Genomic DNA, 113,150 nt, shown 5'->3' with positions numbered 1-113,150 from the left:
GATGGCGTGCCCCCCCAGCTGTGCCTGGGCAAACTGTGCCTGCAGGGCTTCTTCGAAATGCATGCGGTTAGGCAAGCGAGTCAGGTCGTCATGGGTGGCATGATAGGCCAGGCGAGCTTCGTAGGCCTTGTGCTTGGAAATATCGTGCTGAACGCCGACAAAATGGGTCACCCCGCCATCCTGGCCCCGTACTGGTGCGACGTAGAGGTCGTTCCAGAACGGCGTACCATCCTTGCGATAATTGCACAGCGTGACGTGGGTCTCTCGCTGGTTCTGGAGGCCGCAGCGCAGCGCCTCCACCATGTCCGGGTCGCTCTCAGGCCCTTGCAGAAAACGACAGTTCCGACCAATGACGTCTTCCAGCGAGTAGCCGGTCATCACGCTAAACGCACGGTTGGCGTAGATGATCGGCAAATCCGGTGCGCGGGCATCGGCAATCAGCACGCCGTTCACGCTGGCTTCCACGCTGCGCTCCAGAATGCGAAGACGAGTCTGCTGGGCGCGGCTTGCGGTGACGTCCTGTGCAATGCCGTACACCCCGTCGACTCGGCCATTGACCGTGATCGGAATACCGATCACATCCAGCAAGCGCTGCTGGCCATCACGGTGGCGCAGCGAGACTTCGAAGCGCGCGATTTCGCCGCCCAGCACCTGCTGAAACTGTTGCGCCACATGCGTGACGTCGTCAGGGTCGATAAAGTTGGCAAAGTGACGCTGCAAGACCTCTTCCCGAGGAATGCCGGTCACACGCCCGCAGGTTGCGTTCGCTTCGATGAAACGCCCTTCGGGATCCACGGCAAAAATGGCGTCGGGGTGGTGCGCAAACAGCGAACGATAGCGCTGCTCGCTGTCGGCCAGGGAGTGGCGCGCTTCGGCCAGCTCTTTGGCCCGGGTGACGCTTGCCCTCATCAGCCCCACGCTGAACGCCAGCAGCCAGCTCATCACCAGCCCACCCAGCGTGACGCTCAGCGGCATCACGCCCAACAGTGCCCAGTTGTAGTGTTGGCCGGGATAGGCGCTCAGCATGAGGTTGATCCCCCCCGGCAACCCCATATGCCGAGATGCCAGCATCAGCGTGGAGGCTTCGCCATCATCGACCGTGAACCCGGAAGGGTGCAGCCGAATCAGCCGTTGGTCCGCCCGGCTGACGTCCACATGAAAAGGCCCCAGCGCCAGCCGCAGCTCGTTGCCCAGCAGCTCGCCCAGATGCAACGAGGCCAGCAGCTGCTCGGGCTGGCCAGGAATGGGTACGGCCATCAATATCTGGCTGGGCTGACGGCTGTCCGGGATCAGTAACCGAGGGCGTTCGAACGGAATGTTCATCCAGGCCTGTACCGCAGGCATGGCCAGCTGCTCCAGCAGCCAGCCATCACTGCGTTGCCTGCGCCCTTGCGACCACCGCAGCGCCCCCGTCTCCTCCCTCAGTGCCATGGCATGCAGGCTGAGCGTATCGCGAAAATAGTTCTGGGCATCTTGTGCCAGCAACCGCTCACGCTGCGCGCCTGTCACCCCGTCCAGGCGCTCAGCCATGCGCTGCATCAGCTTTAGCCGTTCCGACATGGCCTGTTCGGCGTTGAGCTGCACATTATCCAGCAGGTAACTGGCCTGCAACTCGGCCGAGGAGCGCTGATGCATGCTCAGCAGCAACCACGCCAGACTACTGGCCAACACCCCTGCCAACCCGACCACCACGGTCAAGCGGCCCGGGCTGAGCCGCTCATGACGCTGCCGCCAGCCGGCCACCAACAGCGCAGCCCCCAACAGCACGATGAACACCAGTACCGCCAGAGGCGAGGAGGTAAAGAGCGTCGCCTGGTTTGCCTGAGGACGCCATAGCTGGAGCACCACCACGCCGCCAAACAGCAGCAAACCTATTCCTGCCGCGCGCCACCAGCGCTTTTTTGCCGCCCCTTCCACACCACGCCATAGGCAGACATTGATCATCAGCAACACCACCGCCGCCAAACTGGTCATGCGCGGTTGCCCAGTGACCCACGATTCGCTGACGCCCTGCGCCATCAGGTTGTGCAGCAAGGTGTACAGCAGCAGCGCCGTCAAGCCTCCGGCACTTGCCAGCCTCAGCACGCGCCATCGGCACAGCGTGGCCAGCAGGCTGACGCCGATCAGCAGCGTCGCCAGCGCGGCATCCGGCACCAGCATCGGGCCGAATACCACTTGTGGCAGCACCAGCCCCACCAACAGGCTGGTCGCTCCCATGCACAGGAGCGTCGCCGAGACCAGCAGCAGTAGCGTCTCGGCGGCTAAATCACGAGTATTCAAGGGCATTAGACGTGGTGGCTCCGGTCGATGGTCTGGCTAGCGCTCGAACGCTAACCGCTGGGTCAGGCTTTCCAACTGTTGATACTGCTCATCCAGATACTGCCCATAGGCCTCCAGCGGGCGAAAGTCCACCAGAGAGCCGTGGGTGTCCATCAAGCGACGTGCCAGGTCAGGCGCTTCCAGCGCCTGACGGAAGGCGGTGGCAATGACGTCAAGACGCTCAGGAGGCGTGTTCAAGGGAGCAAACAAACCGCGGTCCGTGGTATTGACCAGCGTGATGCCCTGCTCCAGAAGCGTCGGCACGGACGGTAGCGCCGCAAGACGCTGCTCGCTGGCAGCGCCCAGAGGCACCAGGGCACCCGACGCAAACAGGGCACCTGCCGACGGCAGGTTGAGCATGGCAAAATCAAGCTCTCTGCCTAACAAGGCCACGACCTGGGCACCGGTATCAGGATATTGGACGAACTGTACATCGCTGGCATCGATACCGGCCTGCGCGAAGAAGTGTAGCCAAAAAAAGTGGTCCGTTGAGTTGGGAATCACCCCGAACAGCAGCTTGCCCGGCTGTTCGCGCACCTTTTCGGCAATCTGGGAAGCACTGCTGACCGAGTGACCTGCATAGGTGGCCGGAATGTTCACGGTGCGGGTCAGCAGGGCAATGGGGGCGAATGCCTCATGCGAAAAGTTGGAAAGCCCCGACAGGTAGGCGAGGTCGATGGTTTGATGGCTGCCCAGTACGGTGTAACCATCGGGCGGGGATTCCTTGACGAACTGCGCCCCCAGCGTGGCCCCGCTGCCGGGCATGTTCACGACGACGATGGGGGCCTGTAGCGCAACCTGGGCACGCTCGGCAATGGCTCTGAACAAGACGTCCGTTGCGCCGCCTTCCCCGTAGGGCAGCACCAGCGTCATGTCCGTGGCAGGGTAAGGCTCCGCTTGCGTCTGGCCATGGGCAGAAGCGCCCACGAAAAGGCTTAGCCACCCCAACAGCACGATGGCCCCCCAGCCACTCGATGAAGACCATAAACCACGCTGCCGTCGCCGTTCGGTTTGCTTCGTGTTCATCGGGGGTGCCTCATGCTACTTAGTCTTATAGCTGGCAACATACCTTGAATTTGCGTCCGCTTCCACAAGGGCAGGCATCGTTACGGCCCGGCTTCAGGCGTATCACGGTGGGCTTTCCATCGACGTACCACCACCGCTGCTCTTCCCATACGAACCGCGAGGCTTCTTCCAGCACATGCCAACGGCCTGATTCCCTGAACGTTGCCTTGAAGTGCACGTGCCCTTCATCGCGGGAAGGCTGCGGTGCCGACACGATGACCAGCGATTGCCACTGCGTCGTGGGGTCGGGTGGCAGTGTGGCTGGGCGCGTGGTGGCGTGCCAGGTGGCCAGCAAATAGTCACGCTCATTCAACGCAAAGGCGGTGTATCGTGAACGCATCAGGGCTTCCGGGGTTTCTGGAACGGCCTGGCCCTGATGAAACGGTTGGCAGCAGGCTACCAGTGGCAACGTGCTGCCACAGGGGCAACTTTCCGGCATGGGGTGGGTCATAACGGTGACTCTGGCTTGTGCAATGAATAAAGGCTGTAGACGTTTTGTTTCGGTAATAGGGCCCGAGTCAGGTATAGTAGCAGAGCAAGATCTTCAGACAGACGGAGTACGACAACACGATCGATCATTCTTTCCAAACGCAGTGGAGGTTCTCCTATGAAGGTTTACAGACCGGAATGGCAGTGCACGTTTAGCGTAAACGAAGGCGCGGAAGAATCAGCAAACTGGAAAGAGCGAATCGCGTGGCGGCTTAGAGCCGTGGCAGACCGCCTGGAAGGCAAAGGGCGTACGGTGAAAATCGACTATGACGTGTCACCCACGGTTAGCCGAGACGAAGTCGACCACTGCCTGGGCAAAGGCTTTGAAGTCACCCAGAAGCTGTTGACCCAACTGGCTCGCCAGCAGGCCTGCGAAGATGTCATGCGCCATGCGAAAGCCGAGCTTTATGAAGAGCATTACCCTCAGCATTGATCGCTCTAAAGCATCATGAAAACATCCGCCGCGTCACCGGGCGGATGTTTTTTTATGGGCGTGAGCGCTCGACTTCAGGCATGGTCATCGGCTTGATAGGCCGATTGCAGGGAGCCACCCAAGCGCTGCATGAACTGCTGACATGCCTCGAGCTGTGAGATCTCGATATACTCATCCGGCTGGTGTGCCTGGGCAATGCTGCCCGGCCCCAGAATGATCGTCTGCAGCCCCTGCCCCTGAAACTGGCCAGCCTCGGTGGCGTAGGCCACGGCATGCTGGCAACAGCCTGCCGGAAGGTGCGCTTCTGCCAGTTGCAGCACCTGCTGGTTGTCACGGTTTGCCAACCCGGGCACCGTCACGTTCAAGGGCTCTGTGGTGATGTCGACGGTTTTCCCCTGGGCCGCCAGGGCCTCACTCAGCGTGGCGCAGTAGTCGCTGAAGCGGGCATACACCTCTTCGAAGGTTTCCGTGGGCAGGTGGCGTATCTCCCACTCGAACTGGCACTCCCGCGCCATGATGTTGATGGCCGTGCCCCCCTTGATCTTGCCCACGTGCAGGCTGGTATGCGGCACGTTGAACGCCTCGTCCACGCATCCTTCTTCGACCAGCGTGGCCATGGTGTCCTCGATGAAAGTGACCAGCCTGGCCGCCACATGAATCGCCGAGGTGCCCTGGTTCACCTGGCTGCTGTGGGCCTCGCGCCCCACTACGGTAGTGCGCAGGTTGGTAGCGCCTTTCTGGGCAACCACTGGCTGCATGCTGGTCGGCTCGCCGACGATGACCCGTGCCGTGGTGGAGTAGTGCTCATAAAAGCGCTTGATCAGGCTCGGCGCCCCGACACAGCCGATCTCTTCGTCATAGGAAAAGCCCAGGTAGACCGGCTGCTGCAAAGGCGCCTTGACCCACTCGGGCACCATGGCCAGCGCGCAGGCGATGAAGCCTTTCATGTCGCAGGTACCTCGCCCATACAACCGACCATCGCCCCCATCACGCAGGGTGAACGGGTCGCTGCTCCACGGCTGCCCTACGACGGGCACCACATCCGTATGCCCGGAAAGCATCACCCCGCCGGGCGCATCAGGGCCGATGCGCGCAATCAGGTTGGCTTTGGTGCTACAGGGGCTCATCACCCGCTCGGAAGCGACGCCAGCCTTGGTCAGGTACGCTTCGACAAATTCGATCAGGGCCAGGTTGGACGCGCTGGAGGTGGTATCGAAGGCGACCAGTCTGGTCAGTAGCGTGGTGACATCGCTCATAGTGCTCTCGCTGTGCAGGCTTTTGGCCACCCTAGCACCGCCATGGGCATTTGGAAATGCTGACCGTCACGACAACTTCACCGTGCGTTCATGAAAGCGTCATCTACACTTTCTACTGTGCAGTGCACCCAAAAAATTCAACAAACGTACTGCGCATGACCTACAAGGAGTCGTTATGTCTCGTTTCACGTTGCATGCTCTTGCCCTCGGTGTGGCGACGGCCACTTTCAGCCTGTCGGCCCAGGCCACGACCAACATTCAGTGGTGGCACGCCATGGGAGGTCAGCTCGGTAACCTGCTGGAAGAGATGACCGAAGACTTCAATGCTTCCCAGGACGATTACCGCGTCACCCCCAGCTATCGGGGCAACTACACCGAAACGATGACTGGCGCGATCGCGGCCTTCCGTGCAGGCGAACAGCCCCACATCCTGCAAGTATTCGAAGTCGGTACCGGCACCATGATGAATGCCGACGGTGCGATCTACCCAGTCTACGAGCTGATGGAAGCCCACGGCCGTGCCTTCGACCCGGATGCCTTCCTGCCCGCCGTGGTGGGCTACTACACGGACACCAACGGCAACATGCTGTCGTTCCCGTTCAACTCCTCGACGCCCATCATGTACTACAACCGGGATGTGTTCGAAGCCGCTGGCCTGGACCCGGAACAGCCGCCACAGACCTGGGAAGAACTGGCCGAACAGGCCACCCAGATCACCGAGTCGGGTGCCGCACGCTGTGGCTTCACCTCTTCATGGCCAAGCTGGGTGATGCTGGAGAACTTCTCCGCCATGCACAACTCGCCGCTGGGCACTCTGGAGAACGGCTTTGGTGGCCTGGAAACCGAGCTGAACTTCAATAACGACCTGGTGGCCCGCCACTGGGACAACCTGAAAGCCTGGCAGGACGCGGGTGCCTACAAATGGGGCGGCCCCGGCTCAGGCCCTGATGCCGAACCCATGTTCTACTCCCAGGAGTGCGCGATCTTCTTCGGCTCATCGGCCTCACGGGCAGATGTGGCAGCCAACGCCGACTTCGAAGTAGGCTTCGGCATGCAGCCCTACTATGCCGATGTCGACGGCGCGCCGCAGAACTCGATTATCGGGGGTGCCACGCTGTGGGCACTGCAAGGCCATAGCGATGAAGAGTACGAGGCCGTTGCTGCCTTCTTCGAGTACCTTTCAGAGCCCGAAGTGCAGGCCAAGTGGCACCAGCAAACCGGCTACCTGCCGATCACTCAGGCGGCATGGGACTTGAGCACCGAGCAGGGCTATTACGACGAGAACCCAGGCGCGGATATCTCGCTCAAACAGATGACGCTGAACGAGCCCACCGAAAACTCCAAGGGCCTGCGCTTCGGCAACTTCGTGCAGATTCGCGACATCATTTCCGAAGAGATGGAAGCCGTCATGACCGGCAACAAATCTGGTCAGGCCGCTGCCGATGCAGCCGTTGAGCGGGGTAACCGCCTGCTGCGTGACTTCCAGTCCGCCAATCAGTAAGTAAGCGCTTGCTTCGCCGCCTGAACAACATCAGGCGGCGAAGTCGTTTCAAGTATCGCTCGGCATCGGTACTCCTCGACCCGCGTACCCCTCGCCTTACGTGCTACCCGTTCTCGCGGAAACCTGCTTATGCAAACCAAACGCATGACCTTTCCGGGGCGCTTTCTGCCTTATGCGCTGCTGGCCCCGCAAATCGTCATTACGCTGATCTTTTTCATCTGGCCGGCGGGCAAGGCGCTGTATCAATCGCTGCTGCGCGAAGATGCCTTCGGCCTGCGCACGACCTTCGTCGGCATGGAGAACTTCACTCGCCTGTTCAGCGATGGCCACTACCTCAATGCGCTTTCGGTCACGGCCACCTTTGCCATCGGCACCACGCTGCTCTCCATGTCGGTGGCGCTGTTACTGGCCTGCACGGTGAATCGCATGATCCGTTCGCGCAGCGCCTATACCACCCTGCTGGTATGGCCTTATGCCATTGCGCCCGCCATTGCCGGAGTGCTGTGGTGGTTCATTTTCAATCCTTCCATCGGCATCGTGCCTTACATGCTCGACATGGTGGGCTACCGCTGGAACCACCGCACGTCGGGCAGCGACGCCATGCTGCTGGTGATCTTTGCCGCCGCCTGGAAGCAGATTTCCTACAACTTTCTGTTTTTTCTAGCGGGCTTGCAGTCCATCCCGCAGTCGTTGATCGAAGCCGCCGCCATCGACGGGGCCAGCCCCATGAAGCGCTTCTGGACCATCGTCTTTCCGCTCCTTTCCCCCACCACGTTTTTCCTGATGGTGGTCAACGTGGTGTACGCGATGTTCGATACCTTCGGCATTATCCACGCCACGACCCAGGGCGGCCCCGCACAGGCCACCAACACCCTGGTGTACAAGGTGTATGCCGATGGCTTCGTAGGCTTGAACCTGGGCTCTTCGGCGGCGCAGTCGGTCATTCTGATGGCCATCGTGATCGCCCTGACCATCGTTCAGTTCCGCTTCATCGAGCGCCGGGTCAACTACTGATCCAGGCGGATTGTGAGGAGTTTCGTTATGGTTGAAAACCGCCCCTGGGCCAACCTCCTGGCCCATCTGACGCTGATCCTGGGCGTTGCCGTGGTGGTATTTCCGGTGTACGTGGCGCTGGTGGCCTCGACCCAGGCCCCCGGCGACTTGCTGCGCGGCACGCTGCCCATGCTGCCCGGCAGCCACGGCCTGGAAAACTACACGCGCATGTGGCAGTCCGGCGTTTCCAACGCGGGCGCGCCACCGGCAGGCACCATGCTGTGGAACAGCTTCGTGATGGCCATGGCCATTACGCTGGGCAAACTGTCCATCTCGCTGCTGTCCGCGTTTGCCATCGTCTATTTCCGTTTCCGCTTTCGGATGCTGTTCTTCTGGCTGATCTTCATCACCTTGATGCTGCCGGTGGAGGTGCGCATCATCCCCACCTTCCAGGTGGTGGCCGACCTGAAGATGCTCAACAGTTTTGCCGGGCTGTCGATTCCGCTGATTGCTTCGGCCACCGCTACCTTTCTCTTTCGCCAGTTCTTCATGACCATCCCTGAAGAGATGCTGGAAGCCGCCAGGGTGGACGGCGCGGGGCCGCTGAAGTTCTTCAAGGACATTCTGATGCCGCTCTCGATCACCAATATCGCGGCGCTGTTCGTGATCATGTTCATCTACGGCTGGAACCAGTACCTGTGGCCGCTGCTGATCACCACCAACCCGGATTACTACACCATCGTGATGGGCATTCAGCGCATGACCTCCGATGAAAACCCCCAATGGCACTTGATCATGGCGGCCGTCGTGATGGCGGCCCTGCCACCGGTACTGGTGATCCTGTTTATGCAACGCCTGTTCGTGAAAGGCCTGACCGAGACGGAGAAGTAACCATGGCCAGCATTACCCTGGAAGGGCTTAAGAAAACCTACGCCGGTAACGTGGCAGCCGTCAAAGGCATCGACCTGCACATCGAAGATGGTGAATTCGTGGTACTGGTGGGGCCTTCCGGCTGCGGTAAATCGACCCTGCTGCGCATGGTGGCCGGGTTGGAAACCATAACCGAAGGCACGTTGAAGATCGGCGAGCGGGTGGTCAATCGGCTGGAGCCTGCCGAACGGGACATCGCCATGGTGTTCCAGAACTATGCGCTCTACCCTCACATGACGGTCTACAACAACCTGGCCTACGGCTTGAAGAACCGCGGTTTCAAGAAGCATGACATCGACCAGCGCGTGCGCGCCGCCGCCAAAATGCTGGAAATCGAGGAGTACCTGGAGCGCAAACCGCGCAAGCTTTCAGGTGGCCAGCGCCAGCGCGTGGCCATGGGACGCGCGCTGGTACGCGAGCCCTCGGCCTTCCTGTTCGACGAGCCGCTCTCCAACCTGGATGCCAAGCTGCGGGTGCAGATGCGCGTCGAGATCAAGCAGCTGCAGCGTCGCCTGAAGACCACCAGCCTGTACGTCACCCACGACCAGCTCGAAGCGATGACCCTGGGCGACCGCCTGGTGGTGCTGAACGCAGGCAATATCGAGCAGGTAGGCACGCCCATGGAGATCTACACGCGCCCTGCCACGCTGTTCGTGGCGCAGTTCATCGGCTCCCCTGCCATGAACATCCTGCCGCTGGCGTATCTGGCCCCCCAGGATCATGAAGGGATACTGAGCCAGCTGCCGGAAGGCACGGATACCCTGGGTATTCGCCCGGATGACATGCTGCTGACACCGCCTGCCGAGCCGCATATCGCGCTACGAGCCACGCTGATGCTGTACGAAGCAGCCGGGGCCGAAAGCCACCTGTACGTGCATCTGGCCGACCGCCAACAGCCTACGGTACTGAAAACCGCAGGCCAGCCCCCCGTTCAGGAGGGCGAGACGCTCAACCTGTACGTCACCGCCGGAGCCCTGCACCCGTTCAATGCCACCACCGGGCAGCGCACCGGCTGAGCCTGCCGCTTGCCCAGGGCGATGAAGTGACTATTCGTCCTGGGCAATATCCACAATGCGACCCTCGGGCTGATAGAACACCTCGCCACGAGACACCACATGATCACGCAACATCTCCCAGTCGGTATGGCCCACGATGGTATGGCGGCCATCGTCGTGGGCCGCCCCCAGTGCCGTGTGACCATCGCCACCCGCCGCCGTGAAGTTGTTGGTGGCCACGGTATAGGTCTTGTCCGGATCGATCGCCTGCATGGCACCTTCGCGGTTCACCTCCAGGCTGATGAGACGCTCGCCTGCGGGCTGACGACTGTCGTAGGTGAGCCGCGTGCCTTCGGACACCTGCAGGAAGCCACCGCTTTCGTCCGGCGCATTGGTCAGCGCAATTTCGAAGGTTTCCAGCAGCTCGGCACCAGTGACTTCCAGCAGCGTCAAACGGTTACCGAACGGCTGCACGGCGATCAGGTCACCCACGGTGATATCCCCCTGGGGCAGCGCTTCACGAATACCGCCGCTGTTCTGTAGCGCCATGAGGGTGTCCGGTACCACCTTGCGCGCTGCATGGAGCTGACCGTCGGCAATCAGGTTGCCCAGCGCCGTTTCGTTGGCGCGTACGCTCAGCGCATCACCCTGGCCATGACGAGGGTTGGGCAGCGCCAGAATCGCCTTCGCACCTACCTGTTCGTCACGCAGTGCTTCGATGGCCTCGGTATACGGTGCTAAAAGCTCCAGCGCAGCCGCATCCGGCGTGCGCTCGTCGGTGGCCAGCAGCTCACCGCTGACCTCCTGGACCACGCCATCGGCATCGAAGATCACCTGCATGACCCCCAGATGCTGGCCATACTCACCCGCCTGCCCTACCACGGTGGGCGCTGGCCAGTGCTCGGTCAGCAGCGCAGGCGGGGCGACCCGCGTATGGCTATGCCCCCCGATGATGACGTCGATCCCCTCGACCTGCTCTGCCAGCAGCAGGTCGTTACCGACGCGGGGGTCGCTGTCGTAGCCCAGATGCGTGAGCGCGATGATCTTGTTGACTCCCTGCGCTTCGAGCGCCTCGACCATCGCTTCGGCCGCCTGACGATACTCACCAATGGTGACCTGGCCCGGGCTGGAGATGGCGTCGCTATCCTGGGTGCTCAATCCGAAGATCCCGATACGCTCCCCCTGATGTTCGAGGATCATGCCGTCATAGAGATACCCCGCCTGGGGGTCGGCCGTGATGCTCTCCCCGAGGCGCTCGGCAAACTCGGGAGACGCCGAAAAGTCCAGGTTGGCGCCCAGAATGGGGAAGTCTGCCCCTGCAAAGAACGCCGCCAACGCCTGATGACCGGTCTCAGGGTCACCCAGGTCGAACTCATGATTCCCCGGCACGAACGCGTCGTAGCCCATCAGGTTCATGAAGGTCAGCGCGTCCTGGCCCTGAAATTCGTTGAAGTAGAGCGTCCCGGAGAAGATATCCCCCGCATCCAGCAGCAACCCCTCGCCATAGGCCTCCCGGGCCTCGTTCAAGGTGGCCACCAGGGCCGGGTAAGCATCCGTGCGGCCATGCAGGTCGTTGGTGTGATAGATCGTCAGGGTAAAGGTCTCGTCGGCCATCACGGCCGATGACGAGATCATGAGTGCACCCGCAATGGCGCATGGAGTAACAAAGTGTCGTGAGGTCATGGACTGGGTTCCTTTCGTCAGGGTCAAGTCACTTTCCTGGTATATGTAACGATACTTGCTTCCTGCGGCACAAGACAGGGCACATTGCGTGTCATCGCTTGTTCACCTGGCTGTCGCCTCGGTGTCACTGTTGGGCCTCACCATGGCGCTAAACGTGATAAAGGGATGAATCGCTCATGCGACTCTGTATCGTCAGCGAAACATGGTCACCGGAAATCAACGGCGTCGCGCACACGTTGAACCGGCTGTGTCGTGAACTGCTGTTGCTGGGTATCACAGTGGACGTGATACGCCCGGCGCCGCGTCAACCTGGCAGCGCTGCGTGCGCTACCCAGGAACTTCAGGTCAAGCGGTTTGCGCTGCCTAACTATACCGACGTTCAGGTAGGCTTTGCCCGCCCTGGGAAGCTTCAGCGCTTTTGGCAGCAGTACCGCCCGGACGTCGTCTATCTGGCAACCCAAGGCCCCTTGGGCTGGGCGGCCCGCCAGGCAGCCCAGCGCCTGGAACTGCCGCTGGTGGCCGGTTGGCATACCAACTTCGACCACTACTGCCAAGATTATGGTGTTGCCTGGCTGGCCAAAGCGACACGACGCTATTTGCGCTATTTCCACAATGGCTGCGCCCTCACCCTGGTGCCTACCCAGCAGCAAGCCGTGGCGCTGCGCCAGGATGGCATCAAAGACGTGCAGGTGCTTTCCCGAGGCATCGACGGCGAGCGCTTCTCCCCTGCCCACCGCGACCTCGCGCTGCGCCAGCAGTGGGGGGTCAGCGAGCATCAACCGGTGGCCCTGTACGTGGGGCGCCTGGCACCCGAGAAGAACCTTTCGCTCCTGCAGGAAACGCTGCAAGCCATGCGCAGCGCTCGCCCCGATATGGCGCAGGTCATCGTGGGCGACGGCCCGGCCCGCAGCCAGCTGCAAAAAGCCTTGCCAGAAGCCCACTTCACCGGATTTGTGGACAAGCATTCGCTGGCCCGCCACTACGCCAGCGCCGACATGTTCGTGTTTCCCTCGCTGTCCGAAACCTGGGGCAACGTAGTGACCGAAGCCATGGCCAGCGGCCTGGCAGTCGTGGCGTTTCGCCACGCAGCCAGTGCAGAACTGATTCACAGTGGTCATAACGGCATCACCGTGGCGACCGACGATGCGCTGGGCTTTCAACACGCAGCGGTCACGCTGTGCCAGCACCCTGCCGATTACGCACGACTAGGAAGAGTCGCCCGCCTGCGCGCACTGGAACAGAGCTGGTCGGGCATTGCCGAGCAATTTCTACGTTACCTGCACCATGCCCAGGAGGCCCGCCATGCGAGCTCGCCCGCTTGTCGTATTCGATCGTCTTGACCTGTGGGAGTGGCGCTTTTGCCAGCGCGTGACGCATCTCTCGCTCTACCGCCCCTGGCGTCTGACGCTCCAGACGGCCAGCAAACTGGGTGATTGGCCCGTCTGGGTGCTGCTGATTGCAGCTCAGCCGTGGCTGCAAACAGACGGCCTATGGCGCATGTGGCAATACTCACTGATCGCGCTGCTGGCGATCCTGGTCTACAAGCTGGTGAAAACTCGGCTTTGTCGCGAACGCCCTTTCATCACCTACCTGGGGGGCGTCCACTGCGGCGAACCTGCCCGAGACCGCTACAGTTTTCCCAGTGGTCATACCATGCATGCCGTGATGTTCAGCGTCCTGGTGGCCAGCCACACGCCCTGGCTGCTACCAATCGTGTTACCGCTTGCCTTGATCATCGCGATTTCAAGAGTAGGCCTGGGCCTGCACTATGCCAGTGACGTGTTGGCCGGTGCTGCCATGGGCTACGGGTTTGCGTTACTGAGCCTTTACTGGATGGGCTAGGCGCTGTTCGACGCCTGAAGGCCATAGCGCTTTCATTTGATTGGCACTACGTTTATCTCATTACCCTTTTCGGATCATCAAGGAGCGATGAGATGACCATGACCGTAGGTGAACTGTTTATCGCGCTGGTGCTCATTGCGCTAGTGCTGCTGGTCAGCAATGCGCTGCGCCTTTGGCTACCCTGGCTGCGCCGCCTGTTTCTTCCCAGTTCGGTGATTGGCGGGCTGCTCCTGCTGCTGCTTGGTCCCGATGTCATCGGGCGCTTCATGCCCACACTGTTCGAAGAAAGCCCCGGGTTGTTCCCCACTTACGTCCAGGAGAGCTGGTCGGCGCTGCCCGGGCTGCTGATCAACGTCGTCTTTGCTGCCCTGTTCATCGGCAAGGCCATCCCTGGGCTGCGCACCATCTGGTTACGTGCAGGGCCGCAGGTCGTGGTGGGCCAGACCATGGCGTGGGGCCAGTATGTGGTAGGTCTCAGCCTTGCATTGCTGGTACTGGTTCCCATGTTCAACATGAACCCCATGGTGGGGGCACTGATTGAAATCGGTTTCGAAGGCGGGCACGGCACCGCCGCAGGCATGGCCGACACCTTCGCCGACCTCGGCTTTGAGGAAGGCGCCGACCTGGCGCTGGGCCTGGCCACCGTCGGCATCGTTTCGGGGGTGTTGATCGGCACGGTGATGATCAACATCGCGGCACGCAGAGGCGTGGTCAAACCCACCCGTGAAGAAGACCAGCCGGATGAAAGCCTGCGTGAAGACGAACGCCCCTCTACAGAAGAGTTCAGCGAATTCAAGAAGGATCTGGCACAAGAAGCAGGCACCACCGACCCATTGAGCCTGCATATCGGGCTGGTGGGCATCGCCATCGTGATTGGCTGGCTGCTGCTGACAGGCCTGCAGTGGGTAGAGCAGATGACCTGGGCACGCGACGGCGGGCTGGAAATACTCGCCCACGTGCCGCTGTTTCCCATTGCCATGATTGGCGGGGTGATCGTACAGCTATGTGTCATGCGCTTTGGGCTGGAACGGCACGTATCCACCCGCACCATGTCACGTATTGCGGGCACCGCGCTGGATTTCACCATCGTGGCCGCCCTCGCGACGCTTTCGCTGACCACGCTGGGTGATTACTTCATCCCGTTCCTGCTGCTGGCACTGGCCGGGATTGCCTGGGGCTTGTTCGTGCTGATCGTGATCGCCCCTCGCGTGATCCCCGAGAACTGGTTCGAACGCGGTATTGGTGACTTCGGCCAATCCATGGGGGTGACCGTCACCGGACTGTTGCTGATGCGCATGGCAGACCCCAAGAACAAGTCCGGCGCACTGGAGAGTTTTGGCTACAAACAGCTGATGTTCGAACCCGTGGTGGGGGGCGGCCTGTTCACCGCCGCCGCGTTACCGCTGATTGCCCAGTTTGGCGCACCCGCCGTGCTGGGATTGACCGCCATACTGACCGTCGGTTGGCTGGCATTCGGATTGCTCTACTTTGGCAGGATGGTGCCCAATCGTGGCAAGGGTCGATGGCAAGGCAAGTAAACATCGGATAGCAAAACGCCCGCAATAGCGGGCGTTTTGCATTGGGACGGATGTCTTGCAAGGGAGGACTTACATATCAGGTGGCATGTCGTCACGCTCTTCCAGGCCCCCTGAAAATGACGTCTTGAACGCCATATACAGGCCTACCCCCGAAAACCCCAAGAAGAGCACGAACATGCATAACATCAATACCATCGCCATAACGCGTGTCCCTGTCAGTGTGCGGCCGTTGCGTTGACGTCTTCTCACCGCTGAAATTTGGTCTACACGACAGGATAGACCAAAACACTGCGCCCATCTGTACCATTACTGTACAGATGAAGGGATGGATTTGTAAAAGTATCTAAAATCAGTTACTTGAGACAAAAAAATAACACAAAAAAACCATCCCACAAACGCGAGATGGCTGTTTTGCATCGCTGCCGATCCTTGGCCTTGATGGCCAGCACATCCAAGTGCTGGCAAGAGTGAGCAGGCTCAATGTCCCTACACGTCCCTGGTGCTTTCTGGGCGTCCTGCCCTCCTTGACTGCCTGTTAGCCTGCCCACACTGTCGATGAAGAAAGGGGTCACTCCCTGTGAACCCGAGGCAGTTCATGCTACTGACCATGATAATGCATCAGCCAGGCCAAAACTTTTAAAAAATAGAAAAATAAATAAAAAACAAATACATATGAAAATAAACAAACCACCCTGCTATGCCAATCCAGCCCACCGACGACTCGAAACCTGTATAAAACTGGCACATGAGACAAATGCGTATAGCGCATTTTTAGCCTGCCAACGCCGTTTGTGTCACACAGTCAGAACGACCAGTGGCGAGCCCTCTCGTTAACGCTTATGTTATACATCGAATGCCCCACTCTCGGGGATGGGCCCCACTGAGGACACGCTCATGAAACGCTCCATGCTGCTTGGCATACTCTTGATGTCGACCCTGCTGGTCATCAGCGGATGTAATACGGTTCGTGGCATGGGTCAGGATATCGAGCGGGGTGGCGCCGCCATTCAGCGCTCGGCGGAATAACCCCATGATGATGACGGTCTTTCTTTCCCACGGCTTGGAGAGCGGCCCAGGCGCCCTGAAGATACAGGCGCTGAAAGGCGTCGCGGAACACGTGGATGACTGCGAGCCCGTGGTCATGGATTATCGCGGCATGAGCGAGCCGGCGGCCCGCTTGAGCCACCTGCGTGAGACGCTGAATGCCCGAGGCGACGACCCATCTCGATGCATTCTGGCAGGGTCTAGCCTGGGCGGCTGGATCAGTGCGGCAATGAGTGCCGAGACGCCCATGCTGGGCTGCTTCCTGTTGGCTCCCGCGCTCGGCATGCCCCGCTACCCGGAAACCTCCCCTTTCATTCAGGCCCGACACACCCATGTGATCCATGGCTGGCAGGACGACGTGGTGCTGCCAGGCCCGGTCATCGAGCACGCCCAGCGCCAGCGGCTCTCGCTGCGCATGGTGGATGACGACCATCGGCTGCACCAAAGCCTGGATGTCATCTTGGCGGATTTCACGCGGTTTCTGGCCACGTGTGCAGCGTGATGCGTCCTCTCCTATTGTTCTGCTTGTTAAATGCTTTGCTTGTCAAAACCTCGACATGAGCCCCCAAAACCTATACAAATAATATACACACGATAGGAGGCAGCACATGTTCGGACTCTTCAAGCGCGACCCCAAGAAGAAACTTCAACAGGCCTACGAACGCAAGCTCACCGAGGCCATGCAGGCGTCGCGCAACGGCGACATGCGTGCCAATGCCACCCTGACCGCCGAAGCCGAAGCGCTTTTGGAGGAGATCAACCGTTTGAAGGCAGAAGGCCACTAACCCGTGGGTCGTTTGCCAAAGGGCGCGAGCTGCCTGATGCTGGCCTTGGGCATGGCGGCACAGGCACAGGCACAGGCACAGGCACAGGCACAGGCAACAGAAGCATGCCAGCTTCAGGGTCGCTGGTGGCAATCGGGTCAGCCCGCGACGCCCAATGAGGTACTCGGCTTGGCAGTGCAGCGGTCAGTCGTGCTGCTCGGGGAACGGCACGACGCCATGGAACACCACCGCTGGCAATTGCACACCCTGGCAGGCCTGTACGCCCATGAGAGCGACATGGTGATTGGCCTGGAGATGCTGCCCAGAGAAGCGCAGCCGGTACTGGAGCGCTGGGTGGCGGGAGAGCTATCCGAAGAGGAGTTTCTGGAGCAGAGCGACTGGCAGGAAGCCTGGGGGTTCGATCCTGAGCTTTACTGGCCCATCCTTCACTTTGCACGCTTGAACCGCATCCCACTGAAGGCGCTCAACATTACTCCTGCCTTACGCCAGCGGCTGACCAGCGAAGAGATCGGCCACATTCCACCAGAGCAGCGTTACGGTATACCCGCCCCGCGACCTGCCAATGACGCCTACCAGACTTACCTGGAGGAGGTCTTCGACCAGCATGCCATGGGGCAAGACAACCCCGACATGCTGGAACGCTTCATTCGAGCGCAGCTCAGTTGGGACATTGCCATGGCGCAGGGGCTGGCAGACGCTACCCAAGAGAGCACCCTGGCCGTGGGCCTGATGGGCCTTGGGCATGTCGTGCATGGCCATGGCGTAGCGCACCAATTGGAAGGACTGGGCATTCAAGATACGTTCAGTCTCTTGCCCTGGGAGCTGGAGGAGTGCGCGCTTCCCGACCCCACCTTGAGCGATGCGATCTTCATTGTGCCCACCCCGTTGACCACATCATCACCGGCAGCTAACGGCCCGTGACTCAACACACATCAAACTCATAACGTTTATTAGCTAACTAATAGCATTTAAACTTGTTGCCGCTGCCATGACCCTTTATATCTCGATTCACGATCACGCAGCGCTTCGATATCATGCTGCGCGCTTACTCTCCCCGCTTGCTCTTCCCGCTTACCATTCCTTACTCATAAAAGCGTTGACTGTCCCGTTTAATCAGACCTGTATTACCAATTGATTACAATGACGGCCGCTCATACGGTAGAACGCTTCTTCATCTGCCGATACCGCCCCATGACACCTGACTCTCAATTACAGCGAAGAAACGTGTGGTCTGGACTCGGAGTGACCCTGGTTGCCTGCTGGCTGCTGGTCTGGTTGATTCCACGCTACGGTGGCTCGGGCATGGCGTTTGGCATGCATCCACAGCGTTTGGCGACGCTGGGCGCCTGGGTCATGCTGCTGTGTGCCGCCACGCTCATGGTCATCAGTTTTATTCGCTTGAAACAACAACACGCCCCTCTCTTCAACCGTTTATCACTTATTGACTTGTGGCATCAAGTTTGGCCTTTCTTATATGTATTACTTTTTATCATACTGGCCAACTTTATACCTTTAACGTGGCTTGCGCCTTTTATCATCGGCTTTCTCGTTGCACTATTGGGTGAACGGCGCTGGTATGTCATTGCACTTTCCGCCGCGATTCCTACGGCTGCGCTTTATTTACTGACCGTGCAACTCATGCGCATAGGAATTGTTTAACATGCCAGAACTCAGTGCCATTACCAGTGCCTTTGGCGATGCCTTAACACTGCACTCCATCAGTGTCATTCTAGGGGGCGTTTTACTGGGCTATATCGTGGGCGTCATTCCTGGCTTGAACCGTTCGGTCGCCATTGCCATTGCCATACCGCTCACTTTCTACATGTCGGCCTATGCCGCCATCGCCTTTTTGATTGGCCTTTCAAAGGGCACGGCGGCGGGCAGCGCCGTCTCTGCCATTTTGCTCAACACCCCAGGCGAGCCCTCTTCTGCAGCCACCTGCCTGGATGGCTACCCCATGGCCAGCAATGGCCAGCCGCGCAAGGCGCTCAAGGTAGGGCTCTTGGCATCGGTGGTCGGCGACCTGCTTTCGACACTGCTGCTGATCGTCGTGGTCATTCCCTTTGCCTCGATTGCTCTCAAGTTTGGCCCTTATGAACTGGCTGCCATTCTCATTTTTGCCCTGGTCTTCATTGCCGGGATGGCCGGAGGCTCTTTTTTAAAGGGCATGGCCGCCGGAGGCATGGGCGTTATTTTAGGAACGGTTGGGTTAGACCCGGAAACCGGCGCCATGCGCTTTACGTTTGGCTACGCGGAGCTGATGGAAGGCGTGCCTATTCTCCCCTTAGTGATCGGCACCCTGGCTCTTTCGGAAATGTTCGTGCAACTGGAAGCTTATCGGCGTAATAAAGGCGCCAGCTCCGTCAAACTTGGCCATAACCCGGAAGACGACCTCTCCTTCAAAGAGTTCAAAAGCACGTTACCGACCATCTTTAAAAGCACCGGCGTCGGGGCTTTCGTGGGCGCGCTGCCGGGCCTGGGGCCATCGGTAGGCTCGTTCATGGCGTACGGGCTCGCCAAACGCGGCGCCAAAGACCCGGACAGCTTCGGCAAGGGCAACCCCAATGGCATTGCCGCCGCCGAGGCCGCCGACAACGCCGTCATTCCCGCCAGCTACATTCCGCTGTTCGGGCTGGGTATTCCCGGCAGCGTGTCGGCAGCGCTGCTGGTGGGTGCTTTCATGATCCACGGTATTCAGGTCGGTCCGCTGATGCTGCGCGACCATCCCCAGATGCTGTTCACCATCTTTGCCGGCATGGTGGTCGCTAGCCTGATCATGCTGGCCGTAGGCTGGTACGGGCTACGTATCTTTGCCCGCGTCACGGATGTGCCGCAGAACATCGTCATCCCCGTGGTGATCTTTCTCTGCCTGGCCGGCATTCAAGTGCAGGGCTACGGCACGTTTGGCCTGCTGACCGTGTTTGGCTTCGCGATCTTCGGCTATTTCCTGAAAAAGCATGACTACTCCTTCGTGACCTTTCTGGTCGCTTTCATCGTCACACCCATGCTGGAGATGAACCTGCGCCAGTCGGTCATTCTTTCCGGGGGCGACATCGGCATTCTCATGCAGCGCCCCATTGCACTGACGTTTGTGGTCGCCACTGGCCTGCTGGTACTGCACCTGCTGTGGAGCAGCTATCGCCAGTACCGGCAGCGTCGGCAACACGGCTAAACCGAGCAACCTTCACTACCAAGAAAAAACCATCGAGGAAACCACCATGAAAAAGCATCTTCTGACCACCGCCATCGTTTCGGCAGCGCTGACCCTGGCCGCTGGCACCGCCCAGGCCAATGACTTCCCCAGCAAGCCGCTGACCATGGTCGTCGGCTTTGGCGCAGGCGGCAGCACCGACATTCAAGCGCGTGTACTGGCCAACGTACTGGAAGAAGAGCTGGGCCAGCCGGTGAACGTGGTCAACCAGCCGGGTGCTGGCGGTGGCGTGGCCTTGACTCGCCTGGCCAACAATAACGACGAAGGCTACACCTTTGCCTTTGGCACCTCCATGACCATCACCTACGGCCCGCTGGCCACGGAAACCGCCTACCAGCTGGACGACTTCCGCTACGTGGCGGGCGTGACGCTGGGCCAGTCGGCCATCGTGACCGGCGAGAACCGCCCCTTTGGTGACAGCTGGGAGTCGCTGGTGGAATATGCCCGCGAAAACCCCGGCACCAGCTATGCCACGCAGACCGCCCTGGATCGCATGATCATCGAGTACATTGCCCAGCAGGAAGGTCTTGACCTGCGCATCGTGCCCACGGCGGGCGGCGCTGGCATGGCACCGCTGATTCTTTCTGGCGACGTGGACTTCGCCTACAGCGGTGGCACCCACTCCGGCTACGCAGAAACGGGTGAAATGCCGGTACTGCTGAGCCTGGCAGAAGACCGTCTGGTAGCCTTCCCGGATGCGCCCAGCCTGCAGGAAGCCGGTTATGACATCAATCCGGCTGAAATTCGCGTGGTCATGGTGCCCAACAACACTCCGGATGCCCACGTAGAGCGCCTGGCAGAAGCACTGGAAGCCGCTACCCAGGATGAGCGCTTCATCGAGATCACCGAAGAGCGCATTCTGATGCCGGTGGTGTACCTGTCGGAAGAAGACGTCACCCAGACCCTCACCGAGCAGACCGAAAGCTACAAGGCGCTGATCGAAGAGCTGGGCGGCGTACCGGGCGCAGACGACTAAGCTGCCCCGCATGCCGTGAACAGGATGGCATGAAAAAGCCCGCTGACCGTGTCAGCGGGCTTTTTAGTGGTTCCGAGCCGGGATCGCCGAGCCTACGGCGATCAACAGCCTACTCGTCGGCAAGCGCAGGCAGCAGCGTCTTGAGCTTGCGCGTCAAGGTATTGCGCCCCCAACCCAGCAGCTCGGCCGCTTCCCCTTTGCGCCCCCCGGTGTGCTTCAGGGCGGTTTCGATCAGGATGCGCTCGAAGTCCGGCACCGCTTCTTCCAGCAGGTGCGTATGCCCTTCGGCCAGGGCGTGGTCGGCCCAATCCCGGAAGGCCGAACGCCAATCACCGTAAGCGCCCCCTTCCGGCGCGCTGACCGAGCGAAGCTCAGGTGGCAGGTCCTCGATCAGGATCTCCCTGCCAGACGCCATCACGGTGAGCCAACGGCAGATATTTTCCAGCTGGCGAACGTTGCCCGGCCACGGCAGCCGAGTCAGGTGAGCCTCTGCCTCGGTGGTCAGCACCTTGATGTCGGTGGATAGTTCCTTGGCCGCCTCCGCCAGGAAATGGCGAGTCAGGCGGGGGATGTCTTCACGACGCTCGGCCAGGCGCGGCAGGTGCACCCGAATCACGTTCAGACGGTGGAACAGATCCTCACGAAAACGCCCTTCATCCACCAGGGATTCCAGATTCTGGTGGGTGGCAGCAATGATGCGCACATCCACCTTGACCGGCGTATGGCCGCCGACTCGGTAAAACTCGCCATCGGCCAGTACCCGCAGCAGGCGCGTTTGCGTCTCGGCGGGCATGTCGCCAATTTCATCCAGAAACAGCGTACCGCCGTTGGCCTGCTCGAAACGCCCCTGGCGCTGCTGGGCGGCGCCGGTAAACGCGCCTTTCTCATGGCCAAACAGCTCCGATTCGATCAGGTCACGAGGAATCGCCGCCATATTGAGGGCAATGAACGGCTTGCCGGAGCGCGGGCTGTGCTGATGCAGCGCCTGGGCCACCCGCTCTTTACCGGTGCCCGACTCCCCATTGATCAAGACCGTGATATGAGAGTGCGACAAGCGCCCGATGGCGCGAAACACCTCCTGCATGGCAGGCGCTTCGCCGATGATCTCGGCGCTCAGCCCTTCCGGTACGCTGACCGGCCGCTGCCGCTCGCGGGCATGGGCCACCGCGCGCCGCACCAGCGCCAGCGCTTCGTCGACATCAAAGGGCTTGGGCAGGTACTCGAAAGCGCCCCCTTGGTAAGAAGCCACCGCGCTATCCAGATCCGAGTGGGCGGTCATGACAATGACGGGTAAATCGGGATGGGCGGCACGCACGCGGGACATCAGGTCCAGACCGTCGATGCCTGGCATGCGAATATCGGTGACCAGCACGTCCGGCGGGTTTTCCAGCAGCCGAGCCAGCGCCGTATCCGCCCGCTCGATACACTCTACATCCAGGTCGGGTTGCGCCAGCGCGCGCTCCAGCACCCAGCGGATAGCGCGGTCATCATCGACGATAACCACCCGTGCAACATCGGTACGTGTCGCCTCAGTCATGACGCATCTCCGGTAAATTAATAACCAATGGAATCAGTAAACGAAATTCGGTGTGTCCGGGTCGGGAATCGCATTCGATCAATCCTTGATGTTGGTGCAAAATTGACTGAGCAATCGACAGTCCCAGGCCGCTGCCTTCCGCGCGACCTGACACCATGGGGTAGAAGAGCGTTTCGCGAAGCGCATCGGGAATGCCGGGGCCGTTATCGATGACGCCCACCTCGCTGACCAGCCGATGGCGCTCGGCCCCCAGAGTGAACTGGCGGCGGGCACGGGTGCGCAGGGTCAGCGTGGGGGACGGCGTGTCGGCTTCGCTCATGGCCTGTACCGCGTTGCGGGCCACGTTCAAGACCGCCTGAATCATCTGCGACTCGTCGCCAGAGAGGTCGGGCAAGCTGGGGTCGTAATCGCGATGAACGGTGACCTGCGGGTGCTCGGCCAGCAATAGCGCACGCACGCGTTCCAGCACTTTGTGAATGTTCACCGGCTCATGCTTGATGATGCGATTGGGGCCCAGCATGGAGTCCACCAGATCGCGCAGACGATCCACTTCCTCGACGATGATGTGGGTAAACTCCCGCAAGGCCGGATCGTCCAGGTCGCGCTCCAGCAGCTGCGCCGCACCGCGGATACCGCCCAAGGGGTTTTTCACCTCATGGGCCAGCCCGCGGGCCAGTACCTTGATGGTTTCCTGGCGGGTGGTCAGCGCTTCTTCTCGAGAAATCTGCATCAGCCGGTCGCGGGGCTCCACCTCCAGCAGCAGCTCTTCGGCAGACAGCGGCGTCACGGTGTAATCCACCGTCAAGGGTTCACTGTTGAGCGGCGTAATACGCGCTTCGCGTTGGGTGTAAGGGTGAAACGCATCGCGTGCCTTGGCCAGCACGTCATCGATACTCTCATCGCCGCCCAGCAAGGTATCCAGACTGATGCCTTGTACGCGGCTGAAGCTCACCGCCAACAGCGCCTCGGCGGCCGGATTCATCCAGCGAACCCGAAGTTCGCCGTCCAGCAGCAGTACCGCCGTGGTGAGGTGTTCCAATAAGCGCTGATACATGGCGTGTCCTGAAGCGTCGCTAACCGTTGCGTTAGAGATTTAGCTGAGGAATTGCAAAAAGCGCGCCAAGTTACCCAAAACGACGCCATGCACGGCTTGGGGGCAGCCTGCCGGTGCCGCTCGGGCATTTATAGCGCACGGGCAGGGAGATTTAGCCAGCCTGATGCACCATTATAGTGCATTGCATTAATCGGCAATAAAAATCGTCACCTGATCGGTGCGATGTTGAATACGCCCCTGACTGTCCAGCAGCTCTGCCTGCAAACGATGCTGCCCTGGGGGCAGGCCTGCCAGCCAAAAAGCATCGCTGTGCAGAGGAGATTGGCTAAGCTCGCCGTTGACGAGCAGCTGGATCTGGTGGTCCTCGCGCAGCGCAGGGGATACGCTGACCTCCACGGGCGTCATGCCACCGCGCAGCGACGCCCCTGGCGCGGGGGCAACGATGACGAACCGGTCATAAGGCATGAACGGCTGGCCCGGACGCCCCAAAGGCCGTGCCGCCGAAGGCGCGGCTGGGCGGGTGGCGGCAGGCAAGCTGGGCAAGGGCGCCAGCCGCAGCACTTCGCCTCCGCGCTCGGGGTTATCGGTAAACGTGACGTTGCCTTGGGCATCGACGATGCGGTACACCGTTTGCGCCTGGGCAGCGCTTACCCACAGGCAGGCAGCCACGAAAACCCCTGTGGATAATATGGCTGACCATGCAACACGCCGCTTGCTCACCACGCTGTCTCCTCACCTATGCTGCCCATAAAAAAACCCCGCCGAAGCGGGGTTTTGGCTCGTCACACCGCAAGGGTGATCTTAGCAGTCATGCCATCAGCTTAGCAGCTGTAGTACATGTCGAACTCGATCGGGTGAGTCGTCATGCGGATACGCTCGACGTCTTCCATCTTCAGTTCGATGTAGGCGTCGATCATATCGTCGGTGAACACGCCACCTTCGGTCAGGAACGCACGGTCAGCATCGAGTGCTTCCAGTGCTTGATCCAGGCTGTTGGCCACTGTCGGTACGGACTTGCCTTCTTCTGGCGGCAGGTCGTACAGGTTCTTGTCCATGGCATCGCCAGGGTGGATCTTGTTCTTGATACCGTCGATACCCGCCATCAGCATCGCTGCGAACGCCAGGTAGGGGTTGGCAGTCGGGTCAGGGAAGCGAGTCTCTACACGCTTGCCTTTCGGGCTGGCAGTGTAAGGAATACGGATAGACGCAGAGCGGTTACGAGCACTGTAGGCCAGCATGACCGGCGCTTCGAAGCCCGGTACCAGACGCTTGTACGAGTTGGTAGAAGCGTTGGTGAAGGCGTTCAGAGCACGGGCGTGCTTGATGATACCGCCGATGTAGTACAGCGCCATTTCAGACAGGCCAGCGTACTCATCGCCCGCGAACTGGTTCTGACCATCTTTCCAGAACGACTGGTGTACGTGCATACCAGAACCGTTGTCGCCTACCAGCGGCTTCGGCATGAAGGTAGCGGTCTTGCCGTAAGCGTGCGCCACGTTGTGGATCACGTACTTCATTTCCTGAACTTCGTCGGCCTTCTTCACCAGCGTGTTGAACTTCACGCCGATTTCGTTCTGACCGGCGTTGGCCACTTCGTGGTGGTGTACTTCGACAGTCTGGCCAATCGCTTCCAGGGTGTTACACATGGCACCACGGATATCGTGGAAGCTGTCGACCGGCGGAACCGGGAAGTAGCCACCCTTGAGGCGCGGACGGTGACCCAGGTTGCCAGTCTCGACCTTGCTGTCGGTGGCCCAGGCGCCTTCGTCGGAAGTGATCTTGTACATGGATCCTTGAATGTCGGACTTCCAGTGCACTTCGTCGAAGATGAAGAATTCGGGCTCGGGGCCGAAGAACGCAGTGTCACCCAGGCCAGTGGACTCGAGGTAAGCCTCGGCGCGCTTGGCGATGGAACGCGGGTCACGGTCATAGCCCTGCATGGTGGCAGGCTCGATGATGTCGCAACGCAGGATCAGGGTAGCGTCTTCGGTGAAGGGGTCCAGGAAGCCGGTGCCGTCTTCCGGACGCAGGATCATGTCAGACTCGTTGATGCCTTTCCAGCCATTGATGGAAGAACCATCGAACATCTGGCCGTTTTCAAAAAACTCTTCGTTCACGTCACGCGCAGGCACGGTCACGTGCTGCTCTTTACCGCGTGTGTCGGTGAAACGCAGGTCTACCCACTTAACGTCATGTTCTTCGATTAGCGCAAGAGTCTTGGCTGACATAGTGTCCTCCGGTATGAGCGTGGCTTAGAGCTTGAAACAATAAGCTATCGATAAAAGTGTTATTCAACAAATCGTCTACATGCCTTGGCACGTGGCGCGTTTGTCTTTTTTGTTCGCTTTACGTTTGCTTGACCATGGATAACAAATCGCCCAGCGATCATTTCAGACCGGCTATCGTTGTAGCACGCCAAGCGGCTTCTGCCTATGGCCTGCTAGCGACTGACAAACGGCCCATGAAACTGTTCATGAAACTGCCTACGAAGCTGTCACGAAATATAAGCACGTAGCATGCCAACTTTGCACCAATATGGCTTTTAAAAAAATAACAGCATGATTCAAAAAGAAAAAATCATTTTTCACGATGCCTCCTGATGTAGCATTTCCCTACTACGCTACTGCATGAAGCACGTCTCAAGCTCAATATGCACCAAAAAAATACAAAAAATTCCCTTATTGCACAAAATCAGTGCATAGCAAGGCAGTCTATTTTTATACTTTTCTCCACCATTTCTCCTTGCTACGAAAAGAAACCAATGCCTACAATAAATTACAAAACGGAAAGTTGTTACTACGAAGGAAGCCGCTTTCATGGGTACGGTTTGCTTTATCGTCGATGCTTCCGTGGCGGGAGCCTGGCTTCCTCGCCACCTGCGCTCCATTCGTCAATCTGGCCTGGCCGAGCATCTCGTGCCCGTGATCGTGACCGCCGCGTTTCTGGATGAGCGCTTCGCGACCCTGGAGCACCGTTTTCACGCCCACTGCCTCGTCACCCCAGAGAAGAAACTGGGCGCTCGCCTGAATCAGGCGGCGTATGTCAGCCAGGCAGAATGGCTGCTGGTGGCCATGCACAAACAGGTATTGCCTGCACAGCTATGGCCCCTGCTGTACCCCGAGCTGGATACGCAAACGCTGGATGCGCTGATCATCAGCGCGATGACGCCTCGGTTGCCAGAACGCCTGTGGCAGCAGCTACGTGGCCCTAACGCCGCATTGCCCCCTTACATGGCCATCAGCCGAACCTGGCTGGAACGCCTGGGGGGCTTCGACCCCGAGCTGGAGGTCACGGCAATGACCGACCTGCTACAGCGCCTGCATGCCTGCCCTACCCGCCTGAAGACCCTCAGCGGGCAAGCACTGGGGTTGCCGCGAGGCTCTCCACTGAGCGCGTTGAAAGCACGCTTTTCTACCGAAACACCCCCACACTGATCGTCGCCCTCATCCCTTCATCACTCTTCAACGCCTTCCCCAATCCACAAGGCATACTGAACGGCCCCAGCGAGGCTTACCTAACGCCAACCTCATACTTTCAGGCGTTTGCCAAACAGCATGGCGCCCCAGGTGGTGGTGTTCACCGCCTTGTTCAACAGCACCGAGCCCACGCTGGCCACCACGATCAAGAGCAGTGCGTAAAGCACCAGCGGCAGCGTTTCCACGCCGACCAAGGTATCGGTAATGGCAAAAAACATCGGGTGAGCCAGGTAAATACCGAAGGAGTAGGCATTGATATAGCGCACCCAGCCAGGCGCTCGGCGCCCCTTCAAGCGGCGCATGGTCACCAGCACGAACAGCACGAAAAAGGGAATGACCCAGACTTCCTTGGAAGAGAACGCCAGCCAATGAGCAAAGGTGGCCATCACGATCAGCGCCACCCACCCCCATAGCCAACGGGACTGCGACAGCGTTTGCAGCCACACGGGGCGCTCCTGCAGCACGGCACGAGGTGCCAGCGGGTAATAGCGCACCAGTACCAGCGCCAGAAAGAAGAGATACACCCACCCCAGGGGCGCGATCCACAGCAAGTAGCCAGGGGGTTCTACCTGGAACCAGTACGCCAGCCCCCAGTAGGCCATGCTGACTACACACGCCACCCACAGCCAGGGCACCGGATTCACCCGCCACAGCTGCCAGCGGGTAAATGCCCAATACGCCGCATAGAACTGCATGGCGATGATCAAGAAATACCCGTGCCAGCCCGCATAGATGAAGTAGCTGCGCGCATTGGCCAGGAAGCCCAGGGCATCGTCGCTGCCCGACAACCGCCACCACTCTGCCGTCGAATAGATGAAGCCATACATCAGGTAAGGCAGCATGACGTACTTGACCCGCTGGAGCAGAAAGCCCGGCGGGACCTGCTTGTCGTAACGCACGGCGAAAACGAATATCGAGATGAACAGAAACACGGGGGTGCCCAACACCAGGGGAATCCGCATGAGGTCGGTGGCCAGGTTATCTACCCGCTGGTTCAAATGGTCCAGCCAATGAAACAAAAAAACGGCAATGCAGCCGTAAGCACGAAGCCAGTAGATTTCCTCGATTTTCTGCATCCAGCCTCCCGGTTTTCCCCCAGCGCACCGCCTAGCCGCTATCCTGTTAACAGCGGCCGAGAGTGAACACCCGCGAGCCGCCTGTTGTCCGACCTTGTAAATGCCCGTAAATTCCGGAGGCCCCGTGATCAGAAGAACTGCCTTGCAACGCATTGCTCTGCTGGCTGGACGCTTGGCCGGACTCTTTGGCTGGCTGGTGTTGAGCAACGTCGCACTGGCAGGCGAGGTGGTGCGCGACCAGTTCTACTCCCCCACGCTGGGCTACGATTACCCTTATACGCTTTATTTACCCGATGGCTATGACAGCCAGGCGACAACCCCCTACCCCGTGCTCTACCTGTTGCACGGTTCGTTTGGTAACGAGCTGGACTGGGCTACTCGGGGTAACCTGCCACAAGTGGCAGACCGGCTGATACAGGCAGGGCATATTCCCCCCGCCGTATTCGTGATGCCAGGCAGCCGCAGCTGGTGGGTAGATGGCCATAACGAACCCGCCCGCAGCGCCTTTTTCAACGACCTGATGCCTCACATCGAAGCCCACTACCACGTGGGCACCACTCGTGAGCAGCGTGGGGTGGCCGGGCTTTCGGCAGGCGGCTACGGCGCGCTCAACTTCGCGCTGGAACACCCCGAAATGTTTGCTGCCGCCGCCGCGCTGAGCCCGGCCAGCTACGTGCCCACGCCGCCCAGCAACTCTTCGGCGCACCGCCACCCCACCTTTCTGGATGAACGAGGCCAGTTCGACCAGGCACTGTGGGAGCAGCTCAATTACCCCGCGCACCTGGAACACTATCGCCTTCAGGTCACACCGCGCCCCGCCGCCGAACAGGGCGACACTCCGCCCGTGCCGCTCTACATCAGTGCCGGGCGCAGTGACGTATACGACGCCGAATACCACGCTCGCCAGCTACGCCAGGCCATGGAACGCATTCAGCCAGAGCTGGTGCGGCTAGACCTGTACCCCGGTGGGCACACTTGGCGTGTATGGCGAGCCAGCCTGCCCGCCGCGCTCAACTTCCTGTTCCAGTACGTGGGTCACGAAGCACCTGGCGAAACGGGCGCATAGAGCACCGCCTGGTTACGCCCCTGCGCCTTTGCCTGATACATCGCCTGGTCGGCGCAATGGATCAGCGTGGACTCTTCAGCAGCGTGCAGGGGCAATAGCGCCACTCCAATACTGGCCGAGACATGGACTTCCCCCACCGACAGCGTGAACGGTACCGCCAGTGCCTGGCACAGCTGGTCTGCCACCCTCAGGGCCTCTTCGGCACCCACGGGCCCGCCCAGCATGGCCACGAACTCATCGCCCCCTATGCGCCCCACATGGTCGCCCCCGCGCAGCCGTTGCCGGAGGCGCTGGGCCACGGCCTGCAGCAACTGGTCGCCGACGCCATGACCAAAACGGTCGTTGATAGGTTTGAAATCATCCAGGTCGATGAACAGCAGCGCCAGCGGTGTATCGCATCGTTTGGACTGGGCGATGGCACTACTCAAGTGGCTGAAGAACAGCGACCGATTGGGCAAGTCGGTCAAGGTGTCGTGCTGGGCCAGATGCAGCACTTTTTGCTCCATCTCCCGGCGTGGCGTCACATCATGGGAAATCCCCAGAAAGCTCATCACCTGCCCCTGCTCGTCCAGCAGCGGTGCCCCGTTGGTAAAGTGCCAGCGCCACTCGCCGTTGGCGTGCTGCACCCGATACTCGATCAACCCCTGGGGCGCCCCGGTGCGGTAAACCTTTTCGATATACCGCTGGCAGGCTTCCAGGTCTTCCGGGTGCAGCACGAAGCTCATGTTCTGCCCCAGCACCTCCTCGACCTCATGGCCCAGAATGCGCGGCCAGTTCGGCGACACATAGGTCAGTGTGCCTTCGGCATTCAGCGTGTAGATGATGTCGTTGGCCTGCTCGACCAGCTGGCGAAAACGCTGCTCGCTGGAGCGCAGCGCGGCCTCCAGCGCCTTACGCTGGGTAATGTCGTTGGCGTAGCCTGTCCATAGCAGGCTGCCATCGGGCTGGCGGCGAGGACGATCATGGGCCTCGACCCAAAGCATCTCGCCATCGCGACGAAACATGCGAAACTCACTTCGCCAGGGCGTCAAGGAGCGCGCACTTTGCAGTGACCCTTCAATCACCGTATCGCGGTCACTGGGATGAATGTTGGCCAACAGCGTTTGGGCATCTGCCAGCACCTCTTCCACGGTGGCACCAAACAGCTCCGTGACCCGCTGGCCCACGTAGGTGTAGCGCCACGCCCCCTCCAAGGAGAGATGCAGCTGGTACACGAACCCCGGCAGCTGCGAGAGCAGATCATCCAGCGACTCGCCAAACGGCAGCATTAATTGGCTCAGTTCGCCATACACCGCTCGCTGGCCCCCATCGCGCACGGGCGAAAGCTGCAGTTGCCACGCCCGCCCCGATTCCCCCCACCGGACATTCAACGCGCATGGCTGCTGCTGTTCGTCACAGCGGCGAATAGTGTCCAGCACGCTTGCCCCATCCAATGGAAAACAGCGCCCCAAGGCCGCTTCCGAGCCCATGGCTTGCCAACCGGCCACACGCCGAAAAGCAGCATTGCCCTGAACGCACGCCTGGCCATCGCACATCATCACAAACAGCGGGGTCGCCGACTGCTCGAACAGCGCATGGTATAAGTGCATGGGCGCTCCGCTCCCTGGTTCGTAAACGGTTAAGTTAAGCGGCCCAGCCCACGGTGTCCACGAACATTGGTTGACTTCTACCAACGCAAACTACACTGAAAAGGAACCCTTTTTCTGGACACACGAAAGGAAGCCTTCCTATGCATAAACATATTGAATGGGACGACCCCGGCAGCGCGAGCGTGGTGGAGTACTTCAAGAACGACCCTGACCACACCTCCCCCTACCCCGGCGCTATCCTTTCCGCCCGCTACCAGGGCCGCATCGTACGCGTCAAAGTAGAAGCCTACCGTGACGACGACGCCGTCAGCATCGGCAGCGTCGCCGCCATCCTCGACGAACACGGCCACCGCTTCAAATCACACCAGAAAATCGTCATCGGCGACATCGTGCGCCTACCCGACGACAAACGCGCCATGGAACATTGGGAAGAGGAAGAAGAGGACGAAAAAGAATAACCACGGCCCCCGCTCGAGCGACCTGTTGGGGTGGGGGGTTAAGCATGGGCTACCCATGCGGCAGGCACCTGCATGAACTCACCGCCTCAACACTAGCGCACCGACCGGAACAGGAGCTGCCTGGGCGGCAGAGAACGCGTGGGCGGCGGCCATGTCGGTGACTTCGCGTTTCTGAGCTGCTTGGGCGGCAGCGAACTTCGGCACATACTTGAATAAGGTTGGCGACCTTTTCTGAGCTGCCTGGGCGGCAGCGAACTGTAGTGGTCAAGTGTTTTTGGACACTGAGTTCTGAGCATTCCAGTAATGCTTTTCTGCCACATTCGGCGGCAGTCCATCGTTGCGTTTATGCGGCCTGATGCTGCTGTAATAACTGATCATATAATCAGTGACGGATTGCTTCGCTGCAGCAACATCGGGATAGCTAATCTCTGGCATCCACTCCGACTTGAAGCTCCTGAAGAAGCGCTCTGTCGGGGCGTTGTCCCAGCAATTTCCACGGCGACTTAGGCTCTGGGTCATCTGGTAGCGCCATAGCATCTGTCGGAATGCGAGACTGGTGTACTGGCAGCCCTGGTCTGAATGAGACAGGAGGCCCGATGGCTCCCCTCGCGACTCGTCAGCCATGGTTAGCGCCTTCTTCACTAATTCCGTGTTCGGAGACAAGGACAAGGCCCAGCCTACGGGTTTACGCGCATACAAGTCGATGACTACCGCCAGAGAAGCCCAGCGTGCCCCCGTCCAAAGGTAGGTGATGTCGCCGCACCAGATCTGGTTTGGCTCCGTTACATCGAACTTGCGATCAAGAAGATTCGGAATCTCCAGATGCGGCTGATCAGCCTTCTTGTAAGCATGGCTTGGCGGCTGTGTGCTCACCAGTCCCAGCAGCTTCATCCGCCTGCTAGCCCGGTACCGACTCAGCGGCGTACCAGCCTGCGTGACGATTCTGGCGATGCTGCGAGCGCCGGCAGAACCGTTACTGACGGCATGCTTTCCAAGGACTCTGCCGATCTCGCTAAGCGACTACCCTTTCTTCCATCGAGCCCATAGCTCCTGCTTCTGCTGGCAGGTCAGTCCCCTGGTCTTTGATACTTGCTTCGGCATTCTGAAAGCCCCGATAGTTACCAGAGTGCATTATGTTGCACTGACCGATTGAATCTACCGTAGCCTGTTTTAATATTTCTTTCTCTTTCTCTTTCTCTTTCTCTTTCTCTTCCTCTACCCGCCGCAGCTTGCGCTTCAGTTCCTGAATCTCACGCTGTTCCGGCGTCAGAGCCTCACCTTTCAGCGGTGCCTTGCCTTCTCGCTCAGCCCGAAGTCTGCGTACCCAATACTCAATGGTGGATTTTCCAACTCCCATGGCATCACACGCCGCCTTCAGTGTGTAACCTTGATCGACCACGAGTTGGGCCGCCTCCAGGCGAAACTCCGGGCTGAACGTTCTCTTTTTCGTCATCATCTGCACCTGACTGTCTCTGTGAGTCATCATACACTCAAAGTCAGGTGGCCTGATTCACTATGCCACTACAGCCTCATCGGTCTATCCAAGACGGTTTTAGATGGGGGATCTCTCCAGAAAATGATTAATAATGCCTATCATTTGGTTAAGCCCATGCGGGCTGCATATTAAATACCTTGGCCATAGCGTCATCCAGAATACGCACAATATTGTCAATATCCGCTTCGCTAGCGATGAGCGCAGGGCTGAAATTGAGAATGTTGTTATAGCCGCTCATGCTACGGTTGGTTCGGCCAATCAATAGCCCACGCTGTTTACATTCGGCGGCAATAGCAGTGGGAATGCGCTCATGAACAGGAGCTTTGGTGACTTTATCTTCCACTAGCTCAATACCTGCAAAAAGTCCCATCCCCCTGACATCGCCTATCATCGGATAGTGTTCAGCTAATGTGCGGAAACCGTCTAATAGCCGCTTGCCCATACGGGCGCTGTTATCTACTAAATTTTCGCGCTCAATGATTTCCAGGTTGGCTAATGCGGCTGCCTGGCCCGCTAAACAGCCACCGAAGGTGGAGATATCACGAAAATAGCCCAGAGTATCTCCCTCGCTTTCCTGTAGAAGGGCATAAACGTGCTCGCTGGTGACGGTGCACGAAATGGCTGCGTACCCAGACGCAACCCCTTTGGCCATAGTGACAATGTCTGGCTGAATGCCAAAATGCTGGTAACCAAACCATGCGCCTGTACGCCCCAGGCCACAGACGACTTCGTCCATGATCAGCAGTACGTTGTGCCGCTGGCAAATGTTGCTGACATGCTGCCAATATCCTTCAGGGGGCGTGATGATGCCTCCGCCAGCTGTAATCGGTTCAAGAATCACTGCTCCGACGGTGTCTGGGCCTTCCTGTAGGATAACGTCTTCCAGCGCTTGGGCGGCACGCAGCCCATAGTGTTCGGCATCTGGGTACTGATTGCGATACTCACAGCAGTGTGGAATAGCAATAAAATCAGGCACAAAAGGCCCGAAGTGGTCGCGTCTTTCGTTCTGCCCAGATGCGCTTAGCGTGGCAATGGTCGTACCGTGATAGTCGCGGTCGCGGTAAAGTATCTTTTGTTTTTTGCCTTGATAATGTTTTTGACTGATCTGGCGTACCATCTTGAAGGCTTTTTCATTGGCCTCGGAGCCTGAGCTTGAATAATACACCCGGCTGAACCCAGACATCTTTTCCAGTAGGCGAGTGGCAAACCGAGTGGCGGGTTTGCTAGCCATGGAGCCGGCGAAATAGTTGAGCTCCAGCAGCTGTTGGTACATGGCGTCGGCAATTTCACGGCGCCCATAACCGACATTGGTTACCCAGACCCCTCCGGCCGAAGCGTCCAGGTATTGATTGCCGTCACTGTCCCAGAGTTGAAGCCCCTCACCGCGTACAAACATAGGGACACCCTTTGCCGCTGCGGCTCCAGGCGTCAGATGGTGCCACACATGCTGTTGATCCTGGTTCTTTAGGTCTTCCAACTCGCAGGCTTCTGGCTGTGTTGTTGGTGTGCTTTCTGTCAGCTTTATCATGATGTGCTCCTGATTAGGTATCTTGTGTTTGACGATAAACAGAAAAGGGTGACCAGGACTGGGTCACTGGCATGACTTCAAGGTGGTTGATGTTTAGATGAGCGGGCAGATTAGCCAGCCATAAAATGGTCTCTGCAACGTCTTCCGGCTGTATGGCCTCAGCGCCTTCATAGAGTTGTTGGTAAGCTTGCTGATCACCGCCTGTGCGTACTAACGTGAATTCACTTTCTGAAAGGCCAGGAGCCAGGTTGGTGACGCGCACACCGGTGCCCGAGAGATCGCAGCGTAGTGCGTGAGAGAACTGATCGACGAATGCCTTGGTGCCACAGTAGACATTGCCGCCAGGATACGGCCAGCGCCCGGCAATCGAACCTAGATTGATGATGCTAGCGCCCCGGCCATGGTCAATCAGGGTCGGAAGAAGGGCATGAGTGACGCTGGCCAGCCCTGCGATATTGGTATCAATCATTTGTTTCCAGTCATCGAAGTTACAGGCCTGGGCCGGTTCGGTACCAAGCGCCAGCCCAGCATTGTTGACTAGCACCTGAACGTACCGGTGGGAGGCTGGTAAGGTCGCTACCGCATTCTGGACGGCCTGACGGTTGCATACGTCCAGTGTCAGAGTGTGAACGGCACAATATTGAGCAAGCTCCTCTTTCAGGGCGTTCAAACGCCCTTCTCGACGGCCAGTCAGTACCAGTGACCAGCCTGCCTGTGCAAAGCGTCTGGCCGTTGCCAAACCAAATCCGGATGTTGCACCGGTAATGAAAATGACGGGCATGCATATCTCCTTGAGTTCACGAAACGATAAATACACGGTGGCTCTTGCGGACAAGTGCCTGAATAGCAACTAACGCCCCCCGGTGAATCCGCACATCGCCTTACGGCATTGCAGCGCCGGAAACTCCTGGCCACAGCTCATTCCCCAGAATCCATAGCGCCATCACGATCAGTAGCGGGCTGACGCTTTTACGATAAGAAACAGGTGGAAAGCGGTGGAAACAGTACTGTCCTAACCAGGCGCCCATTAGTGCAGCAGGCAATAACACGCCAGTCATGATGAAGGCTGATAAGGGCACGGCGCCGTTAAGGCTATAACCGAAAAGTGCTGTACTGCTGGCCGCTATAAAAAAAACGATGGCGGTTGCTCTGGCTTGGGCGGCACCCAGTGTGGTGTGCATCAGATACAGCATCAGAGGAGGTCCACCGGCAGATGCCACTGCCATGGCTAATCCTGACGCAGCACCGGCAGGAACCGCCATGATCCTGTCACGCCTGCGAGAGCGGCTTATAAGGCCCGAGGGTAAAAACGTTGCCACAGCCCCAACCAAACAAAGTCCTGCAATAAGCAATTTAGCGACGTGGTACGGCAGTGATGCCATCACCAGGGTGCCCAGCAATGACATGCCAAGCATGGCGGGAACCAAGCGGGCAAGTAGAGTTTTTTCTGCGGCCTTCCAGGCGCGCCGAGCCAGCCCGAGAGCGCCCAGAATATCCAGCATCAGAACCACCACGATGACCTGCAGTGGGGGAAGAAACCAAAGCAGTCCCAGCGCTAACGTCATGGCAAAACCAAAGCCGGTATAGGCGCGAATACCGCCAGCAAGAAGTGCTAACAGTGTGCCGGGTAGCAGCCAGTGGACGTCTGTCATGATGTGGTTCCCCTCAGTGACGTGGTCTATGACCTTAGCGGGGAATAGTGTCTAAGGTTTAGGGCCAGTTGCGCGTGGCCGATGTGACATGATGCTGTTCAGCAGGTGATAACTGAGATAGGGGCATGATCAAGCCAAGTTAACGTGCCAGCACCTTAGCCAGGGTTGTAATCCCAGGAACGATCTGGCGCTGGGCTATGGCTTGGAACCCAAGGCGCAGGAAGTGGCGCGGAGGAGCCGCATCAAAGAAATGCTGAAATCCGGGTTCAATCAATACACCCTGTTGAGAGGCCTGCCAAGCAAGCCGCTGTGTATCTATGTCAGGAGTAGCGCTCATCCAGAAGGCGCTGGCTCTGGAATGGCTGCAGCAAGCAAGGTCCGGAATATGGCGCTGTAGTGCTTCGCGCAAAATGTCCCGACGCCGGTCAGTGTCGTCGATGTGTGTTCTTAAATACTTCTCGTAATACCCCTGAGCAATGAATTGAGCAACTTGATGTTGAATGTTCGCTGGTGGATGACGATACATCAGCCGCCTCAACGCTCGCATTTCATTAATGAGTTCAGCGTCTGCAACGACATACCCAAGGCGCAGGCCTGGCGCAAATGCTTTGGATAAACTGCTGAAATAAATGACGCGATGACCCACAGAGCCCGCTTTCATGGCGGGCAAAGCCTGTTTGTCACCATGCAGTTCTGCGTCATAGTCATCTTCCAGAATGACTTGATCATGGCGCATCACCTGCGCCTCAAGCGCTCGGCGACGAGCCAGCGTCATCCTAACACCGGTCGGAACTTGATGACTGGGGGTCACATAGAGGTAATCACACCGGCTTGATCGTTGATCGATCACCATGCCTTCTCGGTCAATATCATGGAATACCAGCTGCGCACCGCAATGCTGGAAAATATTGGCAGCTTCTTTATACCCTGGGTTTTCCATGCCGACATGGCTGTGTGAGTCCAGCAAGAGCTGAGAAAGTAGAAAAAGCGCATTCTGCGAGCCTAGGGTGATCAGAATTTCATCCTCTCTGGCAAAGATACCCCTTCGAGGTAGGACACGCTGGCGCAACTGCTCGATCAGCAAAGGGTCGTCCTGATCAATGCAGTCATTCAGCCAACTTTTCTCCCGGGTGGCGCCCAGCAGCCGCCGAGTAATGCCACGCCACTGTGACAGTGGAAACTGTTGCGGATCTAGCTGGCCATATATGAAGGAGTAAGGGTAAGCGTGCCAGTTGCTTGGCTTTAATACGCCTTCAAAATGGCTAGGACGCTGCTTGAGTCTGGCGTTCCATAGTGGTGCGTGATCAGTGGTATTTGCATTAATGTGATGCCGTATACTGTTTTGGCAAGAGGAACTCTGTGGCGGTCGATGCGACGCTTTCTCCGATAAATGGTCGAAATGATAGTCCGGGTGCAAATAATAGCCACTGCGTGGTCGGCTGATGATATAGCCGTCATCAGCAAGCGTTTCATACACGATAGCGACCGTGTTTCTAGATACCCCGAGTTGCTTGGAGAGCTTGCGGCATGAGGGCAGAGCCTCATTGTCAGGCAAGCTGCCAGAGTGAATGGCATCAAGCAGTGCTGACCTCAGTTGTTCCTGCAGACAGCGGTCTGTGTCTTTGTGCAGCGTTAAGCCGAGAATCATAGAGTCACTCCTTTCCGTAACGCTGTTGCAGGCAGCAATGCTGCCTTCTCGGGCGACAGCCCATCATGCTCGTGCATTATGCGTGCCATACAACTGTCCATATCTTGTCAGGCAACTGGCTCTAAGCAGATAGTGACGAAAATTCTAAGGTGGTGGGACGTTCAGCATGCCCATGGCGGCTGGCAGCTTGATTGAACAATGCCTTGAGCAGGCGTCTTGCGGAGAACTCACCATGCAGCCTTTTAATTTTCTTATTGATCAATCACTAACTCGTAAGCTCGTCGCATCAACGATGCCTGGAGCCTTCAGAAGGGGCGCTGTACTAGCCCTAGGAAGCCTAGCCATGAGTGCCTCTGTGATGGTGCTGGCGGCAGATCTTCCGGAAATCGAGGAGCGTGGTTACATGCGTGTTGCCACTGAAGATAACTATGCGCCTTTCAACTTTATGAATGGCAGTGATCCGGATGGCTTTATCGAAGATGTGCTGACTGAGCTTAAAGCGTACGCTGACTTTGAAATTCGTCAGGAAATCTTACCCTGGACAGGCTTGTTGGCCGCTGTATCGAACGGCCAGTATGACGTGGCGATTACTGGTGCATCAGTCTCGGATGAACGTCTGCGGGTCTTCAATTACGCACCACCTTTTGCCTCGGCACAGCATTTTTACATTAAGCGTGCAGGTGATGATCGTATCAACAGCGTGGCGGACCTTGATGGTATGACGGTTGGCGTGCAGGCGGGGAGTGTCCTGCTGACACGTCTGCCCGAGCTTGAAGCCATGCTCGAAGAAACAGGCGGTGAACTGGGAAATGTCATGGAATATGAGGCCTACCCGGAAATCTATGCTGATCTTGCCAATGGTCGACTGGATTACGTCATCAATTCGGCGGTACCCGTAAATGATCTTATAAGTACGCGTGGTGATGTATTCGAGGCGGGACAGGCGGTATCCGGGCCGGGGTTTGTTGCCTGGCCGGTACCCAAAAATAGCCCTGAACTTCTTACTTATCTGACGGACTTCATGGCTCACCTTAGAGAGTCAGGCCGCTTGTACGAACTACAGGAAACCTGGTTTGGTGAGTCGTTCGAGGAACTACCTACTACCCCGATAATGAGTGTTGAAGAGTTTCACCAAATGGCTGGCATGTAACCGCCAGTGTCATTAATGAACGAGTCTTTAACGCCAATGGCGAGCAGGCTACCCGGCTTAAAGCCGGGTTCCTGTGACACAGAGAGGGGTCTCGATCATGGATAGTAGCGCTTGGGGGTTGTTGTTTCAGGGAGCATGGACAACAGCCTGGATATCTGCCGTCTCTATTGCACTGGGTGTGGTGCTGGGCCTCATTATTGCCCTGATACGTTTGGCAAGGTTGCCTTTCATACATCAGCTATTGGGCACCTATATCAGTATTGCAAGAGCCACCCCGTTGGTTACCCTTGTGCTGTTTATCTTTCTCTCAGGCCCGACCTTCGGTATCAACTTGGATCGCAATGTGGCGGCCATCATGGCCTTGACGCTAAATACTACGGCGTTCAATGCAGAAATCTGGCGTTCAGCCTTTAACAATTTCTCTAATGACCAGCGTGAAGCCGCGATGGCAGTAGGGATGACACCCTGGACGTATTTTCGACGCATCATGCTACCTCAAACGGTGATCACCAGTTTGCCTAACCTGGTCAACGAAATGTCTTTTCTAGTGAAAGGCAGCCCAGCAATTGCGGTAATCGGCATTGTTGATTTGACACGTGTGACCAACCGTATTTCAGCGGTGACCTATGATCCTTTGCCGCCCATTCTGGCAGCCGCTCTATTGTATATGGCGATTATCGATTCCTGGTATGGGGTCAGCGGATCGCTGAACGTAAGGCAAATCGATTAGCTATGTAAGCCATTGTATTAATGCCTGATATGTCAGGGAGGGAGTATGAGCAACTGGGAAATTCTATGGTCTTCCCGCGATGTGTTCTGGCAAGGGTTTGGAAATACCGTCACCATCTTCGTCATTTCCGCGATTGCTGCTTTTTTATTGGGAAGCCTGCTCGTCTTTATAATGGAAGGCGCCAAGCCCAGGTTGAAGACGCCACTACGCATTTTCATTGATGGTATGCGAATGCTGCCTTTTCTGATTTTGGCGTACCTTTTCTATTATGGACTGCCTAGTCTGGAAATACGCTTAAGCGCCTGGCAGGCGGGTGTGTCAGCCTTGATTCTTTATCATGGTGCCTATTTTGCCGAAATTTTGCGCGGCAGCCGGGTCACCTTGTCCAGTGGACAGGAAGAGGCCGCAACAGCTTTAGGGTTTTCACGTCCGTCCATTTTCATACGCATTATATTGCCACAACTCGTTCTCCGCACGAGAGGGGTGATGGGAAACCAGCTGATTATCCTGCTTAAGGACACAGCCTTTCTGGTGATCATTACCGTGAGGGAGTTAACGGCTGCTGCTAATAGCTTATCAAGCACCTACTTCATCCCTATGGAGGCCTTTATTGTGGTAATTGGCTTCTACTGGGCGATCAGTTTAATGCTTGAGCAAAGCATCCGCCTGCTGGGGCGCCTTGGTGAAAAAAGAGGTTTTAGCAATGCCTGAATATTCTGAAGTGAGCATCAACAATCTATCCAAAAGTTTTGACGGTACAGAAGTCCTCAGGGATGTCAGTCTCGATGTTAGCAGTGGCGAAGTGGTCAGTATTCTGGGGTCTTCGGGGTCAGGCAAGTCCACACTGCTAAGGTGTATTAACTGGTTGGAAGTGCCTGACCGGGGCGAGATACGTATTAACGGAGAACGTATCGGGGTTCGGGAGGACTCCCGCAAACCGATGACTCGACGAGAGCTGGCCAAAGTACGCACTCAGCTGGGCATGGTTTTTCAGGGATTCAATTTATGGCCGCACCTTTCGGTACTCAAAAATGTGACCGAAGCACTCATCTATGTTCAAGGCTTGAAAAAAGAGGAAGCCCGGGAGCGTGGTATGGGATTCTTACAAAAAGTAGGAATGGCAGAGAAAGCGGATACTTATCCGTGCACACTTTCTGGGGGACAAAAGCAGCGGGTCGCCATTGCACGTGCGCTGGCCATGCAGCCTAAGGTCATGCTGTTTGACGAGCCCACTTCCGCATTAGACCCTGAGTTGGTAGGTGAAGTGCTGGCGGTGATGCGTAACCTGTCACAGGAAGGCTACACCATGATCATCGTCACGCATGAGATGGATTTTGCCCGTAACGTTTCAGATCAAGTGGTGTTTCTGGATAAAGGAATCATTATTGAAAAATCGGCGCCGGATGTGTTTTTTAATAATCCTGGTAGTGAACGGGTTAGGCGGTTCCTTGAGCTGGATAAGGCCAGCTGACATTAGCCATAACTCTCGCAGCACAACCACTATGCCTTCGTAGTTTTTCTGTGTTGCGTCACTATGGCGCGATATGTAGTGGCATAGTGAATCAGGCCACCTGACTTTGAGTGTATGATGACTCGCAGAGACAGTCAGGTGCAGATGATGACGAAAAAGAGAACGTTCAGCCCGGAGTTTCGCCTGGAGGCGGCCCAACTCGTGGTCGATCAAGGTTACACACTGAAGGCGGCGTGTGATGCCATGGGAGTTGGAAAATCCACCATTGAGTATTGGGTACGCAGACTTCGGGCTGAGCGAGAAGGCAAGGCACCGCTGAAAGGTGAGGCTCTGACGCCGGAACAGCGTGAGATTCAGGAACTGAAGCGCAAGCTGCGGCGGGTAGAGGAAGAGAAAGAGAAAGAGAAAGAGAAAGAGAAAGAGAAAGAGAAAGAGAAAGAAATATTAAAACAGGCTACGGTAGATTCAATCGGTCAGTGCAACATAATGCACTCTGGTAACTATCGGGGCTTTCAGAATGCCGAAGCAAGTATCAAAGACCAGGGGACTGACCTGCCAGCAGAAGCAGGAGCTATGGGCTCGATGGAAGAAAGGGTAGTCGCTTAGCGAGATCGGCAGAGTCCTTGGAAAGCATGCCGTCAGTAACGGTTCTGCCGGCGCTCGCAGCATCGCCAGAATCGTCACGCAGGCTGGTACGCCGCTGAGTCGGTACCGGGCTAGCAGGCGGATGAAGCTGCTGGGACTGGTGAGCACACAGCCGCCAAGCCATGCTTACAAGAAGGCTGATCAGCCGCATCTGGAGATTCCGAATCTTCTTGATCGCAAGTTCGATGTAACGGAGCCAAACCAGATCTGGTGCGGCGACATCACCTACCTTTGGACGGGGGCACGCTGGGCTTCTCTGGCGGTAGTCATCGACTTGTATGCGCGTAAACCCGTAGGCTGGGCCTTGTCCTTGTCTCCGAACACGGAATTAGTGAAGAAGGCGCTAACCATGGCTGACGAGTCGCGAGGGGAGCCATCGGGCCTCCTGTCTCATTCAGACCAGGGCTGCCAGTACACCAGTCTCGCATTCCGACAGATGCTATGGCGCTACCAGATGACCCAGAGCCTAAGTCGCCGTGGAAATTGCTGGGACAACGCCCCGACAGAGCGCTTCTTCAGGAGCTTCAAGTCGGAGTGGATGCCAGAGATTAGCTATCCCGATGTTGCTGCAGCGAAGCAATCCGTCACTGATTATATGATCAGTTATTACAGCAGCATCAGGCCGCATAAACGCAACGATGGACTGCCGCCGAATGTGGCAGAAAAGCATTACTGGAATGCTCAGAACTCAGTGGCCAAAAACACTTGACCACTACACCCATGGCGGCTCTCCTATTGTTCTTGCCACCATCTAAGAACTCTTCGCCCTGAAACACCATTGATCCTCATCACGCTTTGCTTCTCCGCCGAAAAGTCACCCTATGGGCCGGTGTGCAAGGTCGGAATCATGGACACACCGTTTGTATCGTTTGGTGATGAGGATTGACTTACACTTGAATATGCAAGATCAGCAAACCAGCGGGGTAAATCAGGACAATGGCCATTCATTATGAACAGGATGCCTACGCTTGGGCGCTTGAGCAGGCAGGTCTTCTTCGAGCTGGCGAATTGGATAAGCTGGATCTCGAGCACTTGGCCGAGGAAATTGAAAGTATGGGTAAAAACGAGCGACGCGCCTTGATTCGCCAACTGGCCCGTTTGCTAATGTATCTGCTGACATGGGATTACCAGCCAGAACGGCGCTCGCGTAGCTGGCGATTGACGATTCAGGATGCTCAAGCCAAAACGCAGCGTTTACTGGAAGATAACCCTAGCTTAAACGCCTCACTGCCAGAATTGATGTGCGAGGCTTACGACGATGCTCGTCGCGCCGCAGCAATTGAAGCGGATCGAGAACCTCAGGAGTTCCCTGAGCAGTGCCTATACGGCTTTGAAGAGGCTATGAGTTTTCAGCCCAGCCAGCACTAGCCAAGGCGCGGCCAGCACCTATCTTTTTACAAGTTCGTACTCCCCTCATGCTACGCTTAACGCTAATTTCTCGGCCCTTCAGGCGGTTCCCAATGCAGTTACAACGTTATTTGCGAGTGCTTTTTGCAGCAGCAACGCTAATGCTGACACTGCCCGCCCAGGCGCAAACTGGAAATGAGTGGGCCACGTACGACCGCGTGTTCGAGAACGGGGCGCGTCAGGCGCAGTGGTGGGAGGCGGGCTGGAGCGGCATTTACGCGGCCAGCCTGGTGGTCGATGCCTACCAGTCCAGCGAGGCCAGCAGCCGAGATGACCGTTTCGATGCGCGCATTGGCGTGGTGAAGTCGGCGCTGGCGCTGGCGGGGACGCTCACCGATCGCCAGCCACATCGGGCGGCGCTGGCAGAGTATGAGCGGCTGAAGGCCCAGGGCGAGTTGAGCGGGGTGCAGGCGTTGGGCCTGCAGTTGGCCCAGGCAGAACGCGAACGCCGTGGCTGGGAAGCGCGGGTCAGCTCCCTGGTGGTGAACAGCGTGGCCGGCGCGGTGATTGCGGCCGATGGCCGGGAGCGGGATGGCGCGGTCAATTTTGCCACCGGCATGCTGATCAATGAATTACAGATCTGGACCCAGCCTAATCAGGCGTCCCGCGCGATCAACCACTTCCAACCGGCCCGTGTGTCGCTGGGCCCGGTCACGCTGGAAGGCGAATATGCCCTGCTGGTTACCCCTCAACAGCTGAGCGCGACCTGGCGGTTCTGAAGGTGGGCCAGGCTGCTTTTCGTGCTCGGCTTGCCGGGCACTTTTTATAGGTACGCTTGTCGTTGTCAGGGCCGCATGAGCGCGTAAAATATGCGGCTCTTTTTTTGTTTCTCTATTCGTTATGTTATAACTTATTTATTCGTGAGTGAGGTTGCTCGATGAGTGAGCACATGCATCGCCATAACAAGGAAGGTCCTTGTCATTTTTCGCTGATGTCGTTGTCGGCCACCAAACGGCTGGGGTTGGTTGCCCTTCCCCTGCTGGCGTTGTGGGGGCTGGTGGTGTGGGCAGGCGGGTGGCCGCTATGAGTGAGCGTTCCTCTTCGCGCCTGCAACTGCACGACCTGCACCTGGCACAGGGTGGGCGCACCGTGCTGGAGCATGTGGACGGCGACATCAAGCGCGGCGCGATCACCGCGCTGATTGGTGCCAACGGCGCAGGTAAAAGCACCCTGATTCAGGCCATCATGGGCGAACTCCGGCCCATCAGCGGCAAAGTGGTGTGCACGGTAGACAAGGCGCGTCGTGCCTGGTTGCCGCAGCAGTTGGCTCTGGATCTGACCTTCCCCATGAGCGTGGAAGAGCTGGTGATGACCGGCAGTTGGCCAAGCCATGGGGCCATGAAAGGTTACTGCGCGGCGCACTACCGCAAGGGTCGCGAGATCATGGCGCGGCTGGGCATCTCCCATTTGGCACATCGGCCACTGGGCGAGCTGTCCGGCGGCCAGCGCCAGCGGGCACTGATTGGCCGCACGCTGATGCAGGAAGCCGAGCTGCTGCTGCTGGATGAGCCGTTCGCCAACGTGGACAGCGACACGGTGGATATCTTGATCCGTATCCTGCGCCAGATGGCCGATGAAGGCGTGACGATCATCATCGTGCTACACGACATGGACCACCTGCGCCGCCTGGCCGATGAGGTGCTGATGCTGAGCGGCGGCCATGGCCGTTGGGTGGCACCGAGTGCCTTGCACACGCATCACGCCCCCGCCCAGGTGGTGCCCTTCTCGTTGGGAGGTCGTCATGCTGGCACTGCTTGACGCGTGGTTTATCGCGCCGTTCGATTACGGCTTCATGCGCCGCGCCGTGGTGGGTGGGCTGGCACTTTCCTTGGCCGCGCCGCCGCTGGGCGTGTTTCTGGTGCTGCGCGGCATGAGCCTGATTGGCGATGCCATGGCCCATGCCATTTTGCCGGGAGTGGCGCTGGGCTTCTTGCTGGCGGGGTTTTCGCTGCCGGTGATGAGTGTAGGCGGCGTGCTGTTCGGGCTGATGGTGGCGCTCCTGGCCGGGGCCGTTTCCAAAATGGGCGGCCAGCGGGAAGACGCAGCCATGGCGAGCTTTTTCATCATTTCGTTGGCGGCGGGTGTCATGTTGATTTCCATGGGCGGCAGCAGCGTGGATTTAACCCACGTGCTGTTTGGCTCCATCCTGGCCATCAACTCGACCGCCCTGCTGCTGATTGCCGGTATCAGCACGCTCATCGTGGTCACGCTGGCGGTCATTTTCCGCTCGCTGGTGGTGGAGTGCCTGGACCCGCTGTTCTTGCGCGGCCAAAGCCGCCGCAGTGGCTGGGTGCATAGCGTGTTTCTGGGGCTGCTGGTGCTGAACCTGACGGCGGGCTTCCAAACCCTGGGCACGCTGATGGCCGTGGGGCTGATGATGTTGCCCGCCACGGCGGCCCGGTTCTGGAGCAAGCGGCTGGAAGGTTTGATCGGCATCGCGGTGGTGCTGGCCATGGTGTCGAGCACTGGCGGGCTGCTGCTGTCGTTCCATTTTGATACCCCTTCGGGGCCAAGCATTATCCTGCTCGCAGGGGTGGCTTACTTGTTGTCAGCACTGTTGGGTCGCTATCACAGCTTAGCGGCCAAGCTGCGACGCAAGACCACGCCACTCGCCCTGGAGCAGACATCCTGATCATTCACTAAAGGAGTTTGTCATGTCCCTTTCCCATACGTCCCGCTGGCTGGTAGGCGTTTCGGCCATGCTGGCCCTGCCTGCCGCCATCGCCAATGAGCGTGTGCAGGTGGTCACCAGCTTCTCGATTCTGGCCGATATGGTCGAGAACGTGGGCGGCGAGCATGTCGAGGTCACTTCCCTGGTCGGCCCTGACGGCGATGCACACGTCTACTCGCCGCGCCCGGGTGATGCCCGTGCGCTGGCCGAGGCCGATCTGGTGGTCTTCAACGGCCTGCTGTTCGAAGGCTGGATGGAGCGACTGATCGACTCCAGCGACTATCAAGGCCCGGTGGTCACCACGACGGATGGCATCAACGCCCTGGCCTACGCGGGCCATGACGATCATGGGCATGACGATCGCGACCATGGACACGATCACGGGCATGATCATGGGCATAGCCACGATCATGGACACAGCCACGATCACGGGCACGACGATCATGAACATGGTCATGGCCATGATGACCATGAGCACGGCGACGATGATCCCCATGCCTGGCAGGACATGACCCAGGCGCGGGTCTACGTCGAGAACATCCGCGACGGCTTGATGGAAGTCGATGCGGACAACGCCGAGCAGTATCAGGCCAATGCCGATCGCTACCTGGCTGACATGGCGGAGCTGGATGCCGAGATTCGTGCGCTGATCAGTGAGATCCCGGCTTCCGCCAGCGTCATCACCGGCCATGACTCCTTCGGTTACTTCTCCCGTGCCTATGGGGTCAACTTCCTGTCTCCGGCAGGGCTCTCTACCGAAGCAGACCCCAGCGGCGCCAGCATGGCAGCGCTAGTGGACGTGATCGAGCAGGAGAACGTTCAGGCGCTGTTCCACGAGAACATGACCAACCAATCCATTATCGTGCAACTGGCCGAAGAAACCGGCCTGCCCATTGCTGGCACGCTTTACGCGGATGCGCTGGCCAGTGAGGGCGATGCCAGCACTTACCTGGGCATGATGCGCCACAACGCCACGGTACTCCACGCCGCCCTGGCCGAACCAGGCCACAATGATCATGGTCATGGCGACCACGACCACGACCACGACCACGACCACGACCACGACCACGACCACGACCACGACCACGACCACGACCACGACCACGGTGATCATGGTCATCGTCACTGATTATTGAGGTCAACGGCTGCTTACCGCTCAGCCTCACGCAGGTTGATCGTGGTGAGCAGCCACTGCCTGAAAGACGCCATGGCATGGGTTTCTGACCGCGCTTGCAGGCGTGTCAGCCAGTACCCACCTAGACTGACAGTGGTGTCGAAAGGCTGCACCAGCGCACCACTGCTCAGCTGCCGAGAAAACATCAACGGTGGCGCCAATGCCACGCCCACCCCTTGAAGTGCGGCTTCCACCATGGCAATGGAAGAGTCGAAGACGATGCTCTGGGTCGTGGGAAGGCTACGAGGCAATCCGGCGGCCAATAACCACTCGGCCCACTCATCGGCACGATACGAACGCAGCCAGGTTTCATGCAACACATCGGCTGGCGTGTCGAGCCGTACAGCAATATCCGGAGCACATAGCACCGAAAGCGATGCAGGCAGTAGTGGCTGAGCCGCCGTGCCATGCCAGGCGCCCGTGCCAAAGCGAATCGCAAAATCGAGACCTTCAGCGGCTAAATCGGCACGATTGTTGTGGGTGGAGAGCCGTAAATCGACGAACGGATACGCGTCATGAAAGTCGGCCAGCCGTGGCAGCAGCCAACCCACGGCAAACGTACCCACCACACCCACGTTCAAGACCTCACGATGACGGCTTTCGCCTAACCGCTCCAACGTGTGCGACATCTGATCGAACGCATTCTTCAGCACAGGCAACAGCAGCTCGCCTTCCTGAGTCAGCATTAGCCCTCGGGGCAAACGTGTGAATAGCGGCACCTTCAATAGCCCTTCCAGGCGCTTGACCTGATGGCTCACGGCCGCCTGTGTCACGTGCAGCTCTTCTGCTGCACGCGTGAAGCTCAAATGTCTGGCCGATGCCTCAAAGGCCCGCAGAGCCTTCAACGGCAAATAGGAACGCACTGCGCCACCCCCAAATTTTTCTAATAGCTCATGCAAAATCTTGCCATTTGTGGAGACCCATCGCGCTCTTTATTTTAGTCACCCGTGGCTTCTGTATCGACCAGAGCTGCCTTCCACCGACATGACTCATCGCAACAGGGGTTTTGCATGCGCACGCCGTTTTCAGCACGCCGCTGTCTTCTCATGGCCTCCTCCTTACTTTTCAGCGGGGCAGCCTGGGCGCTCGAAGAGCCTCATGAGGCCGACCTTCAAGCGTTGCTGGACAACACGATCACCCCGCTGATGGAACAGTATCGTATCCCCGGCATGGCCGTCGCGCTAAGCATTCAGGGACAGCCGTATTACTTTAATTATGGGCTTGCAAACCTGGAGACGGATGAACCGGTCACGGATGAGACGCTTTTCGAACTAGGCTCCATCAGCAAGGTTTTCACAGCTGCCCTGGCGGGCTACGCGCAGGCCAGCGGTGCCCTTTCCCTCTCTGACCCCGCCAGCGGCTACTGGCCAGCCCTTGAAGGCAGTGCCTTCGATGAGATCACCCTGCTGGAACTGGGCACCTACACGGCAGGCGAGCTTCCGCTGCAGTTTCCGGACTCGGTGCAATCAGAAGAGCAAATGATCGATTACTATCGCCAATGGCAACCCGAATCGGCTCCAGGGGCACAACGTCTGTATTCCAATCCGAGCATCGGTTTGCTGGGCTATCTCACCGCGCAACGTTTGGGCAGCCCTTTCGAGACGCTGATGGAAGAAGCGCTGTTCATACCGCTCGGGCTCGAACACATCCATTTTCAAGTGCCCGACGCGCAACGGGCACATTATGCCTATGGCTACTCGAAGGAGGATGAGCCCATTCGGGTGAATCCAGGCGTGCTGGATGCCCAGGCCTACGGGCTGAAAGCCAATGCCGCCGACGTGCTGACCTTTCTGGAAGCGAACATGCGAGACCCGGCCAATGCCAGCGGCACGACGGAACGGCTGGATGACGCCTTGGCAACGACACGCACAGGCTACTTCGACGTTGGCCCCATGACCCAGGGCCTGGGCTGGGCTGGGAGCACTATCACTACCCGGTGACCCTGGAGACACTGCTGGAAGGCAATTCGCTCGAGATGATTTTGGCGACCAACCCGGCACATCGCCTCACGCCACCGCAAGCCCCTCGGCAAGCGGCCTACTACAACAAGACGGGCTCAACCAATGGCTTCGGCGGCTATGTGGTCTTCGTGCCCAGCGAGCAGATCGCCATGGTGATGCTGGCAAACCGCAACTACCCCAATCAGGCGCGTATCGAGACGGCTCACCATATTCTCAGTGCACTGACCGACTCCCCGTAATGAAAAACCGCCGCTTTCGAGCGGCGGTTTGTTTGCAAATGACGAGGTCAAGCATGAGGGAAGATTGCGTTTTGCAGCGCTGATAAAGGAGACTAGCCCCTCTCCCTGCTCATCTCACTCATTGCAAAGAGCCAAGCCCATGCGCCTGAACGCCGATTTTAGCCACTTTGCCTGTATGACGCCGGAGCAGTATCACTGGGTCGCGTCGCCCAGTGCAGGCGTGGAACGTATGATGCTGGACCGGATTGGCGAGGAAGTCGCCCGCGCCACCAGCCTGGTACGTTACGCGCCGCACAGCCAGTTCAGCCACCATACCCATGGCGGCGGTGAAGAGATTCTGGTGCTGGAGGGCGTGTTTGCCGACGAACATGGCCGCTACCCTGCGGGCAGCTACCTGCGCAATCCCATTGGCACTGGCCATACGCCCCATATTGGCGAAGAGGGTGCGCTGATTCTGGTGAAACTGCATCAATTCGATGACAACGACCTGCTGCAGCTGGCCATTCCTGCCCACCGCCTGCCCTGGCAGCCCGACCGGCGGCCAGGCATCGGCTACAAGATGCTGCACACCTACGCGCAGGAGCGGGTCAGCCTGGAACGTTGGGAGCATGAGGTGACCATCGACTACCCTGCGCTACCGGGCGGGCTGGAACTGCTGGTACTGGAAGGCTCGCTCTACGAGGCGGGCAACGAATACCCGCAGGGCAGCTGGTGCCGCTTCCCACCTGGGGCCACCCCATCGCTGCGGGCCGGTGAACACGGCGTCATGATGTACATGAAACGCGGGCACCTGACGGATGCGGTGTGCCAGGCTAACGCGCCAGCCCAATGAACGGCAGCAGGGTCAGCAGCGCGATCAGAATCACGGCGACCATCACCAGCGCGATCTGAATCGGCTGCTCCCGTAAACGCCGCCCCCAGGTCGGCGCTTCGTTGCGGGCCAGCGCTTCCTGGTGGGCCTTTCGCGCGCTGGCCTGGCGTTCGACCTGGTACTGCGCCAGCAGCGCCTCGGCGTCATCTCGCTGGTCCGGGTTGCGCAGCCAGATGGCATCGACCCCCAGGCGGAAAAACCCCGCCTGGGTTTCATACACGTCGAAGCCGTGTTCATCCAGCAGTTGGCGCACTTCCATGGCCTCTTCATCGGTCACGTGGCGCAACCGGAACAGCAGATGTGCCATGTTAGCCGCCCAATGCCGCCATGCGATCCGCCTGAATCACTTCGATCCAGTAGCCGTCCGCGTCCTTGACGAAAATGACGTCTTTCATCTTGCCCTGGTCGGCACGCTTCACGAAGGTGACATCGTGCTCGTCGAACCAGGCCTGGGCGGCCTCCAGGTCCGGCACGCTGAAGCAGATGTGGCCAAACCCCTGGGGCTCGGCATTGCCGTCGTGGTAGGCAAAGTCCTGCTCGGTTTCGGTGCCCCAGTTGTGGGTCAGTTCCAGCAGACCCTTCTGGCTGAAGGTCCAGGCAGTGCGAGCGTTCTGGTCCTCCGGCACCTGGTCGTCGGCTTCCACGTTGGCCAGAAAATAGAGCGAGAACTGCATCTCTTCGAAATCCAGCCGCCGCAGCACCTGCATGCCAAACACGCGGGAATAGAACGCCAGCGCGCGCTCCGGGTCCTTGACCCGCAGCATGGTGTGATTCAACCGAAACCCTTGGGTCTGGGGAGCCGCAGGGGCAACACCGGGATGCTGTTCACCTGAAAACGACATGACTTTCTCCTGTTGCTGCGTGATGTATCTGGCAATTGGTACCCAAGTAGGCACTTTGGTACGTAAATACTTTGACGAAGCCCATACCATGTACAAGGCTTTAGGCTGCTGCTAACGCGAACCCCATCGAATCCGCCGTTACCGCCCCTTGGATCATGTATGAGGGCGGCGCTGCGATAATTCTAGCCCCTGCCTGAGGAGGCCGCATGTCACGTGATCTCAATGTACTGGGTGAGCCGCTCACCCCCTGCTGTCACTCGCCCAAGACGGGGTTTTATCGTGATGGCTTTTGCCGGGTCGGCACCGACGATGTGGGCATTCATTCGGTATGTGCCATGGTCACCGAGGAGTTCCTGGCGTTTTCCCGCGCGCAGGGCAATGACCTGGTCACCCCGCGCCCCGAGTACGGCTTTCCTGGCCTGCGGCCCGGTGATCGCTGGTGCCTGTGTGCCCACCGTTGGGCAGAAGCCGCAGAGGTCGGTCTGGCCCCGCCGGTGATTCTGTCAGGCACCAATGCACGCACGCTGGACATCATTCCGCTGATCAAACTGCAACAACACGCCCTGGATGCAGTGCACTAGGCCTGCCAGCGCGCGGAGCGCTTCCCCAGGCATTGGTCGCAGTGGATTTTCTATGCAGCTCTTCTACACTACTATCTCTATAGCTGTACATTCAGCGTATCGTTAGCCTGGGAGTGTGTCATGACCGACATTGAAATGACGCTAGATGATCGCCTGACGTTGAAGCAGTTGGCCAACGCGCTACAGAACGGCTTTTCCCCCATCGTGGAGGTCGTCTCGATGGATGGCATCTACAAGGTCCGCTTTCATCATGCCCACGGCGTCTCGGACCTGAGCAATGCACAGGGGCAAGTCAGCACGTTTCTGGGCACCGGCGAAATCCGCGACACCCTCGGGCAACTTGGGCTGACCCACGGCGTATTGACCTGTTCCGACCAGTGTGGCGACGAGATGATCGGCGTCTCGGGCAGCGCCATGACGCCCGATGAAATGCTGACCTACGGCACGCGCATCGCGTTTCGCTGATCTTTCCGCGCCATTGGCTTTACACATCCCGCCTGGCCGAGGATAGTACGCCTACGACAGGGGCGCCGCGACGCGGCTGAGAAGCACCCTTTGAACCTGAACCGGATAGCACCGGCGTAGGGAGTCGTGGTGCTTCCATTCACCACCTCCCTGCCGGGAGGAAGTCATGACCCTACCCAGCCCACGCGAGACGCTGCTCGCGCTGCGTGACCAGACCCCGCTGGTTCACTGCATCACCAACTACGTTGCCATGAACAGTACCGCCAACCTGCTGTTGGCCGCCGGGGCCTCCCCCGCCATGCTGCATGCCCAGGAAGAAGTGGCGGAATTTACCGCCATCGCGGGCGCGCTCTCGATCAACATCGGTACGCTCTCTACCCCTTGGGCCGAGGCCATGCAGCTGGCCGCCCAATCAGCCCAGGCCCACGCGGTGCCCTGGGTGCTGGACCCGGTTGCCGTGGGTGCCACGCGGCTGCGCCAGCAAACCTGCCTGTCCCTGCTGGCTTACCAGCCCAGTGTGATTCGTGCCAATGCTTCGGAAATCATGGCGCTGAGCGGCCTTGCCCACCAAGGCCGGGGCGTGGATGCCACGGTCAGCACCGACGATGCCACCCAAGCGGCCATCACCCTGGCGCGCCGGTATCATTGTGTCGTCGCCATGACCGGGGCCACCGATATCGTCACCGATGGCCAGTCGCTGTATCGTTTGACCGGCGGCCACCCGCTGATGCCACGAGTAACCACCCTGGGCTGCGGGCTCAGCGCGCTGGTCGCCGGCTTCGTGGCGGCCAACCGTCACGCCCCGCTGGCCGCCACGCTCGGCGCCCTGACCTATTTCAATCTGGCAGGCAGTCGCGCCGGGCAGCAGGCCGAAGGGCCGGGCAGTTTCTATGTGGCGCTGCTGGATACCCTGTACTCGCTCACGGCAGATGACCTGCCTGCACTACCTCACTCGGAGACCCTACATGTCGGTTGATCTTACGCTCTACCTGGTCACGGATGCTCAGCTATGCGCCTCCACGGGCCTGGAACGTACCGTGGAAGCCGCCGTGGCAGGAGGCGTCACGCTGGTCCAGCTACGTGACAAGCAGGCCAGCGACGAGGCTATGATTGCCCAGGCCAAGCGTCTCAAGGAAGTGCTGGCAGGTAGCGGAGTGCCGCTGATCATCAATGACCGGCTGAGCGTGGCGCACGCCAGCGGTGCCGACGGCTTGCACGTTGGCCAGAGCGATACGGACGTGATGCAGGCCCGCCAGGTACTGGGCGAGCAGGCGATCATCGGGCTCTCCATCAATACCCTGGAGCAGTTGCAGCGTGCCCCCGTGGCGCTGCTGGATTACGTGGGGCTGGGGCCTGTGTTTGCCACCGGGAGCAAGCAGGACCACGCGCAGCCCATCGGTTTTACCGGGCTGGCCCAGCTGGCCAGTGCCTGCCCGCTGCCCAGCGTGGCCATCGGCGGTTTGAAAGCCGAGCACGCCGCCCAAGTGAAAGCCGCCGGTGCCCACGGGCTCGCGGTGATCTCGGCCATTTGCGGCCATCCTGACCCACGCCAGGCGGCCCAGGCGTTCTTCAGGTCATGACCCAGTTCGACCAACTGACAGCCTTCGTCAAGGTGGCCGAGTTGGGCAGTTACACGCGGGCGGCGGAGGCCCTGGACCTGTCGCGCACCTTGCTATCGCGCCGGGTCATGGCGCTCGAGGAATCGCTGGGCGCGCGGCTGATACAGCGCACCACCCGGCGGCTGCACCTGACGGAAGCAGGCGAGCGCTATCTGGCCCGCGCACAGGCGATCCTGCTGGCTCTGGAGGAGGCTGCCAATGAAGTGGGTAGCGGCCTTCAAAGCGTGAGCGGACGACTGCGCATCAACGGGCCCATGAGCTTTGGCACTCGCTACCTGGCTCCCGAGGTGGCTCGCTTCATGCGGGATCATCCCCACCTGGAGGTGCGCCTGGACCTCAATGACCGCCGTGTAGACCTGCTCGAAGAGGGATACGACCTGGCCATTCGCATTGGCAGCCTGCCGGATTCCAGCCTGGTGGCCAAGCGCCTGGCACGCTGCCAGATGGTGTTCTGCGCCTCTCCTGACTACCTGGCACAGCACGGCACTCCCACCCGCCTGGAGGCGCTGGCCGACCATCGTTGCCTACGCTATCGCAGCGGCCAGAACAGCGGCGACTGGCGCGTGGGGCAGCAGTGGTTGAGTGTCGACGGACCGCTGGAGAGCAATAACGGCGATATGCTGACCCATGCCGCGGAAGCCGGGCTAGGCATCGCCCATCAGCCCAGCTTCCTGGTGACCGAAAGCATCGCCCAGGGCCGCCTGGTGCCGCTATTGCAGGAGATACCTCCCACGTACCTGGACATCCACGCGCTCTATCCTGCCCGGCAGTTTTTGCCTGCCAAAGTGGCACGCCTGATCGACCAGTTGACGGTTGCCTGGGGCGACCCACCCGCCTGGGAGAAGGCGCTGGGATTGTCGCGCCCAGCGCAACAGTGAAGTGCCAAAAGCAGGGATTATCCAGACAGGCAGTCGTCGTAAAGTGGCGTCATCGCATCCAGAGGGGATGCCGACGACCACGAGAGAACACCATGACGACGACACTGACGACTCAAGCATCACACCTGCATGCCACTGCCCTGCTGCGCATCAGCCTGGGTATCATGACCCTGGCCCACGGGCTGTTGAAAGTATTCGTGTTCACCCTGCCTGGAACGGTCGGCTATTTTGAGTCGCTGGGCCTGCCAGGCTTTCTGGCCTACCTGACCATTGCGGCGGAAGTCGGCGGAGGCCTGGCCCTGCTGCTGGGTATCTATACGCGCTGGGTCAGCCTGGCCCTGGTACCGGTTTTGCTGGGAGCCGCCTGGGTACATATCGGTAACGGCTGGCTCTTTTCCAACCCGGGCGGCGGCTGGGAATTCCCGGTATTCTGGGCCATTGCACTGGTCGTGCAAGCCGGCCTTGGCAGCGGCAGCCTGGTCGTTGCACGCCGCTTCGCGTGAGCCACTGGCCTGCTGACGTGCCTACGCTGGCAGGTCGCACATCGAGGTGCCTTATGTTACCTAGCCTGTTTATCTCTCACGGCTCGCCCATGCTGGCGCTGACCCCCACGCCCGCTCACCAGTTCCTGCGTGAGCTGGGCCAGACGCTTCGCCCCAAGGCCATCGTCGTGGTCTCTGCCCACTGGGAAACGCCGGAGCTGCTCATCAGCCAGAGCGCTCACCCCGAGACCCTCCACGATTTTGGCGGTTTTCCGGCGGCGTTGTTCGCCGTGCAGTACCCGGCACCGGGGGACCCAGCCCTGGCCGCAACGCTGGGCAACACGCTCGGTGCCAGACTCGTGGAGCGCGGCATGGACCACGGCGTTTGGGTGCCACTTTCCCTGATGTACCCCGAAGCCAGGCTACCGGTCGTGTCGCTGTCGCTTCCCAGCCGGTGGAGCAACGCGGCGCTGATGGAGCTGGGCCAGCGGCTTGCCCACCTGCGCAGCGAAGGTATTCTGGTCGTGGGCTCCGGCAGCCTGACCCATAACCTGCATGCGCTACTGCCCCAGGGCAGCCAGGCACCAGGCTGGGTGGATGCCTTTGCCGATTGGGCACACACTCAACTGGAAAAAGACGCGCGGGAGGCGCTGCTGACATGGCAAACGGCTCCCCATGCCCAGCGCAACCATCCCACGCCAGAGCACTTCCAACCGTTACTGGTCGCCATGGGAGCCGGGGGTCAGGGCCAGCGGCTGCACCATAGCGTCGAGCACGGCGTGCTGGCGATGGATGTCTACGCGTTCAACTGACGGCCACGCCCAGATGACTGGCCTGGGCGGGAGTGTGGGCGGGAGTGTGGGAGGGAGCGGTAGGAAGATCCCGCATCAGCAGGGCAAACTCCCACTGCTCCGGGGCGATGGGCGCGCCAGGTAGCGCTATGCGGACACGATGCCCTGAGCCGGGTGCGGCAGCCTGATACTCACCGCGCCCGTTTTCCATCTGCTTCAGCACGAAACGACGATTGCCGCCGGGCAGCATCAGCTCCATGGCATCGCCCACCTCGAAGCGGTTCTTGACCTCGACGTCCAGCAGGCTGCCCGTGGCATCGACACCGATGATGTCGCCCACGAACTGCTGGTGCACGCCAACGGAGTGGCCGCGCTCGTAGTTCTGAAACTCATCGTGCACATGGCGGCGGTAAAAGCCCTCGGTATAGCCTCGGTTGGCCAGGTTTTCCAACTGATCCATCAAGCCCATGTCGAAGGGGCGGCCTGCCACGGCATCGTCAATGGCCTGACGATACACCTGCGCAGTACGCGCCACGTAGTAGTGGGACTTGGTACGTCCTTCGATCTTCAGTGACGCCACACCCAGGCGCGCCAAGCGTGCCACGTGCTGCACGGCGCGCAGGTCCTTGGAGTTGAACAGGTAAGTGCCGTGCTCGTCTTCGTAGATGGGCATCCGCTTGCCCGGCCGGGAGACATCTTCGATCAACGCGGCCCGCTCGGTGTCCGCCGCCACGGGTATCAGGTCGCCGGTAGCATCCTGAGTGGCATCCAGCGTCTTGTATTGCCAGCGGCAGGCGTTGGTGCAGGTGCCCTGGTTCGGGTCACGGCGATTGACGTACCCCGAGAGCAGGCAGCGCCCTGAATATGCGATGCACAGCGCGCCGTGAACGAACGTCTCGATCTCGATATCCGGGCATTCGGTGCGGATCTCGGCCACCTCTTCCAGCGACAGCTCCCGAGAAAGAATGATGCGCTGAATCCCCTGCCGCTGCCAGAACTTGACCGCGGCCCAGTTCACCACGTTGGCCTGCACCGACAGGTGGATGACTTGTTCCGGCCAGCGCTCACGGATCATCATGATCAGCCCGGGGTCGGACATGATCAGAGCGTCCGGCCCAGCCTCGATCACCGGCTCCATATCCCGCAGATAGGTCGTGAGCTTGCTGTTGTGCGCAGCGATGTTGGAGGCCACGTAGAACTGCTTGCCTCTGGCATGGGCATACTCGATGCCCCGGTGCAGCGTCGCCACCTTGAAGTCGTTATTGCGCACCCGTAGCGAGTAGCGCGGCTGCCCGGCGTAGACCGCATCGGCACCGTAGGCAAACGCGTAACGCATGTTGTGAAACGTGCCCGCAGGCGAGAGAAGTTCGGGAGCTTGCATAACCGTCACCGTTGTTTGAACGGGCGGCATTATAGCCAGCGCACCTTTCCGGTTGCGGCCCGTCGGCCGGTTTGCTGACCTGGATCAATTCCCGGTGCATGTCAGGCCGTGGGGCGACGTTTCAGGGTGGTGCGACGGTCGTGATAGGCAATGGCCAGGCCGCTGCACATGATCAGCGCGCTGCCTGCCCAGACCCAGACGTCCGGCAGTTCTCCCCAGAACCACCACCCCAGCAGCACGGCCCACAGCATGGCGGTGTAATCGAAGGGCGCCGCAATGGCGGCGGGCGCATGGCGAAAGGCCAGGGTGATGAACGCCGTGGCCCCCACCCCCAGCACCCCGGAGGCGGCAAAGCCCAGCCAGTGCCAGGGATGGGGCGTTTGCCATACCCAGGGCAGGCTGAGGCCCGTCAGTACCAGCGGCACGGCCGTCATGTAGAACACCATGGCCCACAGGTGCTCGTTGGCGCCATAGCGCCGCGCGGTGACCATCATCAGCGCGTAGAACACCGCCGCTCCCAGCACCACCATGGCCCCCAGTTGAAAGGCATCACCACCTGGCCGCACCACTATCAGCACCCCGACAAAGCCCAGCAGCGAAGCGGCCAGCACTGGCGGGTCGATACGCTCACCCAGTAACGGCACCGACAGCAGCGTCACGAACAGCGGGGCCACAAAGGCAATCGCCGTGGCTTCCGCCAGCGGCAGCAGGGTCAACCCCCAGACGAAGCACACCATGGTGGCGGTATAAATGAGCCCGCGCAGCAGGTGCACGCCCGGGCGGCGCGTACGCAGCTTGCGCAGCCCACCACCAAAATGGGCCAGCAGGGCGATCAGCGGTAGCGACACCAGCGCTCTGAAAAAAATGATTTGCAGCGGCGAGTGCACCTCACCCAACCATTTCGATACCGCGTCTCCCAGGGCCAGAAACAGTACGCCTGCACACATGCAGAGAATGCCTTTCAGGGAAGATGTCATGGCGTTCCTCCTGTGGTCGCATAAAACAAAACGCCCCGCCAATGCTGCACTGGCGGGGCGTTGGCGTGCCGGGTGGCGTCAAAGGCTGGCGTTCACCACCATGCAGTCCATGCCCTGGGCCTGCAATGACTGACAGGCCTGACGGGCACGTGCTTCATCCAGGGCCACGACACGTGCTCGGAACACCGTCGAACGCCCCTCCAGGGTATCGATGGCGACTTGCCCTCCTACATCGCTGGGTAAGCGCTGGGCAGCCTGCTGGGCCAACTGTTCCGCCTGGTACGCCTGGCTGAATGCGCCCACCTGGATGCCCCAGTTACCGCCTCCGGAGGCAGGTGCCGCTCCCGCCGAGGCAAAGCCACGCTCCTGCTCGATCAAGGCCAGCAGCGGGTCACCCTGCGGGGAAGGCGTAGGCGCCATGGTTTGTGACCACTGGGCTTCCACGGCCGCCGCCGTGACCGGGGCGCTGGTGTCGATATGCGCCATCATCGGGCGGGACGGGGGCTCGGGAGGGGGCGGAGGCGAGATCGGCTGCTGTGAGCCCCCGAAGCCCATGTACTCCTGAGAGAAGCTGGTGTTGGCAATCCAGGTCTGGTGGTCACGTAGCGCTGCGCGCTCGAAACTGCGATCCAGCAGGCTGGCCATGTGCGTATCCCTGGAGGCGGCGGTGAAACCGCCCATCACCACCGCCACCATACGCCGACCGTTATGTACGGCAGTGGTCGCGACATTGAACCCGGAGGCACGGATGAAGCCGGTCTTCAGGCCGTCGGCGCCGGGATAGTCACGCACCAGGCGGTTGTGGCTGGTATGGCGAGTGCCACGATGGGTGAACTCCTGCAGCCCAAAATAGTGGTAGTACTGAGGAAAGTCCTGGATCACACGCACCGAAAGGGTCAGCATATCCCGCGCCGTCGTGACCTGCTGGTCATCCGGCAACCCCGAGGCATTGCGGAAAGTCGTCCTGCTCATGCCCAGCTCCCGGGCCTTCTCCGTCATGATATGGGCAAAGCGCTGCTCACTGCCGCCCAAGGCCTCGGCCACCACCACGGCCACGTCGTTGGCAGAGCGCACCGCCAGGGCACGCATGGCGGTGTCCACGCTGATGGTGCTGCCCGCAGACAACCAGAGCTTGCTGGCGGGCATGGCCGCCGCCTGAGCCGACACCGGCAGCGCCTGATCGAGACGCAAGTCCCCTCTCTCCAGCGCTTCGAAGGTGAGGTACATGGTCATCATCTTGGTCAGTGAGGCGGGGTAGCGCGCTTCGTCGGCGTTCTCAGAATAGAGGACTTCACCATGTTCCAGATCGACGACGATGCCCGCATAGCGGGGGTTGGCCTGAGCTTTGGTGATACTGCCGATCACCAGTAGACCGAGCATCAACAGCCATACCGTTGCCGCTGTCCGTGAATACCTTGCCTCTGCTGCCATACCTGCCCCTTGATGAATGTACATCACCGCTAAACGTCACTCGCGCCTGATAACTTGGCACACACTCACTGATGGCCTGGCACCGCCTGACATGGCCATGCCCAGCCGAACAAGACTAGCATGGCCTGCCGACAAATGGATGTGCCCGATGGCTTATATATAGATTAATCCAGGCCCGCCAGGCAATCCGTCTCTTTTCCATGGACATGAAACGATAGGCATAAAAAAACCGCCCGGTGAGGGGCGGTTTTCATTGTGCCTTGGAAGGGGCGCTACGCTTACTCTGCAGCGGCTTCTTCCTGGGCTACCGGGCGGTCTACCAGTTCAACGTAGGCCATGGGGGCGTTGTCGCCGGTGCGGAAACCGCACTTGAGGATACGGATGTAACCACCCGGACGCTCGGCGTAACGCGGACCCAGCTCGTTGAACAGTTTGCCGACGGCTTCTTTGGAGCGCGTACGAGCAAACGCCAGACGGCGGTTTGCAACGCTATCCTGCTTTGCCAGGGTGATCAGCGGCTCGATAACGCGACGCAGTTCCTTGGCCTTGGGCAGGGTTGTCTTGATGACTTCATGTTCGACCAGCGAGACAGACATGTTCTTGAACATGGCCTGACGGTGCGAGCTGGTACGATTCAGATGACGACCACTCTTACGATGACGCATGGTTGTGATTCCTTACCAAACTGGGACTCAAGTCGACGCTTACGCGGAGGCCTTGTCGTCCTTCAGGCTAGCGGGTGGCCAATTTTCCAGCCGCATACCGAGGGACAAGCCGCGCGCTGCCAATACATCCTTGATTTCATTCAAGGACTTCTTACCGAGGTTCGGGGTCTTCAACAGCTCCACTTCCGTGCGCTGGATCAGATCACCGATGTAGTAGATATTCTCGGCTTTCAGGCAGTTGGCGCTGCGAACGGTCAACTCGAGATCGTCTACGGGGCGCAATAGGATCGGATCAACGTGATCCTCTTCCTCTTCGACTTCCTGCTCTTTGTCAGCTTCCAGGTCGACGAAGGCGGCCAGCTGCTCTTGCAGAATGGTCGCACTGCGACGGATAGCCTCTTCCGGATCCAGTGTACCGTCGGTTTCCAGGTCGATAATCAGCTTATCGAGGTCGGTACGCTGCTCGACACGAGCGGCTTCGACCGAATAGGAAACACGGCGAACAGGGCTGAAGGTGGCATCCAGCTGCAGGCGGCCAATAGCACGGGTCTCTTCATCAGAGCCACGAGCGTCAGCCGGTTCGTAACCACGACCCAGCGCTACCTTAAGCTGAATTTTCAGCTCGGCACCTTCATTGACGTGTGCAATGACGTGGTCCGGGTTGACGATTTCGACGCTATGATCAAGCGCAATGTCGCCAGCGGTGACGACGGCTGGGCCCTGCTTGTTCAGCGAGAGCACCGCCTCATCGCGGCTGTGCATCTTGATCGCAACATCTTTCAAGTTCAGGAGGATTTCGATGACATCTTCCTGCACCCCTTCGAGCGCACTGTATTCGTGCTCTACACCGGTGATTTCAGCCTCTACCACGGCAGCGCCGGGCATGGATGAAAGCAGAATGCGACGAAGTGCATTCCCCAGGGTGTGACCAAAGCCGCGCTCGAACGGTTCGAGAACGATTTTGGCATGATGTGCGCTGATCTCTTCGACCTTGATGTCGCGGGGGCGAAGAAACTCTGTCACTGAACGCTGCATATGAACACCTTTCAGGCTGCCAAACGGATACTGAGTACTCTAAAGCACAATACTCAAGAGCATCTGGGCGGTTAGCTTTGCTATCCCGCCCAGGCCTCAAGAAGCAGAAGCAACAAACAGACTGCTTACTTGGAGTACAGCTCGACGATCAGGTTTTCGTTGATGTCGGCAGTCAGGTCACCGCGTTCAGGCAGAGCCTTGAAAGTGCCTTCCATCTTCTTGGCGTCGATTTCGATCCAGGTGATATCGCCACGGTTGGCAGCAATGCTCAACGCGCTTTGGATACGAGCCTGGTTCTTCGCCTTTTCACGAACAGCTACCACGTCACCCGGCTTCACTTGGTAGGAAGCAACGTTAACGGTGCGGCCGTTGACGGAAATCGCCTTGTGGCTGACCAGCTGACGCGCTTCAGAGCGAGTCGAGCCGAAGCCCATGCGGTAGACGACGTTATCCAGTCGGGATTCAAGCAGTTGCAACAGTACTTCACCGGTCGCACCTTTCAGGCGAGCGGCTTCTTTGTAGTAGTTGCGGAACTGCTTTTCGAGTACGCCATACATACGGCGTACTTTCTGCTTCTCGCGAAGCTGCAAGCCGTAGTCGGAAAGACGCTGACGACGCTGGCCGTGTACACCCGGGATCTGCTCGGATTTACACTTTTTCTCGAAGGGAGTCACGCCACTCTTCAGGAAGAGATCGGTGCCTTCACGACGAGACAGTTTGCACTTCGGTCCAATATAACGAGCCATGAATCTGTCTCCTTAAACGCGGCGTTTCTTCGGCGGACGGCAGCCATTATGGGGGATGGGCGTCGCGTCTACGATGCTTTGCACGCGGAAGCCGGCGGCGTTCAGTGCGCGCACGGCGGATTCACGGCCGGGACCGGGGCCCTTGACCAGCACGTCTACGTTTTTCACACCATACTCGGCTGCAGCAGTTGCTGCACGTTCGCTTGCAACTTGCGCAGCGAACGGGGTGCTCTTGCGAGAACCACGAAAACCCGAACCACCGGCTGTTGCCCAAGAAAGAGCATTGCCCTGGCGGTCTGTGATCGTCACGATCGTGTTGTTAAAAGAGGCATGGATGTGCGCGACGGCGTCCACTACCTGCTTTTTAACCTTTTTACGGTTACTACGCGGGTTAGCCATGTTGATGTCTATTCCTGTCTTAACGTCAGCTCTCGATTAAAGAGCCTGCGTGTTATTTGCGGATCGGCTTACGCGGGCCCTTACGGGTACGCGCGTTAGTCTTGGTCCGCTGACCACGCAGCGGAAGACTACGACGATGACGCAGACCACGGTAGCAGCCTAAGTCCATGAGACGCTTGATGTTAAGCGTGACATCACGACGAAGGTCGCCTTCTACGGTGTACTTACCAACTTCAGAACGCAGGGTGTCCAGCTCGTCGCCAGACAGGTCTACGATCTTGGTAGTCGGCGCAATACCGGCAGCAACACAGATGTGTTGAGCGCGAGTACGGCCAATCCCGAAGATATAGGTCAGCGAGATCGCCGCATGCTTGTTGTCCGGGATATTGACGCCTGCAATACGGGCCATCAGCTTACTCCGAAATTTGAGCGGCTTGCTCGTTTATTCATCTACAAAAGGCGCAACAGCATACCCCTTTAGGAGCCCGAAGGCAAGGGGTATGCCTGCACCCGCTTAAAACAGCCCAGGTTTAGCCCTGACGCTGTTTGTGCCGCGGCTCGACACAGATGACGCGTACAGCGCCATTGCGACGAATGATCTTGCAGTTACGGCACATCTTCTTTACGGAAGCTCGAACTTTCATCGTTCTTTCTCCAAAAACGGCTCGCGGCGCGCCAATTCGTTAGGGGCGCCTCAGCGCATGATGCCGCCGCTACCGTAGCCTTTCAGGTTGGACTTCTTCATCACTGAGTCATATTGATGCGACATGAGATGCGACTGCACCTGGGCCATGAAGTCCATGATGACCACTACCACGATCAGCAGCGACGTACCGCCAAAGAAGAACGGAACGTTCCATGCTACGATCAGGAACTGGGGCATCAGGGAAACCGCAGTGATATACAAGGCACCGAACAGAGTGAGACGAGTCATCACTTTGTCGATATAGCGAGCGGTCTGCTCGCCGGGGCGAATGCCCGGCAGGAAAGCGCCTGACTTTTTGAGATTGTCAGCCACATCCTTGGGGTTGAAGACCAGCGCTGTGTAAAAGAAGCAGAAGAATACCACTGCCGCAGCGAAAAGCAAGATGTAAAGCGGTTGGCCAGGGCCTAACGCCTGCGAGGCACGCTGCAACCACTCCATGCCTTCGCCAGCGCCTACCCACTGACCGATAGAGGCCGGGAAGAGTAGGATACTGGAGGCAAAGATCGCGGGAATGACGCCCGCCATGTTCACCTTCAACGGCAAGTAGCTGCTTTGACCTGCATACATCTTGTTGCCCACTTGGCGACGTGGGTAGTTCACCTTGAGGCGGCGTTGGCCACGCTCGATGAACACCACGAATGCCACGGTGGCAATACCTAGCACGGACAGCGCTAACAGCGGAAGAACATTCCAGGCCCCTTCGTTACGAGCAAGCTCGAAGGCTTGCCCCACGGCACTGGGCAGCCCAGCGACGATCCCCGCGAAGATCAGCAGCGAAATACCGTTGCCGATGCCCTTCTCGGTGATCTGCTCACCTAGCCACATCATAAACACCGCACCCGACACAAACGTGATGATGGCGGTGAAATAGAAGCTGAAGTCAGCGCTGTAAGCGATGCCTTGGCTAGCCAGACCCACGGACATGCCGGTAGCCTGGACAAAAGCCAGTAGCACCGTGCCGTAGCGGGTGTACTGGCTAATCTTGCGGCGGCCAGCCTCGCCCTCTTTCTTGAGCTGTTCAAGATGAGGGGAGACTGCAGTCATCAGCTGCATGATAATCGACGCCGAAATATAGGGCATGATGCCCAGGGCGAGGACGCTCATGCGCTCCAGGGCGCCACCCGAGAACATGTTGAACATGCCCAGGATGGTGCCCTGTTGCTCCCTGAACAAGGCAGCAAGCTGGTCAGGATTGATACCGGGAACGGGAATGTGGGCACCGATACGGTACACCACGATGGCGAGGAGCACGAAGCGCAAACGCGCCCACAGTTCACTCAGACCGCTGCCCATCGCCGGCATGTTTCCTGACTTGGCCATTTAGTCCTCTACCTTGCCGCCAGCGGCTACGATCGCTTCACGGGCACCTTTGGTGACCTTGATTCCACGAACGGTAACCGCTTTGTTCAGTTCGCCAGAAAGGATGATCTTCGCATGCAGCGTCGCATCCTTCAGCACGTTGGCTTGCTTCAGGGTTTCCATGGTGACTTCGTCACCGGCAACCTTGGCAAGTTCCGCCAGGCGTACTTCTTCAGATACCAGCGACTTGGCAGACGTGAAGCCAAACTTCGGCAAACGACGCTGCAGCGGCATCTGACCGCCTTCGAAACCAGGCTTGACGCTACCGCCACTGCGTGATTTCTGACCTTTGTGGCCACGGCCACCGGTCTTGCCCAGACCGGAACCGATACCACGACCAACGCGCTTTTCAGCGTGTTTGGAGCCCGGTGCCGGGCTCAGGGTATTGAGTTTCATGGATTACTCTCCCTCAACGCGCACAAGGTAGTTAACCTTGTGGATCATGCCGCGTACGGCAGGGGTGTCTTCCAGCTCAACCGTATGACCGATGCGACGCAGGCCCAGGCCTTTCATAGTAGCCTTGTGCTTGGGCAAAACGCCGATGGTGCTGCGGATCTGGGTAACCTTGATCGTTGCTGCCATGGTGCCTTACCCCGTGATCGCTTCGACAGACAGACCGCGCTTGGCGGCGATGTCTTCCGGTGCTTGCATGGCAGAGAGACCTTTGACAGTCGCCCGCACCACGTTAACCGGGTTGGTGGAACCGTAGCACTTGGCCAGTACATCGTGAACGCCTGCCAGTTCCAGTACGGAACGCATGGCGCCACCAGCGATGATACCAGTACCTTCGGAGGCCGGCTGCATGTACACCTTGGAAGCACCGTGACGGGCTTTTACCGGGTACTGCAGTGTGTGACCTGCAAGGTTGACCTTGACCATGTTGCGACGAGCCTGGTCCATCGCTTTCTGGATTGCGACCGGCACTTCACGCGCCTTGCCACGACCGAAACCGACACGACCTTTACCATCACCTACGACGGTCAGTGCGGTAAAGCCGAAAATACGACCACCCTTGACCACCTTGGCGACGCGGTTGACCTGCACTAACTTCTCCTGCAGATCACCGTTTTGCTGTTCGTTCTTCGCCATCGTAAAACCCTTTAGAATTCCAGGCCGCCTTCACGTGCGGCGTCGGCCAGAGCCTTGACGCGACCGTGATACTTAAAGCCAGCACGGTCGAAGGCCACCTGGGTGATGCCTGCTTCTTTAGCGCGTTCGGCAATCAGAGCACCGACCTTGGAGGCCGCGTCTGAGTTACCGGTCGCACCCTCGCGCAGTGCTTTGTCCAGCGTAGAAGCGCTGGCCAGCACCTTGCCACCATCCGGCGAGATAATCTGCGCATAGATGTGACGCGGGGTACGGTTGACGCACAGGCGATACACGCCCAGCTCGCGGATCTTGGCGCGAGCGCGGCGGGCACGACGGAGACGAGATTCTTTCTTCGCGTTCATAACCCTGCCTTACTTCTTCTTGGCTTCTTTGCGACGCACCTGCTCGTCGGCGTAACGTACACCCTTGCCTTTGTACGGCTCAGGCGGACGGAAGGCGCGGATTTCCGCGGCGCACTGACCGAGCATCTGCTTGTCCGCGCTTTTCAGCACGATCACGGTGTTCTTCGGCGTTTCCGCTGTAACACCTTTAGGCAGTTCGTAGTCGACCGGGTGCGAGAAGCCCAGTGAAAGATTGAGCGTCTGGCCCTTAGCTTGGGCACGATAACCGACGCCAACAATTTCGAGAGTTTTTGTGAAACCCTCGGATACGCCCGTAACCAGGTTCTGAACCAAGGCGCGGGTAGTACCGGCCATTGCCCAGCTCTTGGCAGACTCACTCGGGGCGAAGGTCAGCTGGCCGTCTTCTTGACCAATCACCACGTCCTGGTGAATGGGCATAGACAGCGTGCCCTGGCCGCCTTTGGCGGTCAGCTGGCCAGCATCGATTTTGACATCAACGCCAGCAGGCACTTTAACCGGATATTTCGCTATGCGGGACATTCCAGCCTCCTAGAATACGGTGCAGATGACTTCGCCACCGACGCCAGCCTGGCGCGCGGCACGATCGGTCATGACACCATTAGAGGTGGTGACAATCGCGATACCCAGGCCATCGGCTACCTTGGGCAGGTTGTCCTTGCCCTTGTACTGACGCAGAGACGGCTTGGAAACCCGCTGAATGTGCTCGATAACCGGCTTACCCTCAAAGTACTTGAGAGTAACGGTCAGCTCGGGTTTGACGCCTTCAGCCACCGTAAAGTCGGTAATGTAGCCTTCTTCCTTTAGCACTCGGGCCACTTCGACTTTCAGTTTGGAGGACGGCATGGTAGCCGTCTCCTTGGTGGCCATCTGCGCATTGCGGATACGGGTAAACATATCCGCCAGAGTGTCTTGCATGCTCATTTAATGTGCGCTCCTGATGATTCTACGTGGCGTTACCAGCTGGACTTTTTGAGGCCAGGGACGTCGCCACGCATGGCGGCTTCACGCAGCTTGTTACGGCCGAGGCCGAACTTGTTGTAAAAGCCGTGCGGACGGCCAGTCACGCGGCAGCGGTTACGCTGACGCACCGGGCTGGAGTCGCGCGGCAGTTGCTGCAGCTTCAGCGTCGCCTCGAAACGATCTTCTTCAGAAGCGTTCACGTCCGAGATGATTTTCTTGAGCTCTGCGCGCTTAGCCGCAAACTTCTCGACTAGCTGAGTACGCTTGAGCTCACGCTCTATCATACTTTTCTTAGCCATGATCCAACCCTTATTTCTTGAACGGGAAGTTCAGTGCTGCAAGCAGCGCACGACCTTCCTCGTCGGTGTTGGCGGTAGTAGTGATAGTGACGTCCAGTCCCCGTACACGATCGACTTTATCATATTCGATCTCCGGGAAGATGATCTGCTCACGCACACCCATGGAGTAGTTGCCGCGACCGTCGAAGGACTTCGGGTTGAGACCACGGAAGTCACGCACGCGTGGGATGGCAATGTTCACCAGACGGTCCAGGAAGTCCCACATACGCTCGGAGCGCAGTGTCACTTTGATACCGATCGGCCAACCTTCGCGCACCTTGAAGCCCGCGATGGACTTGCGTGCCTTGGTCACCAGCGGCTTCTGACCGGAAAGCTTCTCCAGGTCGCCGATGGCATTGTCGATCAGCTTTTTGTCGCTGACCGCTTCGCCGATACCCATGTTCAGAGTCACTTTCGTGATCCGGGGTACCTGCATTACGTTGGCGTAGCTGAACTGCTCTTTGAGTTGAGCTACCACCTCGTTTTGATAACGTTCTTTCAAGTTCGCCATTATGCTACCCGACTCGCGTTAGGCGTCGATCTGCGTCTGCGTCGACTTGTAGATACGTACCTTGGTACCGTCTTCCTTCACCTGGAAGCCGACGCGATCCGCCTTACCGGTCTCCGAATTGAAGATGGCTACGTTGGACGCGTGAATCGGAGCCTCACGCTCGACGATACCGCCCTGATTTCCCGCCATGGGATTAGGCTTGGTGTGACGCTTGATCATATTCACACCGGACACCACGAAACGGTTTTCAAGTACCCGCTTCACAGTGCCACGCTTGCCCTTATCCTTCCCGGCGATGACGATGACTTCATCGTCACGTTTGATCTTTTGCATATCCGCCTCGCTCCTTACAGCACTTCAGGCGCTAGGGAAATGATCTTCATGAACTTCTCATTACGAAGTTCACGAGTTACCGGCCCGAAGATACGCGTGCCGATCGGCTGTTCGTTGGTGTTATTCAACAAAACTGCCGCATTTCCATCGAAACGGATCAGCGAACCGTCACTACGACGGACGCCACTACGGGTACGAACGACTACTGCCTTGAGGACCTGGCCTTTTTTGACCTTGCCACGAGGAATAGCTTCTTTGACCGTTACTTTAATGACGTCACCAACGCGGGCGTAGCGACGGTGTGAACCGCCCAGCACCTTGATGCATTGCACCCGGCGCGCTCCGCTGTTGTCGGCGACATCCAGCATTGTCTGAGTCTGAATCATCGGTTTTCTCCAAACCTAATCTGACTGCACTGGTTGAACAGACGCAGGGGATTAACCCTTGGCCTGCTCGACCACCTCGACCAGCGTCCAGGCTTTCTTCTTGGAAAGCGGACGGCACTCCTGAATGGAAACCGTATCGCCTGCCTTTGCCTGGTTCGCCTCATCATGGGCGTGCAGCTTGGTGGAGCGCTTGACGTATTTTCCGTAGATCGGGTGACGCTCACGACGCTCGATCATGACGACGATGGACTTGTCCATCTTGTCGCTGACCACCTTGCCGGTCAGCGTACGTGTTTTTTTCTCTTCGGCCATCTCAATCACCTGCCTTCTCGTTGAGCACAGTCTTAACGCGGGCGATATCCCGACGGACCTGCTTGAGCAGATGAGTCTGGCTCAGTTGGCCAGTGGCCTTCTGCATGCGCAGGTTAAACTGCTCGCGGAGGAGCTCGAGGAGCTGCTCTTGGAGCTCTCCTACGGACTTTTCACGAATTTCCTGGGCTTTCATCACATCACCGTCCGTTTCGCAAAGGTGGTGGACAGGGGCATCTTCTGGGCGGCCAGTTCAAATGCTTCACGGGCCAGCTCTTCGGATACACCTTCAATTTCATACAGGACCCGACCCGGCTGGATCTGGGCTACCCAGTACTCAACTGAACCTTTACCCTTACCCATACGAACTTCGAGCGGCTTCTTGGAAATCGGCTTGTCAGGGAAAACGCGGATCCAGATTTTACCGCCACGCTTGACGTGACGTGTGATCGCACGACGGCCAGCTTCGATCTGGCGCGCAGTGATGCGGCCGCGACCGGTTGCCTTGAGGCCGTACTCCCCGAAGCTGATCTTGCTTCCGCGATGCGCCAGGCCACGGTTGCGGCCTTTCATCATCTTGCGGAATTTCATACGCTTGGGCTGTAACATCGACTCGCTCTCCCCTTACCTGGAACCTTTCTTCTTGGGCGCGTTGCCGGCAGGCTGTTGCTGTTGCTTGGCCTTGGCACGTACTTCCTCGATACCGCCGAGGATTTCACCCTTGAAGATCCACACTTTGACGCCGATGACGCCGTAGGTGGTGTGAGCTTCGTAAGTGGCGTAGTCGATGTCCGCACGCAGAGTGTGCAGCGGAACGCGACCTTCGCGGTACCATTCGGTACGTGCGATTTCGGCGCCACCCAGACGACCTGACAGCTGAATCTTGATGCCGCCAGCGCCAAGACGCATTGCGTTCTGTACCGCGCGCTTCATGGCACGACGGAACATGACGCGACGCTCAAGCTGACCTGCCACGTTGGCAGCAACCAGCTTGGCATCCAGCTCGGGCTTGCGAACTTCTTCGATGTTCACATGTACCGGAACGCCCATCATCTCGGTCAGATCACGACGCAGACGGTCGACATCTTCACCTTTCTTGCCAATCACGATACCCGGACGGGCAGTGTGAATGGTGATGCGGGCATTGTTCGCCGGACGCTCGATGTGAATGCGGCTTACGGAGGCGCTTTTCAGACGCTCGTCCAGGAAGCTGCGCACTTCGAGATCGTTGTTGAGCTTATCGGCATAGGCGCCGCGCTCGGCATACCAGACAGAAGCATGGTCTTTGACGATGCCCAGTCGAATGCCTGTTGGATTGACTTTCTGACCCATCTGGTCGACTCCTACTTCTCGGCTACCTTGACGGTGATGTGGCAGGTGCGCTTCAAGATACGATCCGCGCGGCCTTTGGCACGCGGCTTGATACGCTTGAGCGTCATGCCCTCATCGACGCAGATGGTCGAGACACGCAGCTCGTCGATATCCATGCCGTTATTTTCTTCCGCGTTTGCAATGGCGGACTGCAGCACTTTCTTGACTAGCTTGGCAGCCTTCTTCGGTGAGAAGGTCAGCAGGTCGAGTGCTTCGGCGACCGGTTTACCGCGCACCTGGTCAGCCACCAAACGGGCCTTCTGGGCGGATAAACGAGCGCCACGCAGCTTAGCTGTGACTTCCATCTCTCAATCCTCTCTGGCTTACCGTTTGGCTTTCTTGTCCGCCGCATGCCCGCGATAAGTGCGAGTGGCAGCGAATTCGCCCAGCTTGTGACCAACCATTTCCTCGGAGACGTGCACCGGGACGTGTTGGCGACCGTTATGGACAGCGATTGTGAGGCCTACCATGTTTGGCAGGATCATCGAACGACGCGACCAGGTCTTGATCGGTTTACGGTCGTTCTTCTCCACTGCAGCCTCTACCTTCTTCAAAAGATGAAGGTCAATGAAGGGACCTTTCTTTAGTGAACGTGGCACAGCCGTTACCTCTTAATGTCTTGGCAATTTAGATCAACGCGTCTTGTTACGACGACGTACGATCAGCTTGTCGGTGCGCTTGTTCTTACGCGTCTTGTGACCCTTGGTCGGCACGCCCCACGGAGTAACCGGGTGACGGCCACCGCTGGTGCGGCCTTCGCCACCACCGTGCGGGTGATCCACAGGGTTCATCGCGACGCCGCGAACTGTCGGACGCACGCCTCTCCAGCGCTTCGCACCGGCCTTGCCAAGTTGACGCAGGCTGTGCTCGGAGTTGCTCACTTCGCCCAGGGTCGCGCGGCACTCGGCCAGGACCTTGCGCATTTCGCCAGAGCGAAGACGCAGGGTGGCGTAGTTACCTTCACGAGCAACCAGCTGAGCGCTAGTACCGGCACTGCGAGCAATCTGCGCGCCTTTACCCGGCTTCAGTTCGATACCGTGAACGGTAGAACCGAGCGGGATGTTACGCAGCGGCAAGGCATTGCCTTTCTTGATGGGCGCGTTGACACCAGATTCCAGCACGTCACCGGCGCTGACGCCTTTCGGTGCAATGATGTAACGACGCTCGCCATCGGCATATTTCAGCAGTGCAATGTGCGCACTGCGGTTCGGGTCGTGCTCCAGACGCTCAACGGTGGCCGGAATGCCATCCTTGGTGCGCTTGAAGTCGATCAACCGATAGTGATGACGGTGACCACCGCCCACGTGGCGGGTGGTGATGCGACCGTAGTTGTTACGGCCACCGGACTTGGACTGTTTTTCCAAAAGCGGTGCATAAGCACGGCCCTTGTACAGTTCCTCACCAACGATCTTGACGACGTGGCGACGACCGGCGGATGTGGGTTTGGTCTTGACGATTGCCATTATCCGTACTCCTGCCCTTATTCGGCGCCAGAGAAGTCTTCGAGCGTTTCACCCGCAGCCAGGGTCACATACGCCTTGCGGTAACCCTTACGCAGGCCAACGCCGTGAGCAGTACGCTTGGTTTTACCCTTGACGTTCAGTACCTGAACGCCACCGACCTTCTTGCCGAACAGTGCTTCAACGGCTTTCTTGATCTCGGGCTTGGTAGCATCGGGTGCCACCTTGAAAACGTACTGGTTGCGCTCGGCTGCCATCGCGGCCTTTTCGGTCACGTGCGGTCCAAGCAGAACCTTGAATACGCGTTCCTGGTTCATGCCAGCTTCTCCTCGAATTTACGCAGGGCGGAGACGGTGACCAGGACCTTGTCAAAGGCAACCAGGCTCACCGGATCAGCTGCAGCGACATCCACCACGTCAACGTGGGGAAGGTTGCGTGCGGCCAGATAGAGCGTTTCGTCGACTTCTTCAGTGACGATCAACACTTTCTCAAGGTTGAGCTCTTTCAGCTTGGCAGCTACCTGCTTGGTCTTCGGCGCTTCTACGCTGAACTCTTCAATCGCGACCAGGCGCTCTTGACGGACCAGCTCAGACAGGATGGAGCGCATCGCCGCGCGGTACATCTTGCGGTTTACTTTCTGGGTGTAGTCCTGAGGACGCGCCGCGAAAGTAACACCACCGCTGCGCCACAGCGGAGAGCGGATAGTACCAGCGCGTGCACGACCGGTACCCTTCTGACGCCACGGCTTCTTACCACCGCCACGCACGTCGGAACGGCTCTTTTGAGCGCGTGTACCCTGACGACCAGCTGCCAGATAGGCAGTGACGACCTGGTGCACCAGCGCTTCGTTGAATTCTTTGCCAAAAGTGGCGTCGGCTACTTCAACGGTACCCGTGCCTGCAGCAAGATTCAGATTCATTGGTAATTATCCCCTTCAGCCAGCTTTCACGGCGCTGCGAACGATAACGTTGCTACCGGTCGCTCCCGGTACAGCGCCCTTGATCAGCAGCAGGTTACGCTCGGCGTCGACACGGACGATCTCAAGGCTCTGTACGGTGCAACGGGTGTTACCCATTTGACCGGCCATTTTCTTGCCCTTGAATACGCGACCAGGTGTCTGACACATGCCGATAGAACCCGGCGCACGATGCGACAGGGAGTTACCATGGCTGTTGTCTTGGGTACGGAAGTTCCAGCGCTTAACAGCACCCTGGAAGCCTTTACCCTTAGAGGTGCCGGTCACGTCGATCTTTTGACCAGCTTCGAAGAGGGATACGGTGAGTTCGCCACCCACTTCAGGAGCTTCTTCGCCTTCTGCGAGGCGGAATTCCATCAGCGAACGACCAGCCTCGACACCCGCCTTGGCAAACTGACCCGCTTGCGCTTTGGTGAGGTGCTTGGCTTTACGAGAACCAGTAGTGACCTGAACCGCTGCGTAGCCGTCAGACTCAAGCGTCTTGACGCGCGTTACACGGTTAGGATCAACTTCAATAACGGTCACGGGCACGGATGCGCCGTCTTCGGTAAAGACGCGGGTCATCCCGGCCTTGATACCGACTAAACCGATAGTCATGCTCAGTCTCCTATAGTGTACGGGGCTATCACCCGCTATGGCTGCCCTTTCCAGAGCATTCCACTAGCACATTGTGTGGCGCCTCACGGCGCGGCGGCTGCTGCTCTCGACAGATGGCGATGAGCGCTGGGCCGCAAAGTGTCTAGTGTATTAGTCGAGCTTGATTTGCACGTCTACGCCAGCGGCGAGGTCGAGCTTCATCAGCGCATCAACGGTTTTCTCGGTCGGCTCAACGATGTCGAGCACACGCTTGTGAGTGCGAATCTCATACTGATCGCGCGCGTCCTTGTTGACGTGCGGAGAAATCAGGATGGTATAGCGCTCGCGATTGGTCGGCAGCGGGATCGGACCACGAACCTGAGCACCAGTACGCTTAGCGGTTTCAACGATTTCCGCAGTGGACTGATCGATCAGGCGATGGTCGAACGCTTTCAACCGAATGCGAATCTTTTGGTTCTGCATTTGCCCTAAACTCCAATGGATGTCGACGGCGCGAGCCGTCTACCCACGCATTCAAAGGATGCGCATTATAGGCACGCCAATCGGCCATGTCAAACATTTGCGATTGGTGCGCAGAAAAGGGGGCTCTTGCGAGCCCCCTTGCATCATCAAGCCAACAGCTTACTTGACGATCTTGGCTACGACGCCAGCACCTACGGTACGGCCACCTTCGCGGATAGCGAAGCGCAGACCTTCGTCCATGGCGATCGGAGCGATCAGGGTGATAACCATTTTGATGTTATCGCCCGGCATTACCATTTCAACGCCTTCCGGCAGTTCACAAGTACCGGTTACGTCGGTGGTACGGAAGTAGAACTGGGGACGGTAGCCCTTGAAGAAAGGCGTGTGACGACCACCTTCTTCCTTGGACAGTACGTATACTTCGGCTTCGAACGTGGTGTGCGGGTTGATGGTGCCCGGCTTGGCCAGAACCTGGCCACGCTCGACGTCATCACGCTTGGTGCCACGCAGCAGCGCGCCAACGTTCTCACCTGCACGACCTTCGTCGAGCAGCTTACGGAACATTTCAACGCCAGTAACGGTGGTTTTGGTGGTGTCGCGGATACCCACGATTTCCACTTCCTCACCGGCTTTAACGATACCGCGCTCTACACGACCGGTAACAACAGTACCACGGCCAGAGATAGAGAATACGTCTTCGATCGGCATCAGGAACGGCTGGTCGATAGCACGCTCCGGCTCAGGGATGTAGTCATCCAGAGCTTTGATCAGGTTGGTAACGGCGGTGGTACCCATGCCGTTCTCGTCTTCACCGTTCAGAGCCATCAGCGCAGAACCAGTGATGATCGGAGTGTCGTCACCCGGGAAGTCGTACTCGTTCAGAAGTTCACGAACTTCCATTTCGACCAGCTCGAGCAGCTCCTCGTCATCGACCATGTCCGCTTTGTTCAGGAACACAACGATGAACGGAACGCCAACCTGACGAGACAGCAGGATGTGCTCGCGAGTCTGCGGCATGGGGCCGTCAGCGGCAGAACATACCAGGATAGCGCCGTCCATCTGAGCAGCACCAGTGATCATGTTCTTGACGTAGTCAGCGTGTCCCGGGCAGTCAACGTGCGCGTAGTGACGCTGCTCGGACTGGTACTCAACGTGAGAAGTCGCGATGGTGATACCACGCTCACGCTCTTCCGGTGCGTTATCGATAGTATCGAATGCACGCCAGTCGCCGCCGAAAACCTCAGCAGACACGCGGGTCAGGGCCGCTGTCAGAGTCGTTTTACCGTGGTCGACGTGACCGATGGTGCCGACGTTGACGTGCGGTTTGGAACGTTCAAATTTTTCCTTAGCCACTGCTATAACCTCTTTACGTTAGCTAACGGTTAACCGTTTTGGTTGATGACGGCTTCAACGACGCTGGAGGGCGCCTCCTCGTACTTCGCGAACTCCATAGAGTAGCTCGCACGGCCCTGGGTCTGTGAGCGCAGATCGGTTGCGTAACCGAACATCTCACCCAGTGGCACCGTTGCACGAATGACTTTACCAGAGGAAGAGTCATCCATGCCCTGCACCAGGCCGCGACGACGGTTCAGGTCGCCCATGACGTCACCCATAAAATCTTCGGGGGTCACGACTTCGACCTTCATCACCGGCTCCAGCAGCACGGCCTTGGCCTTCCGGGCACCTTCTTTCACTGCCATGGAAGAAGCAATCTTGAACGCAGTCTCGTTCGAGTCCACGTCATGGTAGGAACCATCAAACAGCGTGACTTTGACGTCGATCATCGGGTAACCGGCGATGACACCGTTTTTCAGCTGCTCGAAAGCACCCTTTTCAACCGCAGGGACGTATTCCTTGGGAACCACACCACCCACGATTTCAGAGTTGAACTTGAAGAAGATTTCTTCTTCGCCTTCACCCTTCTCTTCTGCAGTCAGCGGCTCGATGCGCAGCCAGACGTGACCGAACTGACCACGACCACCAGACTGACGAACGAACTTGCCTTCCTGCTCGACGCTGCCGCGAATGGTTTCGCGGTAGGCGACCTGCGGCTTACCGATATTGGCTTCTACCTTGAACTCGCGACGCATGCGGTCGACGATGATGTCCAGGTGCAGCTCACCCATACCGGAGATAATGGTTTGACCGGTCTCTTCGTCGGTCTTGACCTGGAACGAAGGATCTTCCTGGGCCAGCTTGCCAAGCGCAACGCCCATTTTCTCTTGATCAGCTTTAGATTTCGGCTCAACAGCAACCGAGATCACCGGATCCGGGAACTCCATACGCTCGAGAACGATCTTGTCATCGATATCGCACAGGGTGTCACCGGTGGTGACGTCTTTCAGGCCGATACAGGCCGCGATGTCGCCCGCCAGTACTTCCTTGATCTCTTCGCGTGTATTAGCGTGCATCTGAACGATACGACCAACGCGCTCTTTCTTCTGCTTGACGGAGTTGTAGACGCCGTCACCAGACTTCAGAACGCCCGAGTAGACGCGAATGAAGGTCAGAGTACCAACGAAGGGGTCGGTAGCAATCTTGAACGCCAGTGCAGCAAACGGAGCATTATCGTCAGCTTCACGAGTTGCGACAGTACCATCCTTGTCGTCCAGCTCACCTTCAATGGCCTTGACTTCCGTTGGTGACGGCAGATATTCAACTACTGCGTCCAGAACCGCCTGAACACCTTTGTTCTTGAAGGCAGAACCACAGGTGACTAGAACGACTTCGCTTGCCAATGTACGGGCGCGCAGGCCTGCCTTGATCTCAGCGACGCTCAGCTCGCCTTGTTCAAGGTACTTGTCCATCAGCTCTTCAGAGGCCTCGGCAGCGGCTTCGACCATCTGCTCACGGTACTCTTCAGCGGTTTCGACCAACTCTGCAGGGATATCTACAAGCTCATAGCTCGTTCCAAGGTCTTCCTCGTTCCAGAGGATAGCCTTCATCTCGATCAGGTCGATAACGCCCTTGAAGTCTTCTTCCGTGCCCCAGTTAATCTGGATCGGCACGGCGTTGGCACCCAGGCGCTCTTTCAGCTGGTCGACAACCATAAAGAAATCAGCGCCGGTACGGTCCATCTTGTTGACGAACACCATGCGCGGAACTTCGTACTTGTTGGCCTGACGCCATACGGTTTCGGTCTGCGGCTGAACGCCGGAGGAACCGCACAGTACAACGACCGCACCATCGAGAACACGCAGAGAACGCTCAACTTCGATAGTGAAGTCAACGTGCCCGGGGGTGTCGATGATGTTGATACGGTGCTCATCAAACTGATGATTCATCCCCTTCCAAAAGGTGGTTACAGCAGCAGAGGTGATAGTGATACCACGCTCCTGCTCCTGCTCCATCCAGTCGGTCGTAGACGCACCCTCATGCGTTTCGCCCAGCTTGTGGTTTACGCCAGTGTAAAACAGTACACGCTCAGTGGTGGTAGTTTTACCTGCGTCGACGTGAGCCACAATCCCCAGGTTACGGTAGCGATTAAGCGGTGTTTTGCGTGCCACGGTGAAACTCCCGTTAGTTGGCGATGCTCGTTAATCCAGCGGTGCCATTTCTGCTTATGCCACCGCCGCCATCGACAACGATAGCGGCGGCGTGTTGCAACATGACGATAAAGACTTTTAACGCTGTGCAACCGGCAGAAACCGACACGAATCCAGAAACGTCGAGCTTAGAAACGATAGTGAGAGAAGGCCTTGTTGGCTTCTGCCATACGGTGCACGTCTTCACGCTTCTTGACAGCAGAGCCCTTGCCCTCAGCGGCATCCAGCATTTCACCTGCCAGGCGCTGAACCATCGTTTTCTCACCGCGACGACGCGCAGCGTCTACCAGCCAGCGCATTGCCAGCGCTTGGCGGCGTGACGGACGAACTTCAACCGGCACCTGATAAGTAGCACCACCCACGCGGCGCGACTTTACTTCGACCATCGGCTGGATGGTTTCCAGCGCCTTGTCGAAGATTTCCAGCGGCTCTTCTTTACTACGCTCGGCAACCTTGTCCAACGCACCATAGACGATGCGCTCAGCTACGGACTTCTTGCCGCTGACCATCAGGTGGTTCATGAACTTCGCCAGACGCTCACTTCCGAACTTGGGATCCGGCAGGATTTCGCGTTTAGCTACAACTCTTCTTCTAGGCATGATAAGCCCTCAATTAAGGATCCTTCAGGTAAACTCGGAACCTGCTTGCGCCTTTGGCGCCGCCCGACCTTACTCTTATCAGACCATCATATTCGGTTAAAAGGTAACACCGCAGCGCTCCATGAGGCTGCGTTCAGCGCCTTAGGACTTCGGACGCTTGGTACCGTACTTGGAACGACCCTGCTTACGGTTCTGTACGCCAGAGGTGTCAAGGGCGCCACGAACGGTGTGATAACGCACACCTGGCAAATCCTTTACACGACCGCCGCGAATCAGAACAACAGAGTGCTCCTGGAGGTTGTGACCTTCACCACCGATGTAAGAAGATACTTCGAAACCGTTGGTCAGGCGCACACGGCAAACCTTACGCAGGGCCGAGTTCGGCTTCTTGGGGGTGGTGGTGTAAACGCGCGTACAAACGCCGCGCTTTTGCGGGCATGCCTGAAGCGCAGGCACGTCACTCTTGGTGACGGGGCGCTTGCGCGGCTTGCGCACTAGCTGATTAATCGTTGCCATGGTGTTTAGCTGACTCCAATGGTTGCCTTGGCCTATTAACAAATACAAGCAGCGGATGCGGGCGCACCCACCCCACTGTTAAAGGCTGCGCATTCTAAAGGCTGACCCTGCCTGGCGTCAAGCCCTGGCGGTGGTTTACCGCCAGGTTCTGCCATTCAGGGCCAGCCGCTCTTGGCTGCTCTTGGCCTGTCCTGGGTTACAGATCGTCGTCTGAATCCAGGGCGGTCAACTGAGCACCCAGCTCCTGCTCAACCTCGGTAGCCGAGGGGTTGAACAGACGCTCTACGTCTTCGCGCTTGCGACGACGCTCTGCGTGGTGAGTCAGACCGGTACCTGCCGGAATCAGACGTCCAACTACCACGTTTTCTTTCAGGCCACGCAGGTAATCGCGCTTGCCGGTTACCGCCGCTTCGGTCAATACGCGGGTCGTTTCCTGGAACGACGCCGCCGAAATGAACGACTCGGTGGCCAGGCTGGCCTTGGTGATACCCAGCAGCAAGCGTTGGTACTTGGCCGGGAACTTGCCTTCTTTCTCCAGCCGCTCGTTCTGCTCCAGCACACGTACCAGTTCTGCCTGGTCGCCGGTGATGAAGTCAGAGTCGCCGGAATCGGTGATCTCTACCTTGCGCAGCATCTGACGCACGATGACTTCGATGTGCTTGTCGTTGATGCCTACGCCTTGCAGACGGTATACGTCCTGTACTTCGGCAGTGATGTACTTGGCCAGCTCCGCTACACCCAGCAGGCGCAGGATGTCGTGCGGGTTGCTCGGGCCATCGGAAATCACTTCGCCCTTCTCGACGGCTTCGCCTTCGAAGACGGCGATTTGACGCCATTTCGGAATCAGCGCTTCGAACGGATCGCCAGATTCCGGGGTGATCGTCAGACGACGCTTGCCCTTGGTCTCTTTACCGAAGCTCACCACACCGCTAATTTCCGCCAGGATGGCCGACTCTTTCGGCTTACGCGCTTCGAACAGGTCGGCTACGCGCGGCAGACCACCGGTGATGTCCTTGTTACCCGAGGCTTCTACCGGGATACGGGCAACGACTTCACCCACACCGATGGTCGAGCCGTCGTCCACGGAGATGATCGAGTTGCCGGGCAGCAGGTACTGTACCGGCGTGTTGGAACCGGACACGGACACGTACTCGCCTGCGGCGTCCTGCAGCATCACCATCGGGCGCTTGTCGCGGCCGGCCATCGGGCGGGCAGCCGACTCGATGACCTCGATGGAGGAGAGACCGGTCATTTCATCGACGCTGCGGTGCATGGTGACACCTTCGTCGAGATCGATGAACTGGGCCTTACCTTCCACTTCCGCAATGATCGGATGGGTGTGCGGGTCCCACTTGGCCACGACCGTGCCAGCGTCGACGACGTCACCGTCGCGAACCGACAGCTCGGCACCGTAAGGCAGCTTGTAGTACTCACGCTCACGACCATGATCGTCGGCGACGGCCAGGGCGCTTGAACGAGACACCACCACCAGTTTGCCGTCGGCACGCTCAACGTGCTTGATGTTGTGCAGGCGTACTTTACCGCCGTGCTTCACCTGTACGCTGTCGACCGCCGAAGAACGCGATGCCGCACCACCGATGTGGAACGTACGCATGGTCAGCTGGGTACCCGGCTCACCGATGGACTGGGCAGCGATGACACCCACCGACTCACCGATGTTGACCTGATGGCCACGCGCCAGGTCACGACCGTAGCAGGACGAACAAACGCCGTGCGCGGTGTCACAGGTGATGGTGGAGCGCACGATGATCTCGTCCACACCCATGGTGTCCAGCGACGCACACCACTTCTCGTCGAGCAGCGTGTTGCGCGGGATCAGTACTTCTTCGGTGCTCGGATCGATGACGTCCTGCGCCACCACTCGGCCCAGTACACGCTGTGACAGCGGTACGATGATGTCGCCACCCTCAATGATCGGGTGCAGCGTCAGACCGTTCTCGGTGCCACAGTCGATTTCGGTGATCACCAGATCCTGGGCCACGTCGACCAGACGGCGAGTCAGGTAACCGGAGTTGGCCGTTTTCAGGGCCGTATCCGCCAGACCTTTACGCGCACCGTGGGTCGAGATGAAGTACTGCAGTACGTTCAGACCTTCACGGAAGTTGGCCACGATGGGGGTTTCGATGATCGAGCCATCCGGCTTGGCCATCAGACCACGCATACCCGCCAGCTGACGGATCTGGGCGGCGCTACCACGGGCACCGGAATCGGCCATGATGAAGACGCTGTTGAAGGAGTCCTGCTCCACTTCATTGCCTTCACGGTCGACGACGGTCTCCTTGGAGATACCTACCATCATCGCCTTGGCCACCTTGTCGTTGGCCTTGGACCAGATGTCGATAACCTTGTTGTACTTCTCGCCTGCGGTCACCAGACCGGACGAGAACTGGTCTTCGATCTCTTTGACTTCGGCTTCGGCCGCTTCGACGATATCGGTCTTGGCGTCGGGAATGACGAAGTCGTTGACACCGATCGAGGCGCCGGACCAGGTCGCCAGACGGAAGCCGGTGTACATCAGCTGGTCAGCGAAGATGACCGTGGGCTTGAGGCCCGCACGACGATACACCTCGTTGATCAGGCTGGAGATCGCCTTCTTCTTCATCGGCTGATCGATCAGCGCGAACGGTACGCCTTCCGGCAGAATGCGGAACAGCAGGGCACGACCCACGGTGGTGTCGTACAGGCGACGATGCTCGGAGCGCTCGCCGGTCTCTTCGTCGACGTCCACTTCATCCAGGCGCACTTTGACGCGGGCATGCAGCGAGACGGACTGAGTACCGAAGGCACGCTCTACCTCGTTGAGGTCAGAGAACACCATGCCTTCGCCCTTGGCGTTGATCTTTTCGCGGGTCATGTAGTACAGACCCAGAACAACGTCCTGCGACGGCACGATGATCGGCTCGCCGTTGGCGGGCGACAGCACGTTGTTGGTGGCCATCATCAGCGCACGCGCTTCGAGCTGGGCTTCCAGGGTCAGCGGTACGTGGACCGCCATCTGGTCACCGTCGAAGTCGGCGTTGTAAGCCGCACACACCAGCGGGTGCAGCTGGATCGCCTTGCCTTCGATCAGCAGCGGTTCGAACGCCTGGATACCCAGACGGTGCAGGGTCGGTGCACGGTTGAGCAGTACCGGGTGTTCGCGGATGACGTCGGCCAGAATATCCCACACTTCCGGCAGTTCACGCTCGACCATCTTCTTCGCGGCTTTGATCGTGGACGCATGGCCCAGCGACTGCAGCTTGGAGTAGATGAACGGCTTGAACAGCTCGAGGGCCATCTTCTTCGGCAGACCACACTGATGCAGACGCAGCGTCGGGCCCACGGTGATGACCGAACGGCCGGAGTAGTCGACACGCTTACCCAGAAGGTTCTGACGGAAACGGCCCTGCTTACCCTTGATCATGTCGGCAAGGGATTTCAGCGGACGCTTGTTGGAGCCAGTGATGGCACGGCCGCGACGGCCGTTGTCCAGCAGCGCATCCACCGCTTCCTGCAGCATACGCTTCTCGTTGCGCACGATGATGTCCGGCGCATTGAGGTCCAGCAGACGCTTCAGGCGGTTGTTACGGTTGATCACACGACGGTAGAGGTCGTTGAGATCGGAGGTCGCGAAGCGGCCACCGTCCAGCGGCACCAGCGGACGCAAATCCGGCGGCAGCACGGGCAGCACTTCCATGACCATCCACGCCGGCGCATTGCCGGAGTGGTAGAACGCTTCGAGCAGCTTCAGGCGCTTGGAGAGCTTCTTGATCTTGGTTTCAGAGTTGGTCTGCGGAATCTCTTCGCGCAGCGTGTTGATCTCTTCTTCCAGATCGATGTCCTTGAGCAGTTCCTGAACGGCTTCGGCACCCATGCGGGCGTCGAAGTCATCGCCGAACTCTTCCAGGGCTTCGAAGTACTGCTCGTCGTTGAGCAGCTGACCACGCTCCAGGGTGGTCATGCCCGGGTCGATGACCACGAAGCTTTCGAAGTACAGCACGCGCTCGATATCACGCAGGGTCATATCGAGGAACATGCCGATACGCGACGGCAGTGATTTCAAAAACCAGATGTGAGCGACCGGCGAGGCCAGCTCGATGTGGCCCATGCGCTCACGGCGCACGGCAGCCTTGGTGACTTCGACGCCACACTTCTCACAAATGATGCCACGGTGCTTCATGCGCTTGTACTTGCCGCACAGACACTCGTAGTCCTTGACCGGGCCAAAGATCTTGGCGCAGAACAGACCATCCCGTTCCGGCTTGAAGGTACGGTAGTTGATGGTCTCGGGCTTCTTCACCTCGCCAAACGACCAGGAGCGAATCATGTCCGGCGACGCGAGGGTAATCTTGATCGCGTCGAACTCTTCGGACTGAGACTGCGATTTGAGTACTTTCACCAAATCTTTCATATGACGGCTCCTAGCTCTCTAACTCGATATCGATGCCCAGCGAGCGGATTTCCTTCACGAGTACGTTGAAGGATTCCGGCATGCCTGCCTGCATGGTGTGGTCGCCATCCACGATGTTCTTGTACATCTTGGTGCGGCCTTCGACGTCGTCCGACTTGACGGTGAGCATCTCTTGTAGCGTGTACGCAGCGCCGTAGGCTTCCAACGCCCACACTTCCATCTCACCGAAGCGCTGACCACCGAACTGTGCCTTACCACCCAGGGGCTGCTGAGTCACCAGCGAGTAAGAACCGGTAGAACGCGCGTGCATCTTGTCGTCTACCAGGTGGTTAAGCTTCAGCATGTACATGTAGCCAACGGTGACCGGGCGGTCGAAGGCATCGCCGGTACGACCATCGTACAGCGCCATCTGACCGGATTCCGGAATGTCTGCCAGCTTCAGCAGGTGCTTGATCTCGTGCTCTTTGGCACCGTCAAACACCGGCGTGGCCATGGGCACACCGCCTTTGAGGTTTTTCGCCAGCGCGATGATTTCTTCGTCGGTCAGCGAATCGATGTCCTCCATGCGGGTGCCAGGCGTGTTGTAGACCTGCCCCAGGAAGTCACGAATTTCCGCAACCTGCTGGCCACGCGCATCACGCAGCATGGCCTCGATCTTGACGCCCAGGCCACGTGCCGCCATGCCCAGGTGAGTTTCCAGGATCTGACCGACGTTCATGCGCGACGGTACGCCCAGCGGGTTCAGTACCACGTCCACCGGCTCGCCCTTCTCGTCGAACGGCATGTCTTCGATGGGCATGATCGCGGAGATAACACCCTTGTTACCGTGACGACCGGCCATCTTGTCGCCTGGCTGGATGCGACGCTTGACCGCCATGTAGACCTTGACGATTTTCAGCACGCCCGGCGCGAGGTCGTCGCCCTGGGTCAGCTTGCGTTTCTTGTCTTCGAAACGCTCGTCCATCTCTTTACGGCGGTTTTCGAGCTGCTCATCGGCCTGGGCCAGCAGTTCGTTGTAGGCTTCGTCCTGCATGCGCAGCTTGAACCACTGCTGACGGGGCAGTTCGTCCAGGTACGTCTCGCTCAGCACGTCGCCTTTTTTCAGGTTCGGGCCACCGTTGACGGCCTGACCTTCCAGGGTGCGCTTCAGACGCTCGAACGTCGCGTCTTCGGCGATCCGGTAGGTCTCCTGCAGGTCCTTGCGTACTTCGTCCAGCTGCATCTGCTCGATGGACAGGGCACGGGAGTCCTTCTCGACGCCGTCACGGGTGAACACCTGAACATCGATGACCGTACCCTTCATGCCGGTGGGGGCGCGCAGGGAGGTGTCTTTCACGTCAGAGGCTTTCTCACCAAAGATGGCGCGCAGCAGCTTCTCTTCCGGCGTCAGCTGGGTTTCACCTTTCGGCGTTACCTTACCCACCAGAATATCGCCGGGGCCGACTTCAGCACCGATGTACACAACGCCCGCTTCGTCCAGCTTGCCCAGCGCCGATTCACCGACGTTGGGGATATCGGAGGTGATCTCTTCCGGCCCCAGCTTGGTGTCACGAGACACACAGGTCAGTTCCTGAATGTGAATCGTGGTGAAGCGATCTTCCTGAACGACACGCTCGGAGAGCAGGATGGAGTCTTCGAAGTTGTAACCGTTCCAGGGCATGAACGCGATGCGCATGTTCTGGCCCAGGGCCAGATCACCCATGTCGACAGACGGGCCGTCGGCCAGAATATCGCCGCGTGCCACGCTGTCGCCAGGCCGCACGATGGGGCGCTGGTTCATACAGGTGTTCTGGTTGGAGCGGGTGTACTTGGTCAGGTTGTAGATGTCGACGCCGGCTTCACCGCCGATGATCTCATCTTCATTGACCCGCACCACCACACGACGCGCATCCACGGAGTCGATGACGCCGCCACGGCGCGCCACGGCACATACGCCGGAGTCGCGGGCCACGAAGCGCTCCATGCCAGTACCGACCAGCGGCTTGTCGGCACGCAGGGTCGGAACGGCCTGACGCTGCATGTTCGCACCCATCAAGGCGCGGTTGGCATCATCGTGCTCCAGGAACGGGATCAGGGCCGCTGCGACCGAGACCACCTGACGCGGAGACACGTCCATCAGCGTCACTTGCTCAGGACGCATGAAGGTGGTTTCGCCGCGGTGGCGTACCTGCACCAGGTCATCGATCAGCTTGCCAGATTCATCTACCGCCGCCGACGCCTGGGCGATAACGAAGTCGCCCTCCTCGATCGCCGACAGGTGAACGATGTCGTCAGTGACCTGACAGGCATTCACTTTGCGGTACGGCGTTTCCAGGAAGCCATAGCTGTTGGTATGGCTGTAGGTGGCCAGCGAGTTGATCAGACCGATGTTCGGGCCTTCCGGCGTTTCGATCGGGCACAGACGACCATAGTGCGTGGCGTGTACGTCACGGACTTCGAAGCCTGCGCGCTCACGGGTCAGACCGCCCGGGCCGAGTGCCGATACACGACGCTTGTGAGTCACCTCGGACAGCGGGTTGTTCTGGTCCATGAACTGGGACAGCTGGCTGGAACCGAAGAACTCTTTCACCGCCGCCGCCACGGGCTTGGCGTTGATCAGGTCCTGGGGCATCAGGCCTTCGCTCTCCGCCATGGACAGACGCTCTTTGACCGCACGCTCGACGCGCACCAGACCTACACGGAACTGGTTCTCGGCCATTTCGCCGACGCAGCGGATACGGCGGTTACCCAAGTGGTCGATATCGTCGACGTCACCGAAGCCGTTACGGATGTTGATCAGTTCGCGCAGCACATCGAGGATGTCCTTGCGGTCCAATACACCGGAGCCCACGTCGGAGTCACGACGCAGACGACGGTTGAACTTCATCCGGCCCACGCCCGACAGGTCGTAGCGGTCTTCGGTGAAGAACAGGTTGTGGAACAGCGTTTCGGCGGCTTCCTTGGTGGGCGGCTCGCCAGGACGCATCATGCGGTAGATTTCGACCAGCGCTTCCAGCTGCGAGCCGGTAGTGTCCAGCTTCAGCGTGTCGGAAACGAAGGAACCGCAGTCCAGGTCATTGGTGTAGAGCGTTTCGATCAGGGTAATACCGCCCTGAGCCATGCGCTCCAGCACTTCTGGGGTAATTTCGGTGTTGCACGGGCAGATCAGCTCGCCCGTCCTGGTGTCGATCTGGTCTTTGGCCAGCGTCTTGCCGAACAGGTACTCCATCGGCACTTCCAGACGCTCCAGACCCGCTTTTTCCAGCTGGCGGATGTGCTTCTGGGTAATCCGACGGCCTTCTTCGACGATAATCTCACCATCGGCATCCTTGATGTCGAAGGTGGCGGTTTCACCGCGCAGGCGCGAAGGCACCAGCTCCACGGAGAAGCCAGACTTTTCGATATGGAAAGTACTGGTTTCGAAGAACTCGTCGAGGATCTCTTCGGTGCTCATGCCCAGCGCGCGCATCAGCACGGAAGCCGGCAGCTTGCGACGACGGTCGATACGCACGAAGACGTTGTCTTTCGGATCGAACTCGAAGTCGAGCCAGGAGCCACGGTAAGGAATCACGCGAGCAGAGTAGAGCAGCTTGCCGGAAGAGTGGCTCTTGCCCTTGTCATGATCGAAGAACACACCGGGTGAGCGGTGGAGCTGGGAAACGATTACCCGCTCGGTACCGTTGATGACGAAGGTACCGTTCTCGGTCATCAGGGGGATCTCCCCCATGTAGACTTCCTGCTCTTTGATATCCTTGATAGCCTTGTTCGAAGAGTCGCGATCATAGATGATCAAGCGAACCTTGACGCGCAGCGGGGCGGAGTAGGTCACGCCACGCAGCTGACACTCCTTCACATCGAACGCCGGCGTACCGAAGCGATAGCTGACATATTCCAGCGCAGCGTTACCCGAGAAGCTCTCGATCGGGAACACGGACTTGAATGCCGCGTGCAGACCCACTTCGTGCCGCTCATCAGGCGAACGATCCTGCTGGAGAAAGTCGTAGTAGGAATCAAGCTGGATGGCCAGCAAGTAAGGCACATCCATCACTTGGGGCAGTTTGCCGAAATCCTTGCGGATGCGTTTTTTCTCAGTATATGAGTAAGCCATCTGTATTCCCCAGCTTGTTCACCATGGGTGACCGATGCGTGGTCATCTGCCCGCGGGCGTTTCAGACGCAGACAGCAAGCTCCTAATCGGTAGCTCGCCGTCAAAAATCTTGATAGATAACAGTGTTACGGTAGTGCTGTCCGCGCTTCGTTGTTGCCTGCCGACACGCTCACGCTTTACAACTGACGCATTACAACAACGTACGCTTCACAACAACGGTCCTGCTATTGTGCTGCTTTTTACCGCAGCGGCTCTGTCGTTTCGCTGCACGGCAGCATATTACAACAGAAAAAGGCCGGCAGCGGGATAGCCCGCCGCCAGCCGTGGAAGCTTACGCAGCGCGTAAAGCCATCAGCACAAGGATTACTTGAGCTCGACGGTTGCGCCCGCTTCTTCCAGCTTCTTCTTGGCAGCTTCAGCGTCGTCCTTGGACATCGCTTCTTTGATGGTCGCCGGAGCGCCGTCAACAGCGCCTTTGGCTTCTTTCAGGCCAAGACCGGTGATTTCACGAACGGCTTTGATGACGTTGACTTTCTTGTCACCAGCAGACGCCAGTACCAGGTCGAATTCGGTCTGCTCTTCAGCAGCTTCGCCAGCAGCAGCCGGACCAGCCATAACGGCTGCGGCAGCAGAAACGCCGAATTTCTCTTCCATCGCTTCGATCAGCTCGACAACTTCCATTACGGACATGTCGGCTACAGCATTGATGATATCGTCTTTGGTCAGTGCCATTGTTCCATTCCTAACTTTGCGGGAGTCTCGGACAACCGAGAACTCGGGATTTATTGCAGGTTCAGGCTGCGTGTCGATAACGCGGCCCGCAAGAAACGCTGCTTAGGCAGCTTCGGCTTCTTGCTTCTGGTCGCGCAGGGCGGCCAGGGTACGAACCAGCTTGCCAGCGGAGGCTTCTTTCATGACCGACATCAACTTGGCAATTGCCTCGTCGTAAGTCGGCAGGGTTGCCAGACGATCGATGTCAGCAGCCGGAATCAGCTCACCTTCGTAGGCCAACGCTTTCACTTCGAAGTTCTGCTCGGTTTTGGCAAACTCCTTGAACAGACGAGCGGCAGCGCCCGGATGCTCAGTGGAGAAAGCCAGCAGAGTAGGACCAACGAAGCTCTCGTTCAGACACTCCCATTGGGTGCCTTCGAGTGCGCGGCGAGCCAGCGTGTTACGAACAACACGCAGCTCTACACCATTCTCACGCGCCTGCTTGCGCAGATCGGTCATTTTACCGACCGTGACGCCGCGAGAATCGGCAACTACGACGGAGAGTGCGCCCTTGGCCGCTTCACTGACCTCGGCAACAATCGCTTTCTTGCCTTCAAGTGCTAGTGGCACAGTGATCACTCCTTCGTGCCGAAACCCGTCAAGGTTTCGGAGGTTACCATCTCTTCCAGGCCCAACAGCGGCACAGGAAGCCTTAGGGGATGGTGCTCACCAGAAAGCGGTTGCTAAAAGCGTTAACCAACTGGCGGCCACACCATCTGCGCAGGCGCTTTAGGGCGATTAAGCCGCCACTTCAGAAAAGCGGCGGCACCTGCGGTCTTTGACGGTGCCTCATCTGGCATAAAGCTCAGCGAGGGACCGCAAAGTTCTTGCTCGGTTCCAACCACCGGCAACACGAGATTTCGCCCGTGCCGCCAGCGGGACTATCCTCGACTCGCTTATACCAGCGAGGAGTGGTCGATAGTCAAACCCGGGCCCATGGTAGTGGACAGGGTGAATTTCTTGAAGTAAATGCCTTTGGAAGAGCTCGGCTTGAGCTTCTTCAGGTCAGCTACCAGTGCTTCCAGGTTACCCTGAACGGCGGTCACGTCAAAATCGACCTTGCCCAGCGTGGTGTGGATGATGCCGTTCTTGTCGGTACGGAAACGCACCTGACCCGCTTTGGCATTCTTGACCGCAGTGGCCACGTCAGGCGTCACGGTACCGACCTTCGGGTTCGGCATCAGGCCGCGCGGACCGAGGATCTGGCCCAGCTGACCGACAACGCGCATGGCATCCGGAGAAGCGATGACGACGTCGAAATCCATCACGCCTTTCTTGACCTGCTCGGCCAGCTCTTCCATGCCCACGATGTCAGCGCCGGCTTCTTTAGCCGCATCGGCGTTGGCACCCTGAGTGAACACAGCCACGCGAACGTCTTTACCGGTGCCGTTCGGCATGACGGTAGCGCCACGAACGACCTGGTCGGATTTACGCGGATCAACACCCAGGTTGATCGCAACGTCCAGAGACTCTTTGAACTTCACGGTTGACAGCTCAGAAAGCAGAGCAACGGCTTCTTCCAGAGAGTAAGCCTTGTTGCTGTCTACTTTCTCGCGAATCATCTTGGCGCGCTTGGACAGTTTAGCCATGATTAGAGACCCTCCACGTTTAAGCCCATGCTGCGAGCGCTACCAGCGATGGTACGCACTGCGGCTTCAAGATCAGCAGCCGTCATGTCAGGCTCTTTGGTCTTGGCGATCTCTTCCAGCTGTGCACGTGTCACGGTGCCAACCTTCTTCTTGTTCGGCTCACCAGAACCGGACTTGATGCCCGCTGCTTTTTTCAGCAGTACGGCAGCAGGCGGCGTCTTGGTGACGAACGTGAAGCTACGGTCTGAGTAGACGGTAATCACGACAGGCGTCGGCAGGCCCGGCTCAATTTCTTGAGTCGCGGCGTTGAACGCCTTACAGAATTCCATGATGTTCACGCCGTGCTGACCCAGCGCGGGGCCTACGGGCGGACTCGGGTTGGCTTTACCTGCAGCAACCTGCAGTTTGATGTAAGCCTGTACTTTCTTGGCCATGATAATTACTCCAATTGGGTGATAACGCCTGACGGCTCCCCGGTACGCGTAAAGCAGCGCGGGGCTGCTTTACATGAATCCAGGACGGCACCCACGGCGCCATCCTGCAACAATTTGAGATTACTCTTTTTCTACCTGAGAGAACTCAAGCTCTACAGGCGTCGCGCGGCCGAAGATCAGCACACTGACCTGCAGACGGCTCTTGTCGTAGTTCACCTCTTCAACGACACCGTTGAAATCGGCAAACGGACCATCGATGACACGCACGGACTGACCCGGCTCGAACATGGTCTTGGGACGCGGCTTGTCGGTACCGTCCTTCACACGACGAAGAATAGCTTCAGCTTCGCGACTGGTGATAGGCGCCGGCTTCTCTTTGGTGCCACCGATGAACCCCATGACACGCGGCGTTTCGTTCACCAGATGCCAGGTTTCGTCGACCATCTCCATCTCGACCAGCACATAGCCAGGATAAAACTTGCGCTCACTCTTGCGGCGCTTGCCGTCGCGCATCTCGACCACTTCTTCCGTCGGCACCAGGATTTCGCCAAAGCGATCTTCCATGCCATACATTTTCACACGCTCGATCAGCGAGCGCATGACATGCTTCTCAAAGCCGGAATAAGCGTGGACGACGTACCAACGTTTGGACATGAAAACTCCTAACCAATAACGCCGGACATCGCCCAGCCAAGAAGAGTGTCAATCAACCACAGCATCAACCCCACCACCAGCACCGCTACCAGTACGATGGCAGTCGTTTGAATGGTTTCAGGACGGGTTGGCCATACAACGCGCTGAATCTCTTTCCTGGCGCTGACAGCAAGCTCGATCAGGTCGCGTCCCTTGGCGGTAGTGAGTGCAATCAATCCTGCCAATGCACACAGCACAACGACACCGAGGACACGATAGAGCAGGCCAATATCGGCGAAATAGGTATTACCAACGATTGCAACAACAAGCAGCGCTACAGTCGCCGCCCACTTGAGCCCGTCATGGCGCGTCTGTTGCACCTCATCGCCATGTTTTACGGAACTAGGCTTCATAAAAACGAGACTCCTAAGGGTGCAGCGAGCGACAAAGGAATTCTAGAAAGACATGCCAACCTGGGGAAGATTGGCAGGCCAGGAGGGAATCGAACCCCCAACCTGCGGTTTTGGAGACCGCTGCTCTGCCAATTGAGCTACTGGCCTGTATCGTCAAATGCGCAATTTACTACCTGCGCAAGAGCGGGCGCCATGATAGCGAAAATTTTTCCACCTGACAACCCTTACATCACACCCGCTGCCGCGGGCGAAGACAAAAAAAGCGAGCATCGCTCGCTTTTTTCGCAATATGGAGCTCATGGACGGAATTGAACCGTCGACCTCACCCTTACCAAGGGTGTGCTCTACCCCTGAGCTACATGAGCCAAACACATCAAACTGGAGCGGGCGGCGGGAATCGAACCCGCACCATCAGCTTGGAAGGCTGAGGTTCTACCATTGAACTACGCCCGCCGAACTTGCCTAAAGAATGACAATCCGCTGCACGAGAAACAGTAGCTAATGCCCGCTTACCGGCTTTTCATTCACAAGCACTGACAAATCAGCGCCCATACAATCTGGTGGAGAGGGAAGGATTCGAACCTTCGAAGCTTTCGCGGCAGATTTACAGTCTGCTCCCTTTGGCCACTCGGGAACCTCTCCAGCTGTGGCGGCACATTATGCCAGCCTTCAAAACAGTGTCAAGCTAAAATCTCTTTATTTTCGAGACTTTTACTGCTTGCCGACTTAACTAAATCAGCGTTGCGACTCGACTGCATCTGCTTTGGAACGCGCTGCATTCTGTCAAAGCAGCATGGAAAATGCAAGCCCTGCGCGAATTTTTTCCAACGAAACCGGCTCCGGCACCCGCGGCGCACCCGACATCTTGCCTGCGCGCTCGGCGAAGGTCAGCGGAAATGTGGCTTCGAGGCCGCCATACACCATGTCGGGCCAGACGGCATGGGGCACCTGGACCCCGCGCGACACCACCCGCGCATCCCCGCCCGTCAACAGCATGGGCAGCGCCACTCCTTGCTGGTCGCATACTTCGCTGTAAATGCGATTGATGGCACTGACCGCCGCCATGTAGATGCCATGGTTGACGGCATCCACCGTGCGCCTGCCAGGCTCCAGCAGCGCATCGGCCTCGCTATCGGGGTCGATGGCCACATTGCGGGTGCCCAGCTTGAGACTCTCCTTCATCAACCGTAACCCCGGGATGATGAACCCCCCCAGATGCACCCCACCCGGCAACACGAAATCAATGGTGATGGCACTGCCGCAGTCCACCGCACAGCAGCCGCCGGCCAGCTGGTAACCCGCCAAGGCCCCCATCCAACGGTCTACGCCCAGACGGCCGGGCTCCTCATAGCCATTGACGACGCCCAGCGCCTCGGGTGTCGAGCGCGCCACATGGACCTGACGCACCTGGCGGCGGAGCAGGGCGACAGTTTCGTCCAGCACGGCGGCCCTGGCCACGCTGGAAATGCGCACCGCTTCTACTACGCCCAAGTCAGGAATATCCGCCCCTGGACGCCACTCCTCCCGGGTCCATACGGCCCCGCGTGAGCGGATCTCGCTGCTCTCGGCATCCTTGAGCCGCCACTTCGACAGCGTGTTGCCGATATCCAAATCCAGAATCATAGACGCCTACGTACGCTAATCTCACCGCCCGACAGGCGTCGCGAGTGACCGTTTTCAGTAACCCACAGGTTACCACTTTCATCGACATCGCCTGCAACGGCATCGCTGGTGCGCTCCCCCTGGATGACCCGAATGGGCAACCCTGAGTAGGCATGGCGCTGGTTCCAGGCGTCGAGCCAGGGCGCGAACCCACCGTTCTCGAACCCCGCCAACATGCTCAGCAACCCAGCGACCATGTCTGCCGCCAGCTGATTACGCGAGATACCGGGCCGCGCATCGAACAACGCGGCCACCGGCTGGTCGATGGCCGCCCGCAGGCTATCCGGCAGCATCAAGTTCATGCCGATGCCGATCACCACTTCACAAGGGCCAGCGGCATCGCCGGTCACTTCGATCAAAATGCCCGCCAGCTTGCCCAGCTCGCCCTCGTTTTCGGCCAACAGCACGTCGTTGGGCCACTTCAACTTGGGTGCCACGCCATACTGCTCGAGCACCTGAGAGACCACGACGCCCACCGCGAGACTTAGCCCCTCCAGAGCATTGACGCCGGATTCGAAGCGCCAGCCCATGGACACCATCAGACTCTGCCCCCAAGGCGTCGACCAGACACGGCCGCGCCGTCCGCGCCCTGCCGTCTGCAGCTCGACGAAACACACTTCGCCGTGGCCTGCACCCTGTGAAAACCGCTCACGCAGGTACTCGTTACTGGAGGGCAGCTGGTCTTCGACGAACAGACGCGCCAGCAGGTGGCGGGCATCCGCAGGTAGCCGTTCGACGATGCGAGCGCCATCCAACGGCTCGAGCGGGTAAGCGAGGCGATAGCCTCGCCCTTTGACGGCGACCAGCTCGACGCCCAGCGCTTCGAGTTTCTTCAGCTGCTTCCACACGGCGGCTCGGGAAACGCCTAGCGCCTCCCCCAACTGTTCACCGGAATGAACCTCGCCATCGCTCAACAAACGCATCAGGTTACCGATGGTCATGTGCCTGCCCCAACTGGGAAAACGCCTATCTTAACGGAACCGTCATGAAGGCGAAAACTGCCGCGTTTAGGTTATTGACTTGGTGCTTTATTTAAGACAGCGCTGGTAGTGGACCGTACCCAGACCCTATAATGCCGCCCTATTTTTCCAGCAGGATCGCGTCGTGATCGAGAATCTTCGCAACATTGCCATTATTGCCCACGTTGACCACGGTAAAACTACCTTGGTAGACAAACTGTTAAGCCAGTCTGGAACGCTCGACCGCAAGGCCGAAGGCCAAGAGCGTATCATGGACTCCAATGACCAGGAGAAGGAGCGTGGTATCACCATCCTGGCCAAGAACACTGCTATTCAGTGGCAAGACGGCAATGGCAAGGATTACCACATCAACATCGTGGACACCCCTGGGCACGCCGACTTCGGTGGTGAAGTAGAGCGCGTCATGTCCATGGTGGACTCTGTGCTGCTGCTGGTCGACGCCGTCGATGGCCCGATGCCACAGACCCGCTTCGTGACCCAGAAAGCTTTCTCACAGGGCCTCAAGCCTATCGTGGTGGTCAACAAGATCGACCGCCCCGGCGCGCGTCCCGACTGGGTCATCGACCAGATCTTCGATCTGTTCGACAACCTGGGCGCCACCGACGACCAGCTCGACTTCCCGATCATCTACTGCTCGGCCCTGAACGGCATTGCGGGCATGGACCCGGAAGAGCTGGCCGAGAACATGGACCCGATGTTCCAGGCTATCGTCGATATCGTCGAGCCGCCGAAAGTCGAAGTGGATGGCCCCTTCCAGATGCAGATTTCTGCCCTGGACTATAACAGCTACGTCGGCGTCATCGGCCTGGGCCGCATCAAGCGCGGTTCCGTGAAGCCCAACCAGCAGATCTCGGTGATCGGCGTGGATGGCAAGGTGCGCAAGGGCAAGATCGGTCAGGTCATGACTCACATGGGCCTCGAGCGCGTGCAGACCACCGAAGCCACCGCTGGCGATATCGTGTGCATCACCGGTATCGAAGAGCTGTCCATCTCGGACACCCTGTGTGACCCGAGCGCCGTCGATGCGCTGCCGCCGCTGTCCGTAGACGAGCCCACCGTCTCGATGACCTTCCAGGTCAACGATTCGCCGTTCGCAGGCAAGGATGGCAAGTTCGTCACCAGCCGCAACATCAAGGATCGCCTGGACCAGGAGCTGATCCACAACGTGGCGCTGCGCGTCGAGCAGGGCGAAACGCCCGAGAAGTTCAAGGTCTCCGGGCGTGGCGAGCTGCACCTGTCGGTGCTGATCGAAACCATGCGTCGTGAAGGCTTCGAGCTGGCCGTTGGCCGCCCCGAGGTCATCATCAAGGAGATCGACGGCATCAAGCAGGAGCCCTACGAAGAGGTCATCATCGACTGTGAAGAGCAGCATCAGGGCTCGATCATGGAAGAGCTGGGCTACCGCAAGGGCGAGCTGACCAACATGAACCCGGATGGCAAGGGCCGTGTGCGTCTCGACTTCATGATCCCGGCACGTGGCTTGATCGGTTTCCGTGGCCAGTTCCTGACCTTGACGTCGGGCACCGGCATCCTGACCAGCCGCTTCGACCACTACGGCCCGCTGAAGCCCGATGCCGCCATCGAGCGTCGTAACGGCGTCATGGTCTCCATGGTGGATGGCAAGGCGCTGGCCTACGCCCTGTATACCCTGCAAGACCGCGGCAAGCTGATCATCGACCACGGTACCGAAGTGTACGAAGGCATGCTGGTCGGTATCCACAGCCGCGCCAACGACCTGGTGGTCAACCCCACCAAGGGCAAGAAGCTGGATAACATGCGCGCGTCAGGCAACGATGAAAACATCGTGCTGACACCGCCGGTGAAGTTCACGCTGGAACAGGCCATCGAGTTCCTCGACTCCGACGAGCTGGTCGAAGTGACGCCGACCTTCATCCGCCTGCGCAAAAAGCTGCTGAAAGAGAACGAGCGCAAGCGTTCCAGCAAGAAGTAAACGGATCGCTGCCATGGAAAGCCCGCCACTGTGCGGGCTTTTTGCTACCTCAGCCCATGGTCGACTGTGCTGGGCGGGCAACAAATATCATCATTAACGCAACCTAAACGCTAGCGTGCTGGAAAGCGTCGTCATTCTATCGCACAGTAACGCAATCGTTGACGCCCTCGGGGCGCTGTCACGCTACAATTCATACAAGTGTTTGGATACCTACCCCCATCCGACACCACTACCATGGACACTCCTTCACATGAGCGGTCATAACGTCTGGACGCACAAGGGCACCTTCTTGTTGGCAGCGGTGGGCTCTGCCGTTGGCCTGGGCAACCTTTGGCGCTTTCCCTATCTCACTGGTGAAAACGGCGGTGGCGCTTTCATTCTGATCTATGCGCTGACCATCTTTGCCGTGGGCATTCCCATTCTGATTGCCGAGACCATGCTGGGCCGCACCAGCCGCCAAAGCCCGATCATGGGCATGCGCCACTTGACCCGCACCCACAAGACTTCGCGCGCCTGGGAGTCGATCGGCTGGCTGGGGGCCGCCTCGGCCTTTCTGATCCTGAGTTTCTACTCGGTGATCGCGGGCTGGGCTCTGCATTACACTTGGCTCATGCTGACCGGCTCGCTGGTCGGGGCCGATGCCCAGACCATTGGCGAGGGCTTCAATGCGCTGCTGGCCTCGCCAGGGCTGATGACGCTCTATCACACGCTGTTCATCGCCGCGTCGGCCTTGATCGTGGGCATGGGCATCCACAAGGGCATCGAATCGGGGCTGCGCATCATGATGCCCGCCCTGTTCGTCATCCTGATCGTGGTGCTGATCTACGGCATCATCAACGGCGACGTGGGTGCGGCGGCCAGCTTCCTGTTCACGTTCAACATCGGTGATCTGAGCCTGGAGGGCTGGCTGCAGGCGATGGGGCAATCCTTCTTCACGCTGAGCCTGGGGATGGGCGCCATCATGGCCTATGGCGCTTACATGTCCAGCGAGGCATCGCTGACCCGCACGGCGATTGCCGTGGCGTTCGTGGACACCGCCGTGGCCATGGTCGCGGGCCTGGCCATCTTCTCGCTGGTGTTCGGCGCAGGCCTGGAAACCGGCCAGGGGCCGGGGCTGATGTTCGTGACCCTGCCGCTGGCGTTCGCCGACATGCCCTTTGGTGCGCTGGTAGGTGGCGTATTCTTCATTCTGGTGCTGGGCGCTGCCCTCAGCTCGTCCATCTCCCTGATCGAGCCGGTCGCGGCGTTTCTGGTCGAGCGCTTCGACATGACGCGCCCTCAGGCGGTCACCATCATGGTCGTGGCGGCCTGGGCCATGGGCCTGCTCACGGTGGTCAGCTTCAACGTGTGGGCCGAGGGCACGATTTTCCACACCCTGTTTGGCCGCAGCGCCTTCGATTTCATCGAGCTGTTGACCAACATCTTCATGCCGCTGGGCGGCCTGCTGATCGCGCTGTTCGCCGGCTGGGCCCTGACCCAGAGCGAAGTGATGAAAGAGCTGGGCACCCACCAGACGTGGTTCAAGACATGGCGCTTCCTGGTGCGCTATGTCGGCCCTGCCGCGGTCTCGTTCGTCTTTTTGCGCACGCTCCCCCAGGTGGAAGGCTATGCCATTCCCGCACTGGGCGCGCTGGTCATCGTCGGAGCCTTTGCCGCCAGCCAGCGGCTTCGCCAAGCCAGAGGCTAGACACCGACCAACGCAACATCATGGGTTTCAACAATAACATGCGATGGCAAGCGGCCCTGGCCGCCTGCCTGCCGAGGACACCATGCACCCCCTTATCGAAGTACAACATGTCAACAAGGCATTCGGTGGGTTACACGTCATCAACGACTGCTCCATACGCGTGGAGAAGGGCTCGATCACCGGCATGATTGGCCCTAACGGGGCAGGCAAATCGACCCTGTTCAACCTGATCGCCGGAGCGCTCACGCCGGACAGCGGCCGCATCCTGCTGGAAGGTGAAGACATTACCTCCCTCAGCGCCGACCAGCGCTTTCACAAGGGACTGCTGCGCACCTTTCAGATCGCCCACGAATTCAGCCAGATGAGCGCGCTGGAAAATCTCATGATGGTGCCCCCCCATCAGGCAGGGGAAAGCCTGTTCAACACCTGGTTCAAACCGGGCCTGGTGCGCCAGCAGGAGGCCGAGGTGCGCCAGCGAGCGCTGGAAGTCATCGACTTCGTGGGCCTGCACCACGTGCGCAATGAGCTGGCGGGCAACCTCTCTGGTGGCCAGAAGAAACTGCTGGAACTGGGCCGCACCATGATGACCGATGCCAAGGTAGTGCTGCTCGACGAGATTGCCGCCGGCGTCAACCGCACCCTGCTGGGCGACCTGATGGGCAACATCGAGCGCCTCAACCGTGAGATGGGCTACACCTTCCTGGTCATCGAGCATGATATGGACATGATCTCTCGGCTGTGTGACCCGGTCATCGTCCTGGCGCAAGGCAGCGTCATGGTCGAGGGTCATATCAAGGACATACAGAACAACCCTGCCGTGATCGAGGCTTATTTCGGGACCGATGCCGCGTAGCGCACGGCAGCCCACTACCGCCATGTCACTGCCTGGCAGCGCATGGAGATAACAACATGATCGTGACGGAAACACTGCGCGACGTTTGCTGAGACACCTTATGTCATCTACCCCCGCAACTCCCCAGCCGCTGCTCGAAGCGCGCCATGTGCACGGCGGCTATGGCAGCATGAATATCCTCAACGGGGTCGACATGACCCTGTACGCCGATGAGGTCGGCGTGATCGTCGGCCCCAACGGCGCAGGCAAATCGACCATGCTCAAGGCGGTGTTTGGCCTGCTCAACGTCAATCAGGGCGAAATACTGCTCAACGGTCAGCCGATCCACAACCTGCCACCGAATCAGCTGGTGGAGCGTGGCATGGGCTTCGTGCCTCAGGAGAAGAACGTCTTTCCCAGCCTGACGGTGAAGGAAAACCTGGAGATGGGGGCCTACCTGAAGCCCAACAACGTCAAGCGCATGCTGGAGCAGGTATACGACTTCTTCCCGCCGCTGGTGGAGAAACGCCATCAGCCGGCGGGGGAGCTGTCGGGCGGCCAGCGTCAGATGGTGGCCATGGGCCGTGCCCTGATGGCAGAGCCCAGCCTGCTGCTGCTGGACGAACCCACGGCAGGGTTGTCGCCACTCTACATGAACGAAATCTTTGACCGCGTGAAAAAGATCAATGCCGCAGGCGTTGGCATCTTGATGGTCGAACAGAACGCCAAGCAGGCACTGGCCATTGCCGACAAGGGCTTTGTGCTGGCCGCCGGGCAGAACCGCTTCACGGACACAGGGGCTGCGCTGCTGGCCGACCCGGATGTCGCAAAAAGCTTTTTGGGCGGCTAGCCCGGGGGAGAAACCTGTGAACGAACTGGTCTTTTTTATCAATAACGTGGTGATCGCGGGCAGCGTGACAGGCTCGATCTATGCCATCGGGGCAATTGGCGTCACGCTGATCTTCAGCATCATGCGCTTTGCGCACTTTGCCCACGCCGACATGATGACCTTCGGCGCCTTCATGGTGCTGCTGCTGACCACCGCCTTCCCGGCGGTCGGCCCCAGCATAGGCGTGCCGACCGCACTGGTCATGCTGCCCTTGGCCATGCTCTTGACCGCGCTGCTGGCGGTGGGCATCGACAAGGCCTTCTACAAGCCGCTGCGTGCCCACGGCGTCAAGCCCATCGTCATGGTGATTGGCTCCCTCGGTGTCACCCTGATGCTGCAGGGCCTGATTCGTCTGTTTGCCGGTACCGGCGGGCAAAGCCTTTACGTGGATGACCGCAAGGAGATCTTCCGCATTGCCCTGCCCTTCGAAGGGGTCCGTGCGCCCATCGTGATCACTGAACCGCAGATTTACCTGTTCGTGATCACCCTGGTAGCCGTCATTGCGCTGCACGTCTTTCTGAATCGCTCACGGTTGGGCAAGGCCATGCGCGCCATGTCGGACAACCCGGAGCTGGCCCAGGCGTCGGGCATCAATACCAACACCATCGTGGCGGTGACCTGGGTGATTGCAGGGGGCCTGGCGGCCATCGCCGGTACGCTGCTGTCGCTGGATGTCACCTTCAAGCCTGATCTGAGCTTCTTCCTGCTGCTGCCGATCTTTGCAGCGGCCATCGTGGGCGGCGTGGGGCACCCTTACGGCGCCATTGCCGGCGGGTTCGTGGTGGGCTTTGCCGAGACCCTGGCCGTCTTCAACTGGAACGTGCTGTTACGCCCCTTCCGCGACAGCTTGCCCGCCTGGCTGGAGCTGCCGTCGAACCTGGCGTTCGTCAGCACGGAGTACAAGATCGTGGTGCCCTTCTTTATCCTGGTGGCCATTCTCGTATGGCGTCCCACCGGTCTGTTTAAAGGCAAGGTGATCCAATGAACTCTTCATCGAAGCTGCGCAACCCCGACTACACGCCGCAGGATGCTACGCCCAAACGCCGGTTCCCGATTCGTGAGCTGGTGCTGTTCGGCGCGCTGTTTGCGGCCATTCTGGCGGTCTATGCCATCATGGGATCGGCTTACAGCACCCGTATGCTGGTCGAAGCCGCCTGCTATGCCATCCTGGCGCTGGGCCTGACCATTCAGTGGGGGTACGCGGGCCAGTTCAATGCGGGCGTCATGGGCTTCGTGGCGCTGGGTGGCTTCTGCGCCATGCTGTTCAGTGTGCCGGTCAACGATGCTTTCTGGGGCAGCGAGCTGCCTGGCGAACTCGGTCGCGTGTTGCTCTACGGCCTGGCGGCTTTCGTGGTGGTGCTGGGCGCCACGCGTCTCGACCGCCTGGGCGTGCCGAAAAAACTGCGTACCGTGGTGGCCGTGGTGCTGGCCGTGGTGCTCTACCTGGTGGTCATCAGCCTGCTGCGCGATGTCACCAGCCAGATTCAATCCCAGGCAGGTTTCGTCGGCGGTTTCGGCCTGCCAGCCTGGGTCGGCTGGATCGTCGGCGGTGCCCTGGCGGGCGGCGTGGGCTACCTGATCGGCCATGTCTGCCTGGGCCTGCGCAGCGACTACCTTGCCATTGCCACGCTGGGCATTGCAGAAATCATCAAGGCGTTTCTGAAGAATTCCGACTGGCTCACCCGGGGCACGGCCACGGTGTCTCCGCTCCCCTGGCCAACCCCTGGCCCCGCCGAGCTGGGCTTTACGCTGGCACGCGCGGTGTATCTATCGCTCACGGCGGTGGTCATCGCGGTCATCTTCTTCCTGCTCCATCGCGCCTACCACGCGCCCTGGGGGCGCATGATTCGCGCCATCCGTGACAACGAAGTCTCGTCATCGGCCATGGGCAAGGACATCAACAAGCGCCGCCTGGAGATTTTTGTGCTGGGCTGCATTCTGATGGGCCTGGGGGGCGGCATGCTGGGCACCTTCAACAGCCTGTTCGACCCGCAAGGCTACCTGCCCCTCAACCACACCTTCCTGGTGCTGGTGATGGTGATTCTGGGCGGCCCGGGCAATAACCTGGGCACGATCTTTGGTGCCGTGGCGGTCTATATCATCTGGATCATGTCGGAACCGCTGGCGCTGTTCTTGATGCAGCTGTTCGTCTCGCTGGGCGAAAGCGCCTTTGGCTGGGAGGCACCGGGCAACATGGACAGCCGAGCTCTCCAGGCCAGGGTGCTGGTGATTGGCATGCTGATCACCCTGGTACTGCGCTTTGCTCCCAAGGGGCTGCTGCCCGAGAAGATCAAGACCCACGGATAACACGCCCCGTAACGCTTACCCCAATAACACTCACCACAATAACGCTCACCACAATGCAAAATGCCCGGCCAATCATGGCCGGGCATTCGTTTGTGGGCGGTCAGTTGACCAGTACTGCGTCCAGGGTTATGGCTCTACCAACCCCTTGGTGGTGAAGGTGCCGTTCTCGACCACCATCTCGACCACCACGCCGGGCACATCGCCGTTCTCGTCGAACTCATGAGAGCCGGAAGCGCCTTCGTAGTTGATCTCAGTGCCTTCGGCAATCAGCGCCACCGCTTTTTCCCATTCGCCCGGCAGAATCACTTCACCCGGCGCGCTGGAAACGCTGCGCAGCGCTTCCGACAAGCCTTCACGCTCGGCGCTGCCGTTCTGCTCGATGGCCAGGGCAATCAGGAAAGCCGCATCGTACGCCTGGGCGGCAAACACCGCGCTGGGGTCGATGCCCGCGGCTTCGGCGGCGCTATTGAACAGTTCCGTGCCGGGCAGCTCCGGGCTACCGGGGCGCGTGGCGATCATGCCATCGAGGACATCGGCACCAATCGCCTGCACCAGGCTGTCTCCTACCATGCCGTCGGCACCCACGTACTGGGTGAACATGCCACTCTCATAGGCTTGACGCAGCACGGTCTGGCCAGAGGTGTCGGCATAGGCCAGCACGACCAGGGTGTCGGCGCCACTGGCGGAGAGGGAGCCCAGTTCGGAGCGGTAGTCGGCACGGTTGTCTTCATGGGCCAGATTTTCGGCCACTTCGCCACCGCCCGCCGTGAAGGCCGCGCTGAAGGCGTCAGAAAGGCCACGGCCATAGTCGTTGTTCACGAACGTGACGGCTACATAGTCGATGCCCTTGTCCAGCAGCAGTTTGGCCAGCATTTCGCCCTGGAAGGCGTCGGACGGCACGGTACGGAACACCAGGTCGTTATCGTTCAGCTCGGACACCGCAGGCGCGGTGGAGGCGGGAGACACCATCATCACGCCGCCGGGGATGGCCGCGTTATTGGCCGCAGCAATCGTGGCCCCGGTGCACAGCGCACCGACGATGGCGGTGACGTTTTCAGTATTGACCATACGGTCGGCGGCGTTGGACGCGGCCGATGCATCCGAGCAGGTCGTATCCCCTGACGGCATGACCAGCGTCTGGCCGCCCAGCACGCCCCCTTGTTCGTTGATCTGGGCAACGGCGAGCTTGGCCCCCTCGAAAATAGGCGGCGTCAGGCTTTCGATCCCCCCGGTAAAGCCGCCCAGGAAGCCCACTTTGACTTCCGCCTGGGCCACCCCTGTCAGGGCCATGGTAGAGGCCGCAATGGCGGTGGCTAATGCGCGCTTGTTGATCATGTTATTGGTCGCTCCCAGTGTGTTGAGTGCCTCGACTCTCCGGCACGAGGCTCCCCTTAATCTGGAACCGGAACGCCAAAAACACAAGCAACGCTTTCCAACGCTTCATGATGAAGTGCTTATAACCACTTTTCCAGGCGCAGCACACGACTGATCCAGGCATTGAAGTGTCGCCACCAGCCTCCGGGCTCTTCGCTCAGCACCGCCAGCTGCCCTTCCTGCTGCCACTGCCAGACCAGCTGCCCTTGCTCATCCAGCCGCACCTGATAGCTGATCGCCGGGTCCTGACCCACGCTCACCAACGTGTCGAAAGCATCCACCAGCGACGCACTGCGCATCAGCACGCCGACTTCGGTATTCCACAGCACCGAACGCGGGTCCACGTTGAACGAACCGACGAACAGCTGATCATCGAACAGGATGGCCTTGATATGCAGCGCCGAGGCAGAGGCCCCTGGCACGCGCATCTCCTCGCGCTCCGCGCCTGCACCGCCCTCCTGTTCAGGCCGCATTTCATAGAGGCTGACACCGCTCTCCAGCAGGGTCGCCCGCCATGGCGCATAAGGGCCATGCACCACGGCCGCGTCGGTGGATTCCAGAGAGTTGGTGATGATATCGACCTCGACCCCCTGCTCCGACAGCTCGACCAGGCGCCTCACCCCCCGCTCGGTGGGCACGAAATAGGCCGAAATCAGTACCAGTCGCTCATCGAGATGGGTGGCTTGGGTCAGATCGCCCAACAGGGTGTCCTGCCAGTCTGGCGCACCAGCCTGAGCCAGTTTGCCAGGGGCATCCCATAGCGCCAGCCCTTCCCCCCAGTGCAGGGTTTCCCACGGCGGCGCCTGGCGAGGCTGCCGACGCAAACCGGTGAAGTAAGAAGAGTCGGCATGCTCCTCCAGCCACGCGTCCAGCGACACCTTCAGCGCTTGCCAGGCAGAGGCGTCAGCCTGGTGATAGCGCTCGATGGGCTGGGACAGGCCATGGTTCCAGTAAAGATCGAAGCTTTCCGACAGCGCAGGCACCACATCACCTATCGTCACCACATCCAGGTCGGCAAAGTTGCGCGCATCATTGGCATCGAAGTACTCATCGCCCAGATTACGCCCGCCGACGATAGCCACGCTGTTATCGGCAATCCACAGTTTGTTGTGCATGCGCCGATGCTGCTGGCCGGGATTGACCGCCGATGCCAGCACCCGGGTGACCAGATGGCCGCGCCCCACCGGCAGCGGGTTGTATACCCGCACATGGATATTGGGATGGCTGGCCAAGGCCGCCAGGCGGTCGCCTTGCCCCACCGCCCCGATATCATCGACCAGCAGGCGTACACGCACGCCCTGTTCGGCGGCCTCCATCAGGCGCGACAGCACCAGCCGCGTGGTTTGCCCATCGCCCAGCAGGTAGGTTTGAATGTTCAATTCCCGCTGCGCCTGGCTGATCAGCCCTGCCCGTACAGCGAAGGCCTCCTGGCCGTTGGCCAGCAGCGCAAAACCGTCTGGTGCCGTCTGTTCGGCCATGGCCTGCGCCACTTGAGTGCCCAGCCAAGTCTCACGAGCGTCGCTGAGCGAAAGCGCGCTATGGTGGTCGCGTACCACGGCGTGGGTGCACCCCACCAGCAGGCTGCAGAGCAGTAACAGCCACGCACTGCGCATGTCCCACCAGGCGTTAACCATCGTGACGGTCACGCGTAGCTTCCGCTTGCTGCTTCTGGCGGCGTTTGGCGCGGTACCAGCGCAGCGTGGCAATGGTCAGCGCCACGCCTACCATGGCAGCCAGTACGCCCCCCTGCCAGGGCCGCGCGGCGTCGCCCATCACGGTTTCCAGGGTGATAATGAGCGTTAGCCCCAACGCTTGTGAGCCAATCGCCAGGGCGCGCAGGCGGTCAAAGGAAGTTTGCGACATCGACCTCTCCGAGATGAGTTGCATGCATGATATGGTGAATCAGTGTAACTGCTTAACGGACAAACTGATGAATGCCATTGCACTTGGCCCGCTACTGATCTCGACACCACGCCTCTACGCCCTGGGAGTGGCGCTCATGCTGCTGGTGAGCAGCCGCTACCTGCTGGGGCTGAGTGGCCAGCAGCACACGCGCTGGTTCAACGGCTTGCTGCTGGTATGGCTGGTCGGCGCTCGTGCCGTGTTCGTCATTCTACACTGGGAGAGCTACAGTCAGGCGCCGCTGGATATCCTCAAGCTGTGGCAGCCGGGTTTCAATGCCCTTGGCGGCCTGGTAGCGGGCCTGATATGGACCGCTTGGGCGCTGCGTGAGCGGCTGCTGGCCATGATCGGCGGTCTGGCCATGACCGTGGGCGCGGCCAGCCTTTGGCTGGTCCTGGTCACTCTGGCACCGCTAGGGCCCACCTTCGCGGTGGCATCCGTGCCGGACATCACCCTGGAAGATCTGGACGGCAACCCGATAAACCTGGCCTCCCTCGATACGCAGGGTGACCTGCTGATGGTCAACCTGTGGGCCACCTGGTGCCCGCCCTGCCTCCGCGAAATGCCGTTGCTGGAAGCCGCAGACCAGATGGAGGGGGTCAGCGTGGTGGTGGTCAACCAAGGCGAAGACCTGTTGCCCATCGTGCGCTACCTGGATGAACAGCAGCTGGTGTTTCGTCATGCACTGCGCGACCCTCGGCAGCTGTTGATGGCCGAATTCGCAGCCCCCGGCCTGCCCACGACCGTATTGTTCGACGCCCAGGGGCAAACACTGGACGTGCACGTCGGTGAACTCACCCGCGCTCACCTGGAGCGCTGGCTGAACGATTGACCATGATAGCCCTTAATCCCCTCGCTGCTTTGCGTTAGAATCCCCCGCCCTGTCTGCCACCGAGGCCCATTCCCGGTGGCGAGCGACCCGATTTTGACGACTTCCTCGAGGCATCATGAGCGATTTTTCTCCCGGCCAGCGCTGGATTAGCGACGGTGAGGCCGAGCTTGGGCTTGGCACCGTGCTTAACTGCGACGCCCGTAGCGTTACCATCTTGTTCAGTGCCAGCCAGGAAACCCGCACCTACAACACCCGCCAGGCGCCCCTCACCCGAGTCATGTTCGGCAGCGGTGACCGGGTCCTGTCAGCCGACGGCTGGCAGATGATCGTGGACGACAGCAAAGAGAGCCGTGGCCTGATCACCTATATCGGTGAAGACAGCGACGGCAACCTGCGCGAACTGCCCGAAGCACGCCTGGCCGACACCATGCAGTTCGACCAGGCCCGTGACCGCCTGCTGACCGGCCAGGTCGATCGCAACGACTGGTTCGACCTGCGTTTTCGTACCCTGCATCACTTTCAGCGTATTGAACAGCACAGCGCCCTGGGGTTTGCCGGGCCGCGCATCGACCTGATTCCCCACCAGCTCTATATCGCCGACGAAGTCGCACGCCGCCACGCCCCCAGGGTGCTGCTGGCCGATGAAGTGGGACTTGGCAAGACCATTGAAGCAGGCTTGATCCTCCACCGCCTGCTGTTGGCAGGCCGCGTAGAGCGCGCGCTGATTCTGGTACCCGATAGCCTGACCCACCAGTGGCTGGTGGAGCTGTTGCGCCGCTTCTCGCTGACCGTCACGCTGCTCGACGAGCATCAGAGCCAGGCCCACGGCAGCGCCAATCCGTTCGAGAGCGCCCAGCTGGTGCTGGCCAGCCAGGGCTGGCTGTTTGCCAATCGTCACCGTCAGGAACAGGCCCTGGCCAGCCGTTTCGACCTGCTGATCGTCGACGAGGCGCATCACCTGGATTGGCACCCGGAGACCAGCGGCCCCGGCTACCTGTGCGTGGAGCAGCTGGCCGCCGAGATCCCCGGCCTGCTGCTGCTCACCGCCACCCCCGAGCAGATGGGCCAGGAGAGCCACTTTGCGCGGCTACGCCTGCTGGACCCGGAGCGCTACCACGACATCGAGCGCTTCAAGGACGAAGAGCAGCACTACGTCGCCGTGGCCAGCGCCATCGATGCGCTGGAAGAACTTCCCCAGACACCCAGCGCCCGCGAGCGCGTGGCCACCATCGCCGACGACCGCGACAGCCAGGCCCTGCTGGCGACGCTGTGCAACGCCGAGGCCAGCTCTGAACAGCAGGATGCGGCCCGTGCCCAACTGCGCGATGCGCTGCTCGACCGTCACGGCACCGGGCGCGTCATGTTCCGCAACAGCCGACGCCACGTGGGCGGCTTCCCGGAGCGGCGGCTGCACCTGACCAAGCTGGAGCTGCCCTCCGCCTATCGCCGAGTGCTGCGCCGCCTGGAGCGCGACGAGGACTATCTGGACGAGCTGCTCATCGAAACCGGCATGGACCACCCGGACGTACTGATCTACCCGGATGCCATGTACCGCGAGCTGAGCAATGACCCACTGAACGGTGAACCCTGGTGGCATATCGACCCCCGGGTCAACTGGCTGCTGGAAAAGCTCAGCGACGACAGCGAAGACGGTTTTGCCAACGACAAGGTGCTGGTCATTGCCCACCACCGCGAGACCGCCGAAGGGCTGGCCGAAGGCCTGCGTGTGCTGGGCGGCTACCAGGCACCGGTATTCCACGAAGGGCTGTCGCTGGTGGAGCGCGACCGCGCCGCCGCCGCCTTCGCCGACGAGGAAGATGGCTGCCAAGTGCTGGTGTGCTCCGAAATCGGCTCCGAAGGCCGCAACTTCCAGTTCTGTCGTCATCTGGTGATGTTCGACATGCCCCAACACCCGGACCAGCTGGAGCAGCGGATTGGCCGCCTCGACCGGATTGGCCAACGCCACGCCATCGAGCTGCACGTGCCCAGCTTCATCGGCAGCCCGGGGGAGCGGCTGCAGCGCTGGTACGACGAAGGCATGGCCGCTTTCAGTGCCCCCCACGGTATTGGCAGCGACCTGTTCGACGCCTTTGGCGACGCGCTGGCCGATGCGCTGCTCGACGATGAAGCGCTCGCCGAGATCATCGACGAAACCCACGCAATGTTCACCGCCAAACTGGCCGAGCGCGACGCGGGCCGCAACCGGTTGCTGGAGCTGAACGCCTGCCGCCCGGCCCAGGCGCAACAGGTCATTGATGCGGTACGTGAGTTGGATGAAGACCCGGCACTGCCCCGCTACGTGGAGCGTGCGCTGGATATCTTCGGGGTCGATAGCCAGGAAATTGGCAATGGCCTGCTGCACCTGCAGCCCAGCCAGCACATGCTGGACGGGCTGCCGGGGCTGGTCAAAGGGGAAGAGGGCTTCTCTGCCACCTACAGCCGTGCCCAGGCCCTGGCGCGGGATGACGTGCAACGCCTCTCCTGGGAGCACCCGCTACTGCGCGAGATGATGGGACGCATTCTGGATGGCACCATGGGCAATACTGCCCTGGCGCTGCTGCGCCATCCGGCCATTCCCAGTGGACGACTGATGGCCGAGCTGATCTTCCGCACCCACTGCCCGGCGCCTAAAGCGCTGCACCTGAACCGCTTTTTGCCCCCCACGGCCGTCCGGGTACTGCTGGATGAGTCCGGGGCCAATCTGACCAGCAAGATCTCCTTTACCGGGCTGGGCAAAAATCTGCAGAAGGTCAACAAGTCGCTGGCCCGTGACCTGATCAAGAGCCGTCATGACCAGCTGCGTGACCTGCTGACCCAAGGGGAGAGCGAGGCCGAGCGGGAGCTGCCCAGCATCGTGGAAGCCGCCGAAACGCGCATGCGTGCTCAGCTGGATGCCGAGCTGGCCCGCCTGACGGCGCTGGCAGAGCACAACCCGGCGGTGCGCAGCGAGGAGCTGGAAGCCCTCAAGCAGGAGCGTCAGGCGCTCAGCGATGCCATCGAAAACACTCGCCTGCGGCTCGACTCGGTCCGGGTCATCATCACCGTGGACCCGAACGCCTAGCGAACGCCTAGACCAGCGGCTTGCTGGCGGCTAGAAAATGGCCGCCAGCGCTTTCGGTAGCGTCGGGTATTGAAAGCTGAATCCCTCCTCGAGCAGTCGTGCCGGTCGCATGTCCGCGCCGGTCAACAGCAGCTGTGACATCTCGCCGAAGCCCGCCTTCAGCACGAAGGCAGGTACCGGGAAAATGGCGGGACGATGCAGTTGCTTGGCCAGCGTCTGGGTGAACTCGGCGTTGGTCACCGGATGCGGTGCACTGCCGTTGAAAGCACCCGACAGACCAGACCCGTTGATCAAGAAGATGATGGCGGCTACCAGGTCGTCTCGATGGACCCAGGGCATGAACTGCTGACCATCGCCGAACCGCCCACCCAGCCCTAGCTTGAAAGGCGGCACCATTTTTTGCAGGGTGCCGCCGCCTGCCGCAAGCACCAGGCCTATGCGCAGAATGGCCAACCGAACCCCCAAAGCTTCCACCGGCTTGGCAGCGGCTTCCCACTGGGCACACAGCCGATGGGCAAACTCATCGTGGGGCTGAGTAGCCTCATCCACGACCTTGCTGCCCTGATCGCCGTAATACCCCATGGCCGAGCCACTGACCAGGACCGCAGGCAGCGGCTGACCGTTGGCCGCCAACTGCTCGCACAGCGCCACCAGCTGCTGGGTGCTGTCGACCCGCGAGCGAATCAGCCGCTCCTTTTGCTCGACGCTCCAACGTTTGGCGGCTATCGACTCCCCTGCCAGGTTCACCAGCGCATCGGGGGGCGTATCGATAAATGCCTGCGCGCTGTCGCGGATATCACACTCGGGGGGCAGCTTTCCGCGTACCTTGTGGGGCGTGCGCGACACCACCTGCACGTCGTGCCCTTGGGCAATCAGCTGTGGGCACAGACGCTGTCCCACGAACCCGCTACCGCCGGTAATCAGTACTCGCATGGTATTCCCTCCTGAAGCTGGATAGTCCCTGCACTCCATCACCTATCCATGATCTATCCATCACCTATGGCAAAACGCCGTCGCTGTGCGCAGCGGGCGAGTCGACCATCCGTATTGCAACTTTTTAAATTGTACGATATCTATACACAACTGCTACAATAGAATTATCTTTCGACACGTCATCGCTTCCGTGAGCCGCCATGCCTGAATCCATTTCCGCTCCCCCTGCTCTTACCTCGCGTGACGCCGTGGCCATCATCGGTGCAGGTATGGCAGGGCTCGCCTGTGCTCACCTGTTGGCACAGCACGGCGTGACGGTCAGCCTGTTCGACAAGGCGCGAGGGCCGGGTGGCCGCATGTCCAGCAAGGGCCGCCCCGCGGCGACGCTTGATCTGGGCGCTCAGGCATTTACCGTGCGCAATGCCGATTTCGCCCAACAGCTCGCCCAGTGGCAAGACGCAGGCTGCGTGGCCCCTTGGCCAACGTGCACTTATCAGGCTAGTGCATCCGGTTGGCAAACACACGATGACGGCCAGTTGCGTTATACCGGGGTTCCGCGCATGAGTGCGCTGACTCGGTATCTAATAGATGCCATCGCTCTTCATGCACACACGTCCTTCCATTCGGAAACACGTATCGTTGCATTGCAGCGAGTCACGGCTGGCGAATGGCATTTGAAAGACGCTGCAGGAAACCATCATGGGCCCTTCAGCCGCGTCGTTATCACGGCGCCGCCGCCCCAAGCTAGCGAACTCATCGGCCAGTGGGCTCCCGAGCTGAGCGCCGCCTGTGACGCGCGTCCACAGCGGGGGTGCTGGGCTGCCTGGGCCATTTTTGCAGCGCCGCTACCCGCGCCCTCGGGCGTTGCCGAACACTGGCAAAGCCTGCATGCGCAGCACCCCAAGCTGCGCCTCGTCTCCCGCAACCACACCAAGCCGGGCCGTGACGAGCAGCCCGAAAGCCTGAGCCTCATTGCCCAACTTGACTGGAGCGATGTGCATATCGAACTGCCCCCCGAAGAAGCTGCACAGCATTTGCTGGAAGCTTTTCTGGAGTGTCTGCCTGTTCCCGGGGCATCACTGCCGAGACTGATAGAGCTGGGCGCCCATCGCTGGCGGTACGCCCAGGCTGAAGAGCCGGAAGCACAGGGATACCTATACAGCCAGCAGGGCATCGCGCTATGCGGCGATAGCTGGAAAGGCAGTCGAGTCGAGGATGCCTGGCTATCCGGGAATGCGCTGGCAAGGGCCTTAATAGGCCGGTCGGTCTAACGATTATCACCACAGGAGTGTCGCGGCATGGAAGCCACAGAGGTTGTACCCAGCGGCCACAAGTTGTACAAAGGTGGCTATAATAGCGTGACGCTATTTCAGCGATTATCGGTTCATCGACGTAGCGACACGCCCCGAACCCGAATGAGTGGCATACCGCCGACCCGGCACTGCAAGATCGCCACGGCAATTACAGACAGACCCCTGCAATACCTATTGCAGGCAACCAAGAGGCAATGGCGCCCATGAGCAACAAGGCGACCCACCCACCCGATACTCCGCTCTATCCGATTCGGGAAGTCTCCCGTCTGACGGGTGTGAACTCGGTCACCCTGCGCGCCTGGGAGCGACGCTACGGTTTGATTCGCCCGCAACGCACGCCAAAAGGCCATCGGCTTTACGCGCAGGACGACATCAGTCGCATCGAGCGTATCCTGCAGTGGCTCAACCGTGGCGTACCGGTCAGTCAGGTCGCCGACCTGCTGGACCAGCCGGAAACCGTGGAAGCCCCTGCACCGGATGCCGGTGACTGGGCCAGCCAGCGGCAGCAGCTGCAAGCCATCATCGAAGCGGTCGACCTGCCCAAACTCGAGGCGCTGTATCACCAAAGCCTGGCGCTCTACCCGCTCAGCGTGGCCATCAACGAACTTTGGCAGCCGGTCATCTTGAGCCTGGAAGCCAAATGGGCCGCTCAGCCGGACGACCTGGTGCGGCGCACCTTCGAATCCTTCCTGCGTAGCCAGGTGGGCATTCGCCTGCACTATGCCAACCAGGCTACCCGTGGCCCGCTGCTGCTGCTGACCGCCATGCCTGATGACCCGGGCCCGCTCTGGGTGCTGATGTGCGCCCTGATGGCCAGCGAACAGGGCTACCGTGTACAGCTGCTCGACCATTCGCTGGCACTGGAAGATCTGCCTCAGGCAGTATCGCGCCTGCACTCTTCCATGGTGCTGCTCTCCAGCGGTCAGCGCGAAAACGACCACTACATTCGGGTCGACCTGCCCAAGGCGGCCGAGCGTTTGGGCGTACCGATCGGCGTGTGCGGCGAAGTCGCCCGACTGCGTGAAACAGAGCTGCGCGACGGCCCGGTACACATGCTGGGCGATGACCTGCCTCAGGCCGTGGCGCGTTTGCGCCCGCTGCTACGCGAGTCAGGTATTCTCTAGCACTCAACAGGACACGCCACGGGAGTGCGCATGGATCTGCAGTTGGTTTGGCTACGCAGTGACCTGCGTATTCACGATAACTCTGCCTTGGCGGCGGCTGCCGCCAAAGGCCCGGTGGTGGCCGTCTTTTTACGCAGCGTAAAGCAGTGGCGCGCCCATGGTCACGGCGCTAACAAGCTCGATTTCTGGGCACGCGGTGTGCATTCCCTCAAGGAGTCCTTGAGCGGTCTCAACATCCCGCTATTGCATCGCGATATCGATAGCTTCGATGAAGCCCCCGATGTGCTGCTCGCGCTAGCTCAAGAGCACGGCGTAAAGCAACTGCACTTCAATTACGAATATCCGCTGAACGAACAGCGCCGTGACCAGGCCGTCCTGAAAGCCTTCAAACACGCGGGTATTACGGCACAGGGCCACCACGATGCCATTGCCTTTGCGCCAGGTAGCCTGCTGACCGGCAAGGGCGATTACTATGGCGTCTTCACCCCCTTCGCCAAGGCGTGGCACAAGCAGATAACTCAGGAGCAGCTGGCACTACGCGATACGCCTCAGGCGCAGTCGCCTCTGGATCTGCCCAGTGATCCACTGCCCGCCCTCCCCGAGCTCGAGGACTCCCCCGTGGATGGCCGCCAATGGCCTGCGGGTGAAAACGCGGCCAGCGATCACCTGGAGCGCTTTCTACGCTTTCGCGGGCGGCACTACCAACGACAGCGCGACTTCCCCAACGTACGTGGTACCAGTGAGCTTTCGCCTTACCTGGCGCTGGGCATGATCTCGTATCGCCAATGTTTACAAGCCGTGATGAGCGAAAACGAGGGGCATCTGGCGGACGGGGACGCCGGACTCACCACTTGGGTCAGCGAGCTGATCTGGCGAGAGTTTTACCAGCATGTGGCCGTGGGCTTTCCTCAGGTGTGCCGGCACCAACCCTTTCAGGAGCATACCCGCGATCTGGCCTGGCGTGACGACGATGAGGGGTTTGCAGCCTGGTGCGAAGGGCGCACTGGCTACCCCATCGTGGATGCGGCCATGCGCCAATTGGTGACGACCGGCTGGATGCACAACCGACTGCGTATGGTCACCGCCATGTTCTTGAGCAAGCATTTATTGATCGACTGGCGGCGTGGGGAAGCCTTTTTCATGCGCCATCTGGTCGATGGTGAATTTTGCGCCAACAACGGTGGCTGGCAGTGGGCGGCCTCCACGGGCACGGACGCTGCGCCCTACTTCCGCATCTTCAACCCCACCACCCAGTCAACGCGTTTCGACCCTGAAGGGGCCTTCATCGCCCACTGGCTACCAGAGCTGGCTTCCTTGCCCGCCAAGGCGCGTCATGCGCCACCACAGGACATGCTGAACCCGGTGGACTACCCGGCTCCCATCGTCGATCACAAGGCCGCCCGTCAACGTGCCCTGGACGCCTTCAAGGCCTTGTCGAAGTAGGCCAGATAAGCACTGCCCCCTGTCGGCGGCCCTCGCCGCCGATATCGCTGTTCCCCCCACGTGGCACCGTTACTCAACAAGGAATTCGTTATGAACAACGAACAGGCCTTGGCGCACTTTTGCGCCTTCTTCAATAAACTAGACAGTACCTGTACAGAAAAACTATACGAGGTATATACTGAAGGAGTTGTTTTCAACGATCCGCTCCATCACATTGAGGGTAGGCAAGCACTGGAACGCTATTTCGCCACCATGTACGAGAACGTCACGCATTGCCAGTTCACTTATCACACCCAGCAAATTCAAGGTGATCAGGCGTTTGTCACATGGACCATGGCGTTCGTTCATCCTCGCCTTGCTGGCGGCCGACCC

117 protein-coding genes, 4 tRNA genes, 1 pseudogene and 1 riboswitch (2 of these 123 running past the window's edge) are annotated in these 113,150 nt (G+C 59.3%); of the genes and pseudogenes, 50 read left to right on the top strand and 72 right to left on the bottom strand.

The features are described from left to right. The 3 genes in view from LG409_RS01395 to LG409_RS01385 are tightly spaced (at most 30 nt apart) and all read right to left on the bottom strand, a layout consistent with a single transcriptional unit that may run on beyond the window. On the bottom strand, nt 1–2,286 hold the 5' portion of the coding sequence (locus tag LG409_RS01395; protein ID WP_227407455.1) for a bifunctional diguanylate cyclase/phosphodiesterase. It extends 1,200 nt beyond the left edge of the window; 2,286 of the gene's 3,486 nt are visible here — the first part of the coding sequence; its start codon is at nt 2,284–2,286; its stop codon lies off the left edge, out of view. A gap of 30 nt (nt 2,287–2,316) precedes the next feature. Next, a complete protein-coding gene (locus tag LG409_RS01390; protein ID WP_144984359.1) occupies nt 2,317–3,345 on the bottom strand; it encodes a Bug family tripartite tricarboxylate transporter substrate binding protein in 1,029 nt (342 codons plus the stop codon). 25 nt (nt 3,346–3,370) lie between these two features. Next, a complete protein-coding gene (locus LG409_RS01385) occupies nt 3,371–3,835 on the bottom strand; it encodes a YchJ family protein (protein ID WP_189462991.1) in 465 nt (154 codons plus the stop codon). A gap of 156 nt (nt 3,836–3,991) precedes the next feature. Here LG409_RS01385 and LG409_RS01380 point away from each other — a divergent pair, with 156 nt between their 5' ends. Continuing rightward, nucleotides 3,992–4,306: a hypothetical protein gene (locus LG409_RS01380; RefSeq protein ID WP_039183225.1), complete on the top strand. Its 315-nt coding sequence runs from the start codon at nt 3,992–3,994 to the stop codon at nt 4,304–4,306. 74 nt (nt 4,307–4,380) lie between these two features. On the opposite strand, the gene argE is transcribed toward LG409_RS01380, so the two are convergent. Beyond that, entirely contained in the window at nt 4,381–5,562 is a 1,182-nt protein-coding gene (gene argE / locus LG409_RS01375) for an acetylornithine deacetylase (protein WP_227407454.1), read from the bottom strand. A 175-nt stretch (nt 5,563–5,737) separates the two neighbouring features. On the opposite strand from argE, the gene ugpB reads away from it, so the two are divergent. The 4 genes from ugpB to LG409_RS01355 all read left to right on the top strand — a co-directional run bounded on the left by ugpB (nt 5,738) and on the right by LG409_RS01355 (nt 10,002). Then, the gene (gene ugpB / locus LG409_RS01370) at nt 5,738–7,063 is read left to right on the top strand and encodes a sn-glycerol-3-phosphate ABC transporter substrate-binding protein UgpB (RefSeq protein WP_039183231.1); all 1,326 of its coding nucleotides are present in this window, start codon (nt 5,738–5,740) and stop codon (nt 7,061–7,063) included. A 129-nt stretch (nt 7,064–7,192) separates the two neighbouring features. Continuing rightward, nucleotides 7,193–8,077: a sn-glycerol-3-phosphate ABC transporter permease UgpA gene (gene ugpA / locus LG409_RS01365; protein ID WP_227407453.1), complete on the top strand. Its 885-nt coding sequence runs from the start codon at nt 7,193–7,195 to the stop codon at nt 8,075–8,077. A gap of 27 nt (nt 8,078–8,104) precedes the next feature. Further along, a complete protein-coding gene (gene ugpE / locus LG409_RS01360) occupies nt 8,105–8,947 on the top strand; it encodes a sn-glycerol-3-phosphate ABC transporter permease UgpE (protein ID WP_039183237.1) in 843 nt (280 codons plus the stop codon). A 2-nt stretch (nt 8,948–8,949) separates the two neighbouring features. Further along, complete coding sequence (locus LG409_RS01355) at nt 8,950–10,002, top strand: sn-glycerol-3-phosphate import ATP-binding protein UgpC (protein WP_096921616.1); 1,053 nt, start codon at nt 8,950–8,952, stop codon at nt 10,000–10,002. 30 nt (nt 10,003–10,032) lie between these two features. Here LG409_RS01355 and LG409_RS01350 read toward each other — a convergent pair whose 3' ends face one another. Then, nucleotides 10,033–11,616 (bottom strand): bifunctional metallophosphatase/5'-nucleotidase, encoded by a 1,584-nt coding sequence (locus LG409_RS01350; protein ID WP_227407452.1) that lies wholly within the window; start codon nt 11,614–11,616, stop codon nt 10,033–10,035. A 224-nt stretch (nt 11,617–11,840) separates the two neighbouring features. On the opposite strand from LG409_RS01350, the gene LG409_RS01345 reads away from it, so the two are divergent. From LG409_RS01345 to LG409_RS01300, 10 genes are all read left to right on the top strand, one after another. After that, a complete protein-coding gene (locus LG409_RS01345; protein ID WP_039183246.1) occupies nt 11,841–13,004 on the top strand; it encodes a glycosyltransferase family 4 protein in 1,164 nt (387 codons plus the stop codon). After that, complete coding sequence (locus LG409_RS01340; protein WP_039183250.1) at nt 12,967–13,506, top strand: phosphatase PAP2 family protein; 540 nt, start codon at nt 12,967–12,969, stop codon at nt 13,504–13,506. The genes LG409_RS01345 and LG409_RS01340 overlap by 38 nt, the downstream gene beginning before the upstream one ends. A 92-nt stretch (nt 13,507–13,598) precedes the next feature. Further along, on the top strand, nt 13,599–15,044 hold the full coding sequence (locus tag LG409_RS01335; RefSeq protein WP_227407451.1) for a sodium/glutamate symporter: 1,446 nt from the start codon (nt 13,599–13,601) through the stop codon (nt 15,042–15,044). A gap of 894 nt (nt 15,045–15,938) precedes the next feature. Beyond that, nucleotides 15,939–16,070 (top strand): entericidin A/B family lipoprotein, encoded by a 132-nt coding sequence (locus tag LG409_RS01330; protein WP_016915839.1) that lies wholly within the window; start codon nt 15,939–15,941, stop codon nt 16,068–16,070. Between the two features lie 7 nt (nt 16,071–16,077). Beyond that, nucleotides 16,078–16,590 carry an alpha/beta fold hydrolase gene (locus LG409_RS01325; protein ID WP_227408082.1) on the top strand — a complete coding sequence of 171 codons (513 nt, stop codon included), beginning with the start codon at nt 16,078–16,080 and terminating at the stop codon, nt 16,588–16,590. 106 nt (nt 16,591–16,696) lie between these two features. Beyond that, nucleotides 16,697–16,873 (top strand): DUF6435 family protein, encoded by a 177-nt coding sequence (locus LG409_RS01320; RefSeq protein ID WP_144984375.1) that lies wholly within the window; start codon nt 16,697–16,699, stop codon nt 16,871–16,873. Between the two features lie 3 nt (nt 16,874–16,876). Further along, nucleotides 16,877–17,794 carry a ChaN family lipoprotein gene (locus tag LG409_RS01315; RefSeq protein ID WP_227407450.1) on the top strand — a complete coding sequence of 306 codons (918 nt, stop codon included), beginning with the start codon at nt 16,877–16,879 and terminating at the stop codon, nt 17,792–17,794. A 321-nt stretch (nt 17,795–18,115) separates the two neighbouring features. Continuing rightward, a complete protein-coding gene (locus LG409_RS01310) occupies nt 18,116–18,532 on the top strand; it encodes a hypothetical protein (protein ID WP_227407449.1) in 417 nt (138 codons plus the stop codon). Nucleotide 18,533: 1 nt separating this feature from the next. Continuing rightward, on the top strand, nt 18,534–20,045 hold the full coding sequence (locus LG409_RS01305) for a tripartite tricarboxylate transporter permease (RefSeq protein ID WP_039183260.1): 1,512 nt from the start codon (nt 18,534–18,536) through the stop codon (nt 20,043–20,045). A gap of 46 nt (nt 20,046–20,091) precedes the next feature. Further along, nucleotides 20,092–21,060: a tripartite tricarboxylate transporter substrate binding protein gene (locus tag LG409_RS01300; RefSeq protein ID WP_039183263.1), complete on the top strand. Its 969-nt coding sequence runs from the start codon at nt 20,092–20,094 to the stop codon at nt 21,058–21,060. 109 nt (nt 21,061–21,169) lie between these two features. On the opposite strand, the gene ntrC is transcribed toward LG409_RS01300, so the two are convergent. The 4 genes from ntrC to glnA form a co-directional block, all read right to left on the bottom strand. After that, entirely contained in the window at nt 21,170–22,597 is a 1,428-nt protein-coding gene (gene ntrC, locus LG409_RS01295) for a nitrogen regulation protein NR(I) (protein WP_016915831.1), read from the bottom strand. Then, the gene (glnL, locus tag LG409_RS01290; protein ID WP_039183267.1) at nt 22,590–23,651 is read right to left on the bottom strand and encodes a nitrogen regulation protein NR(II); all 1,062 of its coding nucleotides are present in this window, start codon (nt 23,649–23,651) and stop codon (nt 22,590–22,592) included. Before glnL ends, ntrC begins: the two co-directional genes overlap by 8 nt. Before the next feature lie 186 nt (nt 23,652–23,837). Then, nucleotides 23,838–24,320, bottom strand: a complete 483-nt coding sequence (locus tag LG409_RS01285; protein ID WP_096921621.1) for a DUF4124 domain-containing protein — start codon at nt 24,318–24,320, stop codon at nt 23,838–23,840. 152 nt (nt 24,321–24,472) lie between these two features. Beyond that, a complete protein-coding gene (gene glnA / locus LG409_RS01280) occupies nt 24,473–25,879 on the bottom strand; it encodes a glutamate--ammonia ligase (protein WP_039183269.1) in 1,407 nt (468 codons plus the stop codon). 588 nt (nt 25,880–26,467) lie between these two features. Between glnA and LG409_RS01275 the strand changes: the two genes are divergently transcribed. After that, on the top strand, nt 26,468–27,085 hold the full coding sequence (locus LG409_RS01275; protein ID WP_039183272.1) for a hypothetical protein: 618 nt from the start codon (nt 26,468–26,470) through the stop codon (nt 27,083–27,085). Between the two features lie 92 nt (nt 27,086–27,177). Here the strand turns inward: LG409_RS01275 and LG409_RS01270 are convergent, their stop codons facing one another. Then, nucleotides 27,178–28,203, bottom strand: a complete 1,026-nt coding sequence (locus LG409_RS01270) for an acyltransferase family protein (protein WP_227407448.1) — start codon at nt 28,201–28,203, stop codon at nt 27,178–27,180. A gap of 124 nt (nt 28,204–28,327) precedes the next feature. On the opposite strand from LG409_RS01270, the gene LG409_RS01265 reads away from it, so the two are divergent. Continuing rightward, the gene (locus LG409_RS01265; protein WP_446719090.1) at nt 28,328–29,269 is read left to right on the top strand and encodes an alpha/beta hydrolase; all 942 of its coding nucleotides are present in this window, start codon (nt 28,328–28,330) and stop codon (nt 29,267–29,269) included. Here the strand turns inward: LG409_RS01265 and LG409_RS01260 are convergent. Next, entirely contained in the window at nt 29,239–30,858 is a 1,620-nt protein-coding gene (locus tag LG409_RS01260) for a sensor domain-containing diguanylate cyclase (protein WP_096921624.1), read from the bottom strand. The two genes, LG409_RS01265 and LG409_RS01260, sit on opposite strands and share 31 nt — an antisense overlap. A 140-nt stretch (nt 30,859–30,998) precedes the next feature. Between LG409_RS01260 and LG409_RS01255 the strand changes: the two genes are divergently transcribed. Next, nucleotides 30,999–31,316: a hypothetical protein gene (locus tag LG409_RS01255; RefSeq protein ID WP_039183279.1), complete on the top strand. Its 318-nt coding sequence runs from the start codon at nt 30,999–31,001 to the stop codon at nt 31,314–31,316. Between the two features lie 264 nt (nt 31,317–31,580). Here LG409_RS01255 and LG409_RS18695 read toward each other — a convergent pair. The 5 genes from LG409_RS18695 to LG409_RS01225 form a co-directional block, all read right to left on the bottom strand. After that, a protein-coding gene (locus tag LG409_RS18695; RefSeq protein WP_446719096.1) for an IS3 family transposase occupies nt 31,581–32,769 on the bottom strand; the annotation gives its coding sequence in 2 pieces (ribosomal slippage) (nt 31,581–32,330 and nt 32,332–32,769; 1,188 coding nt in all). A gap of 148 nt (nt 32,770–32,917) precedes the next feature. Continuing rightward, nucleotides 32,918–34,339, bottom strand: a complete 1,422-nt coding sequence (locus LG409_RS01240) for an aminotransferase family protein (protein WP_096921632.1) — start codon at nt 34,337–34,339, stop codon at nt 32,918–32,920. Between the two features lie 13 nt (nt 34,340–34,352). Then, nucleotides 34,353–35,120 carry an SDR family NAD(P)-dependent oxidoreductase gene (locus tag LG409_RS01235; protein ID WP_062361069.1) on the bottom strand — a complete coding sequence of 256 codons (768 nt, stop codon included), beginning with the start codon at nt 35,118–35,120 and terminating at the stop codon, nt 34,353–34,355. Nucleotides 35,121–35,220: 100 nt separating this feature from the next. Beyond that, nucleotides 35,221–35,991, bottom strand: a complete 771-nt coding sequence (locus LG409_RS01230; protein ID WP_096921631.1) for a sulfite exporter TauE/SafE family protein — start codon at nt 35,989–35,991, stop codon at nt 35,221–35,223. Between the two features lie 139 nt (nt 35,992–36,130). After that, on the bottom strand, nt 36,131–37,639 hold the full coding sequence (locus LG409_RS01225; protein ID WP_096921630.1) for an aminotransferase-like domain-containing protein: 1,509 nt from the start codon (nt 37,637–37,639) through the stop codon (nt 36,131–36,133). Between the two features lie 343 nt (nt 37,640–37,982). Here LG409_RS01225 and LG409_RS01220 point away from each other — a divergent pair, with 343 nt between their 5' ends. The 11 genes from LG409_RS01220 (at nt 37,983) to LG409_RS01165 (ending at nt 46,842) form a co-directional block, all read left to right on the top strand. Then, the gene (locus tag LG409_RS01220; RefSeq protein WP_227407447.1) at nt 37,983–38,789 is read left to right on the top strand and encodes a transporter substrate-binding domain-containing protein; all 807 of its coding nucleotides are present in this window, start codon (nt 37,983–37,985) and stop codon (nt 38,787–38,789) included. A gap of 97 nt (nt 38,790–38,886) precedes the next feature. Next, complete coding sequence (locus LG409_RS01215; protein WP_227407446.1) at nt 38,887–39,519, top strand: amino acid ABC transporter permease; 633 nt, start codon at nt 38,887–38,889, stop codon at nt 39,517–39,519. Between the two features lie 45 nt (nt 39,520–39,564). Continuing rightward, complete coding sequence (locus LG409_RS01210) at nt 39,565–40,230, top strand: amino acid ABC transporter permease (protein ID WP_096921629.1); 666 nt, start codon at nt 39,565–39,567, stop codon at nt 40,228–40,230. Then, nucleotides 40,223–40,990: an amino acid ABC transporter ATP-binding protein gene (locus LG409_RS01205; RefSeq protein ID WP_096921628.1), complete on the top strand. Its 768-nt coding sequence runs from the start codon at nt 40,223–40,225 to the stop codon at nt 40,988–40,990. The genes LG409_RS01210 and LG409_RS01205 overlap by 8 nt, the downstream gene beginning before the upstream one ends. Before the next feature lie 147 nt (nt 40,991–41,137). Next, a protein-coding gene (locus tag LG409_RS18690) for an IS3 family transposase (RefSeq protein WP_446719095.1) occupies nt 41,138–42,344 on the top strand; the annotation gives its coding sequence in 2 pieces (ribosomal slippage) (nt 41,138–41,593 and nt 41,595–42,344; 1,206 coding nt in all). A gap of 227 nt (nt 42,345–42,571) precedes the next feature. Further along, a complete protein-coding gene (locus tag LG409_RS01190) occupies nt 42,572–43,003 on the top strand; it encodes a DUF29 domain-containing protein (protein ID WP_096921633.1) in 432 nt (143 codons plus the stop codon). Between the two features lie 92 nt (nt 43,004–43,095). Next, nucleotides 43,096–43,761, top strand: coding sequence for a hypothetical protein (locus LG409_RS01185; RefSeq protein ID WP_446718811.1), 666 nt, complete (start codon nt 43,096–43,098; stop codon nt 43,759–43,761). A gap of 158 nt (nt 43,762–43,919) precedes the next feature. Continuing rightward, nucleotides 43,920–44,069, top strand: a complete 150-nt coding sequence (locus LG409_RS01180; RefSeq protein ID WP_186299161.1) for a hypothetical protein — start codon at nt 43,920–43,922, stop codon at nt 44,067–44,069. Next, nucleotides 44,066–44,800 (top strand): metal ABC transporter ATP-binding protein, encoded by a 735-nt coding sequence (locus tag LG409_RS01175; RefSeq protein ID WP_016915809.1) that lies wholly within the window; start codon nt 44,066–44,068, stop codon nt 44,798–44,800. Before LG409_RS01180 ends, LG409_RS01175 begins: the two co-directional genes overlap by 4 nt. Beyond that, on the top strand, nt 44,784–45,674 hold the full coding sequence (locus tag LG409_RS01170; protein WP_227407445.1) for a metal ABC transporter permease: 891 nt from the start codon (nt 44,784–44,786) through the stop codon (nt 45,672–45,674). The genes LG409_RS01175 and LG409_RS01170 overlap by 17 nt, the downstream gene beginning before the upstream one ends. A 22-nt stretch (nt 45,675–45,696) precedes the next feature. Continuing rightward, nucleotides 45,697–46,842, top strand: coding sequence for a metal ABC transporter solute-binding protein, Zn/Mn family (locus tag LG409_RS01165; RefSeq protein ID WP_227407444.1), 1,146 nt, complete (start codon nt 45,697–45,699; stop codon nt 46,840–46,842). Between the two features lie 20 nt (nt 46,843–46,862). Here the strand turns inward: LG409_RS01165 and LG409_RS01160 are convergent, their stop codons facing one another. Continuing rightward, nucleotides 46,863–47,750: a LysR family transcriptional regulator gene (locus tag LG409_RS01160; protein ID WP_193461401.1), complete on the bottom strand. Its 888-nt coding sequence runs from the start codon at nt 47,748–47,750 to the stop codon at nt 46,863–46,865. A 147-nt stretch (nt 47,751–47,897) separates the two neighbouring features. On the opposite strand from LG409_RS01160, the pseudogene ampC reads away from it, so the two are divergent. Next, nucleotides 47,898–49,087: pseudogene (gene ampC, locus LG409_RS01155) on the top strand (class C beta-lactamase). A gap of 139 nt (nt 49,088–49,226) precedes the next feature. Beyond that, on the top strand, nt 49,227–49,919 hold the full coding sequence (locus LG409_RS01150) for a cupin domain-containing protein (RefSeq protein ID WP_039180601.1): 693 nt from the start codon (nt 49,227–49,229) through the stop codon (nt 49,917–49,919). Here LG409_RS01150 and LG409_RS01145 read toward each other — a convergent pair. Further along, entirely contained in the window at nt 49,900–50,265 is a 366-nt protein-coding gene (locus LG409_RS01145; RefSeq protein WP_039180604.1) for a DUF6164 family protein, read from the bottom strand. The genes LG409_RS01150 and LG409_RS01145 overlap by 20 nt on opposite strands. 1 nt (nt 50,266) lies before the next feature. Continuing rightward, nucleotides 50,267–50,800, bottom strand: a complete 534-nt coding sequence (gene gloA / locus LG409_RS01140; protein ID WP_096921639.1) for a lactoylglutathione lyase — start codon at nt 50,798–50,800, stop codon at nt 50,267–50,269. Nucleotides 50,801–51,006: 206 nt separating this feature from the next. Between gloA and LG409_RS01135 the strand changes: the two genes are divergently transcribed. From LG409_RS01135 to LG409_RS01105, 7 genes are all read left to right on the top strand, one after another. Further along, a complete protein-coding gene (locus LG409_RS01135) occupies nt 51,007–51,381 on the top strand; it encodes a DUF2237 family protein (RefSeq protein ID WP_039180609.1) in 375 nt (124 codons plus the stop codon). A gap of 120 nt (nt 51,382–51,501) precedes the next feature. Next, nucleotides 51,502–51,846, top strand: coding sequence for a hypothetical protein (locus LG409_RS01130; RefSeq protein ID WP_039180612.1), 345 nt, complete (start codon nt 51,502–51,504; stop codon nt 51,844–51,846). A gap of 48 nt (nt 51,847–51,894) precedes the next feature. Further along, nucleotides 51,895–51,986, top strand: a riboswitch (TPP riboswitch). A gap of 26 nt (nt 51,987–52,012) precedes the next feature. Beyond that, a complete protein-coding gene (gene thiM / locus LG409_RS01125) occupies nt 52,013–52,822 on the top strand; it encodes a hydroxyethylthiazole kinase (RefSeq protein ID WP_096921640.1) in 810 nt (269 codons plus the stop codon). Next, nucleotides 52,812–53,426 carry a thiamine phosphate synthase gene (gene thiE, locus LG409_RS01120; RefSeq protein ID WP_227407443.1) on the top strand — a complete coding sequence of 205 codons (615 nt, stop codon included), beginning with the start codon at nt 52,812–52,814 and terminating at the stop codon, nt 53,424–53,426. Before thiM ends, thiE begins: the two co-directional genes overlap by 11 nt. Then, nucleotides 53,423–54,343, top strand: coding sequence for a LysR family transcriptional regulator (locus LG409_RS01115; protein WP_016915797.1), 921 nt, complete (start codon nt 53,423–53,425; stop codon nt 54,341–54,343). The genes thiE and LG409_RS01115 overlap by 4 nt, the downstream gene beginning before the upstream one ends. 92 nt (nt 54,344–54,435) lie before the next feature. Further along, nucleotides 54,436–54,846: a DoxX family protein gene (locus LG409_RS01110; RefSeq protein WP_016915796.1), complete on the top strand. Its 411-nt coding sequence runs from the start codon at nt 54,436–54,438 to the stop codon at nt 54,844–54,846. Nucleotides 54,847–54,899: 53 nt separating this feature from the next. Beyond that, nucleotides 54,900–55,637: a DODA-type extradiol aromatic ring-opening family dioxygenase gene (locus LG409_RS01105; RefSeq protein ID WP_227407442.1), complete on the top strand. Its 738-nt coding sequence runs from the start codon at nt 54,900–54,902 to the stop codon at nt 55,635–55,637. Here the strand turns inward: LG409_RS01105 and trhP are convergent. The 49 genes from trhP to LG409_RS00860 all read right to left on the bottom strand — a co-directional run bounded on the left by trhP (nt 55,630) and on the right by LG409_RS00860 (nt 93,091). Next, nucleotides 55,630–56,997, bottom strand: coding sequence for a prephenate-dependent tRNA uridine(34) hydroxylase TrhP (gene trhP, locus LG409_RS01100; protein WP_227407441.1), 1,368 nt, complete (start codon nt 56,995–56,997; stop codon nt 55,630–55,632). The genes LG409_RS01105 and trhP overlap by 8 nt on opposite strands. 101 nt (nt 56,998–57,098) lie before the next feature. Continuing rightward, nucleotides 57,099–57,974 (bottom strand): DMT family transporter, encoded by an 876-nt coding sequence (locus LG409_RS01095; RefSeq protein ID WP_227407440.1) that lies wholly within the window; start codon nt 57,972–57,974, stop codon nt 57,099–57,101. 78 nt (nt 57,975–58,052) lie between these two features. Continuing rightward, nucleotides 58,053–59,354 (bottom strand): D-alanyl-D-alanine carboxypeptidase family protein, encoded by a 1,302-nt coding sequence (locus tag LG409_RS01090; protein WP_144984196.1) that lies wholly within the window; start codon nt 59,352–59,354, stop codon nt 58,053–58,055. Nucleotides 59,355–59,683: 329 nt separating this feature from the next. Further along, nucleotides 59,684–60,070 carry a 50S ribosomal protein L17 gene (rplQ, locus tag LG409_RS01085; protein WP_016915791.1) on the bottom strand — a complete coding sequence of 129 codons (387 nt, stop codon included), beginning with the start codon at nt 60,068–60,070 and terminating at the stop codon, nt 59,684–59,686. A 39-nt stretch (nt 60,071–60,109) separates the two neighbouring features. After that, entirely contained in the window at nt 60,110–61,105 is a 996-nt protein-coding gene (locus LG409_RS01080) for a DNA-directed RNA polymerase subunit alpha (protein WP_227407439.1), read from the bottom strand. Nucleotides 61,106–61,230: 125 nt separating this feature from the next. Further along, nucleotides 61,231–61,851, bottom strand: coding sequence for a 30S ribosomal protein S4 (rpsD, locus tag LG409_RS01075; protein ID WP_016915789.1), 621 nt, complete (start codon nt 61,849–61,851; stop codon nt 61,231–61,233). Nucleotides 61,852–61,863: 12 nt separating this feature from the next. After that, nucleotides 61,864–62,250 (bottom strand): 30S ribosomal protein S11, encoded by a 387-nt coding sequence (gene rpsK, locus LG409_RS01070; RefSeq protein WP_009099028.1) that lies wholly within the window; start codon nt 62,248–62,250, stop codon nt 61,864–61,866. A gap of 52 nt (nt 62,251–62,302) precedes the next feature. After that, entirely contained in the window at nt 62,303–62,659 is a 357-nt protein-coding gene (gene rpsM, locus LG409_RS01065) for a 30S ribosomal protein S13 (protein WP_039180640.1), read from the bottom strand. Between the two features lie 121 nt (nt 62,660–62,780). Next, on the bottom strand, nt 62,781–62,894 hold the full coding sequence (gene rpmJ / locus LG409_RS01060; RefSeq protein ID WP_081139244.1) for a 50S ribosomal protein L36: 114 nt from the start codon (nt 62,892–62,894) through the stop codon (nt 62,781–62,783). 50 nt (nt 62,895–62,944) lie between these two features. Then, nucleotides 62,945–64,276, bottom strand: a complete 1,332-nt coding sequence (secY, locus tag LG409_RS01055) for a preprotein translocase subunit SecY (protein WP_016915787.1) — start codon at nt 64,274–64,276, stop codon at nt 62,945–62,947. Continuing rightward, entirely contained in the window at nt 64,277–64,711 is a 435-nt protein-coding gene (gene rplO, locus LG409_RS01050) for a 50S ribosomal protein L15 (protein WP_016915786.1), read from the bottom strand. It lies immediately after the preceding gene. 3 nt (nt 64,712–64,714) lie between these two features. Next, a complete protein-coding gene (gene rpmD / locus LG409_RS01045; RefSeq protein ID WP_009723888.1) occupies nt 64,715–64,897 on the bottom strand; it encodes a 50S ribosomal protein L30 in 183 nt (60 codons plus the stop codon). A gap of 6 nt (nt 64,898–64,903) precedes the next feature. Continuing rightward, a complete protein-coding gene (rpsE, locus tag LG409_RS01040; protein WP_016915785.1) occupies nt 64,904–65,404 on the bottom strand; it encodes a 30S ribosomal protein S5 in 501 nt (166 codons plus the stop codon). A gap of 11 nt (nt 65,405–65,415) precedes the next feature. Next, nucleotides 65,416–65,766: a 50S ribosomal protein L18 gene (gene rplR, locus LG409_RS01035; protein ID WP_008959159.1), complete on the bottom strand. Its 351-nt coding sequence runs from the start codon at nt 65,764–65,766 to the stop codon at nt 65,416–65,418. 9 nt (nt 65,767–65,775) lie between these two features. Further along, nucleotides 65,776–66,306 carry a 50S ribosomal protein L6 gene (rplF, locus tag LG409_RS01030; RefSeq protein ID WP_016915784.1) on the bottom strand — a complete coding sequence of 177 codons (531 nt, stop codon included), beginning with the start codon at nt 66,304–66,306 and terminating at the stop codon, nt 65,776–65,778. A gap of 9 nt (nt 66,307–66,315) precedes the next feature. Next, nucleotides 66,316–66,708 carry a 30S ribosomal protein S8 gene (rpsH, locus tag LG409_RS01025; protein ID WP_009723892.1) on the bottom strand — a complete coding sequence of 131 codons (393 nt, stop codon included), beginning with the start codon at nt 66,706–66,708 and terminating at the stop codon, nt 66,316–66,318. A gap of 32 nt (nt 66,709–66,740) precedes the next feature. Then, nucleotides 66,741–67,046, bottom strand: coding sequence for a 30S ribosomal protein S14 (gene rpsN, locus LG409_RS01020; RefSeq protein WP_026001935.1), 306 nt, complete (start codon nt 67,044–67,046; stop codon nt 66,741–66,743). A 10-nt stretch (nt 67,047–67,056) separates the two neighbouring features. Next, entirely contained in the window at nt 67,057–67,596 is a 540-nt protein-coding gene (rplE, locus tag LG409_RS01015) for a 50S ribosomal protein L5 (RefSeq protein WP_016915781.1), read from the bottom strand. 18 nt (nt 67,597–67,614) lie between these two features. After that, nucleotides 67,615–67,929, bottom strand: a complete 315-nt coding sequence (gene rplX, locus LG409_RS01010; protein WP_009723895.1) for a 50S ribosomal protein L24 — start codon at nt 67,927–67,929, stop codon at nt 67,615–67,617. Between the two features lie 14 nt (nt 67,930–67,943). Continuing rightward, a complete protein-coding gene (gene rplN / locus LG409_RS01005; protein ID WP_009723896.1) occupies nt 67,944–68,315 on the bottom strand; it encodes a 50S ribosomal protein L14 in 372 nt (123 codons plus the stop codon). A gap of 51 nt (nt 68,316–68,366) precedes the next feature. Then, nucleotides 68,367–68,627, bottom strand: coding sequence for a 30S ribosomal protein S17 (gene rpsQ / locus LG409_RS01000; protein ID WP_009723897.1), 261 nt, complete (start codon nt 68,625–68,627; stop codon nt 68,367–68,369). Nucleotide 68,628: 1 nt separating this feature from the next. After that, nucleotides 68,629–68,820: a 50S ribosomal protein L29 gene (gene rpmC, locus LG409_RS00995; protein ID WP_016915779.1), complete on the bottom strand. Its 192-nt coding sequence runs from the start codon at nt 68,818–68,820 to the stop codon at nt 68,629–68,631. Continuing rightward, on the bottom strand, nt 68,820–69,233 hold the full coding sequence (gene rplP / locus LG409_RS00990) for a 50S ribosomal protein L16 (RefSeq protein ID WP_007112000.1): 414 nt from the start codon (nt 69,231–69,233) through the stop codon (nt 68,820–68,822). The genes rpmC and rplP overlap by 1 nt, the downstream gene beginning before the upstream one ends. A gap of 15 nt (nt 69,234–69,248) precedes the next feature. Next, entirely contained in the window at nt 69,249–69,956 is a 708-nt protein-coding gene (gene rpsC / locus LG409_RS00985) for a 30S ribosomal protein S3 (protein ID WP_016915778.1), read from the bottom strand. An 11-nt stretch (nt 69,957–69,967) separates the two neighbouring features. After that, nucleotides 69,968–70,300, bottom strand: a complete 333-nt coding sequence (gene rplV / locus LG409_RS00980) for a 50S ribosomal protein L22 (protein WP_010626471.1) — start codon at nt 70,298–70,300, stop codon at nt 69,968–69,970. 18 nt (nt 70,301–70,318) lie between these two features. Further along, nucleotides 70,319–70,594: a 30S ribosomal protein S19 gene (gene rpsS / locus LG409_RS00975; RefSeq protein ID WP_009098993.1), complete on the bottom strand. Its 276-nt coding sequence runs from the start codon at nt 70,592–70,594 to the stop codon at nt 70,319–70,321. A 33-nt stretch (nt 70,595–70,627) separates the two neighbouring features. Further along, nucleotides 70,628–71,458 (bottom strand): 50S ribosomal protein L2, encoded by an 831-nt coding sequence (rplB, locus tag LG409_RS00970; protein ID WP_016915777.1) that lies wholly within the window; start codon nt 71,456–71,458, stop codon nt 70,628–70,630. Between the two features lie 17 nt (nt 71,459–71,475). Next, nucleotides 71,476–71,772 carry a 50S ribosomal protein L23 gene (gene rplW, locus LG409_RS00965; protein WP_016915776.1) on the bottom strand — a complete coding sequence of 99 codons (297 nt, stop codon included), beginning with the start codon at nt 71,770–71,772 and terminating at the stop codon, nt 71,476–71,478. Beyond that, on the bottom strand, nt 71,769–72,374 hold the full coding sequence (gene rplD, locus LG409_RS00960) for a 50S ribosomal protein L4 (RefSeq protein ID WP_096921646.1): 606 nt from the start codon (nt 72,372–72,374) through the stop codon (nt 71,769–71,771). The genes rplW and rplD overlap by 4 nt, the downstream gene beginning before the upstream one ends. A 15-nt stretch (nt 72,375–72,389) precedes the next feature. Continuing rightward, nucleotides 72,390–73,028 carry a 50S ribosomal protein L3 gene (gene rplC, locus LG409_RS00955; protein WP_016915774.1) on the bottom strand — a complete coding sequence of 213 codons (639 nt, stop codon included), beginning with the start codon at nt 73,026–73,028 and terminating at the stop codon, nt 72,390–72,392. 150 nt (nt 73,029–73,178) lie between these two features. Beyond that, entirely contained in the window at nt 73,179–73,490 is a 312-nt protein-coding gene (rpsJ, locus tag LG409_RS00950; RefSeq protein ID WP_009098983.1) for a 30S ribosomal protein S10, read from the bottom strand. A 159-nt stretch (nt 73,491–73,649) separates the two neighbouring features. After that, nucleotides 73,650–74,843: an elongation factor Tu gene (tuf, locus tag LG409_RS00945; RefSeq protein WP_039180669.1), complete on the bottom strand. Its 1,194-nt coding sequence runs from the start codon at nt 74,841–74,843 to the stop codon at nt 73,650–73,652. A 29-nt stretch (nt 74,844–74,872) separates the two neighbouring features. Beyond that, nucleotides 74,873–76,996: an elongation factor G gene (gene fusA / locus LG409_RS00940; RefSeq protein WP_039180673.1), complete on the bottom strand. Its 2,124-nt coding sequence runs from the start codon at nt 76,994–76,996 to the stop codon at nt 74,873–74,875. A 167-nt stretch (nt 76,997–77,163) separates the two neighbouring features. Continuing rightward, nucleotides 77,164–77,634, bottom strand: coding sequence for a 30S ribosomal protein S7 (gene rpsG, locus LG409_RS00935; protein ID WP_016915771.1), 471 nt, complete (start codon nt 77,632–77,634; stop codon nt 77,164–77,166). Nucleotides 77,635–77,775: 141 nt separating this feature from the next. Then, the gene (gene rpsL / locus LG409_RS00930) at nt 77,776–78,150 is read right to left on the bottom strand and encodes a 30S ribosomal protein S12 (protein ID WP_009098973.1); all 375 of its coding nucleotides are present in this window, start codon (nt 78,148–78,150) and stop codon (nt 77,776–77,778) included. Nucleotides 78,151–78,346: 196 nt separating this feature from the next. Then, nucleotides 78,347–82,561, bottom strand: coding sequence for a DNA-directed RNA polymerase subunit beta' (gene rpoC, locus LG409_RS00925; RefSeq protein WP_039180677.1), 4,215 nt, complete (start codon nt 82,559–82,561; stop codon nt 78,347–78,349). Between the two features lie 10 nt (nt 82,562–82,571). After that, a complete protein-coding gene (gene rpoB / locus LG409_RS00920) occupies nt 82,572–86,648 on the bottom strand; it encodes a DNA-directed RNA polymerase subunit beta (protein WP_227407438.1) in 4,077 nt (1,358 codons plus the stop codon). A 363-nt stretch (nt 86,649–87,011) separates the two neighbouring features. After that, nucleotides 87,012–87,380 carry a 50S ribosomal protein L7/L12 gene (rplL, locus tag LG409_RS00915; protein WP_016915768.1) on the bottom strand — a complete coding sequence of 123 codons (369 nt, stop codon included), beginning with the start codon at nt 87,378–87,380 and terminating at the stop codon, nt 87,012–87,014. A 102-nt stretch (nt 87,381–87,482) separates the two neighbouring features. Next, nucleotides 87,483–87,989, bottom strand: a complete 507-nt coding sequence (gene rplJ, locus LG409_RS00910; protein WP_016915767.1) for a 50S ribosomal protein L10 — start codon at nt 87,987–87,989, stop codon at nt 87,483–87,485. A gap of 326 nt (nt 87,990–88,315) precedes the next feature. Beyond that, the gene (gene rplA / locus LG409_RS00905; RefSeq protein WP_016915766.1) at nt 88,316–89,008 is read right to left on the bottom strand and encodes a 50S ribosomal protein L1; all 693 of its coding nucleotides are present in this window, start codon (nt 89,006–89,008) and stop codon (nt 88,316–88,318) included. Between the two features lie 2 nt (nt 89,009–89,010). Further along, on the bottom strand, nt 89,011–89,442 hold the full coding sequence (rplK, locus tag LG409_RS00900; protein WP_016915765.1) for a 50S ribosomal protein L11: 432 nt from the start codon (nt 89,440–89,442) through the stop codon (nt 89,011–89,013). Nucleotides 89,443–89,562: 120 nt separating this feature from the next. Continuing rightward, complete coding sequence (gene nusG, locus LG409_RS00895; RefSeq protein ID WP_016915764.1) at nt 89,563–90,096, bottom strand: transcription termination/antitermination protein NusG; 534 nt, start codon at nt 90,094–90,096, stop codon at nt 89,563–89,565. 8 nt (nt 90,097–90,104) lie between these two features. Beyond that, a complete protein-coding gene (gene secE / locus LG409_RS00890) occupies nt 90,105–90,488 on the bottom strand; it encodes a preprotein translocase subunit SecE (protein WP_016915763.1) in 384 nt (127 codons plus the stop codon). 71 nt (nt 90,489–90,559) lie between these two features. Beyond that, nucleotides 90,560–90,635 (bottom strand) — tRNA-Trp (locus tag LG409_RS00885). Between the two features lie 143 nt (nt 90,636–90,778). Continuing rightward, nucleotides 90,779–90,853 (bottom strand) — tRNA-Thr (locus LG409_RS00880). Between the two features lie 14 nt (nt 90,854–90,867). Continuing rightward, nucleotides 90,868–90,941, bottom strand: a tRNA-Gly gene (locus LG409_RS00875). Between the two features lie 105 nt (nt 90,942–91,046). Continuing rightward, nucleotides 91,047–91,130: transfer RNA gene (locus LG409_RS00870), tRNA-Tyr, on the bottom strand. Nucleotides 91,131–91,271: 141 nt separating this feature from the next. Next, on the bottom strand, nt 91,272–92,111 hold the full coding sequence (locus LG409_RS00865) for a type III pantothenate kinase (RefSeq protein ID WP_016915762.1): 840 nt from the start codon (nt 92,109–92,111) through the stop codon (nt 91,272–91,274). Further along, on the bottom strand, nt 92,108–93,091 hold the full coding sequence (locus LG409_RS00860; protein ID WP_227407437.1) for a biotin--[acetyl-CoA-carboxylase] ligase: 984 nt from the start codon (nt 93,089–93,091) through the stop codon (nt 92,108–92,110). The genes LG409_RS00865 and LG409_RS00860 overlap by 4 nt, the downstream gene beginning before the upstream one ends. A 163-nt stretch (nt 93,092–93,254) precedes the next feature. Between LG409_RS00860 and typA the strand changes: the two genes are divergently transcribed. The 6 genes from typA to LG409_RS00830 all read left to right on the top strand — a co-directional run bounded on the left by typA (nt 93,255) and on the right by LG409_RS00830 (nt 100,796). Beyond that, the gene (gene typA / locus LG409_RS00855; RefSeq protein WP_039180695.1) at nt 93,255–95,081 is read left to right on the top strand and encodes a translational GTPase TypA; all 1,827 of its coding nucleotides are present in this window, start codon (nt 93,255–93,257) and stop codon (nt 95,079–95,081) included. Nucleotides 95,082–95,331: 250 nt separating this feature from the next. Beyond that, complete coding sequence (locus LG409_RS00850) at nt 95,332–96,768, top strand: sodium-dependent transporter (RefSeq protein ID WP_227407436.1); 1,437 nt, start codon at nt 95,332–95,334, stop codon at nt 96,766–96,768. Nucleotides 96,769–96,850: 82 nt separating this feature from the next. Beyond that, complete coding sequence (locus LG409_RS00845) at nt 96,851–97,621, top strand: ABC transporter ATP-binding protein (protein WP_096923354.1); 771 nt, start codon at nt 96,851–96,853, stop codon at nt 97,619–97,621. A gap of 100 nt (nt 97,622–97,721) precedes the next feature. Further along, nucleotides 97,722–98,450: an ABC transporter ATP-binding protein gene (locus LG409_RS00840; protein WP_039180702.1), complete on the top strand. Its 729-nt coding sequence runs from the start codon at nt 97,722–97,724 to the stop codon at nt 98,448–98,450. 16 nt (nt 98,451–98,466) lie between these two features. Then, a complete protein-coding gene (locus LG409_RS00835; protein ID WP_039180704.1) occupies nt 98,467–99,474 on the top strand; it encodes a branched-chain amino acid ABC transporter permease in 1,008 nt (335 codons plus the stop codon). Then, entirely contained in the window at nt 99,471–100,796 is a 1,326-nt protein-coding gene (locus LG409_RS00830) for a branched-chain amino acid ABC transporter permease (RefSeq protein ID WP_227407435.1), read from the top strand. Before LG409_RS00835 ends, LG409_RS00830 begins: the two co-directional genes overlap by 4 nt. A gap of 126 nt (nt 100,797–100,922) precedes the next feature. On the opposite strand, the gene LG409_RS00825 is transcribed toward LG409_RS00830, so the two are convergent. The 3 genes from LG409_RS00825 to LG409_RS00815 form a co-directional block, all read right to left on the bottom strand. Further along, complete coding sequence (locus LG409_RS00825) at nt 100,923–102,131, bottom strand: ABC transporter substrate-binding protein (protein WP_039180708.1); 1,209 nt, start codon at nt 102,129–102,131, stop codon at nt 100,923–100,925. 119 nt (nt 102,132–102,250) lie between these two features. Further along, nucleotides 102,251–103,816, bottom strand: coding sequence for a phospholipase D family protein (locus LG409_RS00820; RefSeq protein ID WP_227407434.1), 1,566 nt, complete (start codon nt 103,814–103,816; stop codon nt 102,251–102,253). Continuing rightward, a complete protein-coding gene (locus tag LG409_RS00815; protein WP_227407433.1) occupies nt 103,797–104,033 on the bottom strand; it encodes a hypothetical protein in 237 nt (78 codons plus the stop codon). Before LG409_RS00815 ends, LG409_RS00820 begins: the two co-directional genes overlap by 20 nt. Before the next feature lie 67 nt (nt 104,034–104,100). Between LG409_RS00815 and LG409_RS00810 the strand changes: the two genes are divergently transcribed. Together LG409_RS00810 and rapA are read left to right on the top strand one after the other, a co-directional pair. Next, nucleotides 104,101–104,904, top strand: coding sequence for a TlpA disulfide reductase family protein (locus tag LG409_RS00810; RefSeq protein ID WP_227407432.1), 804 nt, complete (start codon nt 104,101–104,103; stop codon nt 104,902–104,904). A gap of 115 nt (nt 104,905–105,019) precedes the next feature. Beyond that, complete coding sequence (rapA, locus tag LG409_RS00805; RefSeq protein WP_227407431.1) at nt 105,020–107,965, top strand: RNA polymerase-associated protein RapA; 2,946 nt, start codon at nt 105,020–105,022, stop codon at nt 107,963–107,965. Between the two features lie 30 nt (nt 107,966–107,995). Here the strand turns inward: rapA and LG409_RS00800 are convergent, their stop codons facing one another. Beyond that, the gene (locus tag LG409_RS00800; RefSeq protein ID WP_227407430.1) at nt 107,996–108,898 is read right to left on the bottom strand and encodes a TIGR01777 family oxidoreductase; all 903 of its coding nucleotides are present in this window, start codon (nt 108,896–108,898) and stop codon (nt 107,996–107,998) included. Between the two features lie 200 nt (nt 108,899–109,098). Here LG409_RS00800 and LG409_RS00795 point away from each other — a divergent pair, with 200 nt between their 5' ends. The 4 genes from LG409_RS00795 to LG409_RS00780 form a co-directional block, all read left to right on the top strand. After that, a complete protein-coding gene (locus LG409_RS00795; protein WP_227407429.1) occupies nt 109,099–110,169 on the top strand; it encodes an NAD(P)/FAD-dependent oxidoreductase in 1,071 nt (356 codons plus the stop codon). A 245-nt stretch (nt 110,170–110,414) separates the two neighbouring features. Next, nucleotides 110,415–111,335: a MerR family transcriptional regulator gene (locus tag LG409_RS00790; protein ID WP_198517433.1), complete on the top strand. Its 921-nt coding sequence runs from the start codon at nt 110,415–110,417 to the stop codon at nt 111,333–111,335. A gap of 30 nt (nt 111,336–111,365) precedes the next feature. After that, nucleotides 111,366–112,778, top strand: a complete 1,413-nt coding sequence (phrB, locus tag LG409_RS00785; protein ID WP_227407428.1) for a deoxyribodipyrimidine photo-lyase — start codon at nt 111,366–111,368, stop codon at nt 112,776–112,778. Between the two features lie 90 nt (nt 112,779–112,868). Beyond that, nucleotides 112,869–113,150, top strand: partial view of a nuclear transport factor 2 family protein gene (locus tag LG409_RS00780; RefSeq protein ID WP_227407427.1) — the 5' portion only. 156 nt of this gene lie beyond the right edge of the window; 282 of the gene's 438 nt are visible here — the first part of the coding sequence; the start codon lies at nt 112,869–112,871; its stop codon lies off the right edge, out of view.

Origin of the sequence: Halomonas sp. NyZ770 (assembly GCF_020616575.1) — a bacterium.
Taxonomy (GTDB): Bacteria; Pseudomonadota; Gammaproteobacteria; order Pseudomonadales; family Halomonadaceae; genus Vreelandella; species Vreelandella hamiltonii.
Note: the sequence above shows the minus strand (reverse complement) of the source record. Positions and strands in the feature narration are given on the sequence as shown.

Bases quoted from the DNA above. Each gene is read 5' to 3' on its own strand.
- LG409_RS01390 (WP_144984359.1), bottom strand. From the start codon at position 3,345: ATGAACACGAAGCAAACCGAACGGCGACGGCAGCGTGGTTTATGGTCT.
- LG409_RS01385 (WP_189462991.1), bottom strand. From the start codon at position 3,835: ATGACCCACCCCATGCCGGAAAGTTGCCCCTGTGGCAGCACGTTGCCA.
- LG409_RS01380 (WP_039183225.1), top strand. From the start codon at position 3,992: ATGAAGGTTTACAGACCGGAATGGCAGTGCACGTTTAGCGTAAACGAA.
- argE (WP_227407454.1), bottom strand. From the start codon at position 5,562: ATGAGCGATGTCACCACGCTACTGACCAGACTGGTCGCCTTCGATACC.
- ugpB (WP_039183231.1), top strand. From the start codon at position 5,738: ATGTCTCGTTTCACGTTGCATGCTCTTGCCCTCGGTGTGGCGACGGCC.
- ugpA (WP_227407453.1), top strand. From the start codon at position 7,193: ATGCAAACCAAACGCATGACCTTTCCGGGGCGCTTTCTGCCTTATGCG.
- ugpE (WP_039183237.1), top strand. From the start codon at position 8,105: ATGGTTGAAAACCGCCCCTGGGCCAACCTCCTGGCCCATCTGACGCTG.
- LG409_RS01355 (WP_096921616.1), top strand. From the start codon at position 8,950: ATGGCCAGCATTACCCTGGAAGGGCTTAAGAAAACCTACGCCGGTAAC.
- LG409_RS01350 (WP_227407452.1), bottom strand. From the start codon at position 11,616: ATGATCTCGTCATCGGCCGTGATGGCCGACGAGACCTTTACCCTGACG.
- LG409_RS01345 (WP_039183246.1), top strand. From the start codon at position 11,841: ATGCGACTCTGTATCGTCAGCGAAACATGGTCACCGGAAATCAACGGC.
- LG409_RS01340 (WP_039183250.1), top strand. From the start codon at position 12,967: ATGCGAGCTCGCCCGCTTGTCGTATTCGATCGTCTTGACCTGTGGGAG.
- LG409_RS01335 (WP_227407451.1), top strand. From the start codon at position 13,599: ATGACCATGACCGTAGGTGAACTGTTTATCGCGCTGGTGCTCATTGCG.
- LG409_RS01330 (WP_016915839.1), top strand. From the start codon at position 15,939: ATGAAACGCTCCATGCTGCTTGGCATACTCTTGATGTCGACCCTGCTG.
- LG409_RS01325 (WP_227408082.1), top strand. From the start codon at position 16,078: ATGATGACGGTCTTTCTTTCCCACGGCTTGGAGAGCGGCCCAGGCGCC.
- LG409_RS01320 (WP_144984375.1), top strand. From the start codon at position 16,697: ATGTTCGGACTCTTCAAGCGCGACCCCAAGAAGAAACTTCAACAGGCC.
- LG409_RS01305 (WP_039183260.1), top strand. From the start codon at position 18,534: ATGCCAGAACTCAGTGCCATTACCAGTGCCTTTGGCGATGCCTTAACA.
- LG409_RS01300 (WP_039183263.1), top strand. From the start codon at position 20,092: ATGAAAAAGCATCTTCTGACCACCGCCATCGTTTCGGCAGCGCTGACC.
- ntrC (WP_016915831.1), bottom strand. From the start codon at position 22,597: ATGACTGAGGCGACACGTACCGATGTTGCACGGGTGGTTATCGTCGAT.
- glnL (WP_039183267.1), bottom strand. From the start codon at position 23,651: ATGTATCAGCGCTTATTGGAACACCTCACCACGGCGGTACTGCTGCTG.
- glnA (WP_039183269.1), bottom strand. From the start codon at position 25,879: ATGTCAGCCAAGACTCTTGCGCTAATCGAAGAACATGACGTTAAGTGG.
- LG409_RS01275 (WP_039183272.1), top strand. From the start codon at position 26,468: ATGGGTACGGTTTGCTTTATCGTCGATGCTTCCGTGGCGGGAGCCTGG.
- LG409_RS01270 (WP_227407448.1), bottom strand. From the start codon at position 28,203: ATGCAGAAAATCGAGGAAATCTACTGGCTTCGTGCTTACGGCTGCATT.
- LG409_RS01260 (WP_096921624.1), bottom strand. From the start codon at position 30,858: ATGCACTTATACCATGCGCTGTTCGAGCAGTCGGCGACCCCGCTGTTT.
- LG409_RS01255 (WP_039183279.1), top strand. From the start codon at position 30,999: ATGCATAAACATATTGAATGGGACGACCCCGGCAGCGCGAGCGTGGTG.
- LG409_RS01240 (WP_096921632.1), bottom strand. From the start codon at position 34,339: ATGATAAAGCTGACAGAAAGCACACCAACAACACAGCCAGAAGCCTGC.
- LG409_RS01235 (WP_062361069.1), bottom strand. From the start codon at position 35,120: ATGCCCGTCATTTTCATTACCGGTGCAACATCCGGATTTGGTTTGGCA.
- LG409_RS01230 (WP_096921631.1), bottom strand. From the start codon at position 35,991: ATGACAGACGTCCACTGGCTGCTACCCGGCACACTGTTAGCACTTCTT.
- LG409_RS01225 (WP_096921630.1), bottom strand. From the start codon at position 37,639: ATGATTCTCGGCTTAACGCTGCACAAAGACACAGACCGCTGTCTGCAG.
- LG409_RS01220 (WP_227407447.1), top strand. From the start codon at position 37,983: ATGAGTGCCTCTGTGATGGTGCTGGCGGCAGATCTTCCGGAAATCGAG.
- LG409_RS01215 (WP_227407446.1), top strand. From the start codon at position 38,887: ATGGATAGTAGCGCTTGGGGGTTGTTGTTTCAGGGAGCATGGACAACA.
- LG409_RS01210 (WP_096921629.1), top strand. From the start codon at position 39,565: ATGAGCAACTGGGAAATTCTATGGTCTTCCCGCGATGTGTTCTGGCAA.
- LG409_RS01205 (WP_096921628.1), top strand. From the start codon at position 40,223: ATGCCTGAATATTCTGAAGTGAGCATCAACAATCTATCCAAAAGTTTT.
- LG409_RS01190 (WP_096921633.1), top strand. From the start codon at position 42,572: ATGGCCATTCATTATGAACAGGATGCCTACGCTTGGGCGCTTGAGCAG.
- LG409_RS01185 (WP_446718811.1), top strand. From the start codon at position 43,096: ATGCAGTTACAACGTTATTTGCGAGTGCTTTTTGCAGCAGCAACGCTA.
- LG409_RS01180 (WP_186299161.1), top strand. From the start codon at position 43,920: ATGAGTGAGCACATGCATCGCCATAACAAGGAAGGTCCTTGTCATTTT.
- LG409_RS01175 (WP_016915809.1), top strand. From the start codon at position 44,066: ATGAGTGAGCGTTCCTCTTCGCGCCTGCAACTGCACGACCTGCACCTG.
- LG409_RS01170 (WP_227407445.1), top strand. From the start codon at position 44,784: ATGCTGGCACTGCTTGACGCGTGGTTTATCGCGCCGTTCGATTACGGC.
- LG409_RS01165 (WP_227407444.1), top strand. From the start codon at position 45,697: ATGTCCCTTTCCCATACGTCCCGCTGGCTGGTAGGCGTTTCGGCCATG.
- LG409_RS01150 (WP_039180601.1), top strand. From the start codon at position 49,227: ATGCGCCTGAACGCCGATTTTAGCCACTTTGCCTGTATGACGCCGGAG.
- LG409_RS01145 (WP_039180604.1), bottom strand. From the start codon at position 50,265: ATGGCACATCTGCTGTTCCGGTTGCGCCACGTGACCGATGAAGAGGCC.
- gloA (WP_096921639.1), bottom strand. From the start codon at position 50,800: ATGTCGTTTTCAGGTGAACAGCATCCCGGTGTTGCCCCTGCGGCTCCC.
- LG409_RS01135 (WP_039180609.1), top strand. From the start codon at position 51,007: ATGTCACGTGATCTCAATGTACTGGGTGAGCCGCTCACCCCCTGCTGT.
- LG409_RS01130 (WP_039180612.1), top strand. From the start codon at position 51,502: ATGACCGACATTGAAATGACGCTAGATGATCGCCTGACGTTGAAGCAG.
- thiM (WP_096921640.1), top strand. From the start codon at position 52,013: ATGACCCTACCCAGCCCACGCGAGACGCTGCTCGCGCTGCGTGACCAG.
- thiE (WP_227407443.1), top strand. From the start codon at position 52,812: ATGTCGGTTGATCTTACGCTCTACCTGGTCACGGATGCTCAGCTATGC.
- LG409_RS01115 (WP_016915797.1), top strand. From the start codon at position 53,423: ATGACCCAGTTCGACCAACTGACAGCCTTCGTCAAGGTGGCCGAGTTG.
- LG409_RS01110 (WP_016915796.1), top strand. From the start codon at position 54,436: ATGACGACGACACTGACGACTCAAGCATCACACCTGCATGCCACTGCC.
- LG409_RS01105 (WP_227407442.1), top strand. From the start codon at position 54,900: ATGTTACCTAGCCTGTTTATCTCTCACGGCTCGCCCATGCTGGCGCTG.
- trhP (WP_227407441.1), bottom strand. From the start codon at position 56,997: ATGCAAGCTCCCGAACTTCTCTCGCCTGCGGGCACGTTTCACAACATG.
- LG409_RS01095 (WP_227407440.1), bottom strand. From the start codon at position 57,974: ATGACATCTTCCCTGAAAGGCATTCTCTGCATGTGTGCAGGCGTACTG.
- LG409_RS01090 (WP_144984196.1), bottom strand. From the start codon at position 59,354: ATGCTCGGTCTACTGGTGATCGGCAGTATCACCAAAGCTCAGGCCAAC.
- rplQ (WP_016915791.1), bottom strand. From the start codon at position 60,070: ATGCGTCATCGTAAGAGTGGTCGTCATCTGAATCGTACCAGCTCGCAC.
- LG409_RS01080 (WP_227407439.1), bottom strand. From the start codon at position 61,105: ATGCAGCGTTCAGTGACAGAGTTTCTTCGCCCCCGCGACATCAAGGTC.
- rpsD (WP_016915789.1), bottom strand. From the start codon at position 61,851: ATGGCTCGTTATATTGGACCGAAGTGCAAACTGTCTCGTCGTGAAGGC.
- rpsK (WP_009099028.1), bottom strand. From the start codon at position 62,250: ATGGCTAACCCGCGTAGTAACCGTAAAAAGGTTAAAAAGCAGGTAGTG.
- rpsM (WP_039180640.1), bottom strand. From the start codon at position 62,659: ATGGCCCGTATTGCAGGCGTCAATATCCCGGACAACAAGCATGCGGCG.
- rpmJ (WP_081139244.1), bottom strand. From the start codon at position 62,894: ATGAAAGTTCGAGCTTCCGTAAAGAAGATGTGCCGTAACTGCAAGATC.
- secY (WP_016915787.1), bottom strand. From the start codon at position 64,276: ATGGCCAAGTCAGGAAACATGCCGGCGATGGGCAGCGGTCTGAGTGAA.
- rplO (WP_016915786.1), bottom strand. From the start codon at position 64,711: ATGAAACTCAATACCCTGAGCCCGGCACCGGGCTCCAAACACGCTGAA.
- rpmD (WP_009723888.1), bottom strand. From the start codon at position 64,897: ATGGCAGCAACGATCAAGGTTACCCAGATCCGCAGCACCATCGGCGTT.
- rpsE (WP_016915785.1), bottom strand. From the start codon at position 65,404: ATGGCGAAGAACGAACAGCAAAACGGTGATCTGCAGGAGAAGTTAGTG.
- rplR (WP_008959159.1), bottom strand. From the start codon at position 65,766: ATGAACGCGAAGAAAGAATCTCGTCTCCGTCGTGCCCGCCGCGCTCGC.
- rplF (WP_016915784.1), bottom strand. From the start codon at position 66,306: ATGTCCCGCATAGCGAAATATCCGGTTAAAGTGCCTGCTGGCGTTGAT.
- rpsH (WP_009723892.1), bottom strand. From the start codon at position 66,708: ATGAGCATGCAAGACACTCTGGCGGATATGTTTACCCGTATCCGCAAT.
- rpsN (WP_026001935.1), bottom strand. From the start codon at position 67,046: ATGGCTAAGAAAAGTATGATAGAGCGTGAGCTCAAGCGTACTCAGCTA.
- rplE (WP_016915781.1), bottom strand. From the start codon at position 67,596: ATGGCGAACTTGAAAGAACGTTATCAAAACGAGGTGGTAGCTCAACTC.
- rplX (WP_009723895.1), bottom strand. From the start codon at position 67,929: ATGCAAAAGATCAAACGTGACGATGAAGTCATCGTCATCGCCGGGAAG.
- rplN (WP_009723896.1), bottom strand. From the start codon at position 68,315: ATGATTCAGACTCAGACAATGCTGGATGTCGCCGACAACAGCGGAGCG.
- rpsQ (WP_009723897.1), bottom strand. From the start codon at position 68,627: ATGGCCGAAGAGAAAAAAACACGTACGCTGACCGGCAAGGTGGTCAGC.
- rpmC (WP_016915779.1), bottom strand. From the start codon at position 68,820: ATGAAAGCCCAGGAAATTCGTGAAAAGTCCGTAGGAGAGCTCCAAGAG.
- rplP (WP_007112000.1), bottom strand. From the start codon at position 69,233: ATGTTACAGCCCAAGCGTATGAAATTCCGCAAGATGATGAAAGGCCGC.
- rpsC (WP_016915778.1), bottom strand. From the start codon at position 69,956: ATGGGTCAGAAAGTCAATCCAACAGGCATTCGACTGGGCATCGTCAAA.
- rplV (WP_010626471.1), bottom strand. From the start codon at position 70,300: ATGGAAGTCACAGCTAAGCTGCGTGGCGCTCGTTTATCCGCCCAGAAG.
- rplB (WP_016915777.1), bottom strand. From the start codon at position 71,458: ATGGCAATCGTCAAGACCAAACCCACATCCGCCGGTCGTCGCCACGTC.
- rplW (WP_016915776.1), bottom strand. From the start codon at position 71,772: ATGAACCAGGAACGCGTATTCAAGGTTCTGCTTGGACCGCACGTGACC.
- rplD (WP_096921646.1), bottom strand. From the start codon at position 72,374: ATGAATCTGAATCTTGCTGCAGGCACGGGTACCGTTGAAGTAGCCGAC.
- rplC (WP_016915774.1), bottom strand. From the start codon at position 73,028: ATGACTATCGGTTTAGTCGGTATCAAGGCCGGGATGACCCGCGTCTTT.
- rpsJ (WP_009098983.1), bottom strand. From the start codon at position 73,490: ATGCAGAACCAAAAGATTCGCATTCGGTTGAAAGCGTTCGACCATCGC.
- rpsG (WP_016915771.1), bottom strand. From the start codon at position 77,634: ATGCCTAGAAGAAGAGTTGTAGCTAAACGCGAAATCCTGCCGGATCCC.
- rpsL (WP_009098973.1), bottom strand. From the start codon at position 78,150: ATGGCAACGATTAATCAGCTAGTGCGCAAGCCGCGCAAGCGCCCCGTC.
- rpoC (WP_039180677.1), bottom strand. From the start codon at position 82,561: ATGAAAGATTTGGTGAAAGTACTCAAATCGCAGTCTCAGTCCGAAGAG.
- rpoB (WP_227407438.1), bottom strand. From the start codon at position 86,648: ATGGCTTACTCATATACTGAGAAAAAACGCATCCGCAAGGATTTCGGC.
- rplL (WP_016915768.1), bottom strand. From the start codon at position 87,380: ATGGCACTGACCAAAGACGATATCATCAATGCTGTAGCCGACATGTCC.
- rplA (WP_016915766.1), bottom strand. From the start codon at position 89,008: ATGGCTAAACTGTCCAAGCGCGCCAAGATGATTCGCGAGAAAGTAGAC.
- rplK (WP_016915765.1), bottom strand. From the start codon at position 89,442: ATGGCCAAGAAAGTACAGGCTTACATCAAACTGCAGGTTGCTGCAGGT.
- nusG (WP_016915764.1), bottom strand. From the start codon at position 90,096: ATGTCCAAACGTTGGTACGTCGTCCACGCTTATTCCGGCTTTGAGAAG.
- secE (WP_016915763.1), bottom strand. From the start codon at position 90,488: ATGAAGCCTAGTTCCGTAAAACATGGCGATGAGGTGCAACAGACGCGC.
- LG409_RS00865 (WP_016915762.1), bottom strand. From the start codon at position 92,111: ATGATTCTGGATTTGGATATCGGCAACACGCTGTCGAAGTGGCGGCTC.
- LG409_RS00860 (WP_227407437.1), bottom strand. From the start codon at position 93,091: ATGACCATCGGTAACCTGATGCGTTTGTTGAGCGATGGCGAGGTTCAT.
- LG409_RS00850 (WP_227407436.1), top strand. From the start codon at position 95,332: ATGAGCGGTCATAACGTCTGGACGCACAAGGGCACCTTCTTGTTGGCA.
- LG409_RS00845 (WP_096923354.1), top strand. From the start codon at position 96,851: ATGCACCCCCTTATCGAAGTACAACATGTCAACAAGGCATTCGGTGGG.
- LG409_RS00840 (WP_039180702.1), top strand. From the start codon at position 97,722: ATGTCATCTACCCCCGCAACTCCCCAGCCGCTGCTCGAAGCGCGCCAT.
- LG409_RS00830 (WP_227407435.1), top strand. From the start codon at position 99,471: ATGAACTCTTCATCGAAGCTGCGCAACCCCGACTACACGCCGCAGGAT.
- LG409_RS00825 (WP_039180708.1), bottom strand. From the start codon at position 102,131: ATGATCAACAAGCGCGCATTAGCCACCGCCATTGCGGCCTCTACCATG.
- LG409_RS00815 (WP_227407433.1), bottom strand. From the start codon at position 104,033: ATGTCGCAAACTTCCTTTGACCGCCTGCGCGCCCTGGCGATTGGCTCA.
- LG409_RS00810 (WP_227407432.1), top strand. From the start codon at position 104,101: ATGAATGCCATTGCACTTGGCCCGCTACTGATCTCGACACCACGCCTC.
- rapA (WP_227407431.1), top strand. From the start codon at position 105,020: ATGAGCGATTTTTCTCCCGGCCAGCGCTGGATTAGCGACGGTGAGGCC.
- LG409_RS00800 (WP_227407430.1), bottom strand. From the start codon at position 108,898: ATGCGAGTACTGATTACCGGCGGTAGCGGGTTCGTGGGACAGCGTCTG.
- LG409_RS00795 (WP_227407429.1), top strand. From the start codon at position 109,099: ATGCCTGAATCCATTTCCGCTCCCCCTGCTCTTACCTCGCGTGACGCC.
- LG409_RS00790 (WP_198517433.1), top strand. From the start codon at position 110,415: ATGAGCAACAAGGCGACCCACCCACCCGATACTCCGCTCTATCCGATT.
- phrB (WP_227407428.1), top strand. From the start codon at position 111,366: ATGGATCTGCAGTTGGTTTGGCTACGCAGTGACCTGCGTATTCACGAT.